This window comes from Sinomicrobium sp. (assembly GCA_029266035.1).
Taxonomy (GTDB): domain Bacteria; phylum Bacteroidota; class Bacteroidia; order Flavobacteriales; family Flavobacteriaceae; genus Sinomicrobium.
In genome coordinates this window covers 57672-173014 of sequence record JAJUFH010000003.1, presented here as the reverse complement: position 1 = coordinate 173014, position 115343 = coordinate 57672, and the positions used below count along the sequence as shown (strand labels likewise).

Genomic DNA, 115343 nt, shown 5'->3' with positions numbered 1-115343 from the left:
CCCATACAACACCAACGACTTCCTCGAAGCCTCTATAGACAAGGTGATAAGCACCCTTATAGAAGCCTTTATACTGGTGTTTATCGTAGTGTTTATATTCCTTCAAGACGTAAGGTCTACCCTGATACCCGCCATCGCTGTTCCGGTGGCCATTATCGGTACTTTCTTCTTCCTGAATATCTTTGGCTACTCCATAAACCTGCTCACGCTGTTTGCCTTGGTTCTGGCAATTGGTATTGTGGTGGACGACGCCATTGTGGTGGTCGAGGCCGTACACGCAAAGATTGAGGAAGGAGGGGCCAAAACCGCCATGGATGCCACCGTAAATGCCATGAGTGAAATTTCCGGGGCAATTATATCCATTACTTTGGTGATGTGTGCAGTATTCGTTCCGGTAACCTTTATTCAGGGACCTACAGGGGTGTTTTACGAACAATTTGGTATTACACTGGTGGCAGCGATTATGATTTCGGCGGTAAACGCCCTTACGCTGAGCCCTGCCCTGTGTGCCCTCTTCCTGAAAACACATACCGAAGAGGAGAAAAAGAATATGAGCTTCTTGCAACGCTTTTACGACGCGTTCAACAAAGGTTTTAACGCCACTACAGAACGATACGGAAGAGCGCTCTCATTCTTATACAGACACAAGTGGATTACTCCGGTAGTTGTTATAGCTTCTGTAGCAGGTATCTTATGGGTCAACTCCAACATACCTTCAGGGTTTATCCCCAACGAAGACCGTGGAATCGTATTTACCAACGTCGAGCTCCCTCCGGGATCATCTCTCGACAGAACCAAAGAGATCACCGATCAGCTGGCTGAAAAAGCAAAACAACTGCCCGGTGTAGAAGGGGTTTCTATGATCAACGGTTTTAGTATGCTAAACGGACAAGGGAGTAACAACGCCCTCGGCTTTGTAAAACTGAAAGACTGGGACGAGCGGACTACAGACGAACTCTCATCGGATGCTATCACCGGACAACTCTTCGGAATAGCCGCTACCATACCCGGAGCCAACATCCTTTTCTTTGCCCCACCCAGTGTGCCCGGATTTAGTAGTTCTGCCGGTGTGGAGATCAACCTGCTCGACCGTTCAGGCGGTGATTTTAAAGAACTGGACCAAGCTACCCAGCAATACATTATGGGGCTGATGTCTCACCCTGAGATACAATACGGACAAACAGGTTTTAGCACTAATTATCCTCAGTATGAGATGGAAGTAAATGTACCGCTGGCCAAAGACAAAGGAGTACCTGTAAGCGATATCTTTGCGACCTTGCAAGGGTATATTGGAGGACTTTACTCTGCCGATTTTGCTCGCTTTGGTAAACAGTACAGGGTGTATATACAATCTCTGCCTGAAGACAGAGAGACTATCGATGCCATGGATCAGCTCTATGTACGCACCAAAGACGGAATGGCTCCTGTATCGCAGTTTGTCTCTTTGAAACGGGTATACGGCCCCCAGTCTGTAAAGCGTTTTAACCTCTTTAATGCAACGACAATCAACGCTGCCATGAATCCCGGATTCAGTACCGGTAACGGAATTGAAATTGCAAATGCAGAGGCTGCTAAACTGGACGCCAACTACGGTATTGCCTTTTCTGGGCTTACCCGTGAAGAGGTTAATGCAGGTAGCCAAACTATACTGATTTTTATATTGAGTATTGTATTTGTATACTTCTTGCTGGCAGCACAATACGAGAGCTACCTATTGCCTTTCTCTGTATTGCTCTCGCTTCCGCTCGGAGTATTTGGGGCCTACTTTACCACCATGTTGGTAGGACTGGAAAACAATATTTACTTCCAGATTGCACTCATCATGCTACTTGGACTACTGGCCAAGAATGCGATCCTTATCGTAGAGTTTGCCATCCAAAGGCGAAGACGAGGAGAATCGTTGGTAGATGCGGCCATTCACGGTGCTAAGGCGCGTTTGCGACCTATATTGATGACCTCTTTTGCCTTTATTCTCGGACTGATGCCGTTGGCACTGGCCGGAGGAGTTGGTGCGGTAGGTAATAATTCTATCGGTACCGGTGCTGCAGGAGGTATGCTTATCGGTACTGTTCTTGGGGTATTTATCATCCCTATACTCTTTATAGCCTTCCAATGGCTGCAGGAACGCATCAGCAGAAAACCCGTAGTACAGGTTGTAGAAGAATCACAAGAAAGCTAAAAACACCATAGGATAATATGAACCATAAAAGAATTTTCAAAATAACTGCGATAGCGGGATTTGCATTACTCATGCAATCCTGCTTCGTAGCCAAAACCTACGATCGCCCGGAGGTCAAGGAAGCCGAAGGCACCTACCGAACGGATCAACTGCCACAGGACAGCCTGACTATGGCCGACGTGACCTGGGAAGAACTGTTTACCGATACCTATCTCCGCAATTATATAAGACAGGGACTGGAAAACAATCTCGACATTCGTATCGCTATACAGCAGATCAATGCCGCGGAAGCCTATATGAAACAAGGAAAGGCAGGTTATTTTCCGAGCCTGAGCGTCGGGGCCGATGCCACCCATCAATTTCTCTCTAAAAACAGCCAGTTCGGAGCGGTTTTCGATGGTGGAGAAATGACCCAATACCAACTTACCGGAAATCTCTCGTGGGAGGCCGATATCTGGGGTAAGATACGAAGTAATCGAAGGGCATTTTTGGCTTCGTACTTGCAAACCGTAGAAGCTCACAAAGCTGTGAAAACTGAGCTTATCGCAGCTATAGCCTCTACCTATTACCAACTGCTGGCATTAGACGAACAAAAGAAAATTACCGAAGAGACCATTGCCAACAGAAAGAGCAGTTTGGAAACTACCAGCGCACTGAAAGAAGCCGGAACGGTAACCGAGGTAGCGGTAAAACAGACCGAGGCTCAGTTGCATACGGCCGAAGCCATACTGGTAGATATCAATGCCAATATCAAACTGGTGGAAAACACCTTGAGTATATTGCTAGGAGAGGCGCCACAACAAATAGAGCGAAGCACTCTGGACAGCCAGAAGATCGATACCGAACTCCGCATTGGAGTACCGGCCCAACTGTTGCAAAACCGTCCGGATGTGATGGCAGCCGAATACGGACTGGTCAATGCTTTTGAACTGACCAATGTGGCGAGAAGCAATTTCTATCCTTCGCTTACCCTATCGGCTACCGGAGGTTTGCAAAGTATCGAATTTGACAAATGGTTTGATTCAGGTTCCCTTTTTGCTACCATAACAGGAGGATTGTTACAACCTATATTCAACAAGAGACAGATCAGAACACAGTACGAGGTGTCTAAAGCACAACAGGAATCTGCCTTGTTGCAATTCCGTCAAACCCTGCTCAACGCCGGTAAAGAGGTATCCGATGCTCTCTATACCTATCAGGCGGAAACCGAAAAGATAGACATTAGAGAAAAAGAGTTCAACGCCTACAAACTGGCAACGGAATACTCTGAAGAGCTACTCAACAACGGTATGGCCAACTATCTCGAGGTACTTACCGCCAAAGAACAGGCCCTCAATTCGGAACTGAATTTTATAGATGCAAAATTCCAGCAACTCAACGCGGTAATATCACTCTATAAAGCACTGGGCGGAGGCTGGAAATAGGCTTTCGCAAATAGTTTAAAGAGGCTGTCTTTGCTGTACAATCCAAACATAAGCAAAGACAGCCTCTCCTTTTTAAAACATCTAAATTAAACGTATCAGTCCATATCCCAGTCTTTATATGGACGACGACTCAGCTGGGAGTTGTAATACCTGATATCTCCGGTCACCTCTTTACCGAGCCAATCCGGCCGGTAAAAATCTTCGTCTTCTGAGGTCAGTTCGATCTCCGCAATAATCAGTCCCGCGTTGTCCCCGAGAAACTCGTCTACTTCAATCAGGTGTTTTTCCGTTTTTATCTCGTGTCTTATTTTTTCTATCACTCCCTTTTCACACAGGCCCAAAAGAGCCTCTGCATCGGTTACAGAAATCGCTTTCTCCCATTCAAATCGCGACAATCCGCTTTGGTTGGATTTGCCCTTGACGGTAATAAATCCCTTATCTCCCTTTATGCGAACCCTCACAGTTCTTTCGGGATGAGTGTTTAAAAAACCCTGTACAATGCGAACGGCAGACTGTGCTTCTTTGCGGAACACCTCTGATTTCACTAAAAATTTGCGCTCAGTTTCTATCATTGTGGTTTTATTGGGCAAAGTTTCGGAACTTTGTAAAGTTAGCTAATTATGGCCGATAAGCCTACATACCGCAAAATAATCCACATCGATATGGATGCCTTCTACGCCTCTGTAGAGCAGATGGATCACCCTGAACTCAAGGGAAAGCCATTGGCCGTAGGGGGTGGTAGTAAACGCGGTGTTGTCGCTGCAGCGAGTTACGAAGCCCGTAAGTTTGGAGTGAGAAGTGCCATGAGCGGTGTAATGGCTCGAAAGCTATGTCCCGAGCTTCTGTTTGTAAAACCCCGTTTTGATCGATACCGCGAAATTTCGCTGCGCATCAGACAGATTTTCAACGAATACACAGACCTAGTAGAACCCCTCTCGCTGGACGAGGCTTATCTCGACGTGACCCTAAACAAGAAAGGAACCCCCTCTGCCACCCTACTGGCTACCGAAATACGAGGACGAATACTGGAAGAGATAGGACTTACAGCCTCTGCAGGAATATCTATAAACAAGTTTATCGCCAAAATCGCATCCGACTACAACAAGCCCAACGGACAAAAAACGGTAAACCCAGAAGAGGTCATCCCGTTTCTTCACGCCCTCGACATCAAAAAATTCTACGGCATAGGGAAGGTAACGGCAGAAAAAATGTACGCCCTCGGGATTTTCACCGGCAAAGAGTTGAGTCTTAAATCTCTTGAATTCCTACAGCAGCAATTTGGAAAAGCCGGAACACATTACTACAACATTGTTCGCGGCATTCACCACAGTCCGGTAAAACCAGATAGAACACCAAAGTCTATAGGCGCAGAGCGCACCTTTTCCGAAAACCTGTCTTCCGAAATATTTATGTTAGAACGCCTCGAGCATATCGCCACAGAACTCTCCGAGCGATTGCAGCGGAAGAAAATATCGGGAAAGACCATTACCTTAAAAATCAAGTACAGTGATTTTAGCTTACAAACGCGCAGCAGAACAATCCCCTACTTTATAAGCGATAAAAGCCTAGTTCTGGAAATGGCAAAAGAGTTGTTGTACCAAGACAAATTAATCGATTCAGTTCGCTTGTTGGGAATCTCGATAAGCAATCTCAACACTCCCAAAGAAGAACAGGTGGTGGTACAATTGAAGTTCGATTTTTGATTGCAATCACAAAAAAACGCAGCGGAAATTCGCGCTGCGTTTTGTCAATTTTCAATTTTAATCGTAAAATCCTATGGTCTCAATCTCATTAATGGATCTCGGTAACCCTCATCGTATTTACCATTCCCTTCTCCTGTATCGGCATAGCCGCTAGGCTAATCGTCATATCTCCGGTTTCCACAAAACCCTTTTCTTTTGCTATAATATTCACATCGTCTATGGTTTCGTCGGTGGTTACATATTTGTCGTAGTGAAAAGCCTTAACTCCCCAAAGCAGGTTGAGCTGAGTGAGCAGTCTCTTGTTTGAAGTAAACACTAGAATATGTGCCTGCGGACGCCAAGAAGATATCTGGAATGCTGTATAGCCACTATTGGTAAGGGTGGTAATCACTTTTGCTTTGATTTCATTGGCCATAAGAGCGGCGTGGTAGCAAACCGATTTTGTGATATACCTCTTTGTTCTGATATGTGGCGGTTCTTGTGGAACTTTTACCAATGGAGAGTGCTCTACACTACTCACTATACTCGACATCTTTTCGATGACTTGTACAGGATAGCTACCCACCGAGGTCTCACCCGAAAGCATTACAGCATCGGCTCCGTCCATTACCGAGTTGGCCACGTCGTTTACCTCTGCCCGTGTAGGGGTAAGGCTGGTTATCATGCTCTCCATCATCTGAGTGGCGATAATCACCGGTATTCTCGCCTTTTTAGCCCGGAGCACCAATTGTTTCTGAATCAGTGGCACTTCTTGCGCCGGCACTTCTACCCCTAAATCACCGCGAGCTACCATAAGTCCGTCACAATAAGCTACGATTTTATCTATATTCTCAACCCCTTCTGGTTTTTCTATCTTGGCGATAATCGGGATTTTCTGCTCGGAGTGCTCCTTGATGAGATTTTGAAGTGCTATAAGATCTTCACTGTGTCTCACAAAAGACAGCGCTATCCAGTCTACCTGTTTCCCTATTGCAAAAATAGCATCTTTGACATCCTTTTCGGTCAATGCAGGCAGCGACACCTTGGTATTGGGCAGGTTGACTCCTTTCTTTGATTTCAATGCCCCTCCCTGAATCACTTTTGCTTTTACCTTGCTTTTTCCATCAGTTTCTACAACCTCAAAAATCAGCTTGCCGTCGTCTAGCAATATACGTTCACCGGGCTGTACATCTCGTGGGAAAGCCTCGTAGTTCATATATACTTTTTCACGACTTCCCTTAAATTCTTTTCCAGTTACAAAGGAGATTTCATCCCCTTTGTCGACAACGACATCTTCGGCCATAATTCCGACTCGAAGTTTTGGCCCCTGCAGGTCGGCCAGAATGGCTGTATTGTACCCGAGCTCTTCATTCAGTTCTCGTATCATACCAATTCGCTCGGTAACATCCTCATAATTGGCGTGAGAAAAATTGATCCGGAAAACATCAACACCGGCCTTCATCATGTCTTTTAATATCTCTCTTCTGCTTGTTGCGGGTCCGAGAGTGGCGACAATTTTCGTCTTTTTTCTGTTTGGCATTATCAAAAAATTAAATTGTGTTTCGATTTAAGTTGATTCACATCTACCTCATAGGCTGTGGTTACCTGAAGCATTTCATTTATTTTGCGCACTACACTACTGCTGTATTCCTCACCTTCGGCATTTTCTATTTTCAGAAAACAATCGGCTTTTTTTAGCTCAGGAACGAGATAGCGCGTTTCGGTAAGACGATCTTCAGAAAACAGATTGTCGCCGTCTAGCGACACCACCGATCTGGCCGCATTGACCACCAGGGTCCAGACCACTCCGTCTAGCTCATTTTCCCATTCGTAATACTCCGACAACAAATCGTTATCGATTTGGTTATTTACCACTCTCTTCAACCTTATATCCAGGCAGGCATTAAAAAAATAGGCCAAGCGGCACGCATCCGCAGAAGAGTGAATGGCAATCAGAGTACAGGTGGGTTCGTAAAAATCGTCTGATAGTTTAAGTGTAGCCATATTACTTTACGCATAATTGTAAAGATAAGCGTATGTATGCGATTAAACAACTATAAACACGAGGTTTAACCAAATAATAGCACCGAAAACGATTTCGCTTATTGCATTTTATCTTGCAATGCGTAATAGGCTCTTTTCGACGCCTGCTCTTCGGCTTTTTTCTTGGAGGTAGCCCTCCCTTTCGACACCACTTTACCGTCTATATACAACTTTACTGAAAAGTGTTTTACATGTTCATTACCGCTGTCTTCATACACTTGAAAGTCGAAGTTTTTTTTCTCCTTCTGACACCATTCTATCACAAAACTCTTGTAACTAATGATCTTTCCCTCCAGTCTCTCGATATCTACATAGGGCTCTATAATCCTTCGATAGACAAACTTTTCACAGTACTTATAACCGCGATCTAAGTACAGAGCTCCGAGTAGGGCTTCAAAGACATTTCCGTGGACGTTGTCTCCAAAACTCTCTCTGGATATCTTGGAGTCTACATACTGTACCAGCTCCAGTTCTTTGCCCAATTCGTTCAGGTGTTCTCGGCTCACGATTTTAGACCTCATCTTGGTGAGATATCCCTCGTCGCCGGTAGGAACCATTTTATACAAATGATAAGAGACTATAGTACTCAGCATAGTGTCTCCTAGAAATTCTAATCGCTCGTAATTCAAAGGATTTCCCTTCTCGTCTTTCCGATTGGCTGATCTGTGCGTAAATGCCTTCTTGTACAGCTCTAAGTGTTTAGGAGAAAAACCCAGTATTTTTTTTACTGTCAAAAAAAAATTCCCGTCGTCATCTGAGCGGGAATTCAATATGTTCTGAACGATTTTCATTTCATGTTAAAACTAATCCAGTTTTTTAAACAGCACACAAGCGTTGTGACCTCCGAAACCAAAGGTGTTGCTCATCGCCACTTTGATATCCCTTTTCTGCGCCTTGTTTAGAGTAAGGTTAAGTTCGGGAGAAATCTTTTCATCTGGCGTGCTGTGATTTATGGTAGGCGGCACCAGTTGGTTTTCCATGGCCAAAATCGAAGCTATACCTTCTATAGCTCCAGCTGCACCCAAAAGATGCCCTGTCATCGACTTGGTAGAGTTGATGTTGATGTTCTTTGCGTGATCTCCAAACACCTCTGTTATCGCCTTGAGTTCGGCTACATCTCCAAGAGGAGTAGATGTTCCGTGAGTATTAATAGCGTCTACATCCTCAGGTTTGAGTCCCGCATTTTCGAGACAACTGCGCATTACCGCTTTAACGCCTTTTCCTTCGGGATGTGGAGCAGTCATATGATAGGCATCGGCAGACAGCCCTCCTCCTACCAGTTCGGCATAAATTTTGGCACCTCTTGCTTTGGCGTGTTCATACTCTTCGAGTATCAGTGCTCCAGCTCCTTCGCCTAGCACAAAACCATCTCTGTTTTTATCAAAAGGTCTAGATGCCGTTTGAGGGTCATCATTTCTGGTAGACAGTGCGTGCATGGCGTTAAAACCACCCATACCCGCCGCTGTAACAGCTGCTTCAGAACCACCGGACACAATAACATCGGCATAGCCCAAACGAATATAGTTCAGGGCGTCGATCATGGCATTGGCCGAAGAAGCACAGGCCGATACTGTCGTGTAATTAGGCCCCATAAAACCGTGCTTGATAGAAATGAGCCCGGGAGCCATATCGGCAATCATTTTTGGGATAAAGAAAGGATTAAATCGAGGGGTTCCATCGCCATTGCCAAAATTGAGCACTTCTTCTTGAAATGTCTCCAATCCGCCAATGCCGGCTCCCCAAACTACACCAATCCTATCTTTTTGAATACGATCTAGCTCAATTCCAGAATTTTCGATGGCTTCATCAGCTGCCACCATAGCATACTGTGAAAACTTGTCGAGTTTTCGAGCTTCTTTTCGATCGATAAAATCGGTGACATTAAAATTCTTTACCTCACAAGCAAATTGTGTTTTGAACTTAGAAGCGTCGAAATGGGTAATTGGAGCTGCACCACTAACGCCGTTTTTCAAGCCTTGCCAATATTCCTCCAGGGTATTGCCTATCGGGGTTAATGCTCCTAATCCTGTGACAACAACTCGCCTTAATTTCATTCGAATAGATTTAGTCCAAACTGTTTTTACTACGACGTGCCACGGAAGCAGAAATTCCGCCACATCACTATACATCCTCCAGGGATACTAATTTTCCAATCCCATAAAGAAGATACTCACTCTAAAATCCGGAGGTATTATCCAAAAAGACAGAAAAAGCGACGGCCTCGCATTGAAGTCAAGGCCCGTCAATCTTATAAATCTATCCCGGATACAAGGAAAAACAGGGAAGTATTACAAAAATACCTCCCTTTTTTATGATTCCAATATTCCTATACTTATTTAGCCTCTTCTATGTATTTTATGGCCTGCTCTACAGTAGCGATATTTTCTGCCTGATCGTCAGGAATCTGAATATCGAATTCCTTTTCAAACTCCATAATCAATTCTACTGTGTCCAGTGAGTCTGCACCGAGGTCATTAGTGAAGCTTGCTTCCGATACAACCTCATTCTCGTCGACACCTAATTTGTCTACGATGATCGCTTTTACTCTTGATGCAATGTCTGACATAATTTTTTAGTTTTAAAATTTAAATTGATGGCAAAAATAAAAAACTTTGGTTGAAAACAACATTTAAGTTTCAAAATGTGGCTGTAATTTACTAAAAAATAAAATACTGATTTTACTTTTAATTTCTAATTCTTAATTATTATGCTTTCTTTTGTCTCGAAAAACTAGGAGATAAACGGCTATTACCACTGGTAGTCAACAAACTCCGGGACATTACACAAAAATGTCTCCACACACCCTAAAACAACTAAATCGGTGAAAAAAATTATTGTATTTGCTTCGGGTTCCGGCACCAATGCGGAAAACATCGTCCGTTTCTTTTCAGAGAGTGAGAAGGCCAGAGTGGTACTAATCCTTTCCAACAAGAGAGATGCGGGAGTATTAGACAGGGCAAATCGATTGGATATAGACGCGCTTTATTTTAATCGCAGGGCGCTATATCGGTCAAATCTCATCGCAAAGCTCGTAAAAGACATAGCTCCCGACCTCATTGTACTGGCGGGCTTTCTCTGGAAATTTCCCGAGAATATCTTGAGAGACTTTCCAAACAAGGTGATTAATATACACCCAGCTTTACTTCCAAAATACGGGGGTAAAGGCATGTATGGCATGAATGTACACCGCGCTGTCATCGCTAATCGGGAAACCGAAAGCGGCATCACCATACACTATGTAAATGAAAATTACGACGAAGGAGCCGTTATTTTTCAATCTAAGGTCGCCGTACTTCCGACGGATAGCCCAGAAGAGGTCGCTGAAAAAATTCACGCCTTGGAATACGAACACTTTCCTCGGGTTATCGCTCAGCTTTTGGAAAAAAATTAAATCCGTAAATCACTTTGAGTTTGAACAGTTTTGACGTACACATATACACCGACGGCGCCGCCCGTGGAAATCCGGGACCTGGCGGATACGGTATCGTCATGGAATGGGTCGGCAAAAAATACACAAAGGAATTTTCGCAAGGCTTCCGCCACACCACCAACAACCGCATGGAACTACTCGCGGTTATCGAAGCCCTCAAAAAACTAAAACATCCCGGCACCCATGTCAAAGTCTTTACCGATTCGAAATACGTTGTCGATGCAGTTGAAAAAAAATGGGTCTTCAACTGGGAACGCAAGTATTTTAAGGACAAAAAAAATGTAGATCTATGGATGGAATTCCTCAAGGAGTACCGCCGTCATCATGTGCGTTTTCACTGGATTAAGGGACACAACAACCACCCGCAAAACGAACGCTGCGACTTTCTTGCCGTAGAAGCTTCCAAGGAAAAAAACCTGCTAGAAGACACCGGTTTTTCGGGATAATTTTCCGTTTGTATTTACGCGCTCAGAGAGAGGTAAAAAATCGATTTTACTCCAAAGAAAACAAATAGCTTCACTCTCAACTCAAAGAAGTACAGTCAGAACAGTGAATGAGTCGAATTGCTTTTGAGACTACATCTGTAAAAGTAGACAATCCAACTTTTTTTGAGACCAATAAATTTGCGTAAGTTTGCAAAAAATTTCAATATGAGCAAACTGCTTGCGGTCGGAAGCACGGCCTTTGACGCTATTGAAACTCCTTTCGGAAAGACAGATAAAATACTCGGCGGAGCCGCTCCATATATAGGTTTGGCAGCTTCACAGTTCGGAATAGAAGTAGCTCTCGTTTCGGTAGTAGGCGAAGACTTCCCGCAAGAATATCTCTCTATGTTGAGGGAGCGAAACATAGACACCTCAGCTGTAGAAGTGGTAAAGGGAGGTAAAACCTTTTTCTGGAGTGGAAAATACCACAACGACCTCAATTCGAGAGACACCTTAGAAACACAACTCAATGTGTTGGCTGACTTCAATCCTCAAATCCCCAAACACCACAGGGATGCCGATGTGGTATTGCTCGGAAACCTTCACCCGCTCACACAACTCGGAGTGATAGAGCAGATGACAGCTCCAAAACTCATCGTTCTCGACACCATGAATTTTTGGATGGACAACAGTTGGAACGAGTTGATGCAGGTAATTTCAAGAGTGGATGTCATCACCATTAACGACGAAGAGGCGAGGCAGCTTGCCAAAGAGCACTCCTTGGTAAAAGCCGCTCATAAAATACGAGAGATGGGTCCTCGTTATGTCGTAATTAAAAAAGGAGAACACGGTGCCTTGTTATTTCACAAGGACGATATCTTTTTTGCACCCGCACTGCCTTTGGAAGAGGTATTCGACCCCACAGGAGCAGGAGACACATTTGCCGGAGCCTTTTCCGGATATATAGCGGCAACAGGTGACACTTCGTTTGAAAATATGAAAAATGCCATTATTTACGGCTCTAACCTAGCCTCCTTCTGCGTCGAAAAATTCGGCACTGAACGCATGCAAGAACTCTCTAAAGAAGAGATGAGGAAAAGGCTGTTACAGTTTAAAGCCTTGACACAATTTGAAATAGAACTGACATAAAATACTGCGCCCTGGATTTCCGGGGCATTTTTATTCATACTAATACAATACCGATGAGCGACGCTATTAAACACGAATGCGGTATAGCCGTGATTAGACTCTTAAAACCTCTGGAATACTACAAGAAAAAGTACGGAAGTGCGTTTTACGGTGTCAACAAGATGTACTTGATGATGGAAAAGCAGCACAATCGCGGACAGGACGGTGCGGGCTTTGCCAGCATAAAACTGGATGTAACTCCGGGAGAGCGGTATATCAGCAGAGTTCGCTCTAAGCAGTCGCAGCCAATACAGGACATCTTTTCACAGATAAACAGTCGCATTAGCGATATACTGAAAGAGCATCCTGAATACGAAAAGGATGTCGCTCTACAGAAAAAAAACATCCCTTATATAGGCGAACTACTTTTAGGACATGTCCGCTATGGTACTTATGGGAATAACAGCATCGAAAACGTTCAGCCCCTATTGCGACAAAACAACTGGAAACACCGCAATCTGCTAGTTGCAGGAAACTTCAACATGACCAATGTAAACGAGCTTTTCGACAATCTCATCCACCTGGGGCAACACCCCAAAGAGAAAGCCGACACTATTACGGTAATGGAAAAAATAGGTCATTTTCTCGACGATGCCGTAGCCAAACTCTACAAAGAGATCAAACGCGAAGGTTATAACAAGATGGAAGCTACAGCCTTGATAGCAGAAAGGCTCAACGTAGCTAAAATACTGAAAAAATCGGCCAAAAACTGGGATGGAGGTTATGCTATGGCAGGATTGTTAGGTCACGGAGATGCCTTTGTATTGCGCGATCCGGCGGGAATACGTCCGGCATACTTCTATCAAGACGACGAGATTGTAGCCATTGCTTCAGAGCGACCGGCCATACAAACCGTGTTCAACGTGCCCTTTGACAAGGTAAAGGAAATAACTCCCGGCCACGCGATTATCGTCAAAGCAAACGGCGATGTCATCGACAAAAAGATACTGCCTGCATTAGAACGCCGCGCCTGTTCTTTTGAGCGCATTTACTTTTCGCGGGGGAATGATGCCGATATCTATCGCGAGCGAAAGGACCTCGGACGGCTCCTTATGCCCAAGGTTCTCGACGCCATAGATCACGACACAGCCAACACTGTATTCTCCTATATCCCAAACACCGCAGAAACTTCTTTCTACGGATTGGTAGAGGCCGCACAAGACGAACTGAACAAAGAGAAAAACAGAGCGATACTCAAAGAGAGAGAAAACTTAACCGACGAGAGACTTACCGAAATACTATCTCGTCGCCTGCGCACCGAAAAAATAGCGATAAAAGATGTAAAACTGCGCACCTTTATCACTGAAGACAGTAGCAGAGACGACCTTGTAGCACACGTGTACGACGTTACCTATGGAGTGATTAAGACGGGAGATAAGCTGGTGATTATAGACGATAGTATCGTAAGGGGTACCACCTTGAAAAAGAGTATTATCAGAATGATGGATCGCCTGAATCCAAAGTCTATAATCGTCGTTTCTTCTGCCCCTCAAATCCGCTATCCGGACTGCTACGGTATCGATATGGCTCGCCTCGAAGATCTAGTCGCTTTTCGGGCTGCACTCGAATTACACAAAGAAAGAGGTTCTTACGATATAGTAGACAAGATATACCGCGAATGTACGGCTCAGGTAAACTATCCCGACAAAGAAATAAAAAATGCCGTACAACAGTTCTACACCCCTTTTTCTGACGAGGAAATATCGGACAAAATATCGGAGATGTTGAGCTCGAAGGATATCAGCGCTAGGGTCAAGATTATTTTCCAATCGGTAGATAACCTCCACAAGGCCTGTCCGGAAAATCTCGGGGATTGGTACTTCACAGGAAACTATCCTACCGCTGGAGGAAACAGGGTAGTAAACAGAGCATTCATAAATTTTTATGAAGGAAATAAGGACAGAGCATATTAAAATTGACCATAAAAAGATGTTTTATCGGATTTATATGCTTTTTATCGAATATTTTTTAAAACAGTCTTAATCAGGCTTACATTTGATTCACCATAGCATAAGTAGGTTAAGTTCATGGTAAGATTTGGGGCAAAAAGGCGGAGTTTGACTCCGCCTTTTTATTTGACACCCTTGCTATTTCCCATTAAACGCATTCATAGTGTTAGCGAGTCCGGCAGTAACAAAAGAGCGTATCAGTTCACAAGACTTTTCGAGACGTTCTGACAGGGCTGCTGTTTCTTCTTCGTTCCACTCACCCAGCACATAATCTATTTGCTTGCCCTTTGTAAAGTCAGCGCCAACACCAAATCGAAAACGGCGGTATTGCACAGTGCCCAACAATTGCTGTACACTTTTCAAGCCGTTGTGCCCGCCATCACTGCCCTTTCCTTTTAGTCTTATCGTTCCGAAGGGCAAATTGATATCGTCGGTAATCACCAACAGGTTTTCCAAGGGAATATTTTCTTTCTCCATCCAATACCTGACGGCCTTTCCGCTGAGATTCATAAAAGTAGAGGGCTTGAGCAGTATCAGCGTTCTCCCCTTAAACTTATACACACAGCGGTCGCCGAGCTTTGCTGTTTCAAAGCTAATCGATTCCTTTTCAGCAAGGTGATCCAGCACCTTAAAACCAATATTATGTCTGGTATCTTCATATTCTCGACCTGTATTTCCCAGGCCGACTATCAAGAATTTTTTCATCGCAGCACTTTTAATATCACTCGGATGTAAAAATAAAAAAACATCCCGACAAGCTGCCGGGATGTTCTGTATTTAAAAGATATACTCCTTATTAACTCGCTTTTTCTGCTTTTGCAGCATCTTGAGCAGCTTTCATTGCCGCACGAGAGATTCTCACCTGACATATTACAGTGTTGTCGGGGTGCATAATCGTGTAATTTTCGTTTTGCAGAGCAGTTACATACAATTTGTTTCCTATTTCCAGCTCAGAAATATTGGCAGGAATAAAATCGGGAAGGTTTGCAGGGAGCGCCTTAACCTTGAGCTTTCGCTTAGTAAGACGAAGTACTCCACCCTTGATAACACCGGGAGCAGTTCCTTCTATTTTCACCGGAATCTCCAGGGTTACTTCCTTGTCGTCTTGCAACTGATAGAAATCGATGTGAAGAATTTCGTCGGTTACAGGGTGGAATTGGATGTCCTGAAGTATGGCATTGTATTTTTCACTTCCGAGGTCGATTACTACCGTGTGTACATCGGGAGTGTAAACCAACTTCGAAAATGCAAGTACATCAGCTGAAAAGTGCAATGGGTTGTCTCCTCCGTAAAGTACGCAAGGAACCTTTCCAGCATTACGTAAGGCTTTGGTCGATGCCTTGCCCACGCTTTCTCTTTGAGATCCTTTGATTGTAATTGACTTCATTATATAAATATTAAAATGTTTCCTTTTAAAAATCCTACATCAAAAACTTCGAACTGATGGAGGTATTGTTGTGCACCTTTTTCATTACATCTGCAAACAAGTCGGCGCAAGAGAGCACTCTTATCTTAGGACTCTCTTTCCTGAGCGGAATAGAATCTGTTACAATAAGCTCTTCAAGTTTTGATTCTTCTATGCGTTCGTACGCATTTCCCGAGAGCAGGGCATGGGTTGTAATAGCCCTCACACTAATTGCTCCTCGTTCTATCATCAAGTCGGCCGCTTTGGTAAGCGTTCCGGCTGTATCTACCATATCGTCGACCAACACCACATTTTTACCCTTTACGTCGCCAATTAGCTCCATATGGTCTATAACATTGGCCTTTTTGCGCTGCTTGTAACAAATCACAACATCGCTTTCTAGAAACTTGGAATAAGCGTAAGCTCTTTTAGACCCACCCATATCTGGAGACGCTATAGTTAAATTGTCTAGTTTAAGCGATTCCAAATAAGGCAAAAAGATGGTCGATGCAAACAGGTGATCTACGGGCTTTTCAAAGAACCCCTGAATCTGATCGGCGTGCAAATCCATCGTAATAATCCTCGTAGCTCCAGCAGTTTCCAACAATTTAGCCACGAGTTTTGCCCCTATGGGAACTCTTGGCTTGTCTTTTCTATCTTGACGTGCCCAACCAAAATAAGGCATTACCGCGGTAATATGTCTTGCCGACGCCCTCTTGGCCGCGTCGAGCATAAGCAACATTTCCATCAGGTTTTTCGTTCCGGGATGTGTAGAACCGATGATAAACACCCTCGATCCTCTTACAGATTCTTCAAAAGAAGGCTGAAATTCCCCGTCACTGTATTCGGAAAAAGTTACTTTCCCCAATTTTGTCCCGTAAGATTTAGCTATGCTTTCTGCGAGTTCTGCACTTTGTTCACAGTGAAAAATCTTAGGCTCCGGCACTGTATAAGACATTGTTATGCTGCTGTTTAGTGATTTAGTTGCGTTTTTTAGACGAGGTGCAAATTTAGAAATATTTTTGAAATACACCTCCCGATATCCTCTTTTATTGATTTTCAAACAATTTCGCTAGTCTCTTCGATGTAATACGGCCTGTTATGTCAGCATCTGTTGGGCTTTTTTTACGGCTTCAACCAACACATCTACCTCTTCAAAGGTGTTGTAAAATGCGAAACTCGCCCTTACTGTTCCCGGTATTTTGTAATAGTCCATTACCGGCTGTGCACAGTGGTGGCCGGTACGCACAGCAATCCCCAACTTATCTACTATGGTACCTACATCGTAGGGATGTACGCCTTTTAAGTTAAAGGAAATCACCGAGGCCTTGTGTTTCGACGTCCCGTAAATACGCAGTCCGTCGATTTCGTGCAGCGCTTTGGTGGCGTATTCCAACAATTCTCCTTCATAGCCCACTATGCGGTCAAAACCTATTTCGTTCAGGTAATCCACAGCCACTCCAAATGCTATACCCCCACATATATTAGGGGTTCCCGCTTCAAATTTGTGGGGGAGTCCGGCATAGGTTGTCCTTTCAAAAGTCACTTCTTCAATCATTTCTCCGCCTCCCTGATAGGGCGGCAGTTTCTTCAACCAGTTCTCTTTTCCATATAACACTCCTATTCCGGTTGGCCCACACATTTTATGAGCTGAGGCAACGTAAAAATCGACGTCGAGAGCTTGAACATCTGGTCGAAGATGCGGACAGGCCTGTGCACCGTCTATCAACACTGCAGCTCCCACCTGATGTGCCTTGTCTATAATATGCGCTATCGGATTTACCGTTCCAAGGGCATTGGAGATATGATTACAGAACACCAGTTTTGTCCTGTTAGAAAGTATTTTTTCGTATTCTTCTACCAGCAGTTCTCCGTTCTCATTCATCGGAATTACCCGAAGTACAGCTCCTGTCTTTTCGCAGAGCATCTGCCAGGGCACTATATTGGAGTGGTGCTCCATGGCCGAAACTACAATCTCATCGCCCTGGTCGAGGAATTCTGCAAACCCACTCGCCACCAAATTGATGCCATGAGTGGTTCCCGAAGTAAAGATCATTTCGTACGACTTGGCGGCATTAAAGTGTTTCTGAAGTTTTATTCTTGCCTGCTCATAGGCATCGGTAGCTTCTTGCGAAAGTGTGTGTACCCCTCTGTGTATGTTAGCGTTGTAGCGACTGTAGTAATCTACTATAGCATCGATTACTACCTGAGGAGTTTGAGAGGTAGCAGCGTTGTCAAAATAGACTAAAGGCCGACCGTTTACCTTTCTCGTCAGTATCGGGAAATCTCTGCGTATGTGCTGTGGATCGAACGAAGTAGAACCGGATATGGGTGAAGCCATTATTACCGACTTTAATAAGAATTAAACAAATACTAAATTATACTCTAACTATTGAGGCTAGTGTTACGCTGCCAGGAAACACACTGTATTTTAATCACTCGACAAAAACATCACCCTCAATGGACAAACTTATCACTACTCGCCATCAAACCCCATATCTACCCCGAGTTTCTTGGCGATAAGTTTGTTTATCCGTACTTTCACCTCTGGAATCCTCACACTCTCCAACACATTGTTTGCAAAAGCGTACATCATCAAGGCTTTTGCCTCTTTGGTGGGTATTCCTCTAGAACGCAGATAGAAAAGAGCTTCATCGTCTAGCTGACCTATGGTACACCCGTGCGAACACTTTACATCGTCGGCGAATATCTCCAGCTGAGGCTTGGTGTTTACCGTTGCTCTATCGTCTAGTAATATATTGTTATTCTGTTGGAAAGCATTCGTTTTCTGAGCCTCTCTCTCTACAATAACCTTACCGTTGAACACTCCTGTGCTGCGATCGGCGTAGATTCCCTTGTAATCCTGATGACTCTCACAGTTGGGGAAGGCGTGATTTACCAAGGTGTGATGATCTACGTGTTGTTTTTCGCCCAAGATAGTAACTCCTTTCAGTGTAGATTCTATACGCTCTCCTCGATGGTAAAAATTCAGATTGTTTCTAGTCAGTTTACCTCCAAACGAAAAGGTGTGCACTGAAACATTGCTCTCTCCTTCTTGCGAGATATAGGTATTGTCGATAAGCGATGCTTTCAGTTTGTCGTTCTGTATTTTGTAATAGTCTACCACAGCCCTCTTCTCGGCAAAAATTTCCGTCACCGAATTGGTCAGTACTTCATGATCTGAAAGACTTTGATGTCGCTCTATAAATTGCACCTGTGCATTCTCTGAGACCACAATGAGGTTTCTAGGTTGCAGCATCAGAGCTTCTCCGTTACCGGTAGAAAAGTGGAGTATCTGTATGGGTTTACCTATCAACTTCCCTTTTGGAATACGCACAAAAACACCTTCTTTGAGAAAAGCTGTATTCAAAGAGGTGAGGCTGTCTTTGGCATTTACCGTTTTGTTAAAATACCGCTCTATCACCTCTCTGTATTCGGGATTTTCTATGGCAGTACTCATCAAACTGATATCAAAGCCTTCATGCGCCATATCCGACAGTTCCTCGTCGTAGCGGCCGTCTACAAAAGTAAGCCTATAAGAGTCTATATCGTGTATAAAATAGCGTTTCACATCCTCTAAATCCAACTTGTTTTTCCCTTCGGGGAACAGGCTGTAATCAGACTTTAGGAGTGCGTTGAGCGAGGTGTATTTCCACTCTTCTTCCTTTTTGGAGGGAAACCCTTTGTATTCGAACTGTTTCATCGCTTCGATGCGAATGCGGTGAAGTGTAGAACGAGTGTCCGCACCATCTCCTATCGCAGGAAAAGAAGAGACCAGTTTATCCTTTAATTCCATTTTGTTTAGTTTCTGTTGCTTATCCGAGAAAAACTGAGATTGTTTTACAAGCTCTTAACAATATGCAGTTGCACTGCATTTACTGCCCGGAATTAATTGCTTACTTTTTCCTGTTTTATCCAGTCGTATCCTTTCTCTTCCAGTTCATGAGCCAGTTCGGCTGTACCGGATTTCACAATCTTTCCGTCGAGCAATACGTGAACAAAATCAGGCACTATATAATCCAGAAGCCTTTGATAGTGCGTAATTACAATCACAGCATTATCTTTAGACCTCAGCTTGTTGACTCCATTTGACACTATTCGGAGCGCGTCTATATCCAATCCGGAATCTGTCTCATCGAGAATGGCCAGTTTAGGTTCCAGCATAGCCATTTGGAAGATCTCATTTCGCTTTTTCTCTCCTCCGGAAAAACCTTCGTTAAGCGAGCGCGACAAGAAGTTTCGGTCTATTTCGAGCAGTTCAGATTTCTCCCTGATTTTTTTGAGCATTTCATTCGCCGGCATTTCTTCCAGTCCTCGAGCTTTTCTGGTCTCGTTGATCGCTGTTCTCATAAAATTGGTCACAGAGACTCCTGGAATTTCAACGGGATACTGAAACGACAGAAATATCCCCTTATGTGCCCTCTCTTCGGCAGCCAACTCGTCTATATCCTCTCCTTCGAAGAGGATTTGCCCTCCACTAACTTCGTACTCTTCCTTTCCGGCTATTACCGAAGAAAGCGTACTCTTACCCGAACCGTTGGGTCCCATTATGGCATGGACTTCACCGGCATTAACTTCAAGGTCGATTCCCTTTAGTATTTCCCTTCCTTCTACACCGGCTTGTAAATTTTGTATTTTTAGCATTTTTGTATCTCTATTTAAACGGGCCTTGTCGTTCTTCTGTCCGGATTATGACCCTTGTATTTTATTACTTTTTTATATACTCTGTCCAAGTTTATCCGACAGATCCTTCGAGGGAAATTTCCAGAAGTTTCTGTGCCTCTACCGCAAACTCCATGGGGAGCTTGTTCAGTACTTCCTTGCTAAAGCCGTTTACAATAAGTGCAATGGCCTTTTCGGTATCTATCCCTCGTTGATTACAGTAAAATATTTGGTCTTCCCCAATTTTGGAAGTCGTAGCTTCGTGTTCTATTTGGGCTGTCTTGTTTTTGGCTTCTATATACGGAAAGGTATGTGCTCCACAGTTGTTTCCCATAAGCAGGGAATCACACTGCGAAAAGTTACGCGCGTTTTCTGCCCGGCTGTTCACCTGTACCAATCCGCGATAGCTATTTTGCGATCGCCCTGCAGAAATCCCCTTAGAAATAATTGTACTTTTGGTATTCTTACCGAGGTGCACCATTTTGGTTCCCGTATCTGCCTGCTGGTAGTTGTTGGTAACGGCAATAGAGTAGAATTCTCCAGTCGAATTATCGCCTTTAAGCACACAACTGGGATACTTCCAAGTTACTGCACTTCCCGTCTCTACCTGCGTCCAAGAGATCTTGGCATTGGTTTCGCACAGCCCCCTTTTAGTGACAAAATTAAACACCCCCCCTTTTCCATCTTTCCCACCTGGAAACCAGTTTTGAACGGTAGAGTACTTGATTTCGGCATCGTCCAATGCTATGAGCTCTACCACAGCGGCGTGTAATTGATTTTCGTCTCTCGTAGGTGCAGTACATCCTTCCAGATAGCTCACATAACTCCCTTTATCGGCAATAACTAAGGTACGTTCAAACTGACCTGTTCCGGCCTGATTGATTCTGAAATAGGTAGAAAGCTCCATCGGGCATCGCACTCCTTTCGGAATATAGCAGAAAGACCCATCTGAAAACACAGCCGAATTAAGCGCTGCATAAAAGTTATCCTTTTGAGGCACTACAGAACCGATATATTTCCTGACCAAATCGGGGTGTTCGCGTATGGCCTCGCTGATGGAACAGAAAATAATCCCTTTCTCAGCCAATGTCTCCTTAAAGGTAGTAGCGACCGATACAGAATCCATCACCACATCTATAGCTACTCCGGCCAATCGCTTTTGTTCTTCCAGTGAAATTCCCAATTTATTAAAAGTGTCCAACAATTCGGGATCTACCTCATCTAGGCTTTTGTACTTGTCTTTCTTTTTAGGAGCCGAGTAATAACTGATATTTTGAAAATCTGGTTTTGAATACTGTACATTGGCCCATTCCGGTTCTTCCATCTGCTCCCAGGCACGAAATGCTTCCACTCGCCATTCAGTCATCCATTCCGGCTCTTCCTTTTTTTTCGATATAGCCCTTACTATATCTTCGTTAAGACCTACCGGAAAGGTGTCCGACTCAATATCTGTATAGAAACCGTACTCGTACTCTTTTGTCTCGAGCTCTTTCTTAAGTTCTTCTTCTGTATATGCCATTGTTATAATTTCAAAATTATCCCGACCAGTGATCTACACAGGCCTTAACACTTATCTAAGCCTGTTTACAGGGAAAAACTCTCCCCACATCCACAGGTTCGCTGTGCGTTGGGGTTATTGAACACAAACCCCTTTCCGTTGAGCCCCCCAGAGTATTCCAAAGTGGTACCCACCAGATACAAAAAACTCTTTTTATCGACCAAAATCCGCACGGCATTATCCTCAAAGAGTTTATCATCGTCATTCTGAGCGTGATCGAACTTCAATTCATAAGACAGTCCGCTACACCCTCCGCTCCTTACACCTACGCGTACAAAATCGCTATTGGCATCATAACCCTCTTCGGTCATGAGCTCTACAACCTTTCGTCTCGCTATATCTGAAACTTTTATCATGATTTTACTAAATGATTAAATCCCTAATTGCCCGGCAAAGATAGTAACTATAATAGACTTAATAAACTATTTACACAGCAATTACGCTATAACCACATAGGCAAAGTCTATGGCAACCTCTTCCGGAAATCCACACAAAACAACCCAACTCGATCTTTCAAATAACCCCTCATCCACAAGTCTCCCATCTCCACATCACCTCATCTCCAAGTCTCCTCCTCTCCAAGTCTCCACACCACCCTTTCTCCCCTTCTCCAACTCCCCTCTTTTCTCTTCCTCATATAGGATATCCTCTAAAAACAACTAACTTTGCACCATGTTTGAAGATAAAAATCAAGAGCGCACGTCCTTGTCTGAACTGGGAGAGTTCGGACTCATAGACCATCTTACTAAGGAATTCAAGATCAGTCAAAAGTCGACCGTAAAAGGCATCGGAGACGATGCTGCGGTACTGGATTTCGGGAATCGCAAAACAGTGGTGACCAACGATCTGCTTGTAGAGGGGGTTCATTTTGATCTCGCCTATATGCCACTCAAGCATCTCGGCTACAAAGCAGTAATGGCAAACCTCTCTGACGTTTATGCCATGAATGCCACAGCCACCCAAATCACGGTATCCATTGCGGTGTCCAACCGTTTTCCTCTGGAAGCCTTGGAAGAACTCTATGCAGGTATATCTCACGCCTGCGAATTATACCAGGTGGATTTAGTAGGAGGAGACACCACCTCTTCCCGCACGGGTTTACTCATATCTGTAACCGCTATAGGGGAAATTGATGAAGAAGATTTGGTATATCGCAGCGGGGCACAGCCCAACGATTTGCTCGTAGTGACCGGCGACTTGGGCGCCGCCTATATGGGATTACAGGTACTTGAGCGGGAAAAAGAAGTATTCAAAGTAAATCCGAATAATCAGCCCGATCTCTCTATGTATACTTATATCGTTGAAAGACAGCTAAAACCCGAAGCGAGAAAAGACATCCCCGTACTCTTGAAGCAATTAGGAGTAAAGCCCACTTCTATGATCGATATTTCAGACGGACTCTCCTCTGAGATTATACATATCTGCAAGCAATCGGCTGTGGGTTGTAATCTTCACGAAGACAAGATACCCTTAGATCCACAGGTGATTTCGAGTTGTGAGGAATTTGACATCAACAGCACCACAGTAGCCTTGAGTGGTGGAGAGGACTACGAGTTACTATTTACCGTAAAACAGCAAGACTTCCCTAAAATAAAAGGGAACCCCAATTTGAGCGTCATCGGTTATATGACCCCAGAAAGTGAAGGCATGCACTTGATTACCCGTGCTAACACCGCAATACCTATTACGGCAAGGGGGTGGAATGCCTTAAAAGACGATTGAGAAATCGCGGCAGAAAATCACCGTCGCAGTATTCGTTCCGGAAATCCTTTTTAGGCTGCCGGACTGGAGTGCTGTTTTTTTCTGTGCAGATTGGTCAAGGTGTCGTTTATCTCCTTGAGCTGTGAGGTCAGTGAGGTGATATGCCCTTCGTCGTCAAGTGTCACCTCGGCTCGACAACAGGTACACCTATACTCTTTAATATGAGCGGTAACCTCCCTGCTCACACGAAAACGATGCCCAAAAACAAGGCACAATATCCGGGCTAATGAAAAAGCGGATTTTGTAAATTTGATATGCATAATCCTAGGGGTATTTTAATTAAACGCCCGAATATAAGGTATAATAAACATATTACCAAAAAAAACAGAGGCTATTTCTGTAAAAACCAACAAATTGCGCTTAAAACTTCTTCTTTGTTCTCGATATGACTCATATGTCCGTCGGGAACTTCCACCAATTCGACCTCTGTTCCTCGAGTCTGTTCGACCAGTGAGTCGAATGGTAATATCGGATCTTTTTTGCCTGCAATAATCATTTTTTTGTAAGGGGAAAAGTGCAGTAAAACCTCGCGGTCATCTCTCTCTTTCATACCTTCAAGAGCGGCCACAATTCCCTGAAGAGGAGTTTTTAAGGCTTCGGATTTTGTCTTGGCTATTTCTTCTCTGAACAGTTTTCTGTTTTTGGGACGGAAGAGATTGGTCACCGCTATGCGAATAAAGCTCCTGTGATTCTTTTTAACTGCGGCAATAGCCCTGTCTCTGTTTTGCTTACGAGCCAGACTGTCTGCGCGAGCTGTAGCATTGAGCAACACCAAGCCCTTTACCGCATCGGGGTGTTTTTCGGCAAAAGCCAAGGCTACATAGCCCCCCATGGAATGACCTATCAATACCGATTTCCTGATTTTTAGATACCGAAGTACCTCTCGCACTACATCAGCCATCATCTCTACAGTGTGTACATAGCCCAGACATCCTGTTTTGCCATGACCTGGTAAATCGATGGCTACCACTCTGTACTTCGAAGAGAGAATAGGAAAAAACCCTTCCCACATCGCGGTATTCTCCAGAAAACCATGAAGCAACACTACAGCAGAACCACTCCCTTTTTCCTCAAAAAAAACCGGAATTCCCTTGTACCCTATTTCCATCTATAAAACTTTCCCGTAACAAATACCCTTTGGGATTTCCCGGGGGCAGTCTATCAATCTATTTCGGTGTAATATATCTCAAGCTTTAATCGCTTGTCTCGTTGCGATTCGTCTTCTACATCGTTGCCGTACAGTATGGTGCTCAGAGGGGTAATCACAGCTGATTCTGGTATATGAAGAGAAGTTTCCCCATCCTTGTCTTGCGCAGAGACATTTACAGTGCTGTTGATGTCTGAGGTAAGCGCGAGCCCCAGCCTCACATTGGTAGAATCTTTGTTCACCACCCGATCTATATGCTCTGTAAGTCTTATTCTGTATTTTATTCCCCTGTCGTCCTCTTCTTCCAATACACCGCCGTATATCAATTTGGAGAGATTTTTGTCGGGGTTAGTACTGTAGTCCAGTTCTACATCTGCCAGTACCTTATTGTTCTCTAAATTGTAGACATATACCCTTGAAGGTTCTTCACCTACATGATAGGCATCCAGCTTTTCTCTATCTACGTAAAAAGTGAGGCTCGCATCGTTTATAACCCAGTGTTTTTCTCGGATATTTGCCAGTGTCTCCCCTTCTCTATCTTCGTCAAAAAGACTCAGCTCTACTACAGTTCCCGCTCCTCCTTTGAGGTATAGGTTGGAGGCGTTGACACCAGTGTCGAACTGATCGGCTATTTCTGCAGGGTAAGGATCGTTTTGCATTATATTGATCACATTGTTGACCTTAGCCCGTACACCATTCGCTGAGCTCACCGAAAAGGCAGCAAGGCTCATAGTAAAGGAATCTTCCTCTTCTTCAGTAGCACTCCCCTCCGAGCTACCTTTGCTCTCATAAGCATACACCACCTCTATATAAGCATTATTCCAATCCAACAGCATTAGAATATCGCTAGAAGACTCACTTATAGAAAAGCGAAGTCCTTTGATAAACTCCTGAAAATTACTTCTGGTAGCAAATACATCTCCTCCTTCATTGTCCAGTATCTGTTGGAAAAAATCCGGATTCAGCTCCATTCTTATCCTGGGACTAAGTCTTTCCTCTACTTCTTCCGCCTCATCTTCGTCGGTTTCCGGGTCGTCTTCTTTTCTAATCAGAATTTCCCTGTCGTTTATAGTTGTTTCGTCGTCTAGAAGCACCATTCCTACATGAGACGACAACTCTTCATTATTGGAAAAATACTCCTGTTGGTCGAAATCGTTATCCGGATCGAGATCTCTCAGGTAGTAAGTAAACTCTTCTACCTTGAGTTTAAACGTGGCGGTCTTATTTCCGTAAACAGAATCGATTTCGAACTGTCGAGCCACTGGAGTTCCACTTTCGTTGACTTCCTCTTCTCCTTCTTTGACCTTACTAAAAAAGGGAATGTGGAGGTATACCGTTTTTACCCTCTCATTATCTCCTCCCGAGGTTCCAAAAACCGTAGTGTTGGGCATTCCCAATTGTGAGATGATACTCGCTTCGGTCTTGCCGTAAATAGGGTCATTGTACGTTCCGAGTTGGTAAAGAGGCAGGCCATTGGTCTGCACTCCATTCAGTTTCCGGTTGTAAGCATATACTTCAAAATCGGCTTTTTCGGTCTCAAAATTACCATCGCCAATAATACCCGTACCGATAGTGTTTACATCATCGCTACAGGACGTCAAAAAAACGCCGCTGTTCAAAAGCAGTAACGCTACTCCGCATAACCGAAAATACACTTTCCTCATTCTGTTTTTTTTTCGAAACTGCAACTGTGCTCACTCTTTGGCAATCTCTATTTGTGTAAAAGACTCACAAGCAATGACATCAATCGCAAATTTCTTGATTTAACCTAAAACCTTTGTTTCGTAGAACTCTTTATACGCATCTTCAAATTCGTATATGGGAACAAATGGCAATACCGGTTTGTCCACATTTTCCAAGTATTCCTGTAGATTTTCAGGAATGCTTTCGGAAGCCACAATCACAGCGTCAGAATTGTCTATGGCGACTTTCATAATTCCAGAATAATCCGGATCTGACAGCGCTTTTACTTCGCTTTCCGCTATACCGTCAAACTTCACCTTGTCTAACATTCCCTTGTCTAGCGTTCCCTCAAAATTCTTATCGTATACCGAGGTCACTATCTTGCTGTCGGCAAACAGGGGCTCGTCGGCGTAATACTTTCTGAGATACAACGGAAGCATTGAAGCCATCCAGCCGTGTACGTGAATAATATCTGGCGACCAATTGAGTTTTTTTACTGTCTCTACAACGCCTTTGGCAAAGAATATCGCTCTCTCGTCATTGTCGGGAAAAAGATTTCCATCTTCGTCTGAGAAAGTAGCTTTCCTCTTAAAATACTCCTCATTGTCAATAAAGTAAACCTGAATACGCTCTTTGGGGATGGAAGCCACCTTTATGATCAACGGCATATCCATATCGTTAATAATCAAATTCATACCAGAAAGGCGTATCACTTCGTGAAGCTGATGTCTTCTCTCGTTTATATTACCGAAACGAGGCATAAAAATTCGTATTTGTCCTCCTCTGTCATTAACCATCCTCGGGTTCTCATAAGCCAGGGATGAAACTTCATTCTCCGGCAGATAAGGAATCATTTCGGAGGCGACAAATAACACTTTTTTGTCAGTCATAAATTCGTTGTATTTACAATAAAACTTTGATAAAAGAAACTAATTGTTCTTTTCAAAAAACCCTCAAAGCATGCAAAAATACAAAAAATATACCTAACGCACTCATTCTTACCCGCCCTATTCTGAACAAACGCGCACTTCCCCTTCACAAAGCCACAATCCCCGATCTTTCAGTCTCCAAGCCTTTTACAACCCGTCATCCAAAAGGTTCGCGCCTCAGAAGTAGCCATTTGTCCAAAACCCAGCTCGAGCTAAAATATGATATTTGCAATACATAATTCGACAAAAACACATAGTTTTGCGGGTTACTAATTTATCCCCTTATGGCAGTATACCATCAAAGAGATGTATTACAAAACCTTCTTTCCCAGCAGAAAGAAAGAGGTAGGACTATCGGATTGGTTCCGACTATGGGAGCGCTTCACGAAGGACATCTATCTCTCGTAGCGCAATCCGCCCGCGAAAACGATATTACCGTAGTCAGTATTTTTGTGAATCCCACCCAGTTCGACAACAAAGACGACCTGCAAAAATACCCCAGAAGTCTGGAAGAAGACACTCGAAAACTATATGCCGAAAATCCGAATGTTTTAATCTTTGCTCCAGAGGTAGAAGACGTTTATTCCGACACGGTCAGATCAGACCATTTCGACTTCGACGGCTTGGAGTTTCAGATGGAGGGAAAATTTAGAAAAGGACATTTCGATGGGGTAGGAACCATTGTCAAACGGCTCTTTGAAATCGTAAAACCAGACAATGCGTATTTTGGAGAGAAAGACTACCAACAGCTGTTGATTGTAAAAACTATGGTTGAAAAACACCATATTCCGGTGCAAATACACGGCTGCCCAATAAAAAGGGAAGAGAACGGACTAGCCATGAGTTCTCGAAACAAACGACTACCAGAACAACTGCGAAGAGAAGCCGGTTTTATATTTGAGGTACTACAACAAGCTCGTGAAAATTTTAAAATACAAACTCCCGAAGCCGTAAAAGAGGTAATTGTACAGCGATTTGAGGAGCATCCGGAATTCAAACTGGAATACGTAGAAATTGCGGACACCAATACTCTTGAGCCGGCCTTGCACAAGGAAAAAGACAAAAAATATCGAGCATTTATTGCTGTGTATGCCGATGAGGTGAGGCTTATAGATAATATCGCTCTCAACTAAACGGCAAGCCTTAACTATTTTTGCTCTTAACAATCACTGTATATACTCCCAATTTTATAATTACCTTTGCACTATGCAGATACAAATAGTAAAATCGAAGATTCACAGGGTTACCGTTACCGGTGCAAACCTCAATTATATAGGTAGTATCACCGTAGATGAAGCCCTAATGGAAGCCGCCAACATCATAGAGGGGGAAAAAGTTCAGATTGTAAACATCAACAATGGAGAACGTCTGGAAACCTATGTGATAAAAGGCAATAGAGGTAGTGGAGAAATAACTCTTAACGGACCTGCAGCGAGAAAAGTGCAACAAGGAGATATCATTATTATCATCTCTTACGCTTTGATGGACTTTGAAAAGGCCAAACAATTCCAACCGTCCCTCGTTTTCCCCAACACTGAAAACAATTCAATCGGCTAAGCAGAAGACGACATGGGGCTGGTTTACAAAGGTTATCCAATAATATTAGTGTCATCTACAAAGCATTAACAGGCATCGAAGCGTGAAAAAAAAGCTGTCAAAAATCATCCAGATCGCACTTCCACTTGCACTCGGCCTGTTCCTTATCTGGTATACCTACTCCAGATTTACTCCCGAACAGCTCGATCAGCTCAGGGAGAACTTTCTAAAAGCGGATTATACCTATATCTGGATATCCATGTTTTTTGGAGCCTTCAGTCATATTTCACGAGCGTTGAGATGGAATTATCTACTGCAACCTCTCGGACACAGGATACGCACACCCAACAGCATGATGGCAGTGAGTATTGGCTACCTGCTCAACTTTGCCATTCCGCGCTCCGGAGAGGTTTCGCGCGCCCTTGTAGCTACACGTTATGACAAGGTTCCCTTCGAAAAGGCTTTTGGCACCATTGTAGCCGAACGCATCGCAGATCTCTTTATTTCGGTATGTGTACTCTTTACCGCACTTTTCCTCCAATTTGACACGCTGTGGGAACTTGCAGATACCGGCAACATCAATCCTGTAAAGATAGCCATCGCAGCAGGCGTAGCCCTGATATTGGCTCTGGTTTGCTACTGGTATCTCAAAAACACAAAATCGGCTCTTGGCCATAAGATAAAACACTTCTTGTCCGGGTTAAAAGAAGGGGTATTCAGCATACTTTCTATGAAGCGCAAATGGCCTTTTATACTTCATACCGTTTTTATTTGGGCCATGTATGTACTGATGTTCTACATCTGCATCTTTGCCTTTCCCGAAACACAACACCTCAGCTTTTCTCAAACCTTATCGCTGTTTGTAGTCGGTTCTTTTACCATCGCCTTTACCAACGGTGGCTTTGGTACCTACCCATTTCTCATCGCCGGAGCCATCGCTCTTTACGGAATAGATTACACCATAGGCACTTCCTTCGGATGGATCGTATGGATTTCACAAACCGCCGTAATTGTCATTCTCGGCTCACTGTCTTTCCTGATGCTCCCCATATACAACAAGAACCGTTAATCTGGTATTTATTCTCTTTTTGCGATTTCTATATTCTTGGTTTGAGATAATAATTTTATATTTGTTATACTCAACGACCAAACTTCCGTAACATAAAAAAGGACTTGGCTATTTATGCAGTAGTGCCTTCGACCGTTGTATTTCGGTGTCTCTTTTCAGGACATGCGACTTCCCCATAAAAGCAAATGCTGTAACGTACAAAAACGAATACACCTACCCTATGAGACTGTTATGTTTTTACATACTGAGCCTGTTTCCGCTCATGAGCAGCCACGCACAACTAAGAGAAGTCCCCTTCGACTCGGAGTATTTGGGAGAAACGCGAAATGTCAAGATATACATTCCAGAAGACTACAATCCTGAACAACACTACCCACTTATTCTGGTGTTGAATGCCGAATATCTCTTCGACATCGTCATTGCGAATGCCAAGTTTTACACCTCAAAAGGGCAGATGCCCCCTAGTATCATAGTAGGTATCGATCAACCAAACACCCAAGCTCTTATAGATGGAAATTACGATACAGAAAGTGGCTTCCCTTCAGGAACAGGAGCCGATTTCTTCGAGTTTATAGGTATAGAACTCCTGCCTTCTATAGAGGAGAAATACGCCTTGGCCAATTTTAAAATGATTGTTGGACACAAGGCTTCGGCCAATTTTATCAACTATTTTATCTTTAAGGAAAAACCTATTTTTAATGCCTACGCCGCGGTACAGCCAGACTTTGCTCCCAATATCGAAAAACACTTGTCCACAAGACTTTCAGATATAGGTACCACTGTATTTTATTACCTCGCCACGGGCGATATAGGAAACAACAAACAAATCGCCCGTATTCAAGATCTCAACACCGCAGCAGGGGAATTACAGAACGAGCATTTTCACTATTACTTCGACAGTTTTGAAGACGCCGACGATTACGCCGCTGTGGCCAGTGCTATCCCTCGGGCGCTAAACCGCATATTTGCCGTATACCGCCCCATTTCTCCATCTGAATACCAAAATGAGATTCTCACCTCAACAGAACCGGTATACGACTATCTCGAAAGGAAATACGAAAATGCCGTAAATCTTTTCGGTTACAACAAAGCTATAAACCTCAACGACTTTATGGCCATCTATGCAGCGGCTCTGCAAAAAAATGATCTCAACTCTCTCCAAGAACTCGGAAAGCTAGCACAAAAAGAATTTCCGGATACCATGCTCGGATATTTTATAGAAGCTGAACATGCCGAAAAAAACGGGGATATCAAAAAGGCAATCCGAACCTACAAAAAGGCTTTTGGTATGAAAGAAATCGATTTTATCCACAAAGATCTAATCATGAGAAGAATAGAAGAGCTGGCCAATTGAGCGGATTGTATACCGGATAATTACGAAAATTATCCCTAATTTAGACCGCCAAACTCCTTCTCAACACAAATGATATGGCCAAAGTAAAAACCTCTTATTTCTGTCAGCATTGCGGAACTCAATACGCCAAATGGCAAGGGCAGTGTAGCTCTTGTAAATCGTGGAATACTATTGTAGAAGAGCTGATTCAGAAAGAGGAAAAAAGCCCTTGGAAATCACAGGAGCAACACGGGGGCAAAAAAGCTTCGAAGCCACTCAAAATCGACGAAATATCCGCCTTTGAAGAACACCGGATGTGCTCGGGAAACGCAGAACTCGACCGCGTATTGGGCGGTGGTATTGTTCCCGGATCGGTAGTGTTGTTGGGAGGCGAACCCGGCATAGGAAAAAGTACACTATTGCTGCAAATCGCACTCCGCTTACCCTACAAAACTCTGTATGTGTCGGGAGAGGAAAGCCAAGCACAGATAAAAATGAGAGCGGAGCGCATTGTACCCAACAGCGAACACTGCTATATCTTGACCGAAACCAAGACTCAGCATATCTTCAAGCAAATACAAGATATATCTCCAGACATTTTAATTGTCGACTCCATACAAACCCTACATTCAGACTATATTGAATCGGCGGCAGGGAGTATTTCACAAATCAGGGAATGTACTGCCGAATTGATAAAATTTGCCAAAGAAACGGGAACTCCCGTGATTTTGATAGGGCATATTACCAAGGATGGAAATATAGCGGGGCCGAAGATACTGGAACACATGGTAGATACTGTATTGCAGTTTGAAGGCGACAGGAATTATGTGTACCGAATACTGAGGTCTCTCAAAAACCGTTTTGGCTCTACAGCCGAACTCGGCATTTACGAAATGCAGAGCGACGGATTACGAGAGGTGTCCAACCCTTCCGAAATTTTGATATCGCAAAGTGACGAAGCACTCAGCGGCACGGCAATAGCGGCTACGCTCGAAGGAATGCGCCCCCTGATGATAGAGATACAGGCTCTTGTGAGTACCGCTGTTTATGGCACACCTCAGCGCAGCACTACAGGATATAATGCAAAACGACTGAATATGCTTCTCGCTGTGCTCGAGAAAAGAGCCGGATTTCGATTGGGAGCCAAAGATGTATTTCTCAATATCACCGGTGGGATCTCTGTAGACGACCCAGCTCTCGACCTAGCTGTAGTAGCAGCCATACTGTCGAGCAACGAAGATATCGCCGTGGAAAAAGACATCTGTTTTGCCGCAGAAATAGGGTTAGCAGGAGAAATAAGACCCGTACAACGGGTAGAACAGCGCGTTCTGGAGGCAGAAAAACTGGGTTTCTCTACAATTTTTATCTCCGCACAAAACAAAATTGTCTCAGAAAATCGAAATATCCGAATAGTCAGAGTAGCGCGAATAGAAGATATTATTTCTGATCTTTTCGGATGATGATTTTCCCTGTTATGACAAGTTCATTTCCGGTATATCTCCTGTAATTACCAGCCTTCCTTCCGTGGCATTTTCTATATCCTCTACCGACACTCCCGGTGCGCGTTCTAGAAGTTTAAACCCCTCGGGAGTCACCTCCAACACAGCCATATCGGTCACTATTTTTTTTACACATCCCACTCCTGTGAGGGGCAGGCTACAGGATTTAAGCAGTTTCGATTGCCCAGCTCTATTGGTGTGCATCATAGCCACTATAATATTCTCGGCAGAAGCCACAAGATCCATGGCACCCCCCATTCCCTTAACCATCTTTCCTGGAATTTTCCAATTGGCTATATCTCCATTTTCAGCTACTTCCATAGCTCCTAAAATGGTGAGATGCACGTGTTTTCCTCGTATCATTCCGAAACTGGTGGCCGAATCGAAGAAAGAAGCTCCAGGAAGCGTAGTTATAGTCTGTTTACCCGCATTGATATAATCGGGATCTTCTTCTCCTTCATAAGGAAAAGGTCCCATCCCCAACACTCCGTTCTCACTCTGAAACTCCACGTCTATACCTTCTGGAACATAATTGGCTACCAATGTGGGTATTCCTATTCCCAGATTTACGTAATATCCGTCTTTAAGTTCTTTAGCTATGCGTTTTGCAATACCATTTTTGTCCAACATAACAGCTGTATTGAAAATTAATCCTCTCGATTTCTCACGGTTCTCTGCTCTATCCTTTTTTCGTAGTGTTTCCCTTGAAAAATGCGTTGTACAAAGATTCCGGGAATATGAATAGTATTGGGATCCAGTGTTCCTGCCGGCACGAGTTCTTCCACTTCGGCAACGGTAATCTGTGCCGCGCCACACATACAAGGGTTAAAATTTCGGGCAGTCCCCCTAAAAACAAGGTTACCGGCTTCGTCTCCCTTCCAAGCCTTTACCACTGCAAAATCGGCTTGAAAAGCCTCTTCTAATACGTACATCTTTCCGTTAAACTCCCTGGTTTCCTTATTTTCAGACACTTCGGTACCATATCCTGCAGGAGTGTAGAATGCAGGGATTCCGGCTTGTGCTGCCCTACACTTTTCAGCGAGTGTACCTTGAGGGGTGAGCTCTACCTCGAGCTCTCCGTTGAGCATCTGTCGTTCAAATTCGTCGTTCTCACCCACATAGGAAGAAATCATTTTCTTGATTTGGCGTTTGTGCAGTAAAAGTCCCAAGCCAAAATCGTCTACCCCGGCATTGTTGGAGATACAAGTAAGATCTTTGATACCCAATCTCACTAGTTCACCTATACTGTTTTCGGGGATTCCACATAACCCAAAGCCCCCCAGCATGAGTGTCATACCGTTCTCAATACCCTGCAAGGCTTCGGCTACCGACGCTACCCTTTTGTTTATCATTTCCGTATTTTTAGCAGAAAAATACAAATAATAAAGCAATAAACACTGAGATAAGGGCGTGTTTTTTTAAGATGTGTTAAAAATCGATCTCGTCGATGTTTATATCTACAGGTGTCTCGGTCTCCTCAAACTGGTCACAGTCGATCTCTATGGTCATATTCTCCGGCTCCCTAAAATCTTCTTTAGACACACCGAGTTCTTCGTCGGCATAACACTTTTTCATATACAACCCCCATATAGGAAGTGCCATACTAGCTCCTTGCCCGTAGGTAAGGCTGGCAAAGTGTGTAGCTCGGTCTTCTCCTCCTACCCATACACCAGTTACGAGGTTGGGCACCATCCCCATAAACCATCCGTCACTCTGGTTTTGAGTAGTTCCTGTCTTTCCGGCAATAGGGTTGGTAAAACCATAGGGATAGCCCGTAATTATTTCTTTGTACAGCGTATTGTTTGTGGCCCATTTGTGACGTAACCTAGCTCCAGAACCAGATTCGGTAACTCCTTCCATAAGTTTAACAGTGGTATAGGCTACCTCTTCACTCATCACATCCTTGGTTTCCGGAACCGACTCAAAGAGCACCGTTCCGTTCTTGTCTTCGATACGAGTAACCATAACTGGCTTTACATAAACGCCTTGATTGGCAAAAGTACTATAGGCTCCGACCATTTCATAAACCGTAAAATCGGGGGTACCTAGAGCTATGGAAGGAACTGCGGGAATATCAGATTCTATACCCAAGCTTCGCACCAGTTGTGTAACCGGTTCCGGTCCTACCTTATCGATCAATGTAGCTGTGATGGTATTTACCGAATTGGCCAGTGCCTCCTTAAGTGTCAACATCTTTCCGGTGTACTTTCCACTGGAGTTTTTAGGACACCAAGGATCTACATTGCCGTATTTTCCCGCTTCGATACAGTGCTGCACATCGGGCAATTTTTCACAGGGCGACATTCGCAACTGGTCTATAGCTGTAGCATACACAAAAGGCTTAAAGGTAGAGCCTGACTGTCTCGCTCCTTGTCTTACCTGGTCGTACTGAAAGTGCTTGTAGTTTATCCCTCCCACCCAGGCGCGCACATGTCCTGTCTGCGGTTCCATAGACATCATTCCTGTTCGAAGGAAAAATTTGTAATAGCGTATAGAATCTATGGGCGTCATAACAGTGTCTTTCTCTCCTTCCCAGGTAAACACGGTCATCTCTGTCTCTTTCTCAAAGGAAGCCAGTATTTCTTCATCTGATTTTTTCAAATCGTATTTCATCTTCCTCCAGCGCTCCGACTGTTTTACGGCCCGTTTCATGGTAGCGTCCATCTCCTCCTGGGTCAGCCCTAAAAACGGCGCTGTTTTATTTCTTTGGGGAGTGTTTTGATGAAAAAATTCAGCCTGTAGCTTTTTCATGTGTTCCGCAACTGCCTCTTCCGCATATTGCTGCATACGTGAATCAATGGTAGTATACACCTTGAGGCCATCGAGATAGATATTGTATTTCTCTCCGTCGGGCTTGCGATTTTCGGGATCATTTGCCCAATCTTTCATAAAATTCTGAAGATACATCCTGAAATAGGTAGCCAAACCCTGCTTATGAGTCTCTGCCGAAAAGTTGAGCTTTATAGGAAGCTCTCTCAACGAATCTCTTTCTTCCTGTGTAATATACTCGTTTTTTGCCATTTGCCGGAGCACAACATTTCTTCTCTTTTGTGTGAGTTCGAGACGTCTTACAGGATTAAAAAGCGAAGAGTTCTGACACATTCCGGCCAGCATCGCTGACTCTTCAATTTTGAGTTCCTGTGGTTCCTTTCCAAAATATGTCCGCGAAGCAGAGCGTATTCCATCTGCGTTATAACCAAAGTCGTATATATTAAAATACATGGTGATAATCTCGTCTTTGGTATATTGTCGTTCCAGCCGAATTGCGATGACCCACTCCTTTATCTTCTGGAGTATCCTAGACACTATATTATTGGCAACCCGTTCTGTAAACAGCTGTTTGGCCAGCTGTTGTGTAATGGTACTGGCACCTCCCTTTTTCCCTAAAAAAGCTACAGCTCTCAAGGTTCCTCGGGCATCTATACCGGAGTGATTGTAAAAGCGTTCGTCTTCAGTGGCCACTAGTGCATGTACCAAGTCTTCAGGCAGCTCGTCATAAGATACCGGAGTTCTGTTGTCGTCGAGATAATACTTACCCAGTGTTTTGCCATCTGCAGAAATGATCTCGGTGGCCAGATTGGTCTGTGGATTTTCTAGCACTTCAAAGGTAGGCATGGTTCCAAAAGCACCCCAAGAAGCTAATAGAAACACCAAAGCTACGAGGGCAATCGCTCCTATAAAAAGTGCCCAAAACCACTTTATGTATTTTCCAAAACCTTGTGTTTCGCTCTTCTTTACAGGTTTTTTTGCCATGGCATTCCGAATATCAAAATTATCTAACTATCTCCCTTTACAGCCTTGCACTACATATATCGTGCGGTACTCTGTATTGTATTTAATTCGATTTTTCTATTTGTAAGCCTACATCAGTAATCCCTTCCAGTTCTTCCAAGCCTTCCTCTTCTCCCACTTTTCTCATAGCCTGCTCTATACTTACAACATAGGTACCCGACATTGGAAAAACCACCGATTCTTTATACCACAGCTTGTTTTCCTTGAGATCAGTAAATCCCTGTCCCAGCCAGGTGCCGTCAGGTTTAGCCATTTCGTATTCCAAGGTGTCGGCAATTACCCTTCCGTCGGGAAAATCGAGATTTACGATAAGATAGAGGTTGCTATAGGGATATCGATTGTCGTTTCTCAGATTGACAAACATATTGTAAGCCTGCGTGGTATCGGGAGCTTGGAAGGTAAACTCCAGCTGCTCTCCTCTGAGCCATGCTTCATCCAGCGAGCTGTATTCAGAATACACACCAGAGGTGCGATTACAGGACGACATCAGCACACATCCCACAACCGATAGTAGTCTGCTTGTATTCGTCATGGCTTTGAATTTAAATTGCCTTTACTGTCTCGCATGTTTGGCATCTCTTTCCCTACTCCTTTTTTTTCGCCGTCTTTCGAGGCACTCTTTTTTTCGCGTTCTTCCCTCTTCCCTTGTTCTTTCTCTTTTTCTTAGGCTGATCGAATCGAGTAAGACTGTCTTGTCCTACAACGTTTTCAAATACTTTTTTAGTATCTTCTTCCTCAATTTCTGAAGCGTATTCTTCCAAACTATCCACCTTGATGTTGCGCTTGTTCTTCTCTATGATATCACCTACCTGCTCTAAGGTCAGTTTGTGCCAGTTAGCACCGTTGTCTTCGTAGGCATACCACAAAAACCCTTTGAATATGTCTATTTTCTGACAAACTGCCTTTCCTTTAGCTGTAAACAACTTTACATCGGTTTTCGGAAATTCGCTCAAGGCGTCGAGATAAGCGTCGAGCTCGTAATTGAGACAGCATTTTAATTTTCCACACTGTCCCGCCAGTTTTTGCGGATTGAGCGACAATTGCTGATAGCGCGCTGAGGAAGTATTGACAGAGCGAAAATCCGTTAGCCAAGTAGAGCAACACAGTTCTCTACCACAGGAGCCTATTCCACCGAGGCGGGAGGCCTCCTGCCTAAAGCCTATCTGTCGCATTTCAATACGCACATTAAAAGCGCGAGCCATATCCTTGATGAGCTGCCTAAAGTCTACTCGCTCTTCAGCGGTATAATAGAAAGTGGCCTTGGAGCCGTCACCTTGAAACTCTATGTCAGAAATTTTCATCTGCAATCCAAGCGCTATAGCTAACTCGCGAGATCTTTTTTTCACCTCTTCTTCTTTCTCCCTTACGCCTATCCAAATATCGATATCGCGCTGTGTAGCTTTGCGGTATATTCTAGGCAGTGCCGGATCTTTCCAATCCGCTTTTTTCCGTTTCATCTGCACCTTTACGAGCTCTCCGGTTAGGGTAACCACCCCAACATCGTGACCAGAAGCTGCTTCGGTAGCGACGACATCACCTATGGAAAGAGATATTTTTCCGCTATCTCTAAAAAATTCCTTACGACTATTTTTAAAACGCACTTCCACGCAATCAAAAGGCTCCTGACCTGCCGGAAGAGACATATTGGAAAGCCAATCAAAAACAGTCAGTTTATTACAGCCATCGGTACCACATGTTCCATTGTTCTTACATCCCCGTGGCTGTCCTCCCTTTCCGGTAGAACAACTGCTACATCCCATAATTACCTGTATATTGTAACTGCACGACTGCCGCCATTCTCAGGCGGACGACACACAGAAAAGGGTTCATAATTAAATTTATCGGCAAGGCATTCCTCACCTTACAAAGGGTAAAGATACATTTTTTGCATTACTCTTTTGGCATTACCTTCTTATTTCACCTATACAAAAAGCGATACCCTTCGATTTTCTCCAAAGTGCTACGATTTGAATTTCAGCACCTCAGACCGTCCTTTCTTGAAGATATTATTGCTCTTGTATTTCCCTTTTCGCAGCGCTTTCTGCTCTTCATAAGGCAGGGCGACGATTTCCATACAAGACTCAGAACAACATCCGTTCATCTTTTCGGCACACTCTTCACACTGTATGAATAGTAAATGACATCCTTCATTAGCGCAGTTTACATGTGTGTCACAGGGTTTCCCACACTGATGGCAATGAGCGATAACATCGTCCGATATACGCTCTGCCCTACGTTCGTCGAAGACAAAGTTTTTACCGATAAACTTGTTTTCCAACTTCTTTGCCTCTACCTGCCGGGTGTATTCGATGATTCCGCCCTCTAATTGGTACACCTCTTTAAATCCGCGGTGTTTGAAATAAGCACTGGCCTTTTCACAGCGAATCCCTCCGGTACAATACATCACCAGCTTTTTGTCTTCCTTGTGTTCTTTCAGATCGTCTTCGATAATGGGTAAGGAGTCTCGAAAGGTATCTACGTCGGGGGTAATGGCATTTTTGAAATGACCTATCTCACTCTCGTAGTGATTTCGCATATCTACGAGAATAGTATCGGGATCGTCGAGGAGTTTGTTAAACTTCTCCGCATTGACGTGCACCCCTTTGTCGGTCACATCAAAAGTGTCGTCTTCCAATCCGTCGGCCACAATCTTGTGCCGCACTTTTACCTTGAGCTTTAAAAAAGACTTATTGTCCTGCTCGATAGCGATATTGAGTCTTACATTTTTCAAAAAACTAATGCTATCTAGGTGCTCCTTAAAGTCTGAAAACTTCTCGGCCGGCACCGATAGCTGTGCATTTATCCCCTCACGGGCAATATAAATGCGCCCTAAGACGTCCATCTCATTCCACGACAGGAACATGTGGTCGCGAAACAGTTGCGGATTTTTTATGTGGTGGTATTTGTAAAAGGAGAGCGTCAGTCGGTCTTTTCCCGCCTGTTCTATCAATGCTGCCCTCTCCTTGGCGCTTAAAGTATTGTACAGTTGCATGCTATACGTGTTTAAGATTAAAGAATCAGGATAATTTTTGGCAAAAGTAGCATTTTTTACCGGCCTAACAAGGCAAGTAATGCCTGCATGGCAGTCACTTTTTTCATCTGAGACCTATTTTCACATACATCTCTTCAGGTATTTCCATTGCTTCTGTAAAAAAGAAATGGTATTTTAGCACGAATTATTTTTTGTAAAAAACGACTAATGAGTTCAGAGAAAGACGCAAAACTTAAAGCCCTGAAGCTTACACTGGATAAGCTGGACAAGACCTACGGAAAAGGGGCGGTTATGAAAATGGGCGACCATGTGGTCGAAGATGTAGAGGTGATACCTACCGGCTCTATCGGACTGGATATTGCGCTGGGAGTAGGCGGTTATCCACGGGGTCGAGTCATAGAGATTTACGGTCCGGAATCATCGGGAAAAACCACTCTTACCCTTCACGCCATTGCAGAGGCACAAAAAGCAGGCGGTATTGCTGCCTTTATAGATGCAGAACACGCTTTCGACCGGTTTTATGCAGAAAAACTCGGCGTAGATGTAGACAACCTCATCATTTCACAACCCGATCACGGAGAGCAGGCACTGGAAATTGCCGACAACCTCATCCGTTCGGGAGCCATCGATATCGTTATTGTCGATTCGGTGGCTGCCCTTACTCCTAAAAGTGAGATCGAAGGTGAAATGGGCGATTCTAAAATGGGATTGCACGCGCGCTTGATGTCGCAAGCTCTTCGCAAGCTCACAGCGAGCATCAGTAAGACCAAGTGTACCGTGATATTTATCAACCAGCTCCGGGAAAAAATCGGGGTGATGTTTGGCAATCCGGAAACGACCACTGGCGGTAATGCCCTTAAATTCTACGCCTCCGTACGTCTCGATATCAGGAGATCTACCCAGATTAAGGACAGCAACGGAGAAGTAACCGGAAACAAGACCAAGGTAAAAGTGGTCAAAAACAAAGTAGCCCCTCCTTTTAAAGCCACCGAATTCGACATTATGTACGGCGAAGGTGTTTCAAGAGTGGGCGAGATTCTAGATCTCGGTGTAGAATACGAAATCATCAAAAAGAGTGGTTCGTGGTTCAGTTATGGCGACACCAAGCTGGGACAGGGAAGAGATGCCGTAAAACTGCTACTCGAAGACAACCCGGAACTACTGGAAGAGTTGGAAAGCAAGATCAAGGAAGCGATTACAGCTATTAAATAGGTACAGCTGCAAGTACTTTTTGCAGTCGTTTAATCCGTTTCTATCGGTAAAAATTTATGTGTAAAATCCGTCCCATTAAAAAATGGACGGATTTTTTTATGCCGCACGCAACCCTTTGCAATCTTCTGTATCTATCAGAAAACAAAGAAAAAACGTTGCACAACCAAACAGGGCATCACATAACATTTTGTTAAACAAAACAATAACGACAAAGCAATTAAAATTAACAAACAGAAACGACGATGAAAAAAGTAAGTATTGCAGCAGTTTTATTAACCCTAGTGGTAGCCGTATCAGGATGTCTGAGTGATGATGGAGCAAATTTTTACGACGAAGCGATTCCCACTGTATCTATAGACAGTGTTCCGGATATGCTGGAAGTCGGTAAAGAATACGATATCGCCTTCTCCTACAGTATTCCTACAGAGTGCCACACCTATATAGGTAATCAAGGGCGACCAGACATTGAAGCTTCGACAGACACTACAAGAGTAGTATCGTTCGTAGCAGTAGCAAGGGTACAGTACAACAGTAATGATTCTTGTAAAACAATAGACCTTGTTAAGGACAATGGTATTACCCGCCCATTCGAAATCGACCCGACTATTGACCCTCGTCCATTGGAATACGAATTCCGGTTTTGGACAGGGAGAGATAGTAATGGGAATGACGAATTTATATCTCGTGTAGTTCCGGTAAAACAGGAAGAAGAAGAATAAACCCTTTTCGGGGGACAGAATTTGTTCCCCGAAAGTTTTAAAATAAGAGCCAAAACGAAAACGAACAAGTTCATTAAGTGAGTTTAGAAGAACTCATACACCGGTGCAAAAAACGGGAACGAAAGGCACAAGAACAGCTCTACCGACTGTTTGGAGGCAAGCTGTACAGCACCTGCCTGAAGTACTCCCGTAACGAGGTTGAGGCGGAAGATAATCTGCAGGATAGCTTTATGGCTATTTTTGACAAAATAGAGCAGTACCGGTTTAAGGGGTCTTTTGAAGGATGGTTGCGACGGGTTACTATAAACACAGTGTTACAAAAATACCGAAAGGAAAAGGTTTTTAGCCTGGTATCGGATGAGATTGAAGATGAGACGGAGGTAGTACTCGAAGACGAGGATATCGACTTGGATTACCTACTGGGTATCATACAGCAATTACCGGACAAATACCGGCTTACGTTCAACCTGTATGTATTGGATGGCTATTCGCACAAGGAAATTTCAGAGCTTCTGGGCGTCTCCGAAGGTACATCCAAATCTAACCTGTCAAGAGCAAGAGGTATACTCAAAGGGATGATAGAAGAAGATCAGCATAAAAAAATGACGTCTCTATAATTAAATGAGCAATAAGAAGAACATAGACAGACTTTTTCAGGAAAAATTCAAGGACTTTGAAACTTTTCCCGAAAAGGATTTATGGCCTAGTATCGAAGCAAGGTTAGACAAAATACCTAGTCGCCGAAAACCCGTCGCCATGTGGTGGAAATTGGGAGGCGTAGCCGCCGCCGTAATACTGCTACTCTCACTGGGGCTTAACGGTCTATTTGATTCCCCTTCCGACATTCCTGAAGATCCCGTAGAAAAAATCGGGACCGTTCAACAAAACGAAACAGATCAGGACAAGGAGATACAGCTAGAGACGCAGGATAATACAGTCGTCACAGAACAGACACATGATCATGCGTCTCAACAGGACAATACCGTCATCGCAGAAGTAAAGACGTATGATCATACGTCTCAACGGGAGAACACAAACCAACAGCTAGAGACGCATGGCAATACAGCTACACAGGACGATACCGCTATCGCAGTAGCAAAAAATGAAGCTAACCAACAGGTAAAGCCGCAGGACGATACCGCCATGGCAGTAGTAAAGACGTATGATCATACGTCTCAACGGGAGAATACAAACCAACAGCTGGTAGAGACGTCTGGAAATGCAGCTACAAAAAACGAGGAGGAAGAAGCCTCTAAAAAATCGCTATTGGCAGCAGTTGCCGAGATGGAGCAAGAAGAATTTGAAAACAGCAAAGACCGTAATCCTTCTCAAAAAAGCGACAAAAAATGGAGTTTGAGTCCTAATATAGCTCCGGTATATTACAATTCGGTAAGTGGAGGGTCTCCTATAGACCCTGAGTTTGCTGGAAACTCTAAGTCGGGAAATGTAAATATCAGCTATGGGATAAATGTAGCATATGAGGTTAATAATCGCCTGAGTCTACGTACTGGAATAAACAGGGTAAACTACGGCTACAATACCAACGACATCGCCTTCAGTCCAAATTTTGAGGCCAAGGCTCTCAGTAATGTCAATTACGCAAGGCAGTCGGATGTAGCCTCTGCTCCTTTGGTGTCTAATAGCAATGGTTCTAAAGCCCCTCCTTTATCTGCGAGAAATGAGGTTGCTACTTTTACTCCGCAAGAGGGCAATATGCAGCAGGAATTCGGGTATATAGAGGTCCCTATGGAAATAAAATACCGGATTGTCGATCAGCGGTTTGGGCTCAACGTCATCGGAGGGATAAGTTCTCTTTTCCTCACCGATAATTCCATACTGTTGAAATCGGACAATCTCGCTACAAAACTGGGAGAGGCCAACAATATCAACGAGGTGAATTTCAGCACCAACGTAGGGCTGGGTGTAGATTACCTGTTATCCGACAAGCTCAGGTTACAAGTAGAGCCCATGTTCAAATATCAATTAAACACATTCTCTAGTGACAACGGCGGTTTCCGTCCGTATTCATTCGGAGTATATACAGGTTTTAGTTTTAGGTTTTAGTTAGGTTAGCTTTACTCAAAAAGCGCAGTTGAAGACTGAAAAAGGTTGTCCTTTAGGGCAGCCTTTTTTATTTTGCTATTTCCTGAATTTCTCCAAGGCTTTTCGGGTAAATTCAGAGAGCACCAGCTCGCCCGAAATTTCTGCCCTAGAAGACAATAATTGATCCCAGTGCGATGTACCTTCCCAAAGCGTTTTTTTCATTTCTTTCAAAGCCTTCGGGTTATAGGATGCCAGTTTAGCAGTATAAATATCCAGTTCGCGATCTAACTCGCTCATCTTGTCGAAGACCCTGGCATACAGTCCTTTGTCTTTAGCTCGATAAGCACTCATCCACTGTTCCGGTGCAAGGGCGAGTTCAGCCAATCCGGCTTTCCCCATCTTGCGTTCTACTGCCGGGGCAATGACAAAAGGACCTATACCAATGGTGAGTTCAGACAGTTTTACAGCTGCCGCCTCAACAGCCAGTACATAGTCGCAGGCTGCTATCAACCCTACTCCTCCCCCTACAGCTTTGCCTTGTACTCTACCTACAATCGGTTTATCACATTTGCGCATAGCGTTAATCACTCCTGCAAAACCATTAAAAAACCTCGTCCCTTCTTCCCTATTACCTATGGCTAGCAACTCGTCAAAAGATGCACCTGCGCAAAAAGCCTTTTCTCCTTCGCTCTTCAGTACAATAACATATACTTCCTCATTGTTGGAAAGCAACTCAAACTCTTTCTGAAGGCGCTCCAGCAATTCAAGGGGAAAGGCATTACTCGAAGGATGGCCGAATTCTACAGTGGCCACGTGGTTTTCTATTTTGGTATACAAGCTACCGTTAAGACGATCTGTCGACATGATGTGATGTGTGGTTTATAGTTTGTGGTTGCCTCTGAATACTAAAGATTTCTCCCGAGCTTCGATAGCTAAAATACAAATATTAGTCGACAGCTCTGAGGTATTTTCTGCGAAACTTAAACACCAATGCTCCTCCTCGTATAAACATCCAAACCGTAAAGGCCGCCCAGATACCGTGAAGTTTCCACTGCAGTATATCGGTGATAAACAGTACCGGAATAAAACCGAGAAAGGTTGCAGCGAGCAATACATTTCTGAGATAAGCAGCTTCTCCGAGCCCTTTAAATATTCCGTCGAACATAAAGGCTATGGCATTGAGCGGTTGCATCAGCAGTACTATCCAGAATACCGAACCAAAGAGCGTGAGCACCATAGGATCTTTGTTAAACACCAGGCCTATGGAGTCGTAAAAAACACCACAAACCATCATCAGCAGTAGGGCTATCGCTATAGCATACTTACAGATATCCTTGCTGAGAAACCACAATCCTCTGTAATCTCTCGCCCCTAGAAGTCTTCCGGAAATAGCATTTCCCGCATTGGCGTAACCATCTACAAAAAAAGAGAAAAACAACCAGATATTCATCAGCATACTCTGGGCCGCTATATAGTTTTTACCGTAACCAGTGGCGTAAGTGTTGGCCATATAAATAGCAATATTCAAGGCGGCTGCACGGATAAAAAAATTAAAACTCATCAACAGTAGTCCTTTTAAACGCGGATTGACATTGGTGCTCAGTCTAAAAGAAAAAGGGGTGCGTCTATGGTAAAAATACAAGGCGATGAGAAGCATGACCAACTGAGAGCACAAACTGGCATAAGCAGCTCCTTTCAGATGCATAGCGGGCAGTAGTCCACTTATTCCATAAACCAGCACATAATCCAATACCACATTTAATCCGAGACCGACAAGACTGGCCAACATAGCCCACCAGGTATTCTGTAAACCCCTAAAGACTCCGAAAATGGCAAATGTAACCAAGGTTAAGGGGTAACCCAACACCCTGATACTGTAGTAGTCCGTACAATATTGAAGTATAAGTCCATCGGCATTGTAGGCTCTAAAAATAAATCCGGAAAAAAAAGAAGTTAACAACAGGATGAGCACACTCAGCAAAAAATTGAAGAGGATAGCTTGAGGCACCAGGGTTTTTACAGCGTTTAGCCTTCCTTCCCCTAGGTGGCGGGAAACTATAGCCGATATGGCAGTTTTGGTCTGTGCTACTATCCATGTAATCGCCGAGAGAAAAGATCCTACAATCCCCGCTGCAGCAAGGGCCTCTACAGGATGTTCATCTACATGTCCTATAATGGCTATGTCGGTAAGGGAAATAAGAGGTTCGGCGATACCGGCTATTATTGCCGGAATTGCCAAGTTGTTAATCTCCCGAAACGACACTTTATTCTTTTCCACTATCGGTATGCTTGAAGCGGTTAAACCTACAAAGTTATAAGATTTTCTCCTCAACACAGAAAGGCGGTAAAATATAAAGTGGAAAAACTGCGTTGTCATAAAAACTAACAGCAATTTGATGAAACGAATGAAAATTATGGCCGGGCATCAACAGGTAATGCCATACCTCACGGCCACAAACGCAGATGAACTGATCGATTTTATCAGGAAGATTTTCAACGGACAGGAAATGATGCGACTTCTGAACCGCCAGCGGAAAATCCAACATTCCGAACTTAAAATAGGAGACTGTACACTGTTGATTGCAGAAAGTCAAGATTCGGGAAATCCCGGAACTGCTTGTCTTTATATCTACGTTCAAGACACCGACAAGACCTATTACGAAGCTCTTGATGCGGGAGCGGAATCACTGATGCTTCCCATAGACGAAGACGACCACATCCGAAGCGCAGGATTTAAAGATCCTTTTGGGAACACTTGGTGGATTAGTACAATAAGCTAATCCCGTTTATGCTCAAAAAACACCTCTTGTTTCCTTTTGGTCAATTTTTTAACTCCCACAGTGTTACTATCCCTTTAATCCTGTTTCAGGATTTAGGCTGTGGGAGCAAGGGTAAAATTCACATAAAAATAACAATTATCAATTTGCATTTTATCTAAATTTACGGCCTCGTAATTTGTGTACAACACAACAGGCTTACAGTCCTGTTAACGACATCTGTCACAGCATCCTCAATATTAAAATTACAGCTACAGCATGAGTACCAATGCCACCTCGGAATACGTCGATATCATCACATTTAAGCCGGAATACGCCTCTGCATTTGCCGATCTTAACTACGCTTGGGTAAATAAATATTTTAAGGTAGAGGCTCACGATCACGAGATTTTGGACAATCCTTTGGAAAAAATCATAAATCCCGGCGGACAGATATTACTTGCCATTAAGGGTGATGAAGTAGTGGGTACAGCTGCACTGCTCCCCATAGATCAAGACACTTACGAACTGACAAAAATAGCAGTTTCAGAACACCACAAAGGTCATAAAATAGGCCGGCGACTTATACTTCGCGCAATAGACTACGCATTGCGACAAGGTAAAAAAAGACTGGTGCTCCAGACCAACACCAAATTGACACCCGCGATGAACCTTTATATCAGCTCGGGGTTTAAAGCGGTAGATCTAGATGAAGATTTGGCTTATGAAAGGGTGAATATGAAGATGGAACTCCGCCTCTGATCCTAAAGCGGCTACTATTGCGACTAAAATTTATCCCTTTGTTCCACCTACTGCGATCACAATCTCTCCTTTAGGCGGATTTTGGGTATAGTGTGCCAATACTTCCGCTGCGGTACCTCTTATGGTTTCTTCGTAAATCTTGGTCAACTCCCTCGACACGGAAACGGGTCTGTCTTCTCCGAAATACAATACAAAATCGCCCAGGGTTTTCACCAATTTATAGGGAGATTCATAAAAAATCATTGTTCTCTGCTCAGCGACCAAAGCCTTAAGACGAGTTTGCCTACCTTTCTTAACTGGCAGAAATCCTTCAAAAACAAACCTATCGTTGGGCAGTCCACTATTTACCAAAGCCGGTACAAAAGCGGTAGCTCCGGGGAGACATTCTACCCTTATTCCCGCTTCTACACAAGCTCGGGTAAGCAAAAAACCTGGATCTGATATAGCGGGAGTACCGGCATCAGATATAAGCGCTATGGTCTCTCCGCCAGCTATACGTCTTACTACAGAAGTCACCGTCTTGTGTTCATTGTACATATGATGACTCTGCAGAGGAGTATCTATGTCAAAATGCTTGAGAAGCTTACTACTCGTTCGGGTATCTTCTGCGAGTATAGTATCTACTTCCCCAAGCACCTTCACCGCCCGAAAGGTCATATCGTCAAGATTACCTATCGGTGTAGGCACAATATAGAGTTTAGACATGGAACTCAGTTGTATTTCTTTTCCAGTAGGCTTATAAACCGCTCTTCATACTGTTCCTTACCTTTCCAATTGTTGTAATCGGGTTTTATCATATGAGCAATAAACCTTTTGGCCTCTTCTTCGCTATCTATGGTATTGATTTGCGACATTACCCGGTTGTAATCTTCCGTACTGTCGTTAAAGAGGTGTTTTATAAAGGCTAGTTTGTCGTTAAGCCCTATCCCAACACCTTCTCTAAGCCTGTCGTTAAGAGACTTAGAACGAAACTCAATTGTTTCAGTAGAAGATATTTTCTTCTCTTCCGTTCTTCGCTCAAAAACAGGTTCAGGCAATATCCCGGCCAGTATATCGTCAAGCGTTTCTTGTTCCGGCATTTCTGCCACCATATCTTTTATAGTATCCATAGCGGGAATGATGATGTCTTCGCTATGTGGGTTATTTTCCGGCACTCTTCTGTTTTCATCGATCACCGCTCCGGCGAGTTGTTCAAATTTCAGAAGCGCCTCGCTCTTTCCAGTCGCAGGTAGCATCTCACCAAAGTGTTGCTCCACAAACTGTAGCAAGGTGAGTTTCTCATACATTTTCCTAGCCTTTGCCTGAAGACTCGTAAGGTCTTCACGTCCTTGCATCTTCAGAATATCTTGCGCAATACTCACAAGTTCAGACTCCAGTTTCTTTTTCATCGCTTTTTGTTTTAATAATTATTACAGCCTTGTTCTCTCTAGTGTTACCCAAAAAAACAAGTCTGCATTTTTGACCTCCAAAAGATAGGTTATTCCTATTAGAGATACAAATATATTAGTATTATTATAACAATAATCTTTCCGATCGTTTTTCCAATACCGCACTATGGCTTCTCCCTTGTATTGACATGACCTCTCTGTAAATCACATCATTCAAAAAAATTGTAAAGACACCTCTAAAACAGGGTTGAAACAAGCTAACACGTCTTCAAAAAAGAGCGATCCATACGCTGTGGGCATCGTGTTTTTTCCTTAGCTTTGTAAAGATACAGACTACGGAAATCTTTCGGGCAACCACAATGTTCGGATAGAGGCAAACAAGGGTGAAAATTACAAAATGTTTCTCGAAAATACAGTTAATCATAAAGAACAATTCGGCTGGATAGAAGTTATCTGTGGCTCCATGTTTTCCGGTAAGACTGAAGAGCTGATTCGCCGATTGCGCCGCGCGCGTATAGCCCGCCAGAAAGTGGAGATATTCAAACCTTCTGTCGACACGCGCCACAGTGAAGAAATGGTCGTTTCTCACGATGCCAACGAAATTCGTTCTACGCCAGTACCAGCAGCTGCAAATATCCGCCTATTGGCCGACGGTTGTGATGTGGTGGGCATAGACGAGGCTCAGTTCTTTGACGATGAAATTGTTTCGGTATGCAATGATTTAGCCAATAAGGGAATACGCGTTATTGTAGCCGGATTGGACATGGACTTTAAGGGCAACCCTTTCGGCCCCATGCCGGCCCTCATGGCCACTGCAGAGTACGTCACCAAAGTTCACGCTATATGCACCCGAACCGGAAACCTAGCACATTACAGTTTTCGAAAAACTGACGACGACAAACTAGTACTCCTCGGAGAAACCGAAGAATACGAACCCCTCAGCAGGGGAGCTTTTTACAGAGCGATGCTCAGTGAAAAAGTCAGAGATATCGACGTAAAAGACTCTGAGGATATTTCGGAATTTAAGTCCGAAAAAACCTGAAGTAGCACATCAATTTAACCAATCCGATCACACCGCCAAAATACAGTGTACACCTATATTGAAATCTATGTCAAAAGTGACAGAAACGGTTTTCGAAGTCGACCTCAATGCACTTCGTCACAACTTTGAATATCTGAGGTCGAAATTACAGCCCGGGACAAAGTTTCTCGCAGTAGTCAAAGCATACGCCTACGGTCACGGTGCTCCAACCACAGCTCTTTTTCTGGAAGAACTCGGGGTCGACTATTTTGCGGTTGCCTACACCGGTGAAGGCATCGAACTCCGAGAGGCAGGAGTTCAGGCTCCTGTTATAGTATTACACCCTCAACCCACTCATTTTGAAGACATACTGAGGTATAAATTGGAACCTTCTCTCTATTCTAAAGGTGTTTTACAGCGGTTTGCCTCCGTCGCAGAAATCAGAGGTTTGCACGAGTATCCCGTACATCTCAAATTCAATACTGGACTCAACCGCCTGGGCTTCGACTCTGGCGATGTGGAGAAGGTCGTCGCATTTATCAAACAGCATACAGCTGTAAAACCAGTCTCTCTGTTTTCCCATCTCGCAGCTTCTGAGGATCCGAAGGAGCTCGATTTTTCACGCTCGCAAATATCGGATTTCAAACAGATAGCCGAGCGTTTCGAAAGTCTTGCAGGCTTTCGCCCCTTACTCCACCAATGCAATACTTCCGGGATACTTTGCTATCCCGAAGCACATTTCGACATGGTTCGAAGCGGCATCGGTCTTTACGGCTACGGCAACAGCCCGGAATACAGTACACAATTGCAGCCCGTAGGCAGCCTCAAATCGGTAATATCACAGTTACATCGGCTCGAAAAAGGACAAAGCCTGGGGTACAACCGCGGATTTATAGCTGAAAAAACCACTGTAACAGCCACCCTCCCCATCGGGCATGCCGACGGTATAGGAAGACAATACGGAAAAGGAAAAAGCTCCGTTTTAGTAAACGGGCAAGTTGCCCCGATACTAGGTAATGTTTGTATGGATATGTTGATGATAGATGTGACGGATATAGATTGCCGCGAAGGTGACGAAGTCATTATCTTCGGAAAAAACCATTCTGCAGAAGAACTAGCTGCCTCGGCAGGGACTATTTCCTACGAACTCATCACGGCAATCTCTCGAAGAGTGAAAAGGGTTTACAAGCGATAGAGCAGTTGGGTTACGACTTCAGCAATTCCTTATAGCGCGTTGTATTTTTCAGGAGACCCGCTGCGGCTTTGATACTCTCGTCTTGAACGAGATAGTAATTGTAAAGTCCTTCGCGGTAAAAATAACGTTTAATCACCTCGTCTTCTATCTCTTTGGTCAGTTCTTCTCTATACGTGTCTAGGGCAGTGAGTTTACTGTCACCTATAGCCTGGAGCAATTTGTTGTAATCCTGCTTTACCTGCTCACCAAACAATTGCATTTCTTCGTGCTCATCAGCTTTTCTGAGTATTTTTTCGATTTCGGTTTCATACTGAAAACCTCTTTCTACTACATATTTCTTAAAATCTTCATAGTCGCTCTCTCCAAAAGAAAAACCGGTATAATCTTGGAGTTGATGTGTGTAGTAATATTTTGTCGCATAGTCAAAAACTACGTGATTGTTCAACAATTCCTGTACCAATTTGTTTTGTCTCAACACCTTCACTTCCAGGTCGGGTGTAATTCCTCCTCCGTCGTACACTGTTCTACCACTTTTGGTTTTAAAAGCCTTGTATCCAGACGCATCGAGCCTTACAGCCTTGCCATTTTCGTCCCGATGGGCGTAATCCATTGCCTGTATACACCTGCCACTGGGAGTGTAATACCTCGATATCGTTACCTTGAGTTGAGTGCCATAAGTTAGTTTTAACGGTCTCTGTACCAATCCTTTTCCAAAGCTCCGCGCTCCGACAATGGCGGCTCGATCCAGGTCTTGTAAAGCACCGGCTACTATTTCGCTAGCCGAGGCACTGCGCCCATCGACCAGAACCACAAGAGGAATTTCGGTGTCTACAGCTTGTTTTCTCGTTCGGAATTCCTGATTAAATTTTTTGACTTTCGACCTTGTCGTCACTATAGTCTCTCCTTTGGGCACAAAAAGATTGGTGACCGCTATAGCCTCGGTAAGCAGTCCTCCGGGATTACCTCTCAAATCGAGTACCATTTGAGTTACCCCTTGCGACTTCAGGTCTTTAAGTGCGGCTTCAGTTTGAGAGGAAGCTTTCTTGTTAAATCGGGAAAGAACGATATATCCCGTTTGATCGTCAATTTTACCGTAAAAGGGCACAGCATCTACTTCAATCTCTTCTCGTTTAAGTGTGGTTTTCAGAGTTTCTCCCATTCTGCGATACACTATCTCTACCTCACTGTTTACAGCTCCTTTTAGCAATTCACCTGCGTCATCTTTAAAATCGGCAACTCGAACATCTCCTATTTGTACGATCTCATCCCCCGCTTTCAATCCCGCCTTATCTGCCGGATACCCCTTATAGGGTTCTACGATAAGCAATTTATCTCGGTAGCCTCGTACTACGGCACCTATTCCTGAATATTCACCGCTATTTTTAATTCGGTACTCCTCTACATCTTGCTCATTCATATACACTGTATACGGATCGAGATTGTCTAACATCTCCTTGATAGCTCCATCCATCAATTCTGCAGGGTTGATTTCGTCTACATAATTCATATTCAACTCTTTGAACAGTGTTGTAAAAATCTCTATCTGCTTGGCGATCTCAAAGAAATCTCTCTTAAACGAGCTCATTCCTACCAGTACTACCAAAGCGAGTACAGGTACAACAAGGCGTTTTTTCAATATCTTCCTCATACGAATAAATTACATTTATCTGATTTAATCCCAACGGACAAGTTGCTATAGCCAAATTTACAACTCATCCGAAGATATCATACGTACCCCTATACCACTGAGGTCTGAAATAGCCTGCTCATAGGTTTCACTGGCTATAAACCTGGTGGCATCGGTAATATAATAGGTTTCAAAACCATTGGCTCTTGCATCTTTTGCCGTATAATACACACAGTAGTCTGCCGCCAGCCCACAGACATATACGTCGGTAACGCCCATCTCTCTAAGATAGGATGCTAGTCCGGTTGTATATTTCTTACCGTTGTCGTAAAAACCGCTGTAGCTATCTGTTTCCAGATGTGTTCCTTTTCTAAACACAGCAGCAATGCGGTTTTGGTGTAAGTGCTCAGACAACATGGCCCCTTTTGATCCTTGTATACAGTGATCGGGCCACAACACCTGTTCCATTCCTCCGAGATTTATCACTTCAAAAGGCTTGTGATCGGGATGAGAAGAAGCAAAACTCAAATGTCCCGACGGGTGCCAGTCTTGAGTGGCTACCACCAAATCAAAGCTCGTTTGAAGAGTATTGATTATCGGGATTACTTGATCTCCATCAGGGACTGCCAACTTCCCTCCCGGGAGAAAATCGTATTGTAGGTCTACAATCAGTAAGGCTTTTTTAGATTCGAGATTATTCATAGTTCTACATTCTGCTTTTACTTCTGATACTTACTGAGTTTTTCTGCCTTAAGCTTATTTCTCAGATCTTCTATTTCAGAACTCAATCCCACCTTGTACACATGGGGAAAATCGAACCTTTTGTGTTCTTCCGGGAGTTTTTGGAGGTTTTTCTTTCCAGCCATCGCAATATCTTTCACCTTCCGAAGCTCTCCTATGCGCTTTCCATCTTTCATCACCTCTTTCAACAACGGCCGAGCCTCTTGCGGATTCAACCTCATCTTTTTACCCGGCTCAAAAGGATGAGCCATCCCATCGGGGGGAGGGGCATCTACTCCGGTAATGGCATCGGCAGTATAAAAGCCCTTACTGTCGAAATATCTGTACACCTGCTTGTCTCCGGGAAAGTTCATCTTTTTTAGATTTTCGGAAATTTTTATCCGCGGATGCCCTCCAAAACTGCACAGTTTATACACTCCATCGAGAGCCCCATTCTCGTGTCCTACGACGAGATTGGTTCCTACTCCGTATATATCGATAGCGGCGCGCTGCTCCTTTAGACTGCGTATCACATATTCGTCCAACTGATTGGAAGCTGCTATTTTTACATATTGCAATCCAGCTTCATCCAACATATTCCGCGCTACCTTAGAAAGATAGGCGAGATCTCCACTATCCAGTCTAATCCCCATAAGTCTCCTACCGGATGCTTCCATCTCTTTTGCCACGGTAATTGCATTTGGCACTCCGCTTTCAAGAGTATTATAGGTATCGACAAGAAGAACACAGTTTTCGGGACGAGTCTCGGCAAAATCGCGAAATGCCTTGAGCTCATCGTCGTAACTTTGAATAAAGGCATGGGCCATGGTGCCACTTATAGGCATATCGTATGTCTTTCCCGCCAATACATTTGAAGTGGAATTAAATCCTCCGGCAAAAGCCGCTCTCGAAGCCTGCAATCCCGCGTATCCCTGTGCTCGTCTAAGGCCAAATTCAGACAATATGCTGTCTTCACCGGCAATATGGCGAATACGGCTCGCCTTGGTAGCTATGAGCGATTGAAAATTAAGGGTATTGAGGAGAAAAGTTTCAACGATCTGGCACTCTACCACGGGACCTGAAATAGAGAGTATCGGGGCAAAGGGAAATACTAGCTCCCCTTCCGAAACACTGCGTACTGTGCCTGTAAAGCGAAAGCCTTTTAAATATTCCAGAAACCGGGCATCAAAGCCCTGATCTTTTAAGTATTTCAAATCATCCTCAGAAAACGACACCTCTTCCAGCCAGCTCAGGGCATCTTCCAGCCCGCAAAACAATACATACCCTCCTTCAAAAGGAGTCTTGCGGTAAAAATAGTCGAAAGAGGCTTCGGCGCGATGTTTGTCTTTCAGAAAATAAGCTTGTCCCATGGCGAGCTGATACAAGTCGGTATACAGAGCAGTATTAAACATCATCGGTGGTATTTTTTACTGTGGCTTTACCTGTCTCCTTGTCCAAAAAAAGGTAAAACAACTGTTTCACTTTACGGTTTACTTGTTCAAAAGTAGGCATTTCTCTCTGTTGATAGAGCAACATAAAGGCATAAGCTCCCTCATTATTTTCTTCCAAGATGTGTTTGTTTAGACGATAGGCCTCGCGAAGCAGCCTCTTTATCCGATTGCGAGACACTGCCTTTTTAAAATTGCGCTTACTCACGGAGACCCCTACCTGATATCCCTCACCTTGGGATAGAGATATATACACCAAGCGAATAGGAAACTTGGAAATACTCTTTCCTTCCGCAAAGAGCTTTCCGATTAATTTCCTACTTTTCAACTTTTCCGATTTCGGAAAATTTTGAGTCATTTAAGTATCTTTTTGTAAAAATAGAAAAACCTCCCGAAACAGGGAGGTTTTCCAACAATCACATTTGTAAAAACACTTTGATTTTTATCCTTTCTACAACTGTTCAGCAATGTCCCCAACCCTATTCATAGGTCATACCGTTGTTGCTCTTGTCTATGTCGGCCATAAGCTCAGACGGATCTATAACTATAGCCTTAATCTCGCTTTTTGGCTTGTCTATTTCAAATTCGTAAGTGGGGTAGGCCCACGCCCAGTCGGGTAATACCGTGCGCTTCAGGTTGGGATACGGGTTTGCTTTTTCACCTCTCATCATTCGAAGCGGAGCATAAAAGGTTTCATAAGTCTCGTCTTTGTAAATCACCAGCACATCTATTGGCATAGGCATAAGACCGATACGCTCCAGTGTAACTTTGGTTTTCCCATCTTTTTCTACCACTTCTTTAATACCGTAATCTATGGTATTAGTCGTCTGAGTCCAGTCTACCAAATACCAGTCCAAACTAAAGCCAGACACCTTTTCTGCCACCCGTTTAAAATCGTTGGGAGTGGGGTGTTTGAACTTGAAATCTTCATAATATTTTCGAATGGTTTCCATCAATTTGTCCTGTCCGATAATATAGCCCAATTGTGCTAGAAAGATATCTCCCTTGCTATAAGCCGCGATGGAATACGCGAAATTTTCGGCATATCGATCACTGTGTGTGGATTGCGGTTGTTCCTTTCCTGAATGTGCCAGCATAAAGTAACTGCGATACGCATTTTCGAACGGATTGGGACGGTTGCGCTCCATAATCTCATTCTCGGCCAGGTCTGATATAAAGGAGGTAAAGCCTTCGTCCATCCACGGGTGTTTCGACTCGTTAGTCGCCAGCAGATGTTGGAACCAGGCATGAGCCATCTCATGTGCCGTAACCCCAAAGAGGCTACCAAAACTTCTACCTCCGGTAATCAGGGTACACATAGCATACTCCATTCCGCCGTCTCCTCCCTGAATCACTGAATACTGTTTCCAAGGATACGGTCCTATATTCTTGTTGTAAAAATCTAACAAAGCCTCTGTCTTAGGCTGCAGATTCTTCCAGTTCTCAAGAATTTCCTTGTTGTTTTTGTAAAGAAAATGCAGTGTAACTCCGGAGGCGGTCTCTCTCTTGTCGTGAATATAGTCAGGGTCGGCTGCCCAGGTAAAATCGTGAACTTTTGGGGCTACAAAGTGCCAAGTGAGCTTTTTCCCCTTCGGACGCTGAACCTTTGTCCCTTCTTCTTCGTAGCCATATCCTATTTCCTGAGGGTTTTGGAGATAACCTGAGCCCCCTATAATATAATCCTTATCGATGCTTATCTTTACGTCAAAATCTCCCCATACACCGTGAAATTCCCTGCCGAGATACGGATCTGCATGCCAACCTTCAAAATCGTACTCTGCCATTTTAGGATACCACTGAGCCATAGACAAGGCCACCCCATCCTCACTGTTGCGCCCTGTTCTTCTAATTTGCAACGGTACCTGTCCTTCAAATTCCATGACAAATGTGGTCGATGCTCCAGGTGCTATAGGCTTGGCGAGGTCGACTTCTAGAACGGTTCCTTCTACCTTGTACTTCACTTCGTTCCCGTCTTGCAACAGCGAATGCACTTTGATATATCCAATCTCGTCCGGTTTCAACACTTCAATACGACTTTCGTATATCGGATCCTCTTTAGTTCCTTTGTTGGTCACCATACGACTGTCGGGATCTTTAATCGTTTTTAAACGTACGTCCATCTCACTTCCGGGTTGGAAGGCATTGAAGTAGAGATGATAAAAAACCCTGTCGAGTTGATCGGGAGAGTTATTGGTATACACCAACTCCTGCTTCCCCGAATAGCGATAGGTTTCGACGTCCATGTCGATATTCATCTTGTAGTCTACATGCTGCTGCCAGTAACCGTCGGAATCGGACTGAGCCATAGTGTGAAACACTGTCAGAAGCATAGCGCACGCAATAACAAATCTCTTCATAAGTATTGATATTTATTTTTTGGTCTACGAACAGGCAAGTTAATCTTTTTTTCAGAGAACAGCATCGTTGGGGTATTGAGTACTCTCTAAATACCCCATCAACTTTCTCTAAAGACTAAGTTTATTTCTAGATACTCTGTCGGCCGTAATAATAGCATTATACGCATTGACCATTTTCCCTGATCGGGAGACTTCGGAGAAGGGTTTCTTTGTATCCTTGTCTCCTCCCAAAACAACATTTGTATTAGAACTAAGCCCGGAATGCATGATTATTTTCTTTACCTGCGAAGCGGTGAGGTCGGGATAGTACGAACGTATCAGTGCTGCAACCCCTGCCACCTCTGGCGAAGCCATAGAAGTTCCTTGCAAAAATTCGTATGTGTTTTTGGGTGTGGTAGACCAGATCTTTGTCCCAGGAGCAAATACATCCACATTGATTTTTCCGTAATTCGAAAAACGGGCAATCATCTCCGGTCCATAAGTGTAGTCTAAGGCACCTATAGTAATAAAGTTGTCTGCAATTTCCGGCTCATTGTCCAAAGCATCATTGGGATACACATTTGTCTTATCCAAATCTTTCGACTCGTTTCCAGCTGCATTTACAATAAGCACATCGTGTTCAGCGGCATACTTGATTGCATCTCTCACCCATTCGACATGAGGAGAGTAGTATTTTCCAAAACTAGTATTTATAACCTTGGCGCCATTGTCTACCGCATATCTGATAGCCAAAGCGATGTCTTTATCATACTCATCTCCATCAGGTACGGCTCGCACCGCCATGATTTCCACGTTATTCGCCACACCATCCATTCCTATTCCGTTGTTGCGCGTAGCAGCAATGATACCTGCCACATGTGTTCCGTGCTTGGCTTCGTCTTTATCAGGACCTATTACATTCGCATTACCGTAATCGGTATCTTCAATATCGTCGGGATTGTCACCTACTACAGCTCTCCCGTCAAAATCCAGGTTGAGGTTGTAATTCAACTGACCACTGAAATAAGTGATTGCATCCTTGAGTTCTTTTTTCACTTCTTCTACAGAACTCTTGCCACCACCCATAGAAAGAACATTATTTATCAACGATTTAGACTTGACAATCTCCAGATTAGAACCCTCTACCTTATCGAGTTCTTCCTTGGTGTAATTGTCTTTTTTCAATACTTCGGAAATCACTTTATCGGCTTCGCTCACCATCTGGAGAATTCTCTCGTACTCCTCCTTATTGCCCATAGCCTCTGCCAATTCCTTATCGTATTCTGCTTTGGCATTTTTGTACACTTCCGAGCCGTCGTCTCCTTTTTTTAGGATACGAACGTATTCGAGGTTTTCGTGTACAGCATCGCCGAGAAAATTCCATCCGTGAATATCGTCTATAAAACCATTGCCGTCATCGTCTATACCATTGCCGGGAATCTCTTTTTTATTAGTCCACAGCACATCTTTGAGATCTTCGTGTTCTATATCTACACCTGAATCGACCACTCCTACTACCACCTTAACTCCTTTTCGACCTTTGAGCAATTCGTCGTAGGCTTTACTCACACTCATACCGGGTATGGTATCGGTCAGAAGGTCGGCATGTGGCCAAGTTTTGTATTGTGCTTCCGAGAGTTCGGCTACCTTGAGCGGCACAGCGTCTATATTTTCTATTGGAGTAGATACAATTGCAGAGCTGCCGCAACCTGCGAGCAAAACGGCTGCCGATACCGGCAACAGAAATGATTTTGTGTAGTTCATAAATAATATATTTGTCTTTATAGGCCGTATTTCCGACCAAATTCACTTAGTTAAATATCTCGTCAAAGGTGTGTATTTCCCGAAGTCTTACTCCTTTCTCTGTATGTTTTAGAGTGCAGATCTCATTGTGAGCGTCGTGTTCCATAAACAAGTAATATTCTTCAGATGCCGCCTTGTCTAAAAACTTGGCCTTTTCTTCTAGGGTGAGTAAAGGACGGGTGTCATAGCCCATAACATAGGGCAGTGGAATATGCCCTACCGTCGGTAACAGGTCGGCAGCAAACACCAATTTCTTTCCTTTGTAATTGATATGAGGGATCATCTGTTTGTCGGTATGTCCATCTGCAAACAAAACTCCGAAACCCAGCGCTGTATCTTCCAGATAATCCAATCCCGGCTCGGGAGTTGGCACAAAATGCAGTTGTCCACTTTCTTCAATGGGCAGTATATTCTCTTTCAAAAAAGAAGCCCTTTCTCTTGCGTTGGGCGCTGTTGCCCATTCCCAGTGATCTCTGTTACTCCAAAATCGCGCGTTTTTGAATGCAGGTTCATAGCCTGTTCGGGTACTATTCCACTGTACGCATCCTCCACAATGATCAAAGTGCAAATGCGTCATAAAGACATCGGTGATATCATCTCTGTGAAAACCATACTGAGCCAAAGAATGGTCAATACTGTGGCCTCCCCATAAATAATAGTAACTAAAGAACTTTTCCGATTGCTTGTCGCCCATACCTGTGTCGATAAGAATAAGTCGATCTCCGTCTTCTACAAGCAGCGATCGAGCGGCAAGATCAATCATATTATTAGCATCTGCCGGATTGGTTTTCTGCCACAATGACTTTGGTACTACTCCAAACATGGCTCCCCCATCGAGTTTGAAATTTCCTGTTTCAATCGGATATAATTGCATACAACACCTGTTTACAAACAATCCTTGCACAACATCCACCGCTTGTCGTTATTCCATTCTCTCGAGGCTGTTTGCAGGATGTGGAAGCAATGGATGATATAGTTATCTTCTTCTGCTTCCGGATTTTGTCAAATAACTCGCAAAATAACAAATCAGCACAATAAAATATAAGAAAACACGCTTTTATTGGGTCTTTTTTAACATTTTGAACTATATCCATATTTTTAAAAGACAATCTTGTGTGTATTTTAAAATATTAATTTATTTTTAGACCGCACAGGCTTCGTCAACACGACTTTGTCGGTGTTATTATCTGAGCATACTCTGGTGTTCATTTGGATGTAAACGGCGAAATATGAAAAAACTCTTTTCCTTCCGAAATACAAAATTGCAGCACTTTGGACGTGATTTGAAAGAGGATCAGAATCTTATCCTTAGGGATTATCTCTCTATAGAGCGAACCCGACTATCTAATGAGAGAACCCTGTTGTCGTATATCCGTACATTCTTATATCTGATTGTGGGCGGTATCGCATTGATTCAACTCGATGATTTATACAATCTCAAATATCTCGGCATCCTCGCTTTGACACTCAGTGTTGTGTTCTTGATTATCGGAATTTTCAGGTTTTTTTTACTCAAAAAGAACTTGAAGCACTTTTATTACAAATCTCAAGAACGTCCAAACCCTCATTAAAAAACACTCTTTATGGAGTTACAACTCTTAAACTTACTTTTAGTTTTATTATTTGCCTGGCTGGGAGGGGCTTTAGCAACTCGTATGGGGTATCCCTCCATTCTGGGAGAGCTCGTTGCCGGAATCGTATTTGGTCCAGCTTGGCTGGGAATACTAACTCCTTCTGAAACTACAGCTGTACTGGCAGAAGTAGGGGTATTACTCATGATGCTCTACATCGGTATGGAGATAGACTTCCGCGATTTGGGGAAGGCCACCAAAGCCGGATTACTGGCGGCTATAGGAGGCTTTATTGTACCCTTTGGGCTGGGGTATTTTGTGATGATTCAATTTGGAAGCACCCCTATGGCTGCCTTGTTTGTGGCTATAGCAGTGGGAGTTACCTCTCTGGCTACCAAGTCTCGCATACTGGTCGACCTCAAACTTTTGAACACTCGTATAGCCCATGTACTCATGGCAGGAGCACTGATTTCTGATACTGTAGCCCTGATTATCTTTGCGGGTATTATCAGTTTTGCCGACGCTGGAAACATAGAGTTTACCGAAATTTTTCTGGTTACAGGAAAGGCTCTCGGCTTCTTTCTCGTTACTGGACTTATCGGTATATACGTCCTTCCTTTTCTCGGTAAAAAACTGGAAAAATCAGGACTCTCAAGCCGATCGCTGTATTTTACTTTAATGCTGGTTATAGCCATCAGCTTTTCGGAACTGGCCGAACTGGCAGGACTTCACTCTATTCTCGGAGCCTTTATCGCCGGACTCTTTCTCAGAGATAGCATTTTTGATCACCGACTATCAAGAGAGCTCAACAAGGTATTTCACGATATTTCCATAGGCTTCCTAGCTCCTATTTTTTTCGTAACCGCCGGCTATCACGTTACCCTCGATGTTTTCCAAAACAACTTAGTACTGCTCTTAGTGGTTCTCTTGGTAGCTGTACTGGGAAAAATACTCGGAACCGTTCTGTTTTACATCCCCAGCGGAAACGGATGGCGTGAAGGACTCACGGTGGGAACCGGAATGAATGGTCGTGGAGCCGTTGAAATTGTCATCGCAGGAATCGGGCTCAATATGGGGTATATAGACAACACCATCTTTTCGATACTGGTATTTATGGCTATTTTTACTACCGCTAGTGTACCGGTGTTTCTCACTTGGACTACCAACTGGTTGAGAAGGCGAGGAGAATTGGTTTTATCTTCGACAAAAAAACAGGATGTTCTTATTTTAGGCGCCGGACCACTTCCGATTTACATTGCCAAAAAATTACAAGCCACCACCAAAGTTACCCTTATAGACTCCAATACAGACAATTGTAACAGAGCTTCTTCTCTTGGACTCAAATGCATAGAGGGCAATGCTCTAAAAGAGGAGACTCTCGCAGAAGCCGATGGATATGAAGCGGGTACCTTTGTGTGTCTTACCAACAACAGCGAAATCAACGTACTCGCAGCTCAGTTGGCCAACGAGGCTATAGGTGTACCCAATATCTATGTCTCCCTGAACTCCTCTTCGGAAGCAAATGTAGATCTGCTTGAGCCTATAGGAGCTTCTACTGTATTTGCAAAAAAGATCGATCACTACAAATGGGATTACAAAATTGAAAACAAAGACTATGAAGAACACAGCATTGAGGTCACCGAAGTTGTATCGTCCAGAGAATTCCTGAAAAAACTCACAGGTGAATACGGCGATATTCTTCCTGTTTTTTATATAAATCAAGACGGCAAGCCTCGGGTTTACAACTACGGCATAGAACTTGAACCCGGATATACAGTGAATTATATCAAATAGCACTGACACATTTAAAAAAAACATCACCCTATAACTTTCAGATTTTATGGAACCCATAATCAACATGTTAAAACACGAATTCGAATTACCCTTGAGCAATCCGATACTGGGATTCAGTCTTATTCTCTTAATTATACTGCTGTCGCCCATACTCCTGAAACGCTTGAACATTCCCGGCATCATCGTACTCATATTATCCGGTGTACTCATAGGTCCGCACGGTCTCAATCTGCTCGAAAAGAATTCGGCAGTCGACTTGTTTTCTACTATCGGTCTTCTCTACATTATGTTTATAGCCGGACTAGAGCTGGATATGAACGAGTTTAAGGCCAATAAGAACAAAAGTGTACTGTTCGGTTTTTTTACCTTTATCATCCCGTTAGCCATAGGATTTCCGGTATGTCATTATCTTTTGGAATACAACGTAAATTCGAGTCTGCTCACCGCCAGTATGTTTGCTACACACACACTGGTAACTTACCCTATGGTGAGTAAGCTCGGGATATCCAAAAACCAAGCGGTTGCAGTCACTGTAGGAGGAACCATACTTACAGATACCGCAGTGCTTATCATACTCGCGGTAATTATGGGATCTGAAGCAGGGGGACTCACTGCCGACTTCTGGGTACGTCTCGGAATATCACTCAGTATATTCATCGTAATTATGTTTCTCATCATTCCAAAAATCGCCGAATGGTTTTTCCACAAGCTCGAAAACGAAAAACACTCCCACTATATTTTTGTACTTTTTATCGTTTTCCTCGCGGCATTTTTGGCCGAATTGGCAGGAGTAGAGCCTATAATCGGGGCCTTTATGGCTGGACTGGCTCTCAACAGATTGATTCCACATTCTTCTGCGCTGATGAACAGAATAGAGTTTATCGGAAACTCTCTCTTTATCCCTTTCTTCCTGATTAGCGTAGGAATGCTGGTTGATGTCAGAGTCATTATGGACGGTCCTACAGCATTGATCATCGCCGGAACACTTTCGGTAGTGGCTCTGGTAGGAAAATGGTGTGCTGCATTTCTTACCCAGATTTCCTTTAAATATTCTTCTGCTCAAAGACAACTTATTTTCGGACTGAGCAGTGCCCATGCCGCTGCAACACTAGCTGTTATATTGGTTGGTTACCAGGCTGGGGTGTTGGACAAGAACATCCTCAACGGTACTATTATACTGATATTGATTACGTGTGTCATCGCTTCTTTTGCCACACAAAAAGCAGGGGTAAATATAGCCAAGAAGGCCGAAGAACCCAGTAGCAGTACGATTGCCAACACAGGAACCACTCTTTCCGACGAACATATTCTCCTTCCTATTGCCAACACTAAGAACATGGAAAAAGCGCTGGAGTTTGCAACGTTGATCAAAGATAAAAAATCGGCCTATCCTATTTCCATACTCACCATCGTTCCCAATGATCGGGAAGCTGAGAAAAACATGGGAAAAGCCAAAGAAGAACTCCAGCGTTTTTCTAGCGAAGCTACTGCCTCTGAGGTAAAAACCGAAATCATTGCTACCATAGACTACAACGCTTCCAACGGTATCGCGCGAACAGCGCGGGAAACCCTTGCCAATATCATTATACTGGGATGGCCCGGTAAAAAGGGATTTATCGAAAAATTGATAGGGGAAAAAATAGATTTTCTATTGACCTACACCGACAAGACCATCTTTATTGGAGATTTCAGAAACCCTCTGGTAAATAATCACCGTATGCTAGTCACCGCCCCGCCTTTTTCCGAACTGGAGCACGGTTTTGACACATGGGTCAATAAGGTGTGTAGACTGTCGGAGGAACTCAACATACCCGTATGGTACTACTGTACAACTGACACGAGAGGGGCTATAGAAAAACATATGCAAGCTCACAAAATCAACTCTGAACATCAGTTTGAGGTTTTGGAGAATTGGGACGATTTCTTTACGCTCTCAGGAGAGCTGAAACCAAACGACCTATTTGTATTGATTTCGGCTCGTAAAGGGTCTGTTTCCCACCTTAACATCATGGATAATCTTCCTGCCAAACTGGAGAAGTACTTTGCCAAGAACAGCAAAATCATAGTATACCCCTAAGTGGCAAACAAAACACACAACATAAAAAAGTCCCGAAAGCTCAAAGGCTAACGGGACTTTTTTTAACAATAATACTATTTGCTTTTACTCTTCTACTTCAGGCTCCATTACGAAGTCTTCCATAAACTTAGTAGTGTAATTTCCTGCGATATAATCGGGATTGTCCATCAACTGCCTGTGAAAGGGGATGGTCGTTTTAATCCCTTCAATAACGAATTCGTCGAGAGCTCGCTTCATCTTGTTAATCGCCTCATCGCGCGTCTGTGCAGTAGTGATAAGTTTGGCAATCATAGAATCGTAATTGGGCGGAATCACATAACCGCTGTACACGTGAGTGTCCAAACGTACCCCGTGACCTCCCGGTGCGTGTAGTGTAGTGATGCGCCCTGGAGATGGCCTGAAGTCGTTGTACGGATCTTCGGCATTGATACGGCACTCTATGGAATGCAGTTTGGGCGTGTAATTACGTCCTGATATCGGCACTCCGGCGGCTACGAGTATCTGTTCGCGAATCAGGTCGTAATCAATTACCTGTTCGGTAATGGGATGCTCTACCTGTATACGGGTATTCATTTCCATAAAATAGAAGTTCCTGTGTTTATCTACTAGGAATTCTACGGTACCCGCTCCTTCGTATTTGATATATTCTGCAGCCTTTACTGCAGCTTTCCCCATTTTATCCCTGAGCTCGTCGGTCATAAAGGGAGAAGGTGTTTCTTCCGTAAGTTTTTGGTGTCGCCGCTGTACGGAGCAATCTCTTTCCGAAAGGTGGCAAGCTTTTCCGTAGGCATCACCTACGATTTGTATCTCTATATGTCTCGGCTCTTCTATGAGCTTTTCCATATACATTCCGTCGTTTCCAAAAGCTGCGGCGGCTTCCTGCTGTGCACTTTCCAGGGCTTTTTTCAAATCTTCCTTCTTCCACACGGCACGCATTCCCTTTCCTCCACCACCAGCAGTAGCTTTGAGCATCACTGGATATCCCATTTCCTCAGCCAGTTTTGCCGCTTGTTCGTAAGATTCCAGCAGTCCGTCTGAACCTGGAACTGTAGGAACGCCGGCTTCTTTCATGGTAGCCTTAGCAGAAGCCTTATCTCCCATTTTCTCAATCATCTCGGAAGAAGCCCCTATAAATTTGATATCGTGCTCAGCACATATTCTAGAAAACTTGGCATTTTCGGAAAGAAATCCGTATCCCGGATGTATAGCATCTGCATTGGTAATTTCGGCCGCTGCGATGATATTAGACATCTTGAGATAGGACATATTGCTCGGGGGAGGCCCTATACAGACCGCTTCATCGGCAAAACGGACGTGGAGGCTATCTGCATCAGCCGTAGAATATACCGCTACGGTTTTGATGCCCATTTCCCGGCAGGTACGAATGATTCTAAGCGCAATCTCTCCCCGGTTTGCTATCAGTATTTTTTTAAACATCTGTTGAAATTTAAAATTTCTTATGATGGATCAACCAGGAAAAGAGGTTGGTCGAATTCTACGGGAGACGAATCGTCTACTAGCACCTTGACGATTTTACCGGATACTTCCGACTCGATCTCATTAAACAATTTCATCGCCTCTATAACGCAAAGTACATCACCTTGTTTTATCGTACTTCCCACTTCTACGAAAGGAGCCTTATCGGGTGAAGGTTTCCTATAGAAGGTTCCGATAATAGGAGATTTTATGGTGATATATTTATCGTTTTCGGATGGGGATGTCTCTGTAGTAGGAGCGGCAGGAGCCGCAGCTTCCGGAGCTACTTGTTGTACCTGTTGCGGTGCCACTGCAGGTGCTACAGGCACTTGCTGAATATAGGTCGTCTCTGCAGTGTGTCCTTCGGTACCTGTTCTGATCGTAATCTTTACATCATCCATCTCCAGCTTTACTTCACTGGCACCGGATTTAGCAACAAATTTAATCAGATTTTGAATTTCTTTTAAATCCATGTTAGTCGTTTTGTTTATTTTTAGGTTTTTTTTGCATCTCCCAAAACGGGGCAAATATCTTATCCTCAGGGGTTATAAGCCCATTTCAAATAAATAGAACCCCAAGTAAAACCACCTCCAAAGGCAGCAAATATAAGGTTATCTCCCTTTTTAAGTTGCTTTTCGTAATCGTTTAACAGTAGTGGAAGGGTGGCCGAAGTAGTATTCCCGTACTTCTGTATGTTTACCATCACCTTTTCTTCCTGCAGCCCTACTCTAGCTGCTGTGGCATCAATAATCCTCTTATTGGCTTGGTGTGGCACCAACCATGTCACATCGTCATGCCCCAGCTTGTTTTTCTCTATTATTTTTTCCGCAACATCAGCCATATTAGACACGGCAAACTTAAATACTGTTCTTCCGTCTTGATGTACGAAGTGCTTTTTGTTTTTTACCGTCTCTTCTGTAGCGGGTAACAGTGACCCTCCGGCTTCCATATTCAAGAAAGCTCTTCCGGTACCGTCAGATCTGAGGTATTCATCCTGAAGCCCCAACCCTTCATCATTGGGTTCAAACAGAACCGCTCCGGCTCCGTCTCCAAAAATAATACAGGTAGTCCGGTCGGTATAATCGATAATAGAAGACATTTTATCTGCTCCTATCAGCAATACTTTTTTATATCTCCCAGATTCTATATAACTGGCTGCCGTCGACATCCCGTACAAAAAACTAGAACAAGCAGCTTGCAAATCGTATGAAAAGGCGTTCACAGCTCCTATCTCTGTAGCTACATAAGCTCCGGTAGAGGCCACCAAGAGATCTGGTGTAGCTGTAGCGAGTATTAAAAGATCTATTTCTGCAGGGTCTACCTGCGACTTTTTCAAAAGGTCCTTTGCTGCCTCTATGGCTAGATAGGATGTACCCTTGGTATCATCCTTGAGAATTCGCCGTTCCTTGATTCCTGTTCTTGTAGTGATCCACTCGTCATTGGTCTCTACCATACCTTCCAATATCTTATTGGTCAGCACAAAATCCGGTACGTATGCTCCTACAGCGGTAATAGCTGCCGTTTTTTCACCCATAATCAAATTCCGTTTTATTCAAAACACGAAATCGAAGAAAAATTAACGTCTTTGGCAGTGTACAGCTCGGAATCTTTTTTACTTCTGAGCCCGGAATTCACAACCGTACACAACCTCTCTCCCACACACCGTCAAACAATAATCACAACAATTCCAATGCAAACAAAGCACCCTTGCCCGGAACACATTGCCGGTCATCGAGAGCTCTTGTATGTGAAATTATTAATTTTCTCTGAATTTCGGTGCAAAATAGTTGGTTTTTACTATTTAGAAAAATATTTCTTCATAAAAAAAACTCTCACACCGTGAGAGTTTTAGGTTTTACTGCCGGGCTGCTTAAGCCACTTCTTCAGTGTTATTGTCTATTAACACCTTACCTCTGTAGTACAGTTTTCCTTCATGCCAGTGCGCCCTGTGGTACAGGTGAGCCTCTCCTGTAGTAGAATCTACGGCAATTTGAGGAGCAGTCGCCTTATAGTGCGTTCTTCTTTTATCTCTTCTCGTACTGGACTGTCTTCTTTTAGGATGTGCCATTTTTGTCTGTATTTAAATTTTTGCTTCTCTTAATTATCAGTCAACAATTTCTTTAGTGAATCCCACCTCGGATCTGTTTCTTTTTTATCTTCTTTTTTCGAGACTCCGGGTTGAAATTCAGAAAGTTTTCTCACAATTTCGGAGTCCAAACTTCCGTCTTCCACCCCAGGGTGTACCTTTTTGGCCGGTACCGCAAGTACCGCCATCTCGTATATGTACTGTGCTACATTGATCTGGTGCTCTCCGTGAGGAAGTATGAGAATATCCTCATTTTCATCGTTGTACTCCTCTCCAAATTTCACAACCAATGCCAAATTTCCATCGATAGGTTGATCGAAAGCTTCCCCAGAAAGATCACAATACACATTGACCGTTCCACTCACTTCAAAATCCAATTCCAACATAGTGCTCTTCTTGTCGAGTACTACTCCAATCTCAAGAGAGGCTCCGTTAAATTCGGTATAGTCGAAATCCTCAAAAAAGCGGTTGTCTATGTGATAGGTGAACCTGTGCTTCCCCAGCTTAAGCCCTGAAAAGGGAATCTCAAAATCCCTGAACTTCTTCATCTTACACTACAGTTTCCTCTGCTCCACAAACCGTCCTCTTTACGGTATTAGAACGGGTGTGCAAAGATATAAATTTTTATTAATGACCAACTTAGTATTGTTTTTTTTTTAATCGCTCCAAAATTCACAGATACATTCCTTTATCCACGCTTGTACAAATCAGCCGCGCCTCCTTTTGTCAACTCCCATTTCTCTGGCCAGATTCTTGAGCGGATTTGCCGTGATTTCGGCGTATTCCTGGCGATTCTTGTATATCCGAATGGCAGTAAAGACCGCTTCCTTAAACGAACGGAAATCTGCCTCTCCCTTTCCGGCTATGCCGTATGCTGTACCGTGATCTGGCGATGTGCGAACTTTTTCTAAGCCGGCGGTATAATTTACCCCGCGCCCAAAAGACAAGGTCTTGAATGGCACCAACCCTTGATCGTGATAAGCGGCAAGAACAGCATCAAACCCCTTGTGACTTTCAGAACCGAAAAAGCTGTCTGCCGAATAGGGTCCGAACACCATAATTCCTTTTTCAAAGAGCTCGGCAATAACCGGTCGAAGTACCCGATCGTCTTCTTTTCCTATCACACCGTTATCTCCGCTATGCGGATTGATACCGAGCAGGGCTATTTTGGGTTTTCGCACTCTGAAATCGCGAAGTAGCGAATCGTGTATTTTCTGTACTTTCTTTTTTACCAGCTCTGGGGTGATATGTCGACTCACCTCGCTAATCGCTATATGGTCGGTGAGTAGACCCACTTTAAGTTCGTCGGTCACCATAAACATAAGGGCTTCACCTTCGAGCGCCTGAGCCAGATAATCGGTATGTCCTGGAAAGCGGAATTCATCCGACTGAATATTGCTTTTATTTACAGGAGCGGTAACCAAAACATCGATTTCACCAGCTTTAAGGGCTTCTACGGCCGATTTCAATGACAATACCGCGTATGCACCGGCTTCTTCAGTCTCCTTTCCAAATTCGATTTTGGGGGTGTTACGAGAGATATTGACAATATTGATTTTGCCCTCAACCGCCTGAGAAGCCTGCTGTATCCCGTTGTAATTTACATTGATATTGAAATGCTTTTTCTGAAAAGCAATAACCTTGTTCCCCGCAAAGATTACAGGAGTACAGAATTCCAACATTCTGGAATCTTCAAAAGTCTTCAGGATGATTTCCCCTCCTATGCCATTCACATCCCCTATGGAAATTCCTACTTTTATATGTTCTGTTGTATTCATCAATAGCGGTTTGATTTCGGTGCGAAAGATACGTATTTGAAACCGATAAATCAACTGCACCAAGGTGGGAAAGGTCATATTTTGGGCGATGAGTTTTACACCGATAATCAAAAAACTACCTTCGCGATCACATTAATATTCCCTATTTTTACACCCTAAAGAGGCAATCCAAAAACACGAGACCATGTTCACCGGAATTATAGAGACACTAGGAACGGTAAAAGAGACTGTTCGCGAAGGCGACAATCTTCACATCACCATGAGCTGCAGCTTTACCGAAGAGCTACGCATAGATCAAAGCGTGTCGCACAACGGGGTGTGTCTTACCGTTATTGCCATTGAGGGCAATCAATACACCGTTACAGCCATCAGAGAAACCCTGGAGCGTTCTAACCTGGGGCAAATCGCGGTGGGCGATGAAGTGAATCTAGAGCGAGCTATGAAACTTGGCGATCGCCTAGACGGCCATATTGTTCAGGGTCACGTAGATCAGACAGCGGTGTGTAAAAGCATTGAGAGTGCAAATGGAAGCACGGTGTTTACATTTGGTTACGACGCCTCCTCCAGCAATATCACCATCGAAAAAGGCTCTATTACCATAGATGGTACCAGCCTTACTGTGGTCGACTCAGGCAAAGACTTTTTTAGCGTAGCAATTATTCCGTATACTTTAGAGCACACCAACTTCCGCAACTACACCAAAGGATCTGTGGTAAACCTAGAGTTTGACGTAGTAGGCAAATACGTTGCGCGTTTAATGGAGTTGAGAGGATAAGAAGCTTATTTACCGGGAAACTCCGCCTTCCTTTTTTTGAGGAATGCTGTTGTTCCCTCCTTAAAATCTTCGGTACCAAAGCATTTGCCAAAAATCTCTATTTCGGTTTTAAAACCATCTTCATCGTACTTAAACCCTGAGTTTACGGCACGTATTGCTGCTGCGATGGCCACAGGAGAGTTTTTGCTGATCTTCTGCGCCAAGCTTTCACAAAATGCAGAAAGTTCGTCTGGAGCCACCACGTGGTTTACCAACCCCCACGACTTGGCTTCTTCGGCATCTATCATTCCTGCGGTCACTATCATTTCCAAGGCCTTGCCCTTACCCACCAACTGAGGCAGACGTTGCGTTCCTCCGTATCCCGGGATTACTCCAAGAGATACTTCCGGAAGTCCCATTTTTGCATTGGAAGAAGCTACCCTCAAATGACAGGCCATGGCCAGTTCAAGACCTCCTCCTAGAGCAAATCCGTTTATGGCTGCGATAACAGGAGTAGACAATTGCTCTACATAATCGAAAAGGAGAGACTGTCCTTTGGCTGCAAGTGCGCTGCCTTCTCTTACAGAAAAATCTGAGAATTCCGAAATATCAGCTCCGGCTACAAAGGCTTTTTCTCCACTACCGGTAATGACGATGGCTCTGATATCAGGATCCTGGTCACAATCTTCAAAAGCCTCGTGCAATTCAGCTATGGTAGCCCTGTTCAAGGCGTTCAGTTTTTCAGGCCGGTCTATCGTAATAAAAGCAACTCTGGCATCTTCCTCGACATAAATATTTTCGTATTCTTCCATAAGCTCTATTTTTCTTCTTTCTCCTGTCCTTTAGGAAAAACCATGACAAAGACAGTTCCCTTACCTACTTCTGAGGTAAAGTTAATACTTCCTTTATAATTTTCCACTATGTTCTTCACCATTCCAAGTCCGAGTCCCATACCGCTATTTTTTGTGGTAAACCTAGGCTCAAAAACCTTCTCCCGGTTTCCTTCGGCTATTCCTATTCCGTTGTCGGCAACCGTTATTTTCACCTGATCTCCTTCAGAAAACACCGAAACAACCACCTTGGGCTCTCGGTCTTCGGGTATTGACTGTATGGCATTCTTAACCAAGTTGGTAATGACCCGTATTAGTTGAGCTCGGTCGAAACAGGCTATAATCTCGTCTTCATGGGTAATATAGGCAATATAATCTTCGGTAAAAATATCGAGAGCCAGATGCACTACCTCCACTACATTCAGTGTTTCGTTCTGCTGTGCCGGCATACTGGCAAAATTGGAAAAAGCCGAAGCAATGCTACTCATGGTGTCAATCTGCTGGATAAGGGTCTTCGAAAATTCGTCTAGTTTTTTTTCTATTCCGGGATCGGAAGGGTCGAATTTCCGCTGAAAATTCTGTACGCTCAGCCGCATAGGAGTCAGGGGATTCTTAATTTCATGAGCCACCTGTCGAGCCATTTCACGCCAGGCCTGTTCTCGTTCACTTCGCGCGAGGCGAACTGCACTATCTTCGAGCGCATCGACCATATTGTTGTAGGCATTGACCAGATTAAAGATCTCCTCGCCTGCGTATTTCAACGCTATCTTTTTGTTTACAACTTCCGAACTAAACCGAGTTTCCTTGAGCTTATCACTGATAGTTTTCAGCGATCGAGTAATGTATTTGGAAATAAAATAGGCCAAGAAAACGGCAATGATCAGAATGAGTACATACACTCCCCCCAAGCGAAATAAAAACGAGCGGAGCTCCTTGTTGTTAAAAGAATCGTCTTCGAAGTAGGGGATGTTCAGTATTCCGACAGGTTTAAACCGAAGATCGGTAATATACGAATAAGAGGCGCGATAGCGATCTCCTGCAGCGAGATGCTTCTCAATATATCGCTTGTAAGGACTCATAGCGATACGGTTAAGTATAGTGTCGCTCAGGTGAAACACTGTAGAATCTTCGTCTGTATACGGCTTGGAGCTAGCCACTAGATTCCCCTCAAGATCGTAGATATTAAAAGAGACATTCTGCACATCGGATATGCGGTAAATCTCGTCCCGGAAGATGTATTTGAGATTTTCAGAAGTTGGCGGCCAGGTAGTCGTTTCGAAAGTGTAATTGATACTGGCCATCACCTGGTCTTCCTTGCGATCTAGCCTCTCTTTATGGTATTCTTCGGATTGCTGCTTGAACTGCAATATGGTAACTCCGGCAATCAACACAAAGGCCACGAGCACCAACACGATCATGGTGACAAAAATACGCAGTCTTAATGATAATTGTTTATACACCCTTTACTGTATTTTTGATTTGCAGCTGCGGCAAAACCACAAACTATAAGCTACAAACAACGAACTTACACTCTGCCTCTTTACAATTTTCACGCCACATCATCAGGCTTCCGGATTTTTTTCGCGTATGCGTTTGTAAAATCGTATACCAAGCATGAGCAATATACCTAGTGCTATAATACCGAGCACCCCAAAAACCCAGTTGATACTGTTTTTGAGTATAACCAGAAACACTATGGCAAAGAGCAATATCGTTGCCCCCTCATTCCATATTCTCATAAAACCGGATGAGTAGCGCACCTCATCGCGTTGAAGCTGTCGGAATATTTGATGTGTCTTGATATGGTACAACACTAGCAATACCACAAACAGCAACTTTATATGCATCCATCCCATTTTTAACCAGTAGGGATAAAGGATAAGTAGCCATACGGCGAATATCACTGCAAGCACGGCAGAAGGCCAGGTAATAATAAACCACAAACGCTTTGCCATAAGCTTGAGCTGCTTTCCGAGAATCTCTTTTTCGGGAGACGGTTTTCTCGATGCCTCCACCTGGTATACAAAGAGCCGGGGCATATAGAACAAACCGGCAAACCAGGTAATGACAAATATGAGGTGAAGTGCCTTGATATAATTGTAATAGTCGGTCATTACTCTCTTTGTTTCACTCGATAAATTTAGACAATATTATCGGTTTAAAATATTTTAGCTAGCATATCTTGACCTTTGCAGGGCTCCTTGGAGATCATCTTTGTACTGTCTTGAAATACGAAGTGTAATTTTAATCCCCAAACCGAGCGTCCCTACAGCTGCCGGAAAGAAAAAAATCCGCCGGAACTCATGTGCTCCGGCGGATTTTTATACTTGTTTTCTATTTGGTTTAGAATTAGAATCCGAAGTTTACGCCTAGTCCGAAAACTTCTCTCACCTGGAAGCCTTTATAAGCGTTGTCGTCGTATATGGTTTGGAAAGTGAGGTTTGTAGACAGATAGTCGTTGATTTTCATCACGAGGTTCAAGGTGTAATCCAAATCCACATTCTGCGGATCTTCGAGATAGTTGGAATACAAGCTCAGTATATTCTCTGCAGACACATTGGGCATGAGGTCAAACTTGTAATATCCCGCTGCGTAGAATCCCAACTCATAACGCATATTCTCGCCCGGATCTATACCAAAAGTCTCCACATCGTCACTGGACACAAAATTCGTACCGTCGTAGGTATACACCTCTCCGCTGAGGAAGGTCATTTTTGATGTTAACGGCGCCAGGTTGAATTTCAAATTGTCGTTCTTTTTCCACAACATACCCGGACCAAAGGTAAGGTATGCCGGTTTAAAGAATCCTGAAGTAGGATAGTCTTCATCTTCGTCGTTAGGATAATCAAAACCGTCGGTAAACTGTGTTCTGAAGTTCGCAAAGAACGAATAGCTCCATTTTCCTCCTGCCAACTTACCTACCAGTGAATTCAACTCCAGTCGGTCGTCGGTTTTACGGGTATTCTGATCTTTGATTTTGGTCAGACCATAGCTCGCTATGATTTTGTTATCCCAAGTCCAATCTCCTTTGGCGTAGTTAAAATCGTAATTCAACCCGATATTTCCGGCAATGTTATTTTCTCCACCTGCCAGCCAGTTGGAGAAGGCCGACTGATTGATCAGGAAAGTAATAGTTCCCGATTTGACCCATCCTTCTGGGCGCGTCGTGTCTTTTTCCTGTTTAAATTGGTCTTCACTTAATACTTGTGCATTTGCCATTGCAACCCCTAGAATAAGAGTAAGCGCTAATACAATTTTTTTCATGTTATTAGTTTTGATTTTTTGAGCCGGCAAACCTAGTCCAGCCTTGTTGCTCATACAAAAATAAGAAGTTTTTTAGAGTGACCGTTCTATAAAGTGTACGATTTTATCGCTTAAACAACGGAACGGAGGAGCAAGCCTCTCCGTACATTACACTTTTTGCCACCTTCTGAAGCTCCGAAACCAACATAATATAGGCATTTTGAGGAATGGGTTTGTCTGCACAGCCCTTGACAATAACGGGAAGATCTCGGTAGTCTTCAAAATTTACCCCCTGCAAAACATCGCGGTATATCTCAGTTTCCAGCAATTCCATATCGCCGACAACTACTTTACGACATATCGGACCTAGGTAAGTTGCTACCAACATAAACGCCCAGCCGGGGATAATGGCATCGGTAGTACAGGAAAGGGCCACAAATGTGTCTTCATAGCTGCTCCAATCGTGTTCTTTAAGCGCCGTTCTGAAGTCCTTTTCTCTGAGAATAACACCTTCGTAAAGCCACTGGCTGATGTCGAGCTGTATACGCTTCCCCGAAGGATAGTAATCTCCGGGGTCTACCGTTTTCAATTTGCTCTGTGCTATGCGATTGACTATTTCTTCTGCCATATCTTTTTGTCTCGACAACTCGATTTTACAACAGTCCCAATTCCAACTTAGCTTCTTCACTCATAAGCTCCTGGCTCCAAGGAGGATCGAAGGTAATCTCAACTTCAACGTCGTTCAGTCCGTCGATAGATTTTATTTTTTCCTCGACTTCCACAGGAAGGGTTTCGGCTACCGGGCAATTGGGCGTAGTGAGGGTCATCAGTATTTTGACATCCTGTTCTTCGTTGACAAACACATCGTATATGAGTCCTAGCTCGTATATATCGACGGGAATTTCCGGATCGTAAATGGTTTTCAACACTCTGACAATTTTTTCGCCGAGATCTGCTGTATTTATTGTTGTTTCTTCCATGACATTCTCTATTTAAATATTATCCTATTCATCATTAATCCAACTGAGTCTGATATGCAATAGCATACATTTTAAGCTGTTTTACCATACTTACAAGTCCGTTTGCCCGGGTAGGAGACAAGTGCTCTTTGAGTCCTATCTCATCTATAAACGCTGTGTCTGCATCAATAATATCTCGAGGGGGCTGTTCTGAAAAAACACGGATAAGGATAGCGATAATCCCCTTGGTGATTATGGCGTCGCTATCGGCTGTAAAACACAGTTTATCGGCCTTGAGTTCTGCGTGAACCCATACCTTGCTCTGGCATCCTTTGATGAGGTTGTCGTCGGTCTTGTATTTTTCTTCGATAAGCGGAAGAGACTTTCCGAGCTCTATCATGTATTCATATCGCTGCATCCAGTCGTCAAACATGGAAAACTCAGCTACTATCTCTTGCTGTATATCTCCTATGGTCATCTCGTTCTTTTTATGCAAAAGTACGACAACTATCTTTGTCTTTCAACAGTTTCCAGTAAACGATTCTGAAACAATTTCTTAACTTTGCGCGTTTCAATTCCAATATATCTTACTATGCAGTTACAGGAAATCCCTCGTGTTAAAACCATTTCCAAGGAGGATTTTGTTTCCCGGTATGTAAAGCCCCAAAAACCGGTTGTTATAGAAGAGCTCACCAAGGATTGGGGGGCTTATGACAAATGGCATCTGGAGTATATAGATCGCATTGCGGGCGATCGTACGGTACCGCTGTACGACGACAGACCGGTAACTCACGAAGACGGTTTTAACGAGCCTCATGCCAAAATGAAGATGCACGACTACATCAAACTCTTGGAGTCGGAGCCTACCAACTACAGGATATTTCTCTACAATCTGATGAAAGAAGTACCCTCTCTGCAACAGGATTTTCAATGGCCAGACATCGGTTTAAACTTGGTGAAACAGCTTCCCATGCTGTTTTTCGGAGGAGAGAACAGCAAGGTATTCATGCATTTCGACATCGATTATTCCAACATACTCCACTTCCATTTTCACGGGCGAAAGCAATGTATCATCCTTCCTCCCGATCAAACTAAATACATGTACAAGATACCACACTCGCTTATTTCGAGAGAAGATATCGATTTTGACCAACCCGACTACGAGAAATGGCCGGCTCTGAAGATGGCCAAGGGATATATCACCAATCTCGAGCACGGTCAGATGCTTTATATGCCCGAAGGTTATTGGCATTATATGAAATACCTGACTCCTGGGTTTTCTATGAGTCTTCGCTCCTTTCCGCGAAAGCCCAAAAACCTCGCAAAAGCGGCATACAATGTGCTGGTTATGCGCCATTACGACAATTTTATGCGCAAGCGAAAAGGACAGGCGTGGATAGACTATAAAAATGAGCAAGCTGTAGTGCGCACACACAAGGAACTGGGTATAGCGCTATAAGACGGACTTTATCGGGACAGCTCGTGTAGTTTGTCGTATACGAGCTGACTCTCCCATCCTCTATACAACAGATAGTCGGCTAATTTTTTCCTGCAACGGTCTATTTCCTTTGCGGTATTTCCAGGGGTAGAACTCCTCAGTTGAGACCATTTTTTATCGGCCAATTCGTGGAAAGTATCGAGGTAATTTTCTCCCTCTATTTCTCTTAGGGCAAGTTTTATATTAGACTGTGCTATATCGCGCATTTTCAACTCCCTAACAATACGCTGCTTCCCCCATTTTTTTACTCTAAATTTACCTCGAGCAAAACTGCGGGCGAAGCGCTCTTCATTGAGAAAACCGTTTTCTATGAGGTGAACCACCACAGCATCTACAGCGATAGGTATCATCCCCATGGCTCTGAGTTTTTCGGCAACCTCTTTATGGCAGCGCTCCTGGTAGGCACAAAAGTGTTCCAGCTTTCGCTTGGCCTCGTCTACAGTATAGGTTTTTCTGTTCATTTGACAAAAATACAAGGGCTGTACCAAACAAAAAAACCACGCCAAAAGCGTGGTTTTAAACTATGATAAAATTGTTCCCTTTTTATCTTTAAATCGGTATTCGAGGTACGTGTAAGCATCTCTTGGTAAAATTTTTACCCATTTTTTGTGTTCCAAGAACCACTTGGAACGAACGGATGGAAATCCTTTGGTTAAATAAGCTGCAATAAACGGGTGAGTGTTGAGTACAATTCCGTTTTTGTAACTTTTATTCTGAATAATTCGCTCAAGATCTGAAGAGATTTTGTCAATAACAACTATCGGAGCCTCAACTTCTCCCTCTCCGTTGGGATTGTCTTCTCTTGTCTTGATATTCGTTTCAGGTCTCACTCTCTGTCTGGTAATCTGTATGAGACCAAATTTACTCGGCGGGAGTATCTTGTGTTTTGCTCTGTCTTCTTTCATCTCTTCCCGGAGATGATCGTAGAGTTGCTTTCGATTTTCCTGCCTGGTCATATCTATAAAGTCTATGACTATAATACCTCCCATATCGCGCAATCTAAGTTGTCTCGCTATTTCGGAAGCCGCTATGAGATTCACCTCCAAAGCGGTATCTTCCTGGGACTTGGCTTTGTTCGAACGGTTCCCGCTGTTTACGTCTATCACGTGTAGCGCTTCGGTGTGTTCTATCACCAAATAAGCACCTTTGCTCATGGACACCGTTTTTCCGAAAGAAGTTTTTATTTGTCTTTCTACTCCGTATTTCTCAAATATAGGAACACGGGATTCGTACAATTTAACGATAGATTCTTTCTCAGGTGCAATTTCGTGCACATAATCTTTAATCTGATAATAAAGCGTTTCATCGTCTACGCTGATTCCTGTAAACTCGTCGTTAAAAACATCTCTCAAAATAGATGCTGCCCGATTCATTTCACTCAAAACCTTAGACGGATGACCGGCTTTGTAGATTTTTTTACACATGCTTATCCACCTGCTGTACAGGTTGTGTAAATCTTTGTCCAGTTCTGCGACTTTTTTGCCTTCTGCTACGGTACGCACTATAACACCAAATCCTTTGGGCTTGATGCTTTGAACCAACCTTTTCAATCGATCCTTTTCTTCCTTACTCTCTATTTTCTGTGAAATTGAGATGCGATCGGAAAACGGAACAAGTACCAGATATCTCCCTGCGATAGAAAGCTCTGAACTAATTCTCGGACCTTTGGTAGAAATAGGTTCTTTTACAATTTGTACCAATATAGACTGATTGGCTTTCAGTACATTCGATATACTGCCATCTTTGTCTATATCTTCTTCAAATGGGAAGTCTTTTAAAGAAAAGTCTTTTAATTTACCTGTGCTTACACGTTTGATGAATTTCAATAAAGAGGGTAATTTAGGACCGAGATCGTGATAGTGCAAAAAAGCATCTTTCTCGTACCCTACATTTACAAAGGCAGCATTCAAGCCGGAAACAGACTTGCGAATTTTTGCCAGCATTATATCGCCAACGGCAAAATCACTGCTGTCTGCCTCTTTATGCAATTCGATTAATCTTCCATCCTTTAACAAGGCAAAATCAACGTCAGAGGAACCAGACCGTACAATAAGTTCCTTATTCACTCTGAATGATTTTATATCCGCCCACTACTACCTAAAAAGGCATTGGCAGACGAAAGGATTAAACAATAATCTTCACAGGTCTCCCGCTTCTGGCGGGATAATAAACCCGGAGAAACCCTTCCAAACAAAGGAAAAGTTTCATTTTCAATGAACGTTTTTGTGTTTTGTAAAACGAAAAACGGCGAGACACACCTCTCGGTGCGTCTCTGTATTATTTTTTCTTTTTATGTCGGTTAGCTCTCGCTCTTTTTTTGCGTTTATGCGTCGCTACCTTATGTCTTTTTCTTTTCTTACCACTCGGCATAGTCTATAAAAATTAAGTTAATATTTTATTTTACTTTCACATTCGATTTTACACCTTCAACAAAAACTTTTGCAGGTTTGAATGCGGGAATATTATGGGCAGGAATCTTGATGGTTGTATTCTTTGAAATATTTCTACCTGTTTTTTCCGCACGGGTTTTAATGATAAAACTCCCAAAACCTCTCAGATACACATTGTCTCCACTTTCCAGTGAATTTTTCACCTCATCCATAAAAGATTCTACTGTGGCCTGCACATCTCCTTTTTCCATACCAAGTTTTTCTGAAATCTTGGCTACGATGTCTGCTTTCGTCATTTTTATATTTGTTTTATTAACTGTAATACTAAGGGGCTGCAAATATATAAATTAATTACTCATTTTTTAAACCCTAAATAATTAAAATTCAACAGTCTTAAAAATGTTTAGACACAATGAGTAAAAGCTAATGACCTTATTTCTTCTCGATCAAAACCTCCAATCACAATTCGACTGTGTGGAAACAGTATAATCTTTATACTTTTGAACCATATTTAATAACATGAGTTTTTCAAAGACAATAACAAGCTGGTATCGAGTACATCGAAGAGAGTTACCCTGGCGGCAAACCACAGACCCCTATCACATCTGGCTGTCGGAAATCATGTTGCAACAAACCCGAGTGGAGCAGGGGCTCCCCTATTACCTCAAGTTTACAACCGCTTATCCTACTGTTTTCGACCTCGCAGCTGCGCCCGAAGAAGAAGTGCTCAAGTTGTGGCAAGGCCTCGGATACTACTCTAGAGCCAGAAACCTCCATCACACTGCGCGACATATAGCCGAAGAACTCGGAGGAAAATTTCCCTCCTCTTACAAAGAACTATTAAAACTCAAAGGAGTGGGCGACTATACCGCAAGTGCTATTGCTTCTATTTCCTTTAACGAAGCTACAGCCGTGGTAGACGGCAATGTATACAGGGTACTTTCGAGATACTTTGGAATCGATATTCCAATCAACTCTTCCGAGGGCATAAAGTATTTTAAGGAACTCGCCAGTGAACTCATAGACCGAAAAGATCCCGCCACCTTTAATCAGGCCATTATGGAGTTTGGAGCCATACAGTGCAGTCCGCGAGCACCAAAATGCTCCCAGTGCCCGTTAAATGACGGATGTTTGGCTTTAAAAGACGACAAAATACAGCAACTACCCGTAAAGATCAGGAAGAACAATATAAAACATCGATATTTTCACTATCTCGTGATAGAACACGGCAAACACACCGTACTACGACAGCGAAAGAAAAAAGACATCTGGCAACACCTCTACGAATTCCCACTTATTGAAGCCGATCGCTCTTTGGACAAAAATGAGATTGAAAAACGCGAAGAACTATTGAAGATAGTAGGTCAAAACCCATTCAAATTGGAGCGGTATAGCAAAGACAGTATCGTACACAAACTGTCGCACCAGCACATTCACACCTCTTTTTGGATTGTACGGACCGAAGCTCCTGTACACAACACTGTCAGAAAATCTGAAGTCGACACCTATCCGGTACCCGTTTTAATCGCTAACTTTGTACGTGAATACGAATTTTAATTTACTGCGGGTAATCCCGCTTTTTTTAGTATATTTGAGTAATCAGAATTACCACATATTATGAATGGAACACTGAACAAAGTAATGCTGATCGGGCATTTGGGAGATGATGTGAAAATGCATTATTTTGAAGGAGGCAATTCGATAGGACGTTTTCCTTTGGCCACCAACGAATCTTATGTGAACAGGCAAACCGGAGAGCGCGTCACCAACACCGAATGGCACAATATTGTGGTGCGCAACAAGGCTGCCGAAGTATGTGAAAAATACCTTAGTAAAGGAGACAAAATCTATGTGGAAGGAAGAATAAAAACAAGACAATGGCAGGGAGAAGACGGCAACACCCGTTATGCTACGGAAATACAAGTCACCGATTTCACCTTTCTCTCTACTAAAAAAGAGAGCGGAGACGACCAACCTTCTTCGGCAAACACTGCCACAGCAACCCGTCCGGAACCACCGCAAGACAGTGGAGAGGACGACGATTTACCGTTTTAATCCCCGAGGATTAATTCAGTTACTAACCAAAAACAGGTTGGAGTGTATTTTGTTTGAGTACCTCGAGAGATTTTTTCGAGGTAGTCGATTTAAGTTTAACCAAATTAACAGCGATTGGACCCTGAACCCTCGAGTATTATAGCCTTACTGTCAAGCACAGAAGGCGTCACTATTTTTAAGTTTATTATCCTTGTTATTTTACTGTATTGCTCTGCTCTGGTCTCCGGATCGGAAGTGGCTTTCTTTTCTCTCACCCAAACCGATATCAACGAAGCTATTTCCTCAAAAAGCAAGAAGGGAAAACTCATAGTACAACTGCTGCAAAGACCCAAAAGGCTACTGGCTACCATATTGGTTTCCAATAACTTTATAAATATCGCAATCGTATTGTTGTTCAGTTCACTCGGACAAGTCCTTTTCGGAGGTATGGAATATCTTATTTTTGGCGTTGTAGAGCTTCGCTTTATAATGGAAGTCGTGATCGCTACTGGTCTTATCCTGCTTTTTGGAGAAATCCTCCCGAAGATCTACGCCAGTCGTAACCGAGTAAAATTTGTTTACTTTATGGCTTATCCGCTCAGCTTGTTAGATAAAATACTCCTCCCTTTTAGCATCCCGATGAAGGCTTCTACCGATTTCTTTCAGCACAAACTCGGGCGACAAAAGTCTCATCTATCCGTAGATCAGCTATCTCACGCACTAGAGCTAACCTCTGAATCGGACACCACTCGGGAAGAGCAGAAAATACTACAAGGTATAGTGTCGTTCGGCAACACCGACACCAAGCAGGTGATGCGCCCTCGTATCGATGTCTTTGCTCTGAGTGAAGAGCTTAAATTTCAGGAAATTATTCGTGAAATTGTAAAAAATGGCTATTCAAGGGTGCCGGTATACAAAGACAATATGGACAATATTACTGGAGTGCTATACGTAAAAGATCTGCTGCCACATATCGACAAAAAAAACTTTGCTTGGACTCGGCTTAAAAGGGAGGCCTACTTTGTTCCTGAAAACAAAAAACTCGACGATCTACTCAAAGAGTTTCAAGACATGAAAATGCACTTGGCCATAGTAGTAGACGAATACGGAGGTACATCAGGAGTCGTTACTCTAGAGGATATCATAGAAGAAATCGTAGGAGACATCAGCGATGAGTTTGACGACGAAGATCTTATTTTTTCCAAACTAGACGAGTACAATTACGTCTTTGAAGGCAAAACAAACCTAAAAGATTTTTATCGCGTACTTCACTTGGAAGAAGACGAAACGCTTTTTGAGGAACAAAAGGGCGAATCGGAGACTATAGCTGGTTTTGTTCTCGAGATTGCGGGTAAATTTCCCCGAATCAAAGAGAAAATAAATTTCCATCACTATACGTTTGTCATAGAGGCAATAGACGAAAAGCGCATCAAGCAAATAAAAGTAACCATAGAAAAAAAACAGGAGACAGAAAAAATTAAGCCATGAAAACGAGTCGACAACACATTGTACTTGCTCCACTTGGTATTCTATTATTCCTGTTTATAGCATCCTGTGGTCGCGATCCCATACCCAAACCCAAAGCCGTACTTCGCCTGGAATACCCCAAGGCTTCTTATGAGGCTGTCTCACCCCTACACTGCCCGTTCCAATTTAAAAAAAACAGTCTCTCCCAAATCACTGACAAGGAAAACTGCGAATTCGACATAAGGTATCCAGAAATGAAAGCGACGATCTTTCTCACCTATTTGCCCGTAAAAAACAACCTCAAAGAACTGATGACAGACGCCGAAAAGCTGACCTTCGACCATGTGGTAAAAGCGGATGAGATAGGCGTAGGAGGACAATTTGAAAATGAGGAAAACAAAGTGTACGGACGACTGTATGAGGTTTCCGGAAATGCCGCTTCACAGATACAATTTTACCTTACCGACAGCACTTCACACTTTCTCACAGGTTCCTTGTATTTCTACTCCAAACCCAATTACGACTCCATCCTTCCCGCTGCAAAATACATCGGCAAGGATATCAGGATGCTTATGGAAAGTTTGAAGTGGAAGTAAGGTTTCATCCAAACCATACAAGATAATTAAGCAACTTAAAACTTGACATTTACATTTTTTTGTCGTATCTTAATTGCCGTATAATCAATCCTTTGTAATCATGGGAGCAAAGTTCATTCAACTCAGATACGGCATTGTCACAGCCCTTGTACTCATTGCCTATTTTTTGATTGTGAGGCTGTTCAACCTACACGAAAACATCTGGCTACGGCTGTTCAACGGTTGTATTGTGGCCTATGGTATTTACGCTTCCATCCGTTATAAGAGACTGGTACAAGGCAAAAATTTCGACTATTTCTCGGGAGCCTTAACCGGACTGTCTACAGGATTTATCACCACTGTTCTCTTTGTCGGTTTTATGGGAATTTATATGTTTCACATAGACCCTAGTTTCCCGGAGAACATTATGAATGCCTGGATAAAGGGATACCATCAAAACCCTGGTATTCTACTGTTCATTTTGGGAATAGAAGGCTTTGCCTCTTCAGCTATACTCACGCTTACCTTTATGCAGAAATTCAAGCCTAGTTGGAACCTCACTTTAAAAACCACCAAAAAGCTTAAAAAATTAGCCTAAGCTATTTGCCTATTAAGTATTTAGGAGTATATTTGCACCCGCCTTTGCCACGGGCAGGGCTTATGTAAAAATAATTCTTAATTCAAGAACGCTATGTATGCAATTGTAGAGATAGCAGGGCAGCAATTTAAAGTTGCGAAAGACCAGAAGGTATTTGTTCACCGCCTGGCAGAAGACGAAGGTGCGAAAGTTTCTTTCGACAATGTTCTTCTGGTAGACAATGGAGGTGACGTTACCGTAGGCGCCCCGGCTATAGACGGTGCTTCTGTAGAAGCTAAAGTCGTAAAGCACCTCAAAGGTGACAAGGTTATTGTTTTCAAAAAGAAAAGACGTAAAGGATACCGCGTAAAAAACGGTCACAGACAATTCCTCACCGAAATCGTAGTTGAAGACATCCTTGCCTCCGGAGCGAAAAAACAATCTAAAGCCAAAGCTGAGAAGCCTGCAAAAAAAGAGGACACGGCTAAAACCGCTACCAAAAAAGCTCCTGCAAAAAAGGCTGCAAAAAAAGGGGACGATTTGAAAAAAATTGAAGGTATCGGACCTAAAATTGCTGAATTGTTCAGCAACAACGGTATCGCAACCTTTGCAGATCTCGCGGCTACCCCTGTAGAAAAACTCAAGGAAATCTTGACTGAAGCAGGTCCGAATTACGCAAACAAAGTTCCAGATACTTGGCCACAACAAGCTCAGCTTGCTGCAGATGAAAAATGGGACGAGTTGAAAGAATTACAAGAAAAACTGGACGGGGGTATTGAAAAATAAACCCGTTAACAATAATTAAAGTATAACCCTTCTCTGTTTACCCTTGGGCAAACAGGGCATAAAAACCGAACAAAATGGCTCACAAGAAAGGTGTAGGTAGTTCCAAGAACGGTAGGGAATCAGAATCTAAACGTCTTGGTGTTAAGATATACGGAGGGCAAGCTGCCATTGCCGGAAATATCATTGTACGTCAGCGAGGCACAGCTCACAACCCGGGTGAAAACGTGTATATGGGTAAAGATCATACCCTTCATGCAAAAGTTGACGGCGTTGTGAAGTTTGAAAAGAAAAGGAACAACAAATCTTATGTTTCTGTAGTTCCGTTTGAAGCGTAAAATCGCTTACCCACAACATTGAGAACTAAAAAACCTTTGTCCTGATTGTTTTTAGGACAAAGGTTTTTTTATTTTTCGATCAACTTTAATACCAATTAGTACATCTTGAATTCTTCAAGCGTATAAATTCTGCGTCTGGTAGCGTGTTCACCGACAACAAAGCTGTAAAACTTCACAGACAGCTCCTTGTTATTTAAAAAAGACTTCTTCTAAAAATCACTTTCCAAAAGATATCTGTAAACACCCTTCTTCTCCTTAAAAAAGACGGCAAAACACTTTGTCATTATGCCCGGATTAAATACTTTTGCGCTGTTTGAATTTATTCTAAATAAAAAATATGAAAAGACTATTCGCTCTTTTAACTTTTGTGCTTATCACGATTAGTGTCGCAGCACAGAACGGTATTGTCAGAGGAACCGTAATCTCTACAAAACATACGCCCATAGAATACGTAACCATTACTCTCGGGCAAAACGGCAACTCAAAAGGGACGCTTACAGATAGCTCCGGAAATTATGAAATTCAGAATATTGCACCGGGGACATACACCTTAAAAGCATCTTCAGTGGGATATAGCTCTCAGCAAGTTCGCGTCACAGTAAAGGCCGGAGAAGTTACCACAGTATCCAACATCACACTTTCAGAGCATCAAGAACAGCTTCAGGAAGTAGTTGTGGAAGGCAGTAAGGTTAATAAATACGCTCAAAAAGAAAGTGTTTACGTCTCCAAATTACCTCTGAAAGACATTGAGAACCCGCAGGTTTTCAACAGCATAGGCAGCCAACTTCTCGAGGACCAGGTGATTACCGATTTTAACGATGCGATCCGCAATGCGCCGGGAGTCACCAAACTGTGGGAACCCACCGGAAGAGCTAGCGATGGTGCCGGATATTTTTCAGTTAGAGGTTTTGCCGTCCAACCAACTATGGTAAATGGCTTCCCCTCATTGACCAACGGAAGCCCCGACCTGGCCAATATCGACAGAATAGAGGTGATTAAAGGCCCTTCAGGAACACTTTACGGAAGTAGCCTGATCTCGTATGGCGGACTCATCAATATCGTGACCAAAAAGCCTTTTAATATTTTTAAAGGCAATGTATCATACACTGCTGGAAGTTACGGACTCAACCGGATTGCCGTCGATGTAAATACTCCCCTGAGCGCAGAAAAGAATATCAACCTGCGAATAAACGGAGCCTACCTCACCCAAAACAGCTATCAAGATGCCGGATTTAGAAGGTCGTTCTTCTTTGCTCCTTCACTCTCATACGAAGTCAATGACAGGCTCTCCTTCTTAGTCAACGCCGAGATCTTTAACGGACGGAGCACCAATCAGACCATGCTATTCCTAGATAGGGTTAACCCCATAGGGGCGCACAATCTAGACGAGCTGGGATACGACCACAAGCGATCTTACACCAGCAACGACTTGTATATGGACAACCCCTCATACAGCATTCAGGCACAGATGAATTACAAGCTGAGTAAAGCGTGGACCTCACAAACTGTACTCTCCAATTCTTCGGCAAGATCTGAAGGATATTACTCCTATCTGAATGAAAGTACTACAACTGCAGAAACAACTGCAGGTGTTAGTCTTAACGACGGGATGGTATTTAGCAGGTTAATCTCCGATCAGAATTCTGAAACCATAGGAACAGATATACAACAGAATTTCATTGGAGATTTCAAAATAGGATCTGTACGCAACAGATTGGTAGTAGGTATCGACTACCTGAAAACCTCGGTCACTTCCAACAACAGCCCTTATGTTCTCAACGGACTGGTGTATATAGGAGGGACAGATATGGAAACCTTCAACCAAGACATGCTCGGTATAACAAATCCTGCGGAATACGTAGACGACAGCGGGATACTCACTGCGGCCGGCACCGATGCCCTACTTGTAGATGGGAATATAAATCCGTCGAAAGCTACTCAGGAAGTATTTAGCGTTTACGCCTCAGACGTAATCAATATTCTTCCTCAACTCTCAGCTATGGCTAGTCTTCGCTTAGACCGGTTTTGGAATGATTCGTTCAACCAAACTGCCCTATCACCTAAATTCGGAATAGTGTATCAACCTGTACTCGACCGCGTTTCTATCTTTGCCAACTATATGGACGGCTTTACAAACATAGCACCGACGCAGGAAGTCAGAAATTCTGAAACTGTTATACGATCTTTTGATCCTGAACACGCCACTCAGTTTGAATTCGGAACAAAACTCAATTTATTCAACAACAAACTCACCGCTACGCTGAGCTATTTCGACATCAAGGTTGCCGATATGCTGCTTCGCGTAGACGACCCCACAGCGGAAAACCCGACAGATTACTACTATTCTAAAAACGGAGAGCAACACAACAAAGGATTTGAAGCTCTTATCAATGCCAACCCGGTGAAAGGACTAAACCTCATTGCAGGCTATAGCTACTTAGACAGCAAACTCGAAGAGGGAACCGCCGATTTGATAGGTAGAAGACCCGAAAGTGCAGGGCCGGTAAACACTGCCAACTTCTGGGCAGGATATCAGTTCAGCACAGGAAAGCTGAAAGGCTTCGGTATAGGTTTCGGCGGAAACTATTCAGGTGAAAATATGATCATGGACCGCAATAATGTGGGAACCTTTACCCTACCCGAGTACACCATACTCAACGCCTCTGCATTTTACGGTACAGAAGATTTTAGAATTACTCTAAAACTCAACAATATTACCGACGAAGAGTACTATACCGGATGGTCTACTATAAACCCTCAACTGACCAGAAACCTGGTAGCCAGTTTCTCGTATAATTTCTAAACGAGGCAGCAATTAAAATTTTGGAACCCCCTGTCGTATTCAAAAATTATACGGCAGGGGGTTTATTTTTCGACATACCGCTTATTTCCTTGTATTTCCAACCATCTATATAAGTCAAAAAATATCCTTGTCGTCACAACCAGCCATTCATTTTTAGCCAGTTTTCAAAAGCCCGCGGCCAATTACTTTCCGTCTTGTCGGTTCTTCCCATACCATAACCGTGCCCGCCATAGGGAAATAGGTGCAACTCTGCCGGTACTTTGTGATCTTTAAGAGCCTGATAATACCGAATACTGTTTTCTACCGGCACTACGCTATCGTCGGAAGAATGTACCAAAAATGTTTTCGGACTGTCTTCAGATACCATCAACTCATTCGAAAAGCTTTTCACCAAGGTGGAATCAGGATGCTCACCGATAAGTCGATTTCTCGACCCTTTATGAGCAATTTTTTCATCCATCGAGATTACCGGATAAATCAGCACCGAAAAATCGGGACGCGCACTTACTTCCTTATCTGCCGGATACACTTCTGTATTGTAGTGAGTAGATAGAGTAGAGGCCAAATGTCCTCCGGCAGAAAATCCCATAATCCCTACTCTGTCGGTTTTTATATGCCATTTTGCAGCATTGCGTCTTACAATTCGCATGGCTTCCTGTGCATCCTGAAGTGGGCCTACACTTGAATCTTCCATAATGGCATCACTCGGAAGCCGATATTGCAGTACAAAAGCCGCAATTCCGAGACGGTTAAGCCACGCGGCGATATCTCTACCTTCGTGCTCGATAGCAAGGACGGAATACCCTCCACCAGGACAAATAACCACTGCCGTTCCATTGGCCTTTTCCTCTGCAGGTAGATAAACTTCAATAAGTGGGCTGACGACCTTGCTGATACGTGGAGACTTCCCCTTACCGTCGTATAGTATTTCCTTTTTATAAGAACCATTGTCAATGGCTCCCGGAATTTTATCAGGCCATACCGCTACGGTTTGCGGTTGTCCAAAAGAAAGTGCAGCACTAAAAAGCAGCAAAAACACTAGTTGTAATTTCATCTCATCCAAATTTTAGCAATTAAATAAAATCATATATTTTACATATATACCACAAAAAAACCTAAACAAAACTACAAATCTTCAATGTTTTTACATGCTTTTTACCAAATTAATTATAACAATGATTATACCATCAACACAAATAGATGGTGTTTATAGTAGGCGAGACTTAGCTTGTTTCTCCTCCTTCGGAAATTGCTATATCAGTATCTTTAATAGCGGCAAATCCTCCCAAAACATCGGCAAAATTGTGTATTCCGCGACTCTTTAATATCGATGCTGCAATCATAGAGCGATATCCTCCGGCACAATGCACGTAAAAAGTCTCTTCTTCAGGAAATTCTTCGAGGTGATCGTTTATAAAGTCGAGAGGAGTGAGGTGTGCTCCTCGAATATGAGTGTTTTCGTATTCGCTTTCCTTTCGAACATCAAAAATAGAAACTCCTCCGGCAGCATATTGTTTTTCAAGTTCTTGAGCACTTACGGCATTTACTATATCGTATTCCCTCCCTTCCGATTTCCACGCTTCAAAACCTCCTTGCAGGTATCCCAAGGTATTGTCGAATCCCACTCGAGAAAGCCGGGTCACTACTTCTTCTTCTCTACCCTCAGGGGCTACGAGTAGAACAGGCTGCTTGGTGTCCATGATAAGCGCTCCTACCCAAGGGGCAAAACTACCGTCTATACCGATAAATACAGACCTCGGGATATGTCCTTTCCCAAAGTCAGATTGATGGCGTACATCGAGTACCACAGCTCCGGTTTCATTGGCAAGAGCTTCAAAGGCAGCTGGTTTTAATGGGGTTGCTCCTCTAGCGAGTACCTCATCGATATCGGCATATCCCTCCTTGTTCATCCTCACATTGTGCGGAAAGTACTGTGGAGGAGGGAGAAGTCCATCTGTAACCTCAGCTATAAATTCTTCGCGAGTCATATCGCTTCGCAGGGCGTAGTTTACACTCTTCTGATTGCCCAGAGTATCGACAGTTTCCTTCATCATATTCTTACCGCAAGCCGATCCGGCTCCGTGTCCCGGATACACGATCAGCTCGTCTCGAAGTGGCATTATTTTTTTTCGGAGGCTGTCGTACAACAATCCCGCCAGATCCTCTTTAGTCATATCGCTAGCTTTCTGAGCTAGATCCGGACGACCTACATCCCCTAAAAAAAGAGTGTCTCCACTAAAAATAGCGTGATCCTTCCCTTCGGCATCGCGGAGCAGATAAGTAGTGCTCTCCATAGTGTGCCCTGGAGTATGCAAGGCGATAATGGTAATGTTTCCCAACGGAAACTCCTGTCCGTCTTGTGCAATAACCGCATCAAAACCAGGATTGGCAGTAGGTCCATAAATCACCGGTGCCCCTGTAGCTTTGGAGAGTGTGAGGTGTCCGCTCACAAAATCGGCATGAAAATGAGTCTCAAAAATATACTTGATTTGAGCGTTTTGCGCTTCTGCCTTTTCTATATAAGGCTTCACTTCTCTAAGCGGATCTACAATAGCCACTTCTCCCTCGCTCTCTATGTAATATGCACCCTGAGCGAGACATCCGGTATAAATCTGTTCTATTTTCACAACTTCAATTTTATTATACTTAAGTTTTCAAAACACCACTTACAAGCGGATAAATTCAGCTGTAAGGATATACAGAGCCATAATGAGTACAAACCATCCGAAGCCCTTTTTCAATTTTTTACCATCGATCTTATCCGAAAGATATCCTCCGAAAAATATCCCCAAAATGGCAATACTGGTAAAAACTAATAGCAATTTCCAATCTATCTCCAGCACACCTATATCGCCGGTAAAACCTATCAGGGAGTTTATAGAAATAATGAGCAAGGAAGTGGCAACAGCTTCTTTCATAGGTAGCCCGGCAAAAATTACGAGAGCCGGAATAATGAGAAAACCGCCACCGGCTCCTACAAATCCCGCAACAACCCCTACCAGTATCCCTTCTAGAAAAAGGATGTTGTAGTGATAGTTAGACACATTGGTAATGATATTCTTTCGCTTATTGCGCAACATACTTACCGAAGTGATTAGCATGACAATCGCAAAAACCACCATAATGACATCGGCCTTGGCAATTACTGTATTCCCTACAGACATAATAGTCTCTGGAATAGCCGGAACCACATAACGCCTCATGAGGTATACTACTACAAAGGCGGGAAATGCAAATACAAAAGCTGTCTTTACCTCCACCAAGTTCTTCCTCATACTCACAAGGGCTCCGACTAGAGAAGAAGCTCCAACCACAAAAAGAGAATAACCTGTAGCTGTAACGGGATTTATTCCCATGAGATAGACCAGTATTGGGACTGTGAGAATAGCCCCCCCACCGCCTATAAGACCGAGCACCATCCCTATCACAAAGGCGCCTAGATAACCCAATACGAAAAATACATCCATAACCCTTTCCTCTAACTTTACTACAAAAGTAGTAACTGCCTGAGTTGCCAACGTAACAAAGGTTACATGGCCAGAGTTGGGGATATAGTCTTACAGATCAACTACCTTTATACTGTTCCGAAACAATTGTATTTTCCCCTGGTTTTCCAGCTTTTTCAGCAATCGAGAGATCACCACTCTCGAGGTATTCAAATCGCGCGCTATTTCCTGATGCGTGGTGTTTATTACCTCATCTCGAGCTATCATAGCCTTGTCTCGAAGGTATTTGAGCAAGCGCTCATCCATTTTGAGAAAGGCGATATTGTCTATGGTTTCCAACATTTCCATCAGCCTGTCGTGATAGCTCTGCAATATAAACTGTCTCCAGCTTTTGTAGGTGCTCATCCACACCTCCATTTTCTCTACAGGTATCATCACCAAAGCGGTATCGGTCTCTGCCACCGCTCTAATCTCACTCTTTGCAGAGCCCACACAACACGACAAGGTCATGGTACAGGTATCCCCTCTCTCTATAAAATAAAGCACTAGTTCTCTGCCTTTGTCGTCTTCTCTAAGTATTTTTACAGCTCCGTTGAGAATGAGTGGCATCCCCTTTATGGTATCTCCAATATCCATAAACTGGAAGCCTTCGGGAACTTTCTTAAGTGTCCCGACCCTGCTTATCTCCTCGAGAAGAGCCGGTTCGAGGAGGTATCCGTAATTCTGCTTTAGCACTTCTAACATACCCCTAATATAATCAATAATTATATTCGATGTATTAATTAGTTGCAGTTCTCCATTTGCAGTTATTTAAACGCGCTAAAGCCTGTGATATCAGCCCCTGTAATGAGCAAGTGTATATCGTGAGTACCTTCATAGGTCACCACGCTTTCCAAATTCATCATATGCCTCATTATACTGTAATCGCCAGTAATTCCCATAGCTCCGAGCACTTGTCGGGCTTCTCTGGCTATGTGAAGAGCCATATCTACGTTGTTCCTCTTGGCCATAGAGATTTGTGCAGATGTAACTCTGTCTTCATTGCGCAACACTCCCAATCTCCACGTGAGTAATTGCGCCTTGGTAATTTCGGTAATCATCTCAGCCAATTTTTTCTGCTGCAGCTGTGTCGCGGCTATGGGTTTGCCAAACTGTATACGTTCTTTGGCGTACCTGAGAGCGGTATCATAACAGTCCATTGCTGCCCCTAGCGCTCCCCAAGCAATTCCGTATCGCGCCGAATCGAGACAGCCAAGGGGTGCTCCAAGTCCGCTTTTTTCAGGAAGTAAGTTTTCCTTGGGCACCTTTACATTGTCGAAGATGAGCTCTCCGGTAGCCGATGTCCTAAGCGACCATTTGTTATGGGTTTCCGGGGTAGTAAACCCCTCCATACCCCGTTCTACAATCAATCCGTATATCCTGCCTTCTTCATTTTTAGCCCACACTATCGCCAAGTCGGCAAAAGGCGCATTAGAAATCCACATTTTGGCTCCATTCAACAAAAAGTGATCACCCATATCCCTGAAGTTGGTCACCATCCCTCCGGGGTTAGACCCGTGGTCGGGCTCTGTAAGTCCGAAACAACCCATCAATTCACCCGTGGCAAGAGCGGGGAGATATTTTTTCCTCTGTACCTCAGTTCCGTATTTCCATATAGGATACATTACCAGCGACGACTGCACCGATGCCGTAGAGCGTATACCGCTATCACCCCGTTCTATCTCCTGCATGATAAGTCCGTAGCTTATTTGATCCAGTCCTGCACCTCCGTATTCTTCCGGAATATACGATCCGAAAGCGCCTATTTCCGCCAGTCCGGATAAAAGTTTTTTGGGAAATTCTGCACGCTGAGCACTATCTTCAATAATAGGAGACAACTCCCGCTTTACCCAATCTCTACAAGCCGAACGCACCAATTTGTGCTCTTCGGAAAGCAAATCGTCGAGATTGTAGTAGTCGGGAGCTTCAAAAAGATCCGTTTTCATCCATATCACAATTAAATTCTTTCAAATATATTTAAGAAATATAACATTACAAGATATTTATGTGATATTTTATACAGCGATTCCAATATTATGACAATTGCCAATAAGATTTCTTCTTCTAGCTAAATACTTAATCATCCCACTCCATAATATCTCCCCTTTCTTCAGGTTTGATACACTCTCTCAGGGTTTTCTCGTCATAGGCCAATCCGTGTTTGTCGAGAACGTCTTGTGGCACACCGTCCCATACATTGGGGGTATTGCCCATATAACCCAAGTCTTTTATCCCTATCTCACTGGTATAAAAGCCCGTAGCCACCAGGTTTCTGAATCTCGAAAAGAAGACAGCACCGGCTTTGTGCTCTGGTTTTACCTCTTCGGGATAGGCAATATCTTCCACTATCATTTTTCTCTCTTCATCAGAGCAGGACAGAAATTGTTTGTCATACCTCAAATTACTCTCTCGGTCGAGCCACATCAATCCGCCTCGCATCGGAGTCTGGTGTTGGGGAATATCTTTTACTATAAATTCTATAAACTCGGGTACTCCTGCTTCGGTAGCCGATCCGGAGGTCTCATCAGCCGGGATTACAATATCGCTAAGCACAGCTATGGTCGCCATTTCGTGCTCGTTAAAAAAACTTTTACTCCACAACTCCTCGTCTCTTGCAGCCTCTTCCGGGGTACGTCCGTAAGCCTCCTTATCACTTTTTTTAACTGCTTCCGCTTGTTCCTGCTTTTCCTCTCCTGGCACACAGCCGTGGAGCATCAATCCCGAGGCTACTCCACCCATAACCAGGGTTTTTATGGTTTCTCTTCTGTCCATTTTATTTGTGGGTTAGTGGGTTGGGTTATTGGGTGCAATCTAAACAACTTAGTAACTCAATAACCTATCAACTTAATAACTTATCAACTAAACATTCATTTTTTTCACTTCTTCTTTCAAATAATCCGACGCTCTCCAAGCCAGTGCGAGTATGGTCCAAGTCGGGTTCTTATCGGCTTGAGACACAAAGGGACCACCGTCTACCACAAACAAATTGGGCAGGTCGTGTGCCTGATTAAAGCGGTTTACCACAGAGGTTTTAGGATCGTCGCCCATACGGGTAGTTCCCACCTCGTGTATAATCCTTCCCGGATTTTCCAGTCCGTAATCCGTACTCTCATCGGGCTTTTCACCTAGGGCTATTCCTCCCATCGCATCGATTATCTCCTCAAAGGTATCGTGCATATGCTTTGCCTGCTTTCTCTCTTCATCCGACCATTTATAGTTGAATTTCAATACAGGAATACCGTATTTATCTACTACATTATGATCTATTTCACAATAGTTATCCCTACTCGGAATACTTTCCCCTCTTCCAGCCATACCGAATGTGGCGCCGTAAAACCTTCTGATATCATTTTTAAAGTCGAGGCCATAACCTCCTGCCTTTTTACTGTTCCCATTCTTGTCGGGCACTAGCCCGTTGAGCCGTTCCATATTAAACCCGAAGCCATAGGCGGGCATTCCCATACCTCCCCAGTACTCTATGTGATATCCTCGACTAAACCCGAGATTCTTACTGTCGTTGAGCCACCAAGGGGTATACAAATGCATGCCTCCTACTCCGTCTTCGTTATACCGCTTGCGATCCATCAGTGCTGGAACAAATCCCATACGAGAGGCACCGGTAGAATCGTGCAAGTATTTCCCCACCACATCACTCGAATTAGCCAATCCGTTAGGGTGAGCTTCCGATTTGGAATTGAGCAGTATTCTAGCCGAGCTACAGGCGCTAGCCGCCATAATTACCACTTTAGCTTTTACGCGATACTCTTGCAGGTCTTCCTTGTTTACATAAGAAACTCCGGTAGCCTTACCCTCTTTATCAGTAAGCACCTCTCGTACCATCGCATTGACATAGAGATCTACATTGCCGGTTTTCATTGCAGGGTTGACCAGTACAGAAGACGAAGAAAAATCTCCATATACACTGCAGGAGCGCGAACACTGGCTACAAAAAAAACATGCCCCTCTGGTGTTGTCTACCCTTTTGGTAAGTATAGACAACCTAGACGGAATCATAGGGATTCCCGCTTTATCTACCCCTTTCTTGATATAGAGCTCGTGCAGTCTCGGTTTGGGTGGGGGTAAAAAATAGCCGTCGGGCTCATTGGGAATATTTTCTCGGGTGCCAAACACTCCGATAAGCTTGTCTACTTTGTCGTAATAAGGCTTTACATCCTCATATCCTATAGGCCAGTTGTCTCCTTTTCCGTCGTAATCTTTTCGTTTAAAATCGAGGGGACCAAACCGCAGGGAAATCCTGCCCCAGTGATTGGTTCGTCCTCCGAGCATACGAGAGCGAAACCAGTCAAATTCAGTACCGTTTTCTTTGGTATAGGGTTCTCCCTCTATCTCCCATCCTCCATACGCCATATCAAAATCTCCGAAAGGGCGTATTGTTCCGGCTCCTCTCCTAGGCGACTCCCAAGGCCATCTCAACTGAGTGCGCTGTTCGGGATTGGCCGGATCAAAATGGGGGCCGGCCTCCATCAGTGCTATCTTGAATCCGGCTTGGGCGAGTACGTGCGCAGCCATCCCTCCTCCGGCTCCGGAACCTACGATACATATATCATAGATTTTGGATTGTTCTTTAATTTGAAAAGACATATTTCTGTAGTTTACGGAAAATTTCCAGTGCAGTTTCCCATATTTCTCTATAGGGACATCCTATACAAATATATTAAAAACAGAACACCACAGCTCGAAAAAAACCGTAAAGTCTACATATTCAGATAGAAATCAGCCGTAAGCGCCTTGTATGCTTCGGTGTAATTGTGTCGCTCCCGCTCTATGGCAAGCTCATCGATACTAGCTGAAAGTTCGCGGAAAGAAAGTCCAATTAAGCTTCTACTAATCCCAGTTTTGTCACTCCCTTCTCGTCCTCTCACACGGGTAAGGCGATACGGATATAAGTGCCGATCGGCCGCCAGTGCTAAAAACCGCTCCTCCTCTCGATATGGTATTACAAGATTAAACCGTCCCTCCTTTGAAAGAAGTCGACACACCGCCTCCAGCAATTGTTCGAAGGGAAGCCAGGTGGCTGAGCGTGCTTTTTCTCTACTAGGGTCGGAAGAAGCGATCTGCTCCGTAAAAAAAGGAGGATTGGAGATGATCAAATCGTAGGTGTCGTCTATTTCACTGGCAAAATCTGCCAAGGATGCGTGATAACAGAACAGTCTGTCGTTCCAGGGAGAATCCTCAAAATTCTCCACACATTGCTCATACGCCATACTGTCGATCTCTACCGCGTCTATCTGTTCTGCATTGCTTCGCTGTGCTACCATCAGGGCTACAACACCAGTACCGGCACCGATATCCAATACCGAAAACGGACGATGTGAGATATCGGCCCAAGCGCCGAGCAACACTCCATCAGTGCCTATTTTCATAGCGCATTGATCCTGTTTAACACTGAATTGCTTAAAGTGGAAGGGTTTATCAGACATCGCTGCAGATTTTAGAGAAACAGATTTCTCCTCAAAAGTGTATTATAGGTACAATTCGATCAATCCCTCAGGAGCATTGACGATCATCGTTTTGGTCTCTCTGTCTACCTTCACTATAAAATCGTCATTCATCGGGATAAGCACCTCCTTGCCTTCGCGATCGATTGCGAGAAGAGGCTGAGCAGTAGTGTCGTTGACGGCGGTAATCTTACCTACATCTCCGAATTTCTCATCTCTTACGAGAAAACCGATTACTTCGTGAAAATAGAATTTGTTACCAGACAATTCCGGCAGAGTCGAAAGCGGGAGATATAGTTCTGCCCTCAGCAGAGTATCGGCATCTTCTTCAGTAGTGACATCTTCAAATTTGAGACGCAACAGATTTGATTTGTGAAGTGAAGATGCTTCAATAAAAAAAGGAACCAGGTCATTACCTACGGCAATGAACACTGATTCCAAATTTTCGTACAATTCGGGTTCGTCGGTATCCAGCTTGGCCAGTACCTCCCCCTTAAAGCTGTATTTTTTTACTATTTTACCGAGATAGAAGCAGTCTTCTTTCTTCATCTCACCAAAACAATTACTCTGCAGCTTCTTTGTTCTCTTCAGAGCTTTCTTCAGCCTCAGGAGCAGCAGCTTCTACTTCAGGAGCTGCTTCAGCTTCTGTCGCTGCAGTTTCTTCAGCAACTTCTTCTGTAGCTTCTTCAGCAACTTCCTCTACGGCAGTTGCGGCAGCCTGACGCTTCTCATTAATCTCTCTCTCAGCTTCCAGCGCTTTTGCTCTGGCTTCTTCTCTTTCTTTTTCCAAGCCCTCCACTTTTGCAGTGACCTTGCCGGTTTTTTCTTCCAACCAAGCTGCAAATTTAGCATCTGCTTGTTCTTGGGTCAAAGCTCCTTTAGCAACCCCGCCTAGCAGGTGTTTTTTAAGGAGTACCCCCTTGTAAGAAAGGATTCTTCTTGCAGTATCGCTAGGCTGTGCACCATTTTGCAACCACTTTACAGAACCGTCTACATCGAGATCGATCTGTGCAGGGTTGGTGTTCGGATTGTAAGTTCCGAGTTTTTCTAGGAATTTACCATCTCTTTTGGCGCGAGAATCGGCCGCTACGATCCAGTAAAAAGGTTTTCCTTTTCTACCGTGTCTCTGTAATCTGATTTTTACAGGCATAATACATTAATTATGTGGGGTTCCCGACCCCGATTATTAATTCAACTATCTCCTTCTCAAAAAGGAGGGTGCAAATATAGTTATTTTTTCACAGAAAAGGTCTAATTTTGAATCTTCTTCATCACTTACGACAAAACGAGATATTGTGGAGGGCAAAAAAATATTACATATAGACAGCAATCACCCGCTCTTATGGGAACAATTGGAAGCCGCAGGATTTGAAAATCACGAAGACTACACTTCTTCCAAAGAAGATATAGAAGCTATTATTTCTTCTTATGCTGGTATTGTAATTCGCAGTCGCTTTAAAATAGACAAACAGTTTATAGACAAGGCTACACAATTGCAGTTTATCGCAAGAGTAGGTGCAGGGCTAGAAAGCATAGATTGTGCTTATGCCGAACAGAAGGACATCGCCCTTATCGCCGCTCCGGAAGGCAATAGAAATGCCGTAGGCGAACAGGCATTGGGGATGATTTTATCGCTCTTCAACAACCTCAACCGAGCCGACCGGCAAATCAGAGATGGGCAATGGCTCAGGGAAGCCAATCGCGGACACGAATTGGAGGGAAAAACTGTTGGGATTATAGGCTATGGCAATATGGGAAAAGCCTTTGCCAAAAAACTAAAAGGCTTTGACACCAGTGTAATCTGCTACGATATCTTACCTGATAAAGGCGATGAAAATGCTACTCAGGTATCTCTCGAAGAGCTACAGGCAAGAACCGATGTGCTCAGCCTGCACACGCCCTTTACACCACTCACAGATAAGATGGTAAACTCAGCATTTATCGACAGCTTTGCCAAACCTTTCTGGTTGATCAATACCGCCAGAGGAAAAAGTGTGGTAACCAGCGACTTGGTAGAAGCTCTAAAAAACAAAAAGATAATAGGAGCGGCATTAGACGTCTTGGAATACGAAAAGTTGTCTTTCGAATCACTGTTCTCTGAAGGCAATATACCTCAAGCCTTTCAGTACCTCCTCGAAGCAGACAACGTATTGCTTTCACCTCATATAGCCGGGTGGACCTTTGAGAGTCACAGAAAACTCGCCCAAACTATAGTCGATAAAATTTTGGCGGTTTACAACATAAAATAGGGAGATTAAATTCTTTTTAGAAAATCAATCTTGGAAATGCCCATTCAAACCGGTAATCTAATGACTTACAGGCAAACATCGTGCGATACAATGCTGTGATTCACTACTTTTTGACCAGCACAAAATAGTTTTTCTTCCCTCTCTGCAACAATACAAACTTATTGTTTATCAGGTCATCGGAGGTAATACTATAACCTTCATTGACCTTTTCTCTGTTTACCGAAATAGAGTTTTCTTTCAGGGCTCTACGGGCTTCCCCGTTGGATTTTAGAAATCCTGTTTTTTCACTCAGCGCTCCGATGATGTCAAGACCAGCTTCTATATCCGAAGCGGCAATCTCCGCTTGAGGTACACCGTCGAACACATCGAGGAAAGTCTTTTCGTCCAAAGCTTTCAGGTCTTCAGATGTGCTTTTCCCAAACAGTATTCCCGAAGCCTTTACCGCCTTGTCCAGCTCTTCTCTCCCGTGAACAAAAGTAGTAATCTCTTCTGCCAATCTTTTTTGAAGCACTCTGGTATGGGGAGCCTCACGATGTGTATCAATCAACTCTTCTATAGTTTCCCGATCGAGGAAAGTAAATATTCGTATGTACTTTTCGGCATCTTCATCCGAAGTGTTCAACCAAAACTGGTAAAATTTATACGGAGAGGTTTTTTCCGGATCGAGCCATACATTACCCCCTTCTGTCTTTCCGAATTTTGAGCCGTCGGCTTTGGTAATAAGCGGACAGGTAAGGGCGTATGCCTTTGCACTCTCGTCGCTCATACGTCGGATAAGCTCGGTTCCGGTCGTAATATTTCCCCATTGGTCAGACCCTCCCATCTGCAACACACAGTTGTGTGTTTTATACAAGTGGTAAAAGTCGTACCCCTGTATCAGTTGATAGGTAAATTCGGTAAAAGACATACCCGACCCCGATTCGGAGCTCAGACGTTTTTTGACAGAATCTTTGGCCATCATATAGTTTACCGTGATGCGCTTACCGACATCGCGAGCAAAGGTGATAAAGGAAAAATCCTTCATCCAATCGTAGTTGTTTACCATCAGGGCTGCATTAGGTGCGTCAGCGTCAAAATCAAGCAGCTTAGACAATTGCTTTTTGAGACCTTGTATGTTCTTTTCAAGGGTTTCTTCATCGAGCAAATTTCGCTCTTCCGATTTCATCGAAGGGTCTCCTATCATTCCGGTAGCTCCACCTACCAACACTATAGGACGATGGCCGGCCAGTTGAAAGTGACGAAGCATCATCACCCCTACGAGGTGACCAATATGCAGAGAATCGGCGGTGGGATCTATACCCACATAGGCCGAGGCAGCTCCCTTGTTCAATTGTTCTTCAGTACCCGGCATGATATCGTGTATCATACCTCTCCATCGCAATTCTTCGACAAAATTCCTGACCATTTCAGTATTCTTTTTGGTAAAACAAGCGCAAATTTACAATAAATAGGTAATTAGACCGCCGTCAATCAAGGTTTTTGTATCCTATTCTCAGCATGCAGTAGTCCTAAAATACATATATTTGTGCCTATGATTTTAGTCACCGGAGGAACGGGACTCGTCGGTGCTCATCTGTTACACGCACTGTCCCGGCAGGAAGAACACATAAGGGCCACTTACCGGAAAAGCAGCGACATTGCAGCGGTAAAGACGCTTTTTGAGGAACTGAAAGTTCCGGGAGCCCAGTTCGATCACATAGAATGGGTCGAAGTGGATATCAACAATATCCCGGCACTTTCCGACGCTTTCAAAAACGTTGACCGCGTGTATCACGCAGCTGGATTGATTTCCTTCGATCCATCGGATTACTATTTATTAAAAAAAATAAACACCGAAGGAACTGCCAATGTTGTAAACCTCTGCCTTGCCCATGAGGTGGATAGATTGTGTTACGTCAGCTCAGTCGCTACTCTTGGAAAAACCGCTTCTCCTGACGAATTGATCACCGAAGACACCCACTGGAATACAGAATCCGAAAATAATGTATACGCCATCAGTAAATACGGCGCCGAGATGGAGGTGTGGAGGGGAAGTCAAGAAGGGCTTGATGTCGTTGTTGTAAACCCGGGAATCATTCTCGGTATCCCTCCCGGAAAAAAGGGCTGGAATACAGGGAGCAGCAGATTGTTTCAGGAAATCGACAAGGGATTAAAACACTATACTGAAGGAGTTACCGGATATGTGGACGTGACCGACTTAATCGCCATTATGATCGGTCTTATGCAAAGCGACATCCGTAACGAGAGGTATATCGCGGTAAGCGAAAACCTGAGTTACAGGCAACTCTTTACAAACATCGCAGAAGCTCTGAGCAAAAAACCGCCACAAAAAGAAGCTCCAAAATGGATTTTATCTATGCTTTGGAGGCTGGATTGGCTCGCTAGCAAAATCTCTGGAAAAACTCGGAGAATTACCCGTTTAACCGCCAAATCCGCATTAAATCGCAGCTACTACAGCAACGATAAGATCAAAACAACGCTCCAGTTCAGCTTTAAACCGATTTCCGACACTATAAAACGTACGGGGCAGTATTACAGTAGGCGATTTAACTGATGTTTAATTGACCACTTCTACCCATTGTCCTTTGGTTCTTACCCTGTAATTATTGTCGTACATAGCCTCACACTGCACTCCCGGAAGATAGTACTTTCCGAGGTATGAAGCGTTGACCAACACCTTAAAAGTCTTGGTGGCATGAGCTCCCAAATCGAAATAGAAATTGGCTCTGTCATCTCTCAAATCGGTATGCGTTGCCGGATTTGGTGTATGCTGTCCGCTTCCAAAATCAGTAAATCGGGTATTGACAATCTCCCAACCACTGGGGAAAATATGGCTCAATGCTACGTTTTTCAATTCTTCTCCTTTGAGATTCGTAATACTCACCTCAGCTATAAAGTTTGTTCCCTGCTGCAAAGAGGAAACATTCAACACACTGCCATCTCTTCCCTTGTAAGTTACTGTGGCCTTGAGATTCTGCTGTTCGGCCAATTCTTCTCCTACCGGTAGAATACCACTGCTTACAAGCCGCACGAACACCGTGTTGTCTTTGTTGTTCTTCAACTGAATCTCATTAGCTCCTTGAACTATATCGGGAGTACGCGACGCCATGGTTTTGGAAGTGTTTACACTGGCGCTTTTTCCGTTTACACTGTAGTTTATCTCCATGCCCTTTCCTCCTACATATCCGGCAAATTTTGCCATGGCCAACAGGCTGTATGCCGTACTCTGGGTACTCATCCACCGGTCTTCACTCAAACTTTTGGCTATGGTAACTGCGAGTTCCCTCGCCTTATCTCTATCATCGAGTAAAACCAGAGTTTCCAAGGCTAGAGCACGGTTTCTTTCGGTTGAACCATAGGTGTAATAGTCGTACACTACCGGTTTAAAATCTATATTGGCCGAAGCGAAAATTTCACGCGCTATTTTGTGTTGTCCTATCAGTGCATAGGCTGCGGCTAAACGATGTTTGGCCTCGTTCGATATTCCCGTTGTTTCCCTCAGACGGTTCATAGCCGACACATCGGCGCGTTCTGCCAAAGCCAAAGTGTACAATCGATAAGCCTGAGCCAGACTGGAGCTCCGCTCCGAACTTCGCCATTGTTTGGCCTGTTGCTGCTGATAACTCACCCAACTGTCGAGAAAACCTATGGGAAGTACATATCCTTTTTTCTCTGCTTCCAGGAAAAAATGCCCGGCATAAGAGGTTCCCCAGTCGTCTGCATATCGCAGACCGCTCCAGTATGCAAACCCACCGTTGGGAAGCTGGTATCCACCCAAGCGCTTTATGGCGCTTTCTACATTTTTCTGTATTTCCTGTTTTCTATCTGTAGTAAGATCAAAGACATCTGTGAGGAAGAGTTGTGGAAAAGCCCCGGAAGTCACCTGCTCCACACAGCCGTGCGGGTATCGAATAAGGTATTGCATCCTACCGTCAAAATTCATTGGGGGCAGGGTAGAAAATTCCAAACTTACCGCATTGCTCCCGGCTACTCCAAAGGTTTCCAGCTTGATTTCCCTACTGCTTCCGGGTTCCAGAACTACATCCTGTACCGAGGTGGTTACGGGATTGGGGTTAACTGCGTCTATTTCCACCTCATAAGAAGCGGTTTCTCCACCTCCGGAAGCGCTTACTTCTACCTTCCCTATACCTTCAAAATCGGAAATCTCCAAGTCGAAATACGCCATCTTTTCGTCAGGGCGGTCAAAGGAAACTGTCTGACTGCTGTTCCCTATCACTTTAAACGCCTTGTTTTCTTTTATCCTTACACTTACATTTTTCACCTTGTCTTCCATGGCGAATACCGTTACGGGCAGCGTCACCTTTTCGCCAGGTGTTATCTTTCTCGGCAATGAAGCCAGCACCATAAGCGGCTTCCTCACTGGAGTCGTTTTTTCGGCACTGCCATAGGCTCCGGTCTCCACATCTCCCGCGACCAACATGGTTCTTACCGACCCAATGTATTTGGGTATGGCGATTTTATGCGATGCAGTTTCTCCCTTCTTCAAATTAAAAGGCCCCAAATAGATCACTACCGGCTTAAAGCGATCGGCCTTTTTGTTCTTTGCTCCGGCCAGTTCTTCATCCCCTCCTATACTGAACACCTGATCTATACGTCCGCCAAAGGCCCCTATAACATCGTCGTAGATATCCCAGGTTTTAACACCGAGGGCTTCACGAGCAAAAAAGCTTTCCCAGGCGTTGGGTGTACTAAATCGGGTCAGATCCAACAATCCGTCGTCTACAACTGCCAGTGTATAGGTCATAGGTCTCCCTTGCTGTTCGCTCACTTTTACGGTAACTGTTTCTTCCGGGCGTAATACCTCTTGCATTGTTATCTCCGGTTTTAGTCGGGTAGCCGGATCTTCCACTTTTATCGGCATCACACCGTACATGCGAATAGGCAGATCGTTTGCTGTAGAGGCATGGGGTTGCAAGAGCGAGATATAAATGTACACATTAGGTGCATAAAGCGCCTTTATCGGTAGTTCAAAACGGGTTTCTCCTTCTGTGGCTTCTACCCAGCGAGCATACAGTACTTCGGTACCGTTTTCCACCGTAACCAAAGCCCGCCCTCCGGCACTACTCGGGAAGGTTACTACGGCATTTTCGCCCACTGTATAAGCCTTCCTATCTGTAGAAAACACCAGCATAGTAGCGGTAGACGGGTCGTTTTTCCTAGATTTTCCAGCCCATCCCGGCCAGTCGATATAAACCGTTTGCCCCGTAGCGTGCCCTCCTTCGGGATCTTCCACATGAACCAAGTAACGCCCCCATTCTGGATATTTCAGTTCAAATTCAAACGATGCCTTACCGTCTGCTCCAGTATTCAAGGTGGTTGAATACACATTTTCTCTCTGGCTGCTTCCGGCATAAGAAGACAGGTTGTCGTTGGAAGTATCCCACCACCAGCGCCAGTTTACCTTATACACAGTCACTTTCAGTCCTTTGGTCGCCTTGGGATTTCCGTCCTCATCTACCGAAACCACTTCAAATCGGTGCTCAGTATCGGTGAGCAACATCCCTCTTCTCTCATCGCCTTTGGGTACATTGAGTCCGATATAGGTTTGATAAGGAGAATATGTTTTAGAAAAGACGTCGGTACTAAAGTCTCCTCCCGTTTCGTATACCTTGGTCACAAAAGATGCGTTGAGCATTCCCGGAGCGGCCTTGTTCAGTTGCGGCTTTAAAGAAAATACCGCTTTCCCTTCTCCGTTTACCTTACCGTCAAAAACAGTCTGTTCTTCAGATTGGAACGACCTGCTCGGATCGTTGAAGACGTAGCTCGGATACTGTTTGAAGGTAGTGTGTTTCGCCTGTAATCTGAGTTGTATATCCGCTTTCAAATTTCGGGCAATGGCACCGTGAAGCCAAGCCACTTCCAGGGTTCCCTGTACTGGTTTTGAACCTGAGAGAATCTCGTCTTCAAAGCCTGCCTTTATTTTCAGGCGGTTGGGTTTTATGGTTTCTATCTGTATACTTTTGTAAAATGACGCCCCGCCTACAGAGACCACCGCTTGCCAGTTTCCTGTAGGTGCATCTTGATCGGTAGGGGTTATAAAGGTATAAAAATTGCCTACCCCTTCGCTACGGGTCTTTTTTGCCACCACCTTGCCGTACGGATCTCTCAATTCGAATTTCACCGGATGCCTTGCAGGCAACTTATTGGCCTTGTCATTCAACACAAAAGACAGGAAAAGTGTATCTCCCGGACGCCATACACCGCGCTCTCCGTAAATATAGCCCTTAATCCCTTTTTGCAAGGTGACGCCGGCCACGTCAAACTTGCTCACAGAAAGCGCATTACCGTCGTTTAACTTCACATAGGTTTTATTATCTCCCTTTTCCACTATAGCAAAGGAAGCCGGCCTATCAGCATCGTACATAGCAAATCCATCTCGGTCGGTCACTGCCTTTGCTACCTCCTGCTGTTGAAAATTGTAAAACCTGACTTCGGCCTCTGCTTCCGGCTCAGCGGTGACCAAATTGGTTACTCCTATAAAATAAGATTGATTATTTCCCTTTTTCACCGTAGCTCCAAGATCGGAGGCCAAGATATTGACTGTAACTTTTCTGTTGCGGTAATAAGAGGTGTTACAAGGATTGTCCCTTTCGCTCCACTGATAAGAATAATCGTAATAGTAATCGTCGTAATAATACTGCTCTACATTGTCCCAATAGCTGGACTCTCCAGTGGCGTTGTCGTAGTTTTCTTCCTCAACTACTTCTTCCTCGGGAAAATTAGTGGCACTACACTTATAGGTACTGTATGAAGGGCGGAAGCGAAATTCTACTCTGTAAATGGCTCCCGGATCGGGGGTAATAAGTTCTCGCAAGTCTAAGGCATAAGCGTGCCACTTGCCGTCACTCTGTGTTAATTCGTTCTGTAACACTACTGTTTTATGTGCAACAGGTCTGGCTACAGTGCGCAAATCGCCTTCTCCTCCATTTATATCCTGATATTGGAGGAATTGAAGAATGTTGTTCTGAAATATTTTTATCACAGACACATCGACAGCCTTGAGATTTACCGCCTCAAAATTGACTTTCAGATTGCTTGATGAGGGGAGAATTGAACCGCTTTGAAGCAATCTCACCTCCGGCTTGAGTTGCTCAAAAGCCACCTGTTCAGTATACTGCTGTTTCAGTTTGTAGTTATCTATGTTCTGTATACCTTGGAATACTTCCAGCTCTTTTGTCCCGGACAAGGAGTTTTCAGGATATACCTTGAGCAGATTACCACTTACCGAAAACTTCAGTGATTTTGCGTCCTGTATCTGTACTAAGCCGTTAAAATCCTGATTTTTTTTAAGCGGATCTGAAAAACTGATCTCCAAGTATGGCTTGTCGGTACCGGCCACCTGAACTTCCATCACAGTAAAATTGTTCTTCCCGGGTACAGCGATCTCTCCCTGTCCTTCCGAATCGATATCAAAATCTTTTCCACTCCACAACACTTTTACTTTTGAGTCTTCTTCCTCGCGCTGTACGCTGTCTATCTTAAATCGAAAAACAGTATTGGTTCCGGAAGTAGCGTAAAAATTTACCGGGAGACTCTTATCGCCCTGCAAGGCAGTCACCAAATTTTTAGCGATATCAATATCGAGCTGATCACTGCTTCGCAGCGCCCCCTCTATGTACTGCCAATTGCGATCGTATGACTGTAAAGGCTCTGTAATAATGTTGAATTCCTGTTTAATCGTCTTTACCCGGAAGCGGAATCTTCGAAGGTCTGAAGGAAGTTCGTTTACCAGCGCTTCTAGGTCTAAGGTAAATTCGTACTCCGTATCCTGATTCAAAGGCCTTTCGGGAACAAAGGCCAGGGTTTGATTGTTGAGCGCAACGACCTTTCCTTTTACTGTGGGCGAAACCTTGAAAAGGTTCTCGGGAAGTTCTTTGTCTTTTTCCCATCCGCTCACGGGCTGCGTGAGTACAACCCGTATATCTGACGCTGTAGAGATAATTCCCTGTGAAACATCGGATACGTATTCGCGATACTTGAACAAATTTGAAACCCGCTCCTGAGCTTCCTCTCGAGTATCCTTGTCCTTACAAGATATCGCCAATAGAGCGACAATGAGAAAGAGTAGATATTTTTGACGCATAATTTTATTTTTTAATGACACTCTCCTTTCTTTAGAGTACAGCACCGCTTGTTCGGTATTTACATCCGATGTTTTAGCCTTGAGAATTGCAGCAAAACACACTGGATAATCACAGTGTTTCTCCAAAGCTTTTCTTGTCTGAAAAGCTGAAGCGGACTGTTAAAAATACTAAAAAATACTCGTCTTCCCACTGAAAAACAGAAAGAACTAATACTGCATCGATCAAAAATAACAGTTCGTCACCTTAAAAAAAATCCCTGAAAACGAGGATTTACCCCATTCATCCCACACTCCCAAATCGTTCGTACTTATTCGATATCGAGTATTGTTGTAATTCCAACAAAATTAAATGGGAAAGCTATATAGCCTAAGAACAGAAATATGTACTTTTAGGTTTTAGCTATCCACAGGGATAGCAATCGTTATTTTTTACCATAATTTACAAAGTACATTCAGATATGAGTATCAAAAAACCTTTTAATCTGCATCGATGGATCGAAGAGAACAGAGAACTTCTGAAACCTCCAGTAGGAAACAAGAATATGTATACTGAATCGGGTGATTATATTGTTATGGTGGTAGCCGGACCCAATGCTAGAAAGGATTTTCACTATAATCAAACCGAGGAATTCTTTTACCAAATCGAAGGAAATATCAAAGTGATTGTCCAGGAAAATGGAGAGCGCAAAGAGATGGAACTCGGCCCCGGCGACATGTACCTCAACCCCGCAGAAGTGCCTCACAGCCCAGTGCGAAGCGAAGGGTCTATCGGCTTGGTGATAGAGCGAAAAAGGGCGGGAAAAAATTTTACTGACGGACTGTTGTGGTATTGCGACAACTGCAATCACAAACTCCACGAAGTGTATTTCGAACTCCTAGATATAGAAAAAGATTTCCTCCCTCATTTCAAAAAGTTTTACAATTCGGAAGCACTGCGAACCTGTGACCACTGTGGTACAGTGATGGAAAGTGACCCGAGGTTTACGGACTGAGTGTGAGAGTTGGAAGGTCGGAGAATTGGAGATGAGGTGACTTGGTGACTTGGAGAATGGAGATGGGGAGCTTATCGGAAAAACACGGCGGCACCTTCTTTTGCAAAGAGAATTATTTGTAAGTTTGTGAAAAACACAACAAATAATATCAAAAAAGTTATAAATGTCGTCAATTGCAGCTGATTTTGGAATAGATAAAAGTCTTGATATCCTCGGTATTTCCAAGGAAAATAACGGAACATCTACAGGAAACAACTCTTTTGGGAGTGGTGATTTCATCGCTTCGCATTCGCCAGTGGATGGTGCTCTTATAGGAAAGGTGAGCACGACAACGCAGCAAGATTACGAGAAAGTAATCTCTACAGCTGTCGAAGCCTTTTCTGTATGGCGAAATATACCAGCCCCTCAACGAGGGGAAATCGTACGTCAGTTCAACGACGAGCTCCGCCGTTTAAAAGAGCCTCTCGGAAAACTGGTATCCTACGAGATGGGAAAATCGTACCAGGAAGGACTCGGAGAGGTACAAGAAATGATCGATATCTGCGATTTTGCAGTGGGCTTGTCACGGCAGTTACACGGACTCACCATGCACTCCGAGCGGCCGGGCCATCGAATGTATGAACAATACCACCCTTTAGGAGTTGTAGGAATCATTTCTGCCTTTAATTTTCCCGTTGCCGTATGGAGTTGGAACACTGCACTGGCTTGGGTTTGTGGAGATGTCTGTATTTGGAAAGGCTCAGAAAAAACACCGCTTACCTCTCTTGCCTGCCAGTATATCGCCGCAAGTGTATTTGCCAAAAACAAGCTCCCTGAAGGCATCTCATGCCTCGTTACAGGCGACTATAAAGTGGGTGAAATGATGACCCGCGACGAACGCATTCCGTTGATTTCGGCTACAGGATCTACGCGAATGGGAAAAACTGTAGCCAGCACAGTGGCCTCTCGTCTCGGAAAATCGCTGTTGGAACTCGGAGGCAACAACGCCATTATTGTCACTCCCAACGCCGATATAAAAAACACGGTGATAGGAGCCGTTTTCGGAGCGGTAGGCACCTGCGGACAGCGCTGTACTTCTACTCGAAGACTTATTATTCACGAATCTGTATACGACAAGGTCAAAAATGCCCTAGTAGAAGCCTACGGTCAATTGCGAATTGGAAATCCGTTGGACGAAAGCAACCACGTGGGGCCACTTATCGATAAAGATGCGGTAAACAAATATCTCGAAGCTCTAAAAAAGGTAGAAGAAGAGGGAGGCAATATTTTGGTAGAAGGAGGCGTGCTCGAAGGCAAAGGATATGAAAGTGGATGTTATGTAAAGCCGGCCATAGCAGAGGCCGAAAATCACTATAGCATTGTGCAACACGAAACTTTTGCCCCAGTGTTGTACCTGCTTAAATACAGTGGTGATCTGGACAATGCCATAAAGCTGCAAAACAATGTAAAACAAGGATTGTCTTCCGCTATAATGACCAACAACCTGAGAGAAGCAGAGCGCTTTTTGTCGGCAGAAGGTTCCGACTGTGGTATTGCCAATGTCAATATAGGTACCAGCGGGGCCGAAATCGGAGGCGCTTTTGGTGGGGAAAAGGAAACCGGAGGCGGACGCGAATCGGGTTCGGATGCTTGGAAAGTGTATATGCGACGACAGACCAACACCATCAACTATACCACAGAGCTTCCACTGGCTCAAGGCATCAAATTTGACCTGTAAACCACAGCAAGGTCTTACCTACATCATCAACAACCAAAATTTATTTTTAAAACTAATCTCAACATCAAAAACACCATGAAAAAAACAATTTTAAATCTCGTTTTCTTGTCGGTGATATGTTTTACGTCTTGTAAAGACAAACCGACTCCATCACAGCCGGAAGAAAACGCACAGTCTCAACAATCCGAAATGGTCGATATGCACAATGCAGAGAATGCACTCGACTATTACGGGGTTTATGAAGGAGTTATTCCTTGTGCAGACTGTGAAGGGATAAAACTAACTGTTGACATCAAGGACGACAACTCGTTTAAAACGGTGTACTATTACCTCGGGAAGAGCGAACAAAACAAATACACCGAAGAGGGAAGTTGGAAGATATCGGAAAGTACCATTACTTTCAGCACTAAAGACAACAATGTACACCAATTCTTTGTAGGAGAAGGTTTTATACAGATGCTGGATCAGGAAGGAAACAAGATTGAAGATAGTAGTATAGCAGAGATGTTTATACTGAAAAAAGTGAAGTAAAAAGGCGGAGGACTATTCCTCCGTCTCCCTTTGTGCTTCCTCGCTTTCTTCTATTCCTTCTCCATCTTTGGCTCTGGCTTTAGCTTTTTCCTTTTCCCGTTTTTCTTTCTCTCTTTCTATCTGAGCCTCTTTTTCCTCTTCTTCCATCCGCTTGAGTCGCTCCTCCACCTCCTTGTACATACTGTCGTAACGGTTGGGCATAGAGGCGTAATACAGATTACTCTCAACAAACTGTATGCTGTCTATCGCGTGTTTGTGATAGATATACTCTTCAGACACAATGTGGTTTTTGCGAAGTGTCGCCGGATCTACCGTACGCGCCGCATTGAGCAGGGCAAGATCGAAGAAAATGTCCTTCATCTGGTCTTCCGGTATCAGATTGTCCGGTTTGTCTACCGCACTTTCTTTACACGAGCTCACCACTACAAAAACAGTGAGAAATAGTATTCGGTATGCGAGTTTCATGACTTGTATATTTTTAACGGTCAAATTCCAGCCTCATAGCATTCCGAACATCGGTAAATTTACCGTTGTCGAACACCAAAGCTCCGTTTACAAAGGTATGCGTTACAGCCGATTGAAAGGTTATACCTTCAAAAGGAGACCATCCGCACTTATACCATATATTGGTCCGTTCTACAGTATTCGGCTGTTTGGGATCTACAAGAACAAGGTCGGCGTGATAGCCTTCGCGAATAAACCCTCTTTTTGAAATCTGAAAGAGTATTGCGGGGTTATGACACATTTTTTCGACCACCTTTTCCAATGATATTTTCCCTTGATGCCAAGCGTCTATCATTGCGGTAAGGGCGTGTTGTACCAGTGGGCCTCCCGAGGGGGCTTTGGTATAGATATTTCGCTTTTCCTCTAAGGTATGTGGAGCGTGATCGGTAGCGATGACATCGATGCGGTCGTCGAGCAAGGCTTGCCACAATCCGTTGCGATCCACGGCTGTTTTTACTGCCGGGTTCCATTTTATCAGCGTCCCTTTACTGTCGTAATCTTCATCGCTAAACCAAAGGTGATGTACACACACCTCTGCGGTAATCTTCTTTTCACGCAAAGGAATATCGTTCCGAAAAAGCTCGGTCTCTCTAGCAGTAGACAAGTGAAAAACATGGAGTCGAGCCCCTGTTTTTTCGGCTAGAGCTACCGCTCTAGACGACGATAAATAACAGGCTTCCTCACTGCGTATTACCGGGTGGAATTTTATCGGAATATCATCGCCGTACTTCGCCCTGTACTTCTCTAGGTTTGTCCTAATCGTGGCTTCGTCTTCGCAATGTGCGGAAATAATCATAGGAGTACTGGAAAATATCTTCTCCAGAATCTTTTCGTCATCTACCAACATATTTCCCGTAGACGAGCCTAGGAAAAGTTTTAATCCAGCACAGGATTTCGGATCTACCCGAAGTACTTCCTCTAGGTTGTCGTTAGTCCCTCCAAACATAAAAGAATAATTGGCGTGAGAAGTGCCGGCTGCAATGTCAAATTTCTCTTCCAGCTTTTTTATGGTTGTAGTCTGCGGATTGGTATTGGGCATCTCGATGAAGGAGGTTATTCCTCCCGCAATGGCCGCTCGGCTCTCTGTTGCTATGGTTGCCTTGTGGGTGAGCCCCGGCTCCCGAAAGTGAACCTGATCGTCTATGACCCCCGGGAGGAGATATTTCCCTTCCGCATCGATAAGCTGACATCCGGAAGTGTCAATGTCTCGACCTATTTTAGAAATCACTCCGTTTTCGATAAGGACATCGGTTTCAAATATCCTGAATTCGTTAACTGCGGTCGCATTTTTTATAAGTGTCTTCATCTTCCTTCGTTTAATTCTCATATTCCCGATTGAGAAATGTCTTAAAAATCCTTTTTGCGGAACAGGCTTCGCCACCTCATCGACAAGACCCCAAAAACAGCTTCGTTGATAATTTTGCCACTCATTTTAGAATTCCCCTTTTCCCTGTCTTTAAAAATAATAGGGACTTCTACGATACGGAATTTTTCCAAAAAGGCTCTAAACTTCATTTCGATCTGGAAAGCATAGCCCACAAAACGAATGCGATCGAGTGCAACCCGTTCTATCACCTCTTTCTTGTAACAGATAAACCCGGCTGTAGGGTCGTGTATACGCATTCCGGTAATGAACTTGACATAAAAAGAGGCTCCATAAGAAAGTAAAATTCTTTTCATAGGCCAGTTTATCACATTTACACCCTTTACATACCTCGATCCTATGGCCACATCAGCGCCGTGCAAGGAACAAGCGTTAAACAAGCGAACGAGATCTCTGGGATTATGTGAGAAATCGGCATCCATTTCAAAAATATAAGGATACGCTCTCTCCAATGCCCATTTGAACCCGTGAATATAGGCCGTTCCCAAACCTGATTTTTCACTACGCTCTTCCAGAAATAGCCGATCGGAAAACTCCTGTTGCAGTATCTTTACTCTCTCGGCTGTCCCATCGGGAGAGCCGTCGTCTACAATGAGAACATGAAATGCCTTTCGCAATCCGAAAACTGCTCGGATAATAGCTTCAATATTTTCAATTTCGTTGTATGTGGGAATAATGACCAGTCCGTCCGTGTGCATAAAAATCTTATCTCAAAACACAAAAATAGCATTTCTTTCGTTCTCTTTCTGCTATATTTCCACTATTTTTCGTTCTGAGGTTTGGCCGTACACGAAACAAAAAATAGCCTATAAGATATTCTATCGACAAACTTTAACAGTTTCTAAGTATTTTTGTTTAAATTTTTTCTGAAGCCGATGAAAGTAATAAAACAAAAAGAGCGACGATTTCTGATATTCCTCTGTGTCTTGACACTGGTAAACATGATTCAGGGAGGGATCACTGAGCTTATTTTTGACGAGGCCTATTATTGGTATTTTTCGCAAAATCTGAATTGGGGATATTTTGACCATCCTCCTATGGTCGCTTTTCTCGCTTCACTAGGTACGATTCTTTTCGACCATGAGTTGGGAGTACGGTTTTTCGCTCCCTTTCTCTTTTCGGGAACGATTTATCTGCTTTGGAAACTAATCGACGACGACAGCAAGTACAAACACACTGAAACTTTCATACTGTTTTCAGCTTCGGTGGCTCTGTTTAACGTCTATGGTTTCTTTATGCTTCCCGACACACCTCTACTGTTTTTTAGTGCACTATTTCTCTACGCTTTCAAAAGATTTATAAAACAGGCAGATATTACAGCGGTACTCCTGCTCTCTATCTCTATGGCTGCCATGATGTACAGTAAATACCACGCCTTTCTGTTTATCGTTTTTGCACTGTTCTCTTATCCGGCTATACTTCTTAAATACCGGTTTTGGATAGCTCTGGTACTATCACTTATATTGTATACTCCCCATCTTTTTTGGCTATACGACTCCAATTTTGTGTCACTTAAGTACCACCTTTCAGAAAGGGCTAACAGCGACTGGAGACCGTCGTTTACCCTCAACTACCTCTTAAATGTACTTATTGTTCCCGGCTTTTCTTTTCCCCTTATATACCTAGCGCTCTATCGATTCTCTGGGTTTAGCACCCTTAAAAAAAACAGTTTCGACCGCGTATTGGTAGTGATAAGCTGGGGGATTATCGGCTTTTTCCTATTGTCTTCCTTCAACCGAAAAACCCAAGCACAATGGCCACTACTCACCCTACTTCCACTGATTGTTCTCACCTTTCGATACTGTTTGAAACACGATAGGTTTAGATTGTGGCTGTACCGAACCAGTATGGTTTCGTTTGTCGTAATGGGCATAGCGAGGATATGCCTGTCTTTCGGCGAGATCTCTCCCTTTACCTACGAAAGCCACGGTAACAAGGAGTGGACAAAAGCTCTCTATGAAGAAACCGACGGACTACCTGTCGTTTTTGAGAATTCGTACCGGATGGCCAGTATGTACAGCTTCTATACTAGGGTTCCGGTCTATTCGCTCAACAGTATAAAACACCGCCAAAATCAATACGACATAGACGATTCAGAAGTATTTATGCAGCACCAAAAAGTTGCCTGTTTTTCTTCTCGTAAGGATACCGATTCTACATTCAATATGAATATCAACCTGAGGAAAGGAAGTCTGTGGAAGGGCAAGATTATCGACGACTTCAAATCGTTTAGAAAGTTAAACTGCAGTGTTTATCAGAATAGTATAAGCCCGGCATCCGATTCGCTCACCCTTATGCTCACCAATCCCTATACAGAAGGAGTGCCTTTACAAAAGTTAAAGTTTTACGGACTTGTGCTCGATGAAAAGAAACGCATTACAGACACTGTAAATATAGCTCCTTCACTCACCGAAAATGTAAAAGTACTAAGCCCTAGAAGCTCTATAGAATTTCGAGCTGGTTTGGACAGCATACACAAGCTCGATCGCGGAACACTTTTCCGAGTTTCCATTTCAGAATACGGCTGGCCTTCAGGGTTTCAGGGAAAGGTCATCCCTATTGGAAATATTTCTTTGTAATTTTTTTTACTATCGCCTATGGATATGAGTGTTATATACCGGAATACAGATTACCACACGACAGAAACCGTATTGTTGGTAACTTGCCTGGTACTTGTCGCTTATGCCAAAATGACGAACGAAGCGAGATTCCGCCGATTTCTAGAGATATTTATATCCGACAAATACCTCAAGCTCTACGGCAAAGAGCAGGATCCCAACCTAAACAGGTTCAATATCTCCTTGTTTATCGTTCAGATTATTATTTTCGGGATACTTATCAGACTTACCGGCCAACACCTCCAAATAGCTCCGTTACATGTCAATTTATTGTTAATTATAGCTGCTCTAGGACTATTTGTCATGTTTAAGTTCTACCTCGAAAAAATTATAGCCACCATCTTCGACATTGATAATTTTCTCGAGCAGTACAATTTTTACAAACTCACCTATAGAAGTTTGATTGCCATAATTTTAACACCTTTAGTCGCATTACTGGTTTACAATCCCATTCACGAAAAAATTGTACTTTCTACAACGGTTTTACTATTTCTTTTGCTGAATATCATCACTTGGGGAAGTATTCTTAAGAAACATCAAAAGTTTTTGAC

At 43.7% G+C, this 115343-nt stretch carries 107 protein-coding genes (2 of these 107 cut by a window edge); 41 read left to right on the top strand and 66 right to left on the bottom strand.

Annotation, left to right across the window (positions count from 1 at the left end):
- Both ACYZZR_RS03585 and ACYZZR_RS03580 read left to right on the top strand, forming a co-directional pair.
- A protein-coding gene (locus tag ACYZZR_RS03585) for an efflux RND transporter permease subunit (RefSeq protein WP_461532625.1) crosses the window boundary here: on the top strand, positions 1-2179 show its 3' portion. Its footprint begins 968 nt before the window's first position; only the last 2179 of its 3147 coding nucleotides appear in the window; its start codon lies off the left edge, out of view; it ends in the stop codon at positions 2177-2179.
- A 17-nt stretch (positions 2180-2196) separates the two neighbouring features.
- Positions 2197-3603 carry an efflux transporter outer membrane subunit gene (locus ACYZZR_RS03580; protein ID WP_461532624.1) on the top strand — a complete coding sequence of 469 codons (1407 nt, stop codon included), beginning with the start codon at positions 2197-2199 and terminating at the stop codon, positions 3601-3603.
- A gap of 95 nt (positions 3604-3698) precedes the next feature.
- Here ACYZZR_RS03580 and ACYZZR_RS03575 read toward each other — a convergent pair whose 3' ends face one another.
- Positions 3699-4175, bottom strand: coding sequence for a CYTH domain-containing protein (locus ACYZZR_RS03575; RefSeq protein WP_461532623.1), 477 nt, complete (start codon positions 4173-4175; stop codon positions 3699-3701).
- Between the two features lie 48 nt (positions 4176-4223).
- Here ACYZZR_RS03575 and dinB point away from each other — a divergent pair, with 48 nt between their 5' ends.
- Positions 4224-5306, top strand: coding sequence for a DNA polymerase IV (gene dinB / locus ACYZZR_RS03570; protein WP_461532622.1), 1083 nt, complete (start codon positions 4224-4226; stop codon positions 5304-5306).
- Positions 5307-5394: 88 nt separating this feature from the next.
- Here the strand turns inward: dinB and pyk are convergent, their stop codons facing one another.
- From pyk to ACYZZR_RS03545, 5 genes are all read right to left on the bottom strand, one after another.
- Complete coding sequence (pyk, locus tag ACYZZR_RS03565) at positions 5395-6825, bottom strand: pyruvate kinase (RefSeq protein ID WP_461532621.1); 1431 nt, start codon at positions 6823-6825, stop codon at positions 5395-5397.
- Positions 6826-6827: 2 nt separating this feature from the next.
- Complete coding sequence (locus ACYZZR_RS03560; protein WP_461532620.1) at positions 6828-7289, bottom strand: IPExxxVDY family protein; 462 nt, start codon at positions 7287-7289, stop codon at positions 6828-6830.
- 98 nt (positions 7290-7387) lie between these two features.
- The gene (rnc, locus tag ACYZZR_RS03555; RefSeq protein ID WP_461532619.1) at positions 7388-8119 is read right to left on the bottom strand and encodes a ribonuclease III; all 732 of its coding nucleotides are present in this window, start codon (positions 8117-8119) and stop codon (positions 7388-7390) included.
- 12 nt (positions 8120-8131) lie between these two features.
- A complete protein-coding gene (fabF, locus tag ACYZZR_RS03550; protein ID WP_461532618.1) occupies positions 8132-9382 on the bottom strand; it encodes a beta-ketoacyl-ACP synthase II in 1251 nt (416 codons plus the stop codon).
- 278 nt (positions 9383-9660) lie between these two features.
- Positions 9661-9894 carry an acyl carrier protein gene (locus ACYZZR_RS03545; protein ID WP_461532617.1) on the bottom strand — a complete coding sequence of 78 codons (234 nt, stop codon included), beginning with the start codon at positions 9892-9894 and terminating at the stop codon, positions 9661-9663.
- Positions 9895-10149: 255 nt separating this feature from the next.
- Between ACYZZR_RS03545 and purN the strand changes: the two genes are divergently transcribed.
- The 4 genes from purN to ACYZZR_RS03525 all read left to right on the top strand — a co-directional run bounded on the left by purN (position 10150) and on the right by ACYZZR_RS03525 (position 14284).
- A complete protein-coding gene (gene purN / locus ACYZZR_RS03540) occupies positions 10150-10719 on the top strand; it encodes a phosphoribosylglycinamide formyltransferase (RefSeq protein ID WP_461532616.1) in 570 nt (189 codons plus the stop codon).
- A gap of 20 nt (positions 10720-10739) precedes the next feature.
- On the top strand, positions 10740-11204 hold the full coding sequence (rnhA, locus tag ACYZZR_RS03535) for a ribonuclease HI (RefSeq protein WP_461532615.1): 465 nt from the start codon (positions 10740-10742) through the stop codon (positions 11202-11204).
- Positions 11205-11408: 204 nt separating this feature from the next.
- Positions 11409-12332, top strand: a complete 924-nt coding sequence (locus ACYZZR_RS03530) for a PfkB family carbohydrate kinase (RefSeq protein WP_461532614.1) — start codon at positions 11409-11411, stop codon at positions 12330-12332.
- Between the two features lie 53 nt (positions 12333-12385).
- Positions 12386-14284 carry an amidophosphoribosyltransferase gene (locus tag ACYZZR_RS03525; RefSeq protein WP_461532613.1) on the top strand — a complete coding sequence of 633 codons (1899 nt, stop codon included), beginning with the start codon at positions 12386-12388 and terminating at the stop codon, positions 14282-14284.
- A 174-nt stretch (positions 14285-14458) separates the two neighbouring features.
- Here the strand turns inward: ACYZZR_RS03525 and pth are convergent, their stop codons facing one another.
- The 8 genes from pth to ACYZZR_RS03485 all read right to left on the bottom strand — a co-directional run bounded on the left by pth (position 14459) and on the right by ACYZZR_RS03485 (position 22301).
- Entirely contained in the window at positions 14459-15025 is a 567-nt protein-coding gene (gene pth, locus ACYZZR_RS03520) for an aminoacyl-tRNA hydrolase (protein ID WP_461532612.1), read from the bottom strand.
- 91 nt (positions 15026-15116) lie between these two features.
- Positions 15117-15707, bottom strand: a complete 591-nt coding sequence (locus ACYZZR_RS03515) for a 50S ribosomal protein L25/general stress protein Ctc (RefSeq protein WP_461532611.1) — start codon at positions 15705-15707, stop codon at positions 15117-15119.
- Positions 15708-15741: 34 nt separating this feature from the next.
- Positions 15742-16683: a ribose-phosphate pyrophosphokinase gene (locus ACYZZR_RS03510; RefSeq protein WP_461532610.1), complete on the bottom strand. Its 942-nt coding sequence runs from the start codon at positions 16681-16683 to the stop codon at positions 15742-15744.
- Positions 16684-16824: 141 nt separating this feature from the next.
- Positions 16825-18066: an aminotransferase class V-fold PLP-dependent enzyme gene (locus tag ACYZZR_RS03505; RefSeq protein ID WP_461532609.1), complete on the bottom strand. Its 1242-nt coding sequence runs from the start codon at positions 18064-18066 to the stop codon at positions 16825-16827.
- Between the two features lie 135 nt (positions 18067-18201).
- The gene (gene sufD / locus ACYZZR_RS03500) at positions 18202-19521 is read right to left on the bottom strand and encodes a Fe-S cluster assembly protein SufD (RefSeq protein WP_461532608.1); all 1320 of its coding nucleotides are present in this window, start codon (positions 19519-19521) and stop codon (positions 18202-18204) included.
- 92 nt (positions 19522-19613) lie between these two features.
- Entirely contained in the window at positions 19614-20369 is a 756-nt protein-coding gene (sufC, locus tag ACYZZR_RS03495) for a Fe-S cluster assembly ATPase SufC (RefSeq protein ID WP_461532607.1), read from the bottom strand.
- Between the two features lie 91 nt (positions 20370-20460).
- Entirely contained in the window at positions 20461-21906 is a 1446-nt protein-coding gene (gene sufB / locus ACYZZR_RS03490; protein WP_461532606.1) for a Fe-S cluster assembly protein SufB, read from the bottom strand.
- A gap of 65 nt (positions 21907-21971) precedes the next feature.
- Positions 21972-22301 (bottom strand): HesB/IscA family protein, encoded by a 330-nt coding sequence (locus ACYZZR_RS03485; protein WP_461532605.1) that lies wholly within the window; start codon positions 22299-22301, stop codon positions 21972-21974.
- Between the two features lie 316 nt (positions 22302-22617).
- Between ACYZZR_RS03485 and thiL the strand changes: the two genes are divergently transcribed.
- Positions 22618-23667: a thiamine-phosphate kinase gene (gene thiL / locus ACYZZR_RS03480; protein ID WP_461532604.1), complete on the top strand. Its 1050-nt coding sequence runs from the start codon at positions 22618-22620 to the stop codon at positions 23665-23667.
- A 50-nt stretch (positions 23668-23717) separates the two neighbouring features.
- On the opposite strand, the gene ACYZZR_RS03475 is transcribed toward thiL, so the two are convergent.
- The 4 genes from ACYZZR_RS03475 to ACYZZR_RS03460 form a co-directional block, all read right to left on the bottom strand.
- Positions 23718-23966 (bottom strand): hypothetical protein, encoded by a 249-nt coding sequence (locus ACYZZR_RS03475; RefSeq protein ID WP_461532603.1) that lies wholly within the window; start codon positions 23964-23966, stop codon positions 23718-23720.
- 71 nt (positions 23967-24037) lie between these two features.
- The gene (locus ACYZZR_RS03470; RefSeq protein ID WP_461532602.1) at positions 24038-24814 is read right to left on the bottom strand and encodes an alpha/beta fold hydrolase; all 777 of its coding nucleotides are present in this window, start codon (positions 24812-24814) and stop codon (positions 24038-24040) included.
- 53 nt (positions 24815-24867) lie between these two features.
- Positions 24868-26517, bottom strand: coding sequence for a DUF4270 domain-containing protein (locus ACYZZR_RS03465; RefSeq protein ID WP_461532601.1), 1650 nt, complete (start codon positions 26515-26517; stop codon positions 24868-24870).
- A 99-nt stretch (positions 26518-26616) separates the two neighbouring features.
- On the bottom strand, positions 26617-27426 hold the full coding sequence (locus ACYZZR_RS03460) for a glycogen/starch synthase (protein WP_461532600.1): 810 nt from the start codon (positions 27424-27426) through the stop codon (positions 26617-26619).
- 323 nt (positions 27427-27749) lie between these two features.
- Between ACYZZR_RS03460 and panC the strand changes: the two genes are divergently transcribed.
- The 5 genes from panC (at position 27750) to radA (ending at position 32863) form a co-directional block, all read left to right on the top strand.
- On the top strand, positions 27750-28598 hold the full coding sequence (gene panC, locus ACYZZR_RS03455; RefSeq protein WP_461532599.1) for a pantoate--beta-alanine ligase: 849 nt from the start codon (positions 27750-27752) through the stop codon (positions 28596-28598).
- A gap of 73 nt (positions 28599-28671) precedes the next feature.
- Complete coding sequence (gene panD / locus ACYZZR_RS03450) at positions 28672-29022, top strand: aspartate 1-decarboxylase (protein WP_461532598.1); 351 nt, start codon at positions 28672-28674, stop codon at positions 29020-29022.
- Positions 29023-29104: 82 nt separating this feature from the next.
- Positions 29105-30070, top strand: coding sequence for a lysylphosphatidylglycerol synthase transmembrane domain-containing protein (locus ACYZZR_RS03445; protein WP_461532597.1), 966 nt, complete (start codon positions 29105-29107; stop codon positions 30068-30070).
- 220 nt (positions 30071-30290) lie between these two features.
- On the top strand, positions 30291-31424 hold the full coding sequence (locus ACYZZR_RS03440) for an alpha/beta hydrolase (RefSeq protein WP_461532596.1): 1134 nt from the start codon (positions 30291-30293) through the stop codon (positions 31422-31424).
- A gap of 74 nt (positions 31425-31498) precedes the next feature.
- Complete coding sequence (radA, locus tag ACYZZR_RS03435) at positions 31499-32863, top strand: DNA repair protein RadA (RefSeq protein ID WP_461532595.1); 1365 nt, start codon at positions 31499-31501, stop codon at positions 32861-32863.
- Positions 32864-32875: 12 nt separating this feature from the next.
- Here radA and ACYZZR_RS03430 read toward each other — a convergent pair whose 3' ends face one another.
- The 6 genes from ACYZZR_RS03430 to trhO all read right to left on the bottom strand — a co-directional run bounded on the left by ACYZZR_RS03430 (position 32876) and on the right by trhO (position 39686).
- Entirely contained in the window at positions 32876-33532 is a 657-nt protein-coding gene (locus ACYZZR_RS03430; protein ID WP_461532594.1) for a CoA transferase subunit B, read from the bottom strand.
- 17 nt (positions 33533-33549) lie between these two features.
- Positions 33550-34254 (bottom strand): CoA transferase subunit A, encoded by a 705-nt coding sequence (locus tag ACYZZR_RS03425; protein ID WP_461532593.1) that lies wholly within the window; start codon positions 34252-34254, stop codon positions 33550-33552.
- 76 nt (positions 34255-34330) lie between these two features.
- Positions 34331-36655: a penicillin-binding protein 1A gene (locus tag ACYZZR_RS03420; protein WP_461532592.1), complete on the bottom strand. Its 2325-nt coding sequence runs from the start codon at positions 36653-36655 to the stop codon at positions 34331-34333.
- Between the two features lie 82 nt (positions 36656-36737).
- Positions 36738-37226, bottom strand: coding sequence for a gliding motility lipoprotein GldH (locus tag ACYZZR_RS03415; protein ID WP_461532591.1), 489 nt, complete (start codon positions 37224-37226; stop codon positions 36738-36740).
- A gap of 52 nt (positions 37227-37278) precedes the next feature.
- Complete coding sequence (locus tag ACYZZR_RS03410) at positions 37279-38454, bottom strand: PSP1 domain-containing protein (protein WP_461532590.1); 1176 nt, start codon at positions 38452-38454, stop codon at positions 37279-37281.
- 200 nt (positions 38455-38654) lie between these two features.
- Entirely contained in the window at positions 38655-39686 is a 1032-nt protein-coding gene (trhO, locus tag ACYZZR_RS03405; protein ID WP_461532589.1) for an oxygen-dependent tRNA uridine(34) hydroxylase TrhO, read from the bottom strand.
- A 207-nt stretch (positions 39687-39893) separates the two neighbouring features.
- Here trhO and recA point away from each other — a divergent pair, with 207 nt between their 5' ends.
- The 4 genes from recA to ACYZZR_RS03385 all read left to right on the top strand — a co-directional run bounded on the left by recA (position 39894) and on the right by ACYZZR_RS03385 (position 43681).
- Positions 39894-40898, top strand: a complete 1005-nt coding sequence (gene recA / locus ACYZZR_RS03400) for a recombinase RecA (protein ID WP_461532588.1) — start codon at positions 39894-39896, stop codon at positions 40896-40898.
- A gap of 242 nt (positions 40899-41140) precedes the next feature.
- A complete protein-coding gene (locus tag ACYZZR_RS03395) occupies positions 41141-41617 on the top strand; it encodes a hypothetical protein (protein ID WP_461532587.1) in 477 nt (158 codons plus the stop codon).
- Between the two features lie 77 nt (positions 41618-41694).
- Positions 41695-42234 carry an RNA polymerase sigma factor gene (locus tag ACYZZR_RS03390; protein WP_461532586.1) on the top strand — a complete coding sequence of 180 codons (540 nt, stop codon included), beginning with the start codon at positions 41695-41697 and terminating at the stop codon, positions 42232-42234.
- A 4-nt stretch (positions 42235-42238) separates the two neighbouring features.
- Positions 42239-43681, top strand: coding sequence for a hypothetical protein (locus ACYZZR_RS03385; RefSeq protein WP_461532585.1), 1443 nt, complete (start codon positions 42239-42241; stop codon positions 43679-43681).
- A 75-nt stretch (positions 43682-43756) separates the two neighbouring features.
- Here ACYZZR_RS03385 and ACYZZR_RS03380 read toward each other — a convergent pair whose 3' ends face one another.
- A complete protein-coding gene (locus ACYZZR_RS03380; RefSeq protein WP_461532584.1) occupies positions 43757-44524 on the bottom strand; it encodes an enoyl-CoA hydratase/isomerase family protein in 768 nt (255 codons plus the stop codon).
- Between the two features lie 82 nt (positions 44525-44606).
- A complete protein-coding gene (locus ACYZZR_RS03375; RefSeq protein WP_461532583.1) occupies positions 44607-46037 on the bottom strand; it encodes an MATE family efflux transporter in 1431 nt (476 codons plus the stop codon).
- A 19-nt stretch (positions 46038-46056) separates the two neighbouring features.
- On the opposite strand from ACYZZR_RS03375, the gene ACYZZR_RS03370 reads away from it, so the two are divergent.
- Both ACYZZR_RS03370 and ACYZZR_RS03365 read left to right on the top strand, forming a co-directional pair.
- Positions 46057-46440, top strand: a complete 384-nt coding sequence (locus ACYZZR_RS03370) for a VOC family protein (RefSeq protein WP_461532582.1) — start codon at positions 46057-46059, stop codon at positions 46438-46440.
- Between the two features lie 255 nt (positions 46441-46695).
- Positions 46696-47178 (top strand): GNAT family N-acetyltransferase, encoded by a 483-nt coding sequence (locus ACYZZR_RS03365; RefSeq protein ID WP_461532581.1) that lies wholly within the window; start codon positions 46696-46698, stop codon positions 47176-47178.
- 30 nt (positions 47179-47208) lie between these two features.
- On the opposite strand, the gene rsmI is transcribed toward ACYZZR_RS03365, so the two are convergent.
- A complete protein-coding gene (rsmI, locus tag ACYZZR_RS03360) occupies positions 47209-47883 on the bottom strand; it encodes a 16S rRNA (cytidine(1402)-2'-O)-methyltransferase (RefSeq protein WP_461532580.1) in 675 nt (224 codons plus the stop codon).
- A 5-nt stretch (positions 47884-47888) separates the two neighbouring features.
- The gene (locus ACYZZR_RS03355) at positions 47889-48566 is read right to left on the bottom strand and encodes a hypothetical protein (RefSeq protein ID WP_461532579.1); all 678 of its coding nucleotides are present in this window, start codon (positions 48564-48566) and stop codon (positions 47889-47891) included.
- Between the two features lie 397 nt (positions 48567-48963).
- On the opposite strand from ACYZZR_RS03355, the gene ACYZZR_RS03350 reads away from it, so the two are divergent.
- Complete coding sequence (locus ACYZZR_RS03350; RefSeq protein ID WP_461532578.1) at positions 48964-49608, top strand: thymidine kinase; 645 nt, start codon at positions 48964-48966, stop codon at positions 49606-49608.
- 67 nt (positions 49609-49675) lie between these two features.
- Positions 49676-50782 carry an alanine racemase gene (gene alr / locus ACYZZR_RS03345; protein WP_461532577.1) on the top strand — a complete coding sequence of 369 codons (1107 nt, stop codon included), beginning with the start codon at positions 49676-49678 and terminating at the stop codon, positions 50780-50782.
- Between the two features lie 10 nt (positions 50783-50792).
- Here alr and ACYZZR_RS03340 read toward each other — a convergent pair whose 3' ends face one another.
- From ACYZZR_RS03340 to ACYZZR_RS03310, 7 genes are all read right to left on the bottom strand, one after another.
- Positions 50793-52430: a S41 family peptidase gene (locus ACYZZR_RS03340; protein ID WP_461532576.1), complete on the bottom strand. Its 1638-nt coding sequence runs from the start codon at positions 52428-52430 to the stop codon at positions 50793-50795.
- A 57-nt stretch (positions 52431-52487) separates the two neighbouring features.
- Positions 52488-53111: a bifunctional nicotinamidase/pyrazinamidase gene (gene pncA, locus ACYZZR_RS03335; RefSeq protein WP_461532575.1), complete on the bottom strand. Its 624-nt coding sequence runs from the start codon at positions 53109-53111 to the stop codon at positions 52488-52490.
- A 17-nt stretch (positions 53112-53128) separates the two neighbouring features.
- Positions 53129-54544, bottom strand: a complete 1416-nt coding sequence (locus ACYZZR_RS03330) for a nicotinate phosphoribosyltransferase (RefSeq protein ID WP_461532574.1) — start codon at positions 54542-54544, stop codon at positions 53129-53131.
- Entirely contained in the window at positions 54534-54935 is a 402-nt protein-coding gene (gene rnpA / locus ACYZZR_RS03325; protein ID WP_461532573.1) for a ribonuclease P protein component, read from the bottom strand. Before rnpA ends, ACYZZR_RS03330 begins: the two co-directional genes overlap by 11 nt.
- A gap of 121 nt (positions 54936-55056) precedes the next feature.
- Positions 55057-56934: a M1 family metallopeptidase gene (locus ACYZZR_RS03320; protein WP_461532572.1), complete on the bottom strand. Its 1878-nt coding sequence runs from the start codon at positions 56932-56934 to the stop codon at positions 55057-55059.
- 108 nt (positions 56935-57042) lie between these two features.
- A complete protein-coding gene (locus ACYZZR_RS03315) occupies positions 57043-58677 on the bottom strand; it encodes a S8 family peptidase (protein WP_461532571.1) in 1635 nt (544 codons plus the stop codon).
- 46 nt (positions 58678-58723) lie between these two features.
- Entirely contained in the window at positions 58724-59590 is an 867-nt protein-coding gene (locus tag ACYZZR_RS03310; protein WP_461532570.1) for an MBL fold metallo-hydrolase, read from the bottom strand.
- Positions 59591-59945: 355 nt separating this feature from the next.
- Here ACYZZR_RS03310 and ACYZZR_RS03305 point away from each other — a divergent pair, with 355 nt between their 5' ends.
- From ACYZZR_RS03305 to ACYZZR_RS03295, 3 genes are read left to right on the top strand one after another with little or no spacing between them, the layout of a single operon-like run.
- Positions 59946-60287, top strand: a complete 342-nt coding sequence (locus tag ACYZZR_RS03305; RefSeq protein WP_461532569.1) for a DUF202 domain-containing protein — start codon at positions 59946-59948, stop codon at positions 60285-60287.
- A 12-nt stretch (positions 60288-60299) separates the two neighbouring features.
- Positions 60300-62081: a monovalent cation:proton antiporter family protein gene (locus tag ACYZZR_RS03300; RefSeq protein ID WP_461532568.1), complete on the top strand. Its 1782-nt coding sequence runs from the start codon at positions 60300-60302 to the stop codon at positions 62079-62081.
- A gap of 46 nt (positions 62082-62127) precedes the next feature.
- Positions 62128-64158, top strand: a complete 2031-nt coding sequence (locus ACYZZR_RS03295) for a cation:proton antiporter domain-containing protein (protein ID WP_461532567.1) — start codon at positions 62128-62130, stop codon at positions 64156-64158.
- A gap of 84 nt (positions 64159-64242) precedes the next feature.
- On the opposite strand, the gene accC is transcribed toward ACYZZR_RS03295, so the two are convergent.
- The 6 genes from accC to pdxA all read right to left on the bottom strand — a co-directional run bounded on the left by accC (position 64243) and on the right by pdxA (position 69498).
- Positions 64243-65595, bottom strand: a complete 1353-nt coding sequence (gene accC, locus ACYZZR_RS03290) for an acetyl-CoA carboxylase biotin carboxylase subunit (protein ID WP_461532566.1) — start codon at positions 65593-65595, stop codon at positions 64243-64245.
- A gap of 20 nt (positions 65596-65615) precedes the next feature.
- Positions 65616-66107 (bottom strand): acetyl-CoA carboxylase biotin carboxyl carrier protein, encoded by a 492-nt coding sequence (gene accB, locus ACYZZR_RS03285; protein WP_461532565.1) that lies wholly within the window; start codon positions 66105-66107, stop codon positions 65616-65618.
- 65 nt (positions 66108-66172) lie between these two features.
- Entirely contained in the window at positions 66173-67168 is a 996-nt protein-coding gene (locus ACYZZR_RS03280) for a beta-ketoacyl-ACP synthase III (protein WP_461532564.1), read from the bottom strand.
- Positions 67169-67504: 336 nt separating this feature from the next.
- Entirely contained in the window at positions 67505-67702 is a 198-nt protein-coding gene (rpmF, locus tag ACYZZR_RS03275; protein ID WP_461532563.1) for a 50S ribosomal protein L32, read from the bottom strand.
- Between the two features lie 29 nt (positions 67703-67731).
- Positions 67732-68268, bottom strand: a complete 537-nt coding sequence (locus ACYZZR_RS03270) for a YceD family protein (RefSeq protein WP_461532562.1) — start codon at positions 68266-68268, stop codon at positions 67732-67734.
- A 159-nt stretch (positions 68269-68427) separates the two neighbouring features.
- The gene (pdxA, locus tag ACYZZR_RS03265; RefSeq protein ID WP_461532561.1) at positions 68428-69498 is read right to left on the bottom strand and encodes a 4-hydroxythreonine-4-phosphate dehydrogenase PdxA; all 1071 of its coding nucleotides are present in this window, start codon (positions 69496-69498) and stop codon (positions 68428-68430) included.
- Positions 69499-69682: 184 nt separating this feature from the next.
- Here pdxA and ACYZZR_RS03260 point away from each other — a divergent pair, with 184 nt between their 5' ends.
- Positions 69683-70273 (top strand): riboflavin synthase, encoded by a 591-nt coding sequence (locus tag ACYZZR_RS03260; RefSeq protein ID WP_461532560.1) that lies wholly within the window; start codon positions 69683-69685, stop codon positions 70271-70273.
- Positions 70274-70278: 5 nt separating this feature from the next.
- Here ACYZZR_RS03260 and ACYZZR_RS03255 read toward each other — a convergent pair whose 3' ends face one another.
- The 7 genes from ACYZZR_RS03255 to ACYZZR_RS03225 all read right to left on the bottom strand — a co-directional run bounded on the left by ACYZZR_RS03255 (position 70279) and on the right by ACYZZR_RS03225 (position 75762).
- Positions 70279-71064, bottom strand: coding sequence for an enoyl-CoA hydratase/isomerase family protein (locus tag ACYZZR_RS03255; protein WP_461532559.1), 786 nt, complete (start codon positions 71062-71064; stop codon positions 70279-70281).
- Between the two features lie 5 nt (positions 71065-71069).
- Entirely contained in the window at positions 71070-72500 is a 1431-nt protein-coding gene (locus ACYZZR_RS03250; RefSeq protein WP_461532637.1) for a sensor histidine kinase, read from the bottom strand.
- A 144-nt stretch (positions 72501-72644) separates the two neighbouring features.
- Positions 72645-73196 carry a CopD family protein gene (locus tag ACYZZR_RS03245; protein ID WP_461532558.1) on the bottom strand — a complete coding sequence of 184 codons (552 nt, stop codon included), beginning with the start codon at positions 73194-73196 and terminating at the stop codon, positions 72645-72647.
- A 235-nt stretch (positions 73197-73431) separates the two neighbouring features.
- Positions 73432-74346, bottom strand: coding sequence for a DUF3078 domain-containing protein (locus ACYZZR_RS03240; protein ID WP_461532557.1), 915 nt, complete (start codon positions 74344-74346; stop codon positions 73432-73434).
- A gap of 103 nt (positions 74347-74449) precedes the next feature.
- Positions 74450-74953 (bottom strand): DUF2480 family protein, encoded by a 504-nt coding sequence (locus ACYZZR_RS03235; protein ID WP_461532556.1) that lies wholly within the window; start codon positions 74951-74953, stop codon positions 74450-74452.
- A gap of 25 nt (positions 74954-74978) precedes the next feature.
- Positions 74979-75305, bottom strand: coding sequence for an SUF system Fe-S cluster assembly protein (locus ACYZZR_RS03230; protein ID WP_461532555.1), 327 nt, complete (start codon positions 75303-75305; stop codon positions 74979-74981).
- Between the two features lie 34 nt (positions 75306-75339).
- Positions 75340-75762 carry a SufE family protein gene (locus tag ACYZZR_RS03225; RefSeq protein WP_461532554.1) on the bottom strand — a complete coding sequence of 141 codons (423 nt, stop codon included), beginning with the start codon at positions 75760-75762 and terminating at the stop codon, positions 75340-75342.
- Between the two features lie 114 nt (positions 75763-75876).
- Between ACYZZR_RS03225 and ACYZZR_RS03220 the strand changes: the two genes are divergently transcribed.
- The gene (locus ACYZZR_RS03220) at positions 75877-76743 is read left to right on the top strand and encodes a cupin-like domain-containing protein (protein WP_461532553.1); all 867 of its coding nucleotides are present in this window, start codon (positions 75877-75879) and stop codon (positions 76741-76743) included.
- A gap of 8 nt (positions 76744-76751) precedes the next feature.
- Here the strand turns inward: ACYZZR_RS03220 and ACYZZR_RS03215 are convergent, their stop codons facing one another.
- The 3 genes from ACYZZR_RS03215 to ACYZZR_RS03205 form a co-directional block, all read right to left on the bottom strand.
- Positions 76752-77243: a regulatory protein RecX gene (locus ACYZZR_RS03215; RefSeq protein ID WP_461532552.1), complete on the bottom strand. Its 492-nt coding sequence runs from the start codon at positions 77241-77243 to the stop codon at positions 76752-76754.
- A 60-nt stretch (positions 77244-77303) separates the two neighbouring features.
- Positions 77304-78848 carry an Rne/Rng family ribonuclease gene (locus ACYZZR_RS03210; RefSeq protein WP_461532551.1) on the bottom strand — a complete coding sequence of 515 codons (1545 nt, stop codon included), beginning with the start codon at positions 78846-78848 and terminating at the stop codon, positions 77304-77306.
- Between the two features lie 329 nt (positions 78849-79177).
- Positions 79178-79468 (bottom strand): HU family DNA-binding protein, encoded by a 291-nt coding sequence (locus ACYZZR_RS03205; RefSeq protein ID WP_461532550.1) that lies wholly within the window; start codon positions 79466-79468, stop codon positions 79178-79180.
- A 223-nt stretch (positions 79469-79691) separates the two neighbouring features.
- On the opposite strand from ACYZZR_RS03205, the gene mutY reads away from it, so the two are divergent.
- From mutY to ACYZZR_RS03165, 8 genes are all read left to right on the top strand, one after another.
- Entirely contained in the window at positions 79692-80729 is a 1038-nt protein-coding gene (gene mutY / locus ACYZZR_RS03200; protein WP_461532549.1) for an A/G-specific adenine glycosylase, read from the top strand.
- Positions 80730-80789: 60 nt separating this feature from the next.
- On the top strand, positions 80790-81227 hold the full coding sequence (locus ACYZZR_RS03195) for a single-stranded DNA-binding protein (protein WP_461532548.1): 438 nt from the start codon (positions 80790-80792) through the stop codon (positions 81225-81227).
- Between the two features lie 114 nt (positions 81228-81341).
- A complete protein-coding gene (locus tag ACYZZR_RS03190; protein ID WP_461532547.1) occupies positions 81342-82694 on the top strand; it encodes a gliding motility-associated protein GldE in 1353 nt (450 codons plus the stop codon).
- On the top strand, positions 82691-83269 hold the full coding sequence (gene gldD, locus ACYZZR_RS03185; RefSeq protein ID WP_461532546.1) for a gliding motility lipoprotein GldD: 579 nt from the start codon (positions 82691-82693) through the stop codon (positions 83267-83269). The genes ACYZZR_RS03190 and gldD overlap by 4 nt, the downstream gene beginning before the upstream one ends.
- Positions 83270-83369: 100 nt before the next feature.
- A complete protein-coding gene (locus ACYZZR_RS03180) occupies positions 83370-83846 on the top strand; it encodes a DUF4199 domain-containing protein (protein ID WP_461532545.1) in 477 nt (158 codons plus the stop codon).
- Between the two features lie 93 nt (positions 83847-83939).
- On the top strand, positions 83940-84611 hold the full coding sequence (gene rplU, locus ACYZZR_RS03175) for a 50S ribosomal protein L21 (protein ID WP_461532544.1): 672 nt from the start codon (positions 83940-83942) through the stop codon (positions 84609-84611).
- A 74-nt stretch (positions 84612-84685) separates the two neighbouring features.
- Positions 84686-84946, top strand: a complete 261-nt coding sequence (gene rpmA / locus ACYZZR_RS03170; protein WP_461532543.1) for a 50S ribosomal protein L27 — start codon at positions 84686-84688, stop codon at positions 84944-84946.
- A 337-nt stretch (positions 84947-85283) separates the two neighbouring features.
- Positions 85284-87749: a TonB-dependent siderophore receptor gene (locus tag ACYZZR_RS03165; RefSeq protein ID WP_461532542.1), complete on the top strand. Its 2466-nt coding sequence runs from the start codon at positions 85284-85286 to the stop codon at positions 87747-87749.
- A 133-nt stretch (positions 87750-87882) separates the two neighbouring features.
- Here the strand turns inward: ACYZZR_RS03165 and ACYZZR_RS03160 are convergent, their stop codons facing one another.
- The 10 genes from ACYZZR_RS03160 to ACYZZR_RS03115 form a co-directional block, all read right to left on the bottom strand.
- Positions 87883-88803, bottom strand: coding sequence for an alpha/beta hydrolase (locus ACYZZR_RS03160; RefSeq protein ID WP_461532541.1), 921 nt, complete (start codon positions 88801-88803; stop codon positions 87883-87885).
- Between the two features lie 169 nt (positions 88804-88972).
- The gene (locus ACYZZR_RS03155) at positions 88973-90376 is read right to left on the bottom strand and encodes an MBL fold metallo-hydrolase (RefSeq protein ID WP_461532540.1); all 1404 of its coding nucleotides are present in this window, start codon (positions 90374-90376) and stop codon (positions 88973-88975) included.
- Positions 90377-90415: 39 nt separating this feature from the next.
- Complete coding sequence (locus tag ACYZZR_RS03150; RefSeq protein WP_461532636.1) at positions 90416-91216, bottom strand: sulfite exporter TauE/SafE family protein; 801 nt, start codon at positions 91214-91216, stop codon at positions 90416-90418.
- Positions 91217-91306: 90 nt separating this feature from the next.
- Positions 91307-91939 carry a Crp/Fnr family transcriptional regulator gene (locus ACYZZR_RS03145; RefSeq protein WP_461532539.1) on the bottom strand — a complete coding sequence of 211 codons (633 nt, stop codon included), beginning with the start codon at positions 91937-91939 and terminating at the stop codon, positions 91307-91309.
- 62 nt (positions 91940-92001) lie between these two features.
- A complete protein-coding gene (locus ACYZZR_RS03140) occupies positions 92002-93180 on the bottom strand; it encodes an acyl-CoA dehydrogenase family protein (RefSeq protein ID WP_461532538.1) in 1179 nt (392 codons plus the stop codon).
- A 130-nt stretch (positions 93181-93310) separates the two neighbouring features.
- The gene (locus tag ACYZZR_RS03135) at positions 93311-94006 is read right to left on the bottom strand and encodes a gluconate 2-dehydrogenase subunit 3 family protein (RefSeq protein ID WP_461532537.1); all 696 of its coding nucleotides are present in this window, start codon (positions 94004-94006) and stop codon (positions 93311-93313) included.
- A gap of 87 nt (positions 94007-94093) precedes the next feature.
- Entirely contained in the window at positions 94094-95836 is a 1743-nt protein-coding gene (locus ACYZZR_RS03130) for a GMC family oxidoreductase (RefSeq protein WP_461532536.1), read from the bottom strand.
- Between the two features lie 113 nt (positions 95837-95949).
- On the bottom strand, positions 95950-96675 hold the full coding sequence (locus ACYZZR_RS03125; RefSeq protein ID WP_461532535.1) for a tRNA1(Val) (adenine(37)-N6)-methyltransferase: 726 nt from the start codon (positions 96673-96675) through the stop codon (positions 95950-95952).
- A gap of 42 nt (positions 96676-96717) precedes the next feature.
- Positions 96718-97242 carry a ribosome maturation factor RimM gene (rimM, locus tag ACYZZR_RS03120; RefSeq protein WP_461532534.1) on the bottom strand — a complete coding sequence of 175 codons (525 nt, stop codon included), beginning with the start codon at positions 97240-97242 and terminating at the stop codon, positions 96718-96720.
- 13 nt (positions 97243-97255) lie between these two features.
- Entirely contained in the window at positions 97256-97843 is a 588-nt protein-coding gene (locus tag ACYZZR_RS03115) for a 30S ribosomal protein S16 (RefSeq protein ID WP_461532533.1), read from the bottom strand.
- Positions 97844-97988: 145 nt separating this feature from the next.
- On the opposite strand from ACYZZR_RS03115, the gene ACYZZR_RS03110 reads away from it, so the two are divergent.
- A complete protein-coding gene (locus ACYZZR_RS03110) occupies positions 97989-98942 on the top strand; it encodes a 2-hydroxyacid dehydrogenase (protein ID WP_461532532.1) in 954 nt (317 codons plus the stop codon).
- A gap of 103 nt (positions 98943-99045) precedes the next feature.
- Here ACYZZR_RS03110 and tyrS read toward each other — a convergent pair whose 3' ends face one another.
- Entirely contained in the window at positions 99046-100347 is a 1302-nt protein-coding gene (tyrS, locus tag ACYZZR_RS03105; protein WP_461532531.1) for a tyrosine--tRNA ligase, read from the bottom strand.
- A gap of 126 nt (positions 100348-100473) precedes the next feature.
- Between tyrS and ACYZZR_RS03100 the strand changes: the two genes are divergently transcribed.
- Positions 100474-101496, top strand: coding sequence for an NAD-dependent epimerase/dehydratase family protein (locus ACYZZR_RS03100; RefSeq protein ID WP_461532530.1), 1023 nt, complete (start codon positions 100474-100476; stop codon positions 101494-101496).
- A 3-nt stretch (positions 101497-101499) separates the two neighbouring features.
- Here the strand turns inward: ACYZZR_RS03100 and ACYZZR_RS03095 are convergent, their stop codons facing one another.
- Entirely contained in the window at positions 101500-107046 is a 5547-nt protein-coding gene (locus tag ACYZZR_RS03095; RefSeq protein ID WP_461532529.1) for an alpha-2-macroglobulin family protein, read from the bottom strand.
- A gap of 458 nt (positions 107047-107504) precedes the next feature.
- Between ACYZZR_RS03095 and ACYZZR_RS03090 the strand changes: the two genes are divergently transcribed.
- The 3 genes from ACYZZR_RS03090 (at position 107505) to ACYZZR_RS03080 (ending at position 110286) form a co-directional block, all read left to right on the top strand.
- Positions 107505-108038 carry a 3-hydroxyanthranilate 3,4-dioxygenase gene (locus ACYZZR_RS03090; RefSeq protein WP_461532528.1) on the top strand — a complete coding sequence of 178 codons (534 nt, stop codon included), beginning with the start codon at positions 107505-107507 and terminating at the stop codon, positions 108036-108038.
- Between the two features lie 163 nt (positions 108039-108201).
- A complete protein-coding gene (gene amaB, locus ACYZZR_RS03085; protein ID WP_461532527.1) occupies positions 108202-109755 on the top strand; it encodes an L-piperidine-6-carboxylate dehydrogenase in 1554 nt (517 codons plus the stop codon).
- A 75-nt stretch (positions 109756-109830) separates the two neighbouring features.
- Positions 109831-110286 (top strand): copper resistance protein NlpE, encoded by a 456-nt coding sequence (locus ACYZZR_RS03080; protein WP_461532526.1) that lies wholly within the window; start codon positions 109831-109833, stop codon positions 110284-110286.
- Between the two features lie 12 nt (positions 110287-110298).
- On the opposite strand, the gene ACYZZR_RS03075 is transcribed toward ACYZZR_RS03080, so the two are convergent.
- The 3 genes from ACYZZR_RS03075 to ACYZZR_RS03065 are packed head-to-tail and all read right to left on the bottom strand — an operon-like array spanning position 110299 to position 112872.
- Positions 110299-110751, bottom strand: coding sequence for a DUF4296 domain-containing protein (locus ACYZZR_RS03075; protein ID WP_461532525.1), 453 nt, complete (start codon positions 110749-110751; stop codon positions 110299-110301).
- 13 nt (positions 110752-110764) lie between these two features.
- Entirely contained in the window at positions 110765-112096 is a 1332-nt protein-coding gene (locus ACYZZR_RS03070) for a dihydroorotase (RefSeq protein ID WP_461532524.1), read from the bottom strand.
- Between the two features lie 41 nt (positions 112097-112137).
- On the bottom strand, positions 112138-112872 hold the full coding sequence (locus ACYZZR_RS03065; RefSeq protein WP_461532523.1) for a polyprenol monophosphomannose synthase: 735 nt from the start codon (positions 112870-112872) through the stop codon (positions 112138-112140).
- A 177-nt stretch (positions 112873-113049) separates the two neighbouring features.
- On the opposite strand from ACYZZR_RS03065, the gene ACYZZR_RS03060 reads away from it, so the two are divergent.
- Together ACYZZR_RS03060 and ACYZZR_RS03055 are read left to right on the top strand one after the other, a co-directional pair.
- Complete coding sequence (locus tag ACYZZR_RS03060) at positions 113050-114753, top strand: ArnT family glycosyltransferase (RefSeq protein ID WP_461532522.1); 1704 nt, start codon at positions 113050-113052, stop codon at positions 114751-114753.
- 24 nt (positions 114754-114777) lie between these two features.
- Positions 114778-115343, top strand: the 5' portion of a protein-coding gene (locus ACYZZR_RS03055; RefSeq protein ID WP_461532521.1) for a DUF4271 domain-containing protein. Its footprint extends 82 nt past the window's final position; 566 of the gene's 648 nt are visible here — the first part of the coding sequence; the start codon lies at positions 114778-114780; its stop codon lies beyond the right edge, outside the window.

Excerpts from the sequence above, each read along its gene's own strand:
- ACYZZR_RS03180 (WP_461532545.1), top strand. The coding sequence starts at position 83,370 with ATGGGAGCAAAGTTCATTCAACTCAGATACGGCATTGTCACAGCCCTT.
- ACYZZR_RS03255 (WP_461532559.1), bottom strand. The coding sequence starts at position 71,064 with ATGGAAGAATACGAAAATATTTATGTCGAGGAAGATGCCAGAGTTGCT.
- ACYZZR_RS03315 (WP_461532571.1), bottom strand. The coding sequence starts at position 58,677 with ATGAACTACACAAAATCATTTCTGTTGCCGGTATCGGCAGCCGTTTTG.
- ACYZZR_RS03090 (WP_461532528.1), top strand. The coding sequence starts at position 107,505 with ATGAGTATCAAAAAACCTTTTAATCTGCATCGATGGATCGAAGAGAAC.
- ACYZZR_RS03195 (WP_461532548.1), top strand. The coding sequence starts at position 80,790 with ATGAATGGAACACTGAACAAAGTAATGCTGATCGGGCATTTGGGAGAT.
- ACYZZR_RS03150 (WP_461532636.1), bottom strand. The coding sequence starts at position 91,216 with ATGGATGTATTTTTCGTATTGGGTTATCTAGGCGCCTTTGTGATAGGG.
- panD (WP_461532598.1), top strand. The coding sequence starts at position 28,672 with ATGCAGATACAAATAGTAAAATCGAAGATTCACAGGGTTACCGTTACC.
- tyrS (WP_461532531.1), bottom strand. The coding sequence starts at position 100,347 with ATGGTCAGGAATTTTGTCGAAGAATTGCGATGGAGAGGTATGATACAC.
- ACYZZR_RS03145 (WP_461532539.1), bottom strand. The coding sequence starts at position 91,939 with ATGTTAGAAGTGCTAAAGCAGAATTACGGATACCTCCTCGAACCGGCT.
- ACYZZR_RS03305 (WP_461532569.1), top strand. The coding sequence starts at position 59,946 with ATGAAAAAACTCTTTTCCTTCCGAAATACAAAATTGCAGCACTTTGGA.
- ACYZZR_RS03355 (WP_461532579.1), bottom strand. The coding sequence starts at position 48,566 with ATGAAAAAGAAACTGGAGTCTGAACTTGTGAGTATTGCGCAAGATATT.
- ACYZZR_RS03250 (WP_461532637.1), bottom strand. The coding sequence starts at position 72,500 with ATGATCGTGTTGGTGCTCGTGGCCTTTGTGTTGATTGCCGGAGTTACC.
- ACYZZR_RS03245 (WP_461532558.1), bottom strand. The coding sequence starts at position 73,196 with ATGACCGACTATTACAATTATATCAAGGCACTTCACCTCATATTTGTC.
- ACYZZR_RS03365 (WP_461532581.1), top strand. The coding sequence starts at position 46,696 with ATGAGTACCAATGCCACCTCGGAATACGTCGATATCATCACATTTAAG.
- ACYZZR_RS03205 (WP_461532550.1), bottom strand. The coding sequence starts at position 79,468 with ATGACGAAAGCAGACATCGTAGCCAAGATTTCAGAAAAACTTGGTATG.
- ACYZZR_RS03460 (WP_461532600.1), bottom strand. The coding sequence starts at position 27,426 with ATGACTGACAAAAAAGTGTTATTTGTCGCCTCCGAAATGATTCCTTAT.
- ACYZZR_RS03395 (WP_461532587.1), top strand. The coding sequence starts at position 41,141 with ATGAAAAAAGTAAGTATTGCAGCAGTTTTATTAACCCTAGTGGTAGCC.
- ACYZZR_RS03505 (WP_461532609.1), bottom strand. The coding sequence starts at position 18,066 with ATGGCTTCACCCATATCCGGTTCTACTTCGTTCGATCCACAGCACATA.
- mutY (WP_461532549.1), top strand. The coding sequence starts at position 79,692 with ATGAGTTTTTCAAAGACAATAACAAGCTGGTATCGAGTACATCGAAGA.
- ACYZZR_RS03415 (WP_461532591.1), bottom strand. The coding sequence starts at position 37,226 with ATGACGAATACAAGCAGACTACTATCGGTTGTGGGATGTGTGCTGATG.
- thiL (WP_461532604.1), top strand. The coding sequence starts at position 22,618 with ATGTTTGAAGATAAAAATCAAGAGCGCACGTCCTTGTCTGAACTGGGA.
- ACYZZR_RS03270 (WP_461532562.1), bottom strand. The coding sequence starts at position 68,268 with ATGAAGAAGTTCAGGGATTTTGAGATTCCCTTTTCAGGGCTTAAGCTG.
- ACYZZR_RS03380 (WP_461532584.1), bottom strand. The coding sequence starts at position 44,524 with ATGTCGACAGATCGTCTTAACGGTAGCTTGTATACCAAAATAGAAAAC.
- rsmI (WP_461532580.1), bottom strand. The coding sequence starts at position 47,883 with ATGTCTAAACTCTATATTGTGCCTACACCGATAGGTAATCTTGACGAT.
- ACYZZR_RS03140 (WP_461532538.1), bottom strand. The coding sequence starts at position 93,180 with ATGAAAACGGATCTTTTTGAAGCTCCCGACTACTACAATCTCGACGAT.
- ACYZZR_RS03130 (WP_461532536.1), bottom strand. The coding sequence starts at position 95,836 with ATGTCTTTTCAAATTAAAGAACAATCCAAAATCTATGATATATGTATC.
- ACYZZR_RS03095 (WP_461532529.1), bottom strand. The coding sequence starts at position 107,046 with ATGCGTCAAAAATATCTACTCTTTCTCATTGTCGCTCTATTGGCGATA.
- ACYZZR_RS03115 (WP_461532533.1), bottom strand. The coding sequence starts at position 97,843 with ATGCCTGTAAAAATCAGATTACAGAGACACGGTAGAAAAGGAAAACCT.
- ACYZZR_RS03530 (WP_461532614.1), top strand. The coding sequence starts at position 11,409 with ATGAGCAAACTGCTTGCGGTCGGAAGCACGGCCTTTGACGCTATTGAA.
- dinB (WP_461532622.1), top strand. The coding sequence starts at position 4,224 with ATGGCCGATAAGCCTACATACCGCAAAATAATCCACATCGATATGGAT.
- ACYZZR_RS03515 (WP_461532611.1), bottom strand. The coding sequence starts at position 15,707 with ATGAAGTCAATTACAATCAAAGGATCTCAAAGAGAAAGCGTGGGCAAG.
- ACYZZR_RS03330 (WP_461532574.1), bottom strand. The coding sequence starts at position 54,544 with ATGATGTTTAATACTGCTCTGTATACCGACTTGTATCAGCTCGCCATG.
- rpmA (WP_461532543.1), top strand. The coding sequence starts at position 84,686 with ATGGCTCACAAGAAAGGTGTAGGTAGTTCCAAGAACGGTAGGGAATCA.
- accB (WP_461532565.1), bottom strand. The coding sequence starts at position 66,107 with ATGGATTTAAAAGAAATTCAAAATCTGATTAAATTTGTTGCTAAATCC.
- ACYZZR_RS03160 (WP_461532541.1), bottom strand. The coding sequence starts at position 88,803 with ATGAAATTACAACTAGTGTTTTTGCTGCTTTTTAGTGCTGCACTTTCT.
- ACYZZR_RS03165 (WP_461532542.1), top strand. The coding sequence starts at position 85,284 with ATGAAAAGACTATTCGCTCTTTTAACTTTTGTGCTTATCACGATTAGT.
- pdxA (WP_461532561.1), bottom strand. The coding sequence starts at position 69,498 with ATGAATACAACAGAACATATAAAAGTAGGAATTTCCATAGGGGATGTG.
- ACYZZR_RS03410 (WP_461532590.1), bottom strand. The coding sequence starts at position 38,454 with ATGGGATGTAGCAGTTGTTCTACCGGAAAGGGAGGACAGCCACGGGGA.
- ACYZZR_RS03510 (WP_461532610.1), bottom strand. The coding sequence starts at position 16,683 with ATGTCTTATACAGTGCCGGAGCCTAAGATTTTTCACTGTGAACAAAGT.
- rpmF (WP_461532563.1), bottom strand. The coding sequence starts at position 67,702 with ATGGCACATCCTAAAAGAAGACAGTCCAGTACGAGAAGAGATAAAAGA.
- alr (WP_461532577.1), top strand. The coding sequence starts at position 49,676 with ATGTCAAAAGTGACAGAAACGGTTTTCGAAGTCGACCTCAATGCACTT.
- rplU (WP_461532544.1), top strand. The coding sequence starts at position 83,940 with ATGTATGCAATTGTAGAGATAGCAGGGCAGCAATTTAAAGTTGCGAAA.
- sufD (WP_461532608.1), bottom strand. The coding sequence starts at position 19,521 with ATGGAATTAAAGGATAAACTGGTCTCTTCTTTTCCTGCGATAGGAGAT.
- sufB (WP_461532606.1), bottom strand. The coding sequence starts at position 21,906 with ATGGCATATACAGAAGAAGAACTTAAGAAAGAGCTCGAGACAAAAGAG.
- ACYZZR_RS03080 (WP_461532526.1), top strand. The coding sequence starts at position 109,831 with ATGAAAAAAACAATTTTAAATCTCGTTTTCTTGTCGGTGATATGTTTT.
- ACYZZR_RS03060 (WP_461532522.1), top strand. The coding sequence starts at position 113,050 with ATGAAAGTAATAAAACAAAAAGAGCGACGATTTCTGATATTCCTCTGT.
- ACYZZR_RS03580 (WP_461532624.1), top strand. The coding sequence starts at position 2,197 with ATGAACCATAAAAGAATTTTCAAAATAACTGCGATAGCGGGATTTGCA.
- ACYZZR_RS03260 (WP_461532560.1), top strand. The coding sequence starts at position 69,683 with ATGTTCACCGGAATTATAGAGACACTAGGAACGGTAAAAGAGACTGTT.
- trhO (WP_461532589.1), bottom strand. The coding sequence starts at position 39,686 with ATGCAACTGTACAATACTTTAAGCGCCAAGGAGAGGGCAGCATTGATA.
- panC (WP_461532599.1), top strand. The coding sequence starts at position 27,750 with ATGGCAGTATACCATCAAAGAGATGTATTACAAAACCTTCTTTCCCAG.
- ACYZZR_RS03230 (WP_461532555.1), bottom strand. The coding sequence starts at position 75,305 with ATGGAAGAAACAACAATAAATACAGCAGATCTCGGCGAAAAAATTGTC.
- ACYZZR_RS03295 (WP_461532567.1), top strand. The coding sequence starts at position 62,128 with ATGGAACCCATAATCAACATGTTAAAACACGAATTCGAATTACCCTTG.
- ACYZZR_RS03485 (WP_461532605.1), bottom strand. The coding sequence starts at position 22,301 with ATGATAAAAGTTTCAGATATAGCGAGACGAAAGGTTGTAGAGCTCATG.
- ACYZZR_RS03560 (WP_461532620.1), bottom strand. The coding sequence starts at position 7,289 with ATGGCTACACTTAAACTATCAGACGATTTTTACGAACCCACCTGTACT.
- ACYZZR_RS03375 (WP_461532583.1), bottom strand. The coding sequence starts at position 46,037 with ATGACAACGCAGTTTTTCCACTTTATATTTTACCGCCTTTCTGTGTTG.
- radA (WP_461532595.1), top strand. The coding sequence starts at position 31,499 with ATGGCCAAAGTAAAAACCTCTTATTTCTGTCAGCATTGCGGAACTCAA.
- ACYZZR_RS03075 (WP_461532525.1), bottom strand. The coding sequence starts at position 110,751 with ATGAAACTCGCATACCGAATACTATTTCTCACTGTTTTTGTAGTGGTG.
- ACYZZR_RS03100 (WP_461532530.1), top strand. The coding sequence starts at position 100,474 with ATGATTTTAGTCACCGGAGGAACGGGACTCGTCGGTGCTCATCTGTTA.
- ACYZZR_RS03340 (WP_461532576.1), bottom strand. The coding sequence starts at position 52,430 with ATGAGGAAGATATTGAAAAAACGCCTTGTTGTACCTGTACTCGCTTTG.
- ACYZZR_RS03525 (WP_461532613.1), top strand. The coding sequence starts at position 12,386 with ATGAGCGACGCTATTAAACACGAATGCGGTATAGCCGTGATTAGACTC.
- accC (WP_461532566.1), bottom strand. The coding sequence starts at position 65,595 with ATGTTTAAAAAAATACTGATAGCAAACCGGGGAGAGATTGCGCTTAGA.
- ACYZZR_RS03420 (WP_461532592.1), bottom strand. The coding sequence starts at position 36,655 with ATGGCAAAAAAACCTGTAAAGAAGAGCGAAACACAAGGTTTTGGAAAA.
- ACYZZR_RS03125 (WP_461532535.1), bottom strand. The coding sequence starts at position 96,675 with ATGTCTGATAAACCCTTCCACTTTAAGCAATTCAGTGTTAAACAGGAT.
- ACYZZR_RS03425 (WP_461532593.1), bottom strand. The coding sequence starts at position 34,254 with ATGATAAACAAAAGGGTAGCGTCGGTAGCCGAAGCCTTGCAGGGTATT.
- fabF (WP_461532618.1), bottom strand. The coding sequence starts at position 9,382 with ATGAAATTAAGGCGAGTTGTTGTCACAGGATTAGGAGCATTAACCCCG.
- ACYZZR_RS03575 (WP_461532623.1), bottom strand. The coding sequence starts at position 4,175 with ATGATAGAAACTGAGCGCAAATTTTTAGTGAAATCAGAGGTGTTCCGC.
- ACYZZR_RS03220 (WP_461532553.1), top strand. The coding sequence starts at position 75,877 with ATGCAGTTACAGGAAATCCCTCGTGTTAAAACCATTTCCAAGGAGGAT.
- ACYZZR_RS03350 (WP_461532578.1), top strand. The coding sequence starts at position 48,964 with ATGTTTCTCGAAAATACAGTTAATCATAAAGAACAATTCGGCTGGATA.
- ACYZZR_RS03280 (WP_461532564.1), bottom strand. The coding sequence starts at position 67,168 with ATGGGTGAAAAAACGGCAGCTATTACCGCTGTAGGAGCATACGTACCG.
- pth (WP_461532612.1), bottom strand. The coding sequence starts at position 15,025 with ATGAAAAAATTCTTGATAGTCGGCCTGGGAAATACAGGTCGAGAATAT.
- ACYZZR_RS03300 (WP_461532568.1), top strand. The coding sequence starts at position 60,300 with ATGGAGTTACAACTCTTAAACTTACTTTTAGTTTTATTATTTGCCTGG.
- ACYZZR_RS03320 (WP_461532572.1), bottom strand. The coding sequence starts at position 56,934 with ATGAAGAGATTTGTTATTGCGTGCGCTATGCTTCTGACAGTGTTTCAC.
- pyk (WP_461532621.1), bottom strand. The coding sequence starts at position 6,825 with ATGCCAAACAGAAAAAAGACGAAAATTGTCGCCACTCTCGGACCCGCA.
- ACYZZR_RS03470 (WP_461532602.1), bottom strand. The coding sequence starts at position 24,814 with ATGGAAATAGGGTACAAGGGAATTCCGGTTTTTTTTGAGGAAAAAGGG.
- rimM (WP_461532534.1), bottom strand. The coding sequence starts at position 97,242 with ATGAAGAAAGAAGACTGCTTCTATCTCGGTAAAATAGTAAAAAAATAC.
- ACYZZR_RS03070 (WP_461532524.1), bottom strand. The coding sequence starts at position 112,096 with ATGAAGACACTTATAAAAAATGCGACCGCAGTTAACGAATTCAGGATA.
- ACYZZR_RS03310 (WP_461532570.1), bottom strand. The coding sequence starts at position 59,590 with ATGCAATTATATCCGATTGAAACAGGAAATTTCAAACTCGATGGGGGA.
- ACYZZR_RS03465 (WP_461532601.1), bottom strand. The coding sequence starts at position 26,517 with ATGAGGAAAGTGTATTTTCGGTTATGCGGAGTAGCGTTACTGCTTTTG.
- gldD (WP_461532546.1), top strand. The coding sequence starts at position 82,691 with ATGAAAACGAGTCGACAACACATTGTACTTGCTCCACTTGGTATTCTA.
- recA (WP_461532588.1), top strand. The coding sequence starts at position 39,894 with ATGAGTTCAGAGAAAGACGCAAAACTTAAAGCCCTGAAGCTTACACTG.
- ACYZZR_RS03240 (WP_461532557.1), bottom strand. The coding sequence starts at position 74,346 with ATGAAAAAAATTGTATTAGCGCTTACTCTTATTCTAGGGGTTGCAATG.
- ACYZZR_RS03475 (WP_461532603.1), bottom strand. The coding sequence starts at position 23,966 with ATGCATATCAAATTTACAAAATCCGCTTTTTCATTAGCCCGGATATTG.
- sufC (WP_461532607.1), bottom strand. The coding sequence starts at position 20,369 with ATGCTAAAAATACAAAATTTACAAGCCGGTGTAGAAGGAAGGGAAATA.
- ACYZZR_RS03235 (WP_461532556.1), bottom strand. The coding sequence starts at position 74,953 with ATGGCAGAAGAAATAGTCAATCGCATAGCACAGAGCAAATTGAAAACG.
- ACYZZR_RS03385 (WP_461532585.1), top strand. The coding sequence starts at position 42,239 with ATGAGCAATAAGAAGAACATAGACAGACTTTTTCAGGAAAAATTCAAG.
- rnpA (WP_461532573.1), bottom strand. The coding sequence starts at position 54,935 with ATGACTCAAAATTTTCCGAAATCGGAAAAGTTGAAAAGTAGGAAATTA.
- ACYZZR_RS03065 (WP_461532523.1), bottom strand. The coding sequence starts at position 112,872 with ATGCACACGGACGGACTGGTCATTATTCCCACATACAACGAAATTGAA.
- amaB (WP_461532527.1), top strand. The coding sequence starts at position 108,202 with ATGTCGTCAATTGCAGCTGATTTTGGAATAGATAAAAGTCTTGATATC.
- ACYZZR_RS03430 (WP_461532594.1), bottom strand. The coding sequence starts at position 33,532 with ATGTTGGACAAAAATGGTATTGCAAAACGCATAGCTAAAGAACTTAAA.
- ACYZZR_RS03135 (WP_461532537.1), bottom strand. The coding sequence starts at position 94,006 with ATGGACAGAAGAGAAACCATAAAAACCCTGGTTATGGGTGGAGTAGCC.
- ACYZZR_RS03370 (WP_461532582.1), top strand. The coding sequence starts at position 46,057 with ATGAAACGAATGAAAATTATGGCCGGGCATCAACAGGTAATGCCATAC.
- ACYZZR_RS03440 (WP_461532596.1), top strand. The coding sequence starts at position 30,291 with ATGAGACTGTTATGTTTTTACATACTGAGCCTGTTTCCGCTCATGAGC.
- ACYZZR_RS03215 (WP_461532552.1), bottom strand. The coding sequence starts at position 77,243 with ATGAACAGAAAAACCTATACTGTAGACGAGGCCAAGCGAAAGCTGGAA.
- ACYZZR_RS03225 (WP_461532554.1), bottom strand. The coding sequence starts at position 75,762 with ATGACCATAGGAGATATACAGCAAGAGATAGTAGCTGAGTTTTCCATG.
- rnc (WP_461532619.1), bottom strand. The coding sequence starts at position 8,119 with ATGAAAATCGTTCAGAACATATTGAATTCCCGCTCAGATGACGACGGG.
- pncA (WP_461532575.1), bottom strand. The coding sequence starts at position 53,111 with ATGAATAATCTCGAATCTAAAAAAGCCTTACTGATTGTAGACCTACAA.
- ACYZZR_RS03545 (WP_461532617.1), bottom strand. The coding sequence starts at position 9,894 with ATGTCAGACATTGCATCAAGAGTAAAAGCGATCATCGTAGACAAATTA.